The 112751-nt window shown below is 56.9% G+C and carries 108 protein-coding genes, 1 tRNA gene, 2 pseudogenes and 1 riboswitch (1 of these 112 running past the window's edge); of the genes and pseudogenes, 41 read left to right on the top strand and 70 right to left on the bottom strand.

Features of this window, described 5'->3' with window-relative positions; all coding sequences use genetic code 11:
* From Q0721_RS04200 to Q0721_RS04190, 3 genes are all read right to left on the bottom strand, one after another.
* On the bottom strand, positions 1-627 hold the 5' portion of the coding sequence (locus Q0721_RS04200; RefSeq protein ID WP_299025781.1) for a hypothetical protein. The gene continues 144 nt to the left of window position 1, outside the view; the window shows 627 of its 771 coding nt (coding positions 1-627); the start codon lies at positions 625-627; its stop codon lies beyond the left edge, outside the window.
* A gap of 79 nt (positions 628-706) precedes the next feature.
* The gene (locus Q0721_RS04195; RefSeq protein WP_299025778.1) at positions 707-1879 is read right to left on the bottom strand and encodes an NBR1-Ig-like domain-containing protein; all 1173 of its coding nucleotides are present in this window, start codon (positions 1877-1879) and stop codon (positions 707-709) included.
* 380 nt (positions 1880-2259) lie between these two features.
* A tRNA-Pro gene (locus Q0721_RS04190) sits at positions 2260-2334 on the bottom strand.
* A 92-nt stretch (positions 2335-2426) separates the two neighbouring features.
* Positions 2427-2570: riboswitch (cobalamin riboswitch) on the top strand.
* A 238-nt stretch (positions 2571-2808) separates the two neighbouring features.
* Here Q0721_RS04190 and Q0721_RS04185 point away from each other — a divergent pair.
* The 7 genes from Q0721_RS04185 to Q0721_RS04155 all read left to right on the top strand — a co-directional run bounded on the left by Q0721_RS04185 (position 2809) and on the right by Q0721_RS04155 (position 9260).
* The gene (locus tag Q0721_RS04185) at positions 2809-3810 is read left to right on the top strand and encodes a cobalamin-binding protein (protein WP_299025773.1); all 1002 of its coding nucleotides are present in this window, start codon (positions 2809-2811) and stop codon (positions 3808-3810) included.
* 54 nt (positions 3811-3864) lie between these two features.
* The gene (locus Q0721_RS04180) at positions 3865-4866 is read left to right on the top strand and encodes an iron ABC transporter permease (protein WP_299025770.1); all 1002 of its coding nucleotides are present in this window, start codon (positions 3865-3867) and stop codon (positions 4864-4866) included.
* 1 nt (position 4867) lies between these two features.
* Entirely contained in the window at positions 4868-5701 is an 834-nt protein-coding gene (locus Q0721_RS04175; protein ID WP_299025767.1) for a helical backbone metal receptor, read from the top strand.
* On the top strand, positions 5698-6624 hold the full coding sequence (locus Q0721_RS04170) for an ABC transporter ATP-binding protein (protein ID WP_299025764.1): 927 nt from the start codon (positions 5698-5700) through the stop codon (positions 6622-6624). Before Q0721_RS04175 ends, Q0721_RS04170 begins: the two co-directional genes overlap by 4 nt.
* Positions 6625-6746: 122 nt before the next feature.
* Complete coding sequence (locus Q0721_RS04165; RefSeq protein ID WP_299025760.1) at positions 6747-7862, top strand: response regulator; 1116 nt, start codon at positions 6747-6749, stop codon at positions 7860-7862.
* Positions 7855-8613, top strand: coding sequence for a thioredoxin domain-containing protein (locus tag Q0721_RS04160; RefSeq protein ID WP_299025757.1), 759 nt, complete (start codon positions 7855-7857; stop codon positions 8611-8613). Before Q0721_RS04165 ends, Q0721_RS04160 begins: the two co-directional genes overlap by 8 nt.
* The gene (locus tag Q0721_RS04155) at positions 8610-9260 is read left to right on the top strand and encodes a deoxynucleoside kinase (protein ID WP_299025754.1); all 651 of its coding nucleotides are present in this window, start codon (positions 8610-8612) and stop codon (positions 9258-9260) included. Before Q0721_RS04160 ends, Q0721_RS04155 begins: the two co-directional genes overlap by 4 nt.
* A 38-nt stretch (positions 9261-9298) precedes the next feature.
* On the opposite strand, the gene Q0721_RS04150 is transcribed toward Q0721_RS04155, so the two are convergent.
* The 8 genes from Q0721_RS04150 to Q0721_RS04115 form a co-directional block, all read right to left on the bottom strand.
* Complete coding sequence (locus Q0721_RS04150; protein WP_054520204.1) at positions 9299-9559, bottom strand: stage V sporulation protein S; 261 nt, start codon at positions 9557-9559, stop codon at positions 9299-9301.
* A gap of 166 nt (positions 9560-9725) precedes the next feature.
* The gene (gene icd, locus Q0721_RS04145; protein WP_299025740.1) at positions 9726-11135 is read right to left on the bottom strand and encodes an NADP-dependent isocitrate dehydrogenase; all 1410 of its coding nucleotides are present in this window, start codon (positions 11133-11135) and stop codon (positions 9726-9728) included.
* An 85-nt stretch (positions 11136-11220) separates the two neighbouring features.
* The gene (locus Q0721_RS04140; protein WP_299025737.1) at positions 11221-12420 is read right to left on the bottom strand and encodes an aminotransferase class I/II-fold pyridoxal phosphate-dependent enzyme; all 1200 of its coding nucleotides are present in this window, start codon (positions 12418-12420) and stop codon (positions 11221-11223) included.
* A 30-nt stretch (positions 12421-12450) separates the two neighbouring features.
* Positions 12451-12675: a hypothetical protein gene (locus Q0721_RS04135; protein ID WP_299025735.1), complete on the bottom strand. Its 225-nt coding sequence runs from the start codon at positions 12673-12675 to the stop codon at positions 12451-12453.
* The gene (locus Q0721_RS04130; protein WP_299025733.1) at positions 12663-13673 is read right to left on the bottom strand and encodes a sugar phosphate nucleotidyltransferase; all 1011 of its coding nucleotides are present in this window, start codon (positions 13671-13673) and stop codon (positions 12663-12665) included. Before Q0721_RS04130 ends, Q0721_RS04135 begins: the two co-directional genes overlap by 13 nt.
* A gap of 59 nt (positions 13674-13732) precedes the next feature.
* Entirely contained in the window at positions 13733-16573 is a 2841-nt protein-coding gene (locus Q0721_RS04125) for a cation-translocating P-type ATPase (protein ID WP_299025731.1), read from the bottom strand.
* 174 nt (positions 16574-16747) lie between these two features.
* Complete coding sequence (locus Q0721_RS04120) at positions 16748-18070, bottom strand: glucose-1-phosphate adenylyltransferase (RefSeq protein WP_299025728.1); 1323 nt, start codon at positions 18068-18070, stop codon at positions 16748-16750.
* Between the two features lie 125 nt (positions 18071-18195).
* Positions 18196-18651, bottom strand: coding sequence for an RpiB/LacA/LacB family sugar-phosphate isomerase (locus Q0721_RS04115; RefSeq protein WP_299025725.1), 456 nt, complete (start codon positions 18649-18651; stop codon positions 18196-18198).
* Positions 18652-18687: 36 nt separating this feature from the next.
* Here Q0721_RS04115 and Q0721_RS04110 point away from each other — a divergent pair, with 36 nt between their 5' ends.
* Positions 18688-19266 carry a hypothetical protein gene (locus Q0721_RS04110; protein WP_299025722.1) on the top strand — a complete coding sequence of 193 codons (579 nt, stop codon included), beginning with the start codon at positions 18688-18690 and terminating at the stop codon, positions 19264-19266.
* A 15-nt stretch (positions 19267-19281) separates the two neighbouring features.
* Here Q0721_RS04110 and Q0721_RS04105 read toward each other — a convergent pair whose 3' ends face one another.
* The 6 genes from Q0721_RS04105 to holB all read right to left on the bottom strand — a co-directional run bounded on the left by Q0721_RS04105 (position 19282) and on the right by holB (position 23500).
* Positions 19282-20016, bottom strand: a complete 735-nt coding sequence (locus Q0721_RS04105) for a sulfite exporter TauE/SafE family protein (protein WP_299025719.1) — start codon at positions 20014-20016, stop codon at positions 19282-19284.
* A 27-nt stretch (positions 20017-20043) separates the two neighbouring features.
* Positions 20044-21360, bottom strand: a complete 1317-nt coding sequence (locus tag Q0721_RS04100) for a permease (RefSeq protein ID WP_299025717.1) — start codon at positions 21358-21360, stop codon at positions 20044-20046.
* A 78-nt stretch (positions 21361-21438) separates the two neighbouring features.
* A complete protein-coding gene (locus tag Q0721_RS04095; RefSeq protein ID WP_299025714.1) occupies positions 21439-21687 on the bottom strand; it encodes a thioredoxin family protein in 249 nt (82 codons plus the stop codon).
* A 38-nt stretch (positions 21688-21725) separates the two neighbouring features.
* Positions 21726-22115 (bottom strand): metalloregulator ArsR/SmtB family transcription factor, encoded by a 390-nt coding sequence (locus Q0721_RS04090; RefSeq protein ID WP_299025711.1) that lies wholly within the window; start codon positions 22113-22115, stop codon positions 21726-21728.
* Between the two features lie 105 nt (positions 22116-22220).
* The gene (locus Q0721_RS04085) at positions 22221-22409 is read right to left on the bottom strand and encodes a hypothetical protein (RefSeq protein ID WP_299025708.1); all 189 of its coding nucleotides are present in this window, start codon (positions 22407-22409) and stop codon (positions 22221-22223) included.
* Positions 22410-22492: 83 nt separating this feature from the next.
* Entirely contained in the window at positions 22493-23500 is a 1008-nt protein-coding gene (gene holB, locus Q0721_RS04080) for a DNA polymerase III subunit delta' (RefSeq protein WP_299025705.1), read from the bottom strand.
* Positions 23501-23925: 425 nt separating this feature from the next.
* Between holB and pheS the strand changes: the two genes are divergently transcribed.
* Genes pheS through Q0721_RS04060 form a run of 4 tightly spaced genes read left to right on the top strand, consistent with a single transcriptional unit; the run spans position 23926 to position 29579 of the window.
* The gene (gene pheS, locus Q0721_RS04075; protein WP_299025702.1) at positions 23926-24966 is read left to right on the top strand and encodes a phenylalanine--tRNA ligase subunit alpha; all 1041 of its coding nucleotides are present in this window, start codon (positions 23926-23928) and stop codon (positions 24964-24966) included.
* Positions 24967-24998: 32 nt separating this feature from the next.
* Positions 24999-27530: a phenylalanine--tRNA ligase subunit beta gene (gene pheT / locus Q0721_RS04070; protein WP_299025700.1), complete on the top strand. Its 2532-nt coding sequence runs from the start codon at positions 24999-25001 to the stop codon at positions 27528-27530.
* Positions 27531-27539: 9 nt separating this feature from the next.
* Entirely contained in the window at positions 27540-28163 is a 624-nt protein-coding gene (locus Q0721_RS04065) for an NUDIX hydrolase (protein WP_299025698.1), read from the top strand.
* Positions 28164-28196: 33 nt separating this feature from the next.
* Positions 28197-29579: an extracellular solute-binding protein gene (locus tag Q0721_RS04060; protein WP_299025696.1), complete on the top strand. Its 1383-nt coding sequence runs from the start codon at positions 28197-28199 to the stop codon at positions 29577-29579.
* On the opposite strand, the gene Q0721_RS04055 is transcribed toward Q0721_RS04060, so the two are convergent.
* Genes Q0721_RS04055 through guaB form a run of 4 tightly spaced genes read right to left on the bottom strand, consistent with a single transcriptional unit; the run spans position 29580 to position 34224 of the window.
* The gene (locus Q0721_RS04055) at positions 29580-30575 is read right to left on the bottom strand and encodes an NAD-dependent epimerase/dehydratase family protein (RefSeq protein WP_299025694.1); all 996 of its coding nucleotides are present in this window, start codon (positions 30573-30575) and stop codon (positions 29580-29582) included. It lies immediately after the preceding gene.
* 5 nt (positions 30576-30580) lie between these two features.
* Positions 30581-31798 (bottom strand): acetyl-CoA C-acyltransferase, encoded by a 1218-nt coding sequence (locus tag Q0721_RS04050; protein ID WP_299025691.1) that lies wholly within the window; start codon positions 31796-31798, stop codon positions 30581-30583.
* A 36-nt stretch (positions 31799-31834) separates the two neighbouring features.
* Positions 31835-32758: a Gmad2 immunoglobulin-like domain-containing protein gene (locus Q0721_RS04045; RefSeq protein WP_299025687.1), complete on the bottom strand. Its 924-nt coding sequence runs from the start codon at positions 32756-32758 to the stop codon at positions 31835-31837.
* A 17-nt stretch (positions 32759-32775) separates the two neighbouring features.
* Positions 32776-34224: an IMP dehydrogenase gene (gene guaB / locus Q0721_RS04040; RefSeq protein WP_299025684.1), complete on the bottom strand. Its 1449-nt coding sequence runs from the start codon at positions 34222-34224 to the stop codon at positions 32776-32778.
* Between the two features lie 74 nt (positions 34225-34298).
* Here guaB and Q0721_RS04035 point away from each other — a divergent pair, with 74 nt between their 5' ends.
* Positions 34299-34979 carry a DNA-3-methyladenine glycosylase gene (locus Q0721_RS04035; protein ID WP_299025681.1) on the top strand — a complete coding sequence of 227 codons (681 nt, stop codon included), beginning with the start codon at positions 34299-34301 and terminating at the stop codon, positions 34977-34979.
* A 14-nt stretch (positions 34980-34993) separates the two neighbouring features.
* Here the strand turns inward: Q0721_RS04035 and Q0721_RS04030 are convergent, their stop codons facing one another.
* Genes Q0721_RS04030 through Q0721_RS04005 form a run of 6 tightly spaced genes read right to left on the bottom strand, consistent with a single transcriptional unit; the run spans position 34994 to position 40663 of the window.
* On the bottom strand, positions 34994-36220 hold the full coding sequence (locus Q0721_RS04030) for an ABC transporter permease (protein ID WP_299025678.1): 1227 nt from the start codon (positions 36218-36220) through the stop codon (positions 34994-34996).
* A complete protein-coding gene (locus tag Q0721_RS04025; protein ID WP_299025675.1) occupies positions 36217-36909 on the bottom strand; it encodes an ABC transporter ATP-binding protein in 693 nt (230 codons plus the stop codon). The genes Q0721_RS04030 and Q0721_RS04025 overlap by 4 nt, the downstream gene beginning before the upstream one ends.
* 2 nt (positions 36910-36911) lie before the next feature.
* On the bottom strand, positions 36912-38318 hold the full coding sequence (locus Q0721_RS04020) for an efflux RND transporter periplasmic adaptor subunit (RefSeq protein WP_299025673.1): 1407 nt from the start codon (positions 38316-38318) through the stop codon (positions 36912-36914).
* A 43-nt stretch (positions 38319-38361) separates the two neighbouring features.
* Positions 38362-39444 (bottom strand): hypothetical protein, encoded by a 1083-nt coding sequence (locus Q0721_RS04015; protein ID WP_299025670.1) that lies wholly within the window; start codon positions 39442-39444, stop codon positions 38362-38364.
* Between the two features lie 27 nt (positions 39445-39471).
* Positions 39472-40107, bottom strand: a complete 636-nt coding sequence (locus tag Q0721_RS04010; protein ID WP_299025668.1) for a zf-HC2 domain-containing protein — start codon at positions 40105-40107, stop codon at positions 39472-39474.
* The gene (locus Q0721_RS04005; protein WP_299025665.1) at positions 40100-40663 is read right to left on the bottom strand and encodes an RNA polymerase sigma factor; all 564 of its coding nucleotides are present in this window, start codon (positions 40661-40663) and stop codon (positions 40100-40102) included. Before Q0721_RS04005 ends, Q0721_RS04010 begins: the two co-directional genes overlap by 8 nt.
* A gap of 215 nt (positions 40664-40878) precedes the next feature.
* Between Q0721_RS04005 and Q0721_RS04000 the strand changes: the two genes are divergently transcribed.
* The gene (locus Q0721_RS04000; RefSeq protein WP_299025662.1) at positions 40879-42360 is read left to right on the top strand and encodes a potassium/proton antiporter; all 1482 of its coding nucleotides are present in this window, start codon (positions 40879-40881) and stop codon (positions 42358-42360) included.
* A 13-nt stretch (positions 42361-42373) separates the two neighbouring features.
* Here the strand turns inward: Q0721_RS04000 and Q0721_RS03995 are convergent, their stop codons facing one another.
* From Q0721_RS03995 to dnaA, 5 genes and pseudogenes are all read right to left on the bottom strand, one after another.
* Complete coding sequence (locus tag Q0721_RS03995) at positions 42374-43336, bottom strand: DMT family transporter (protein WP_299025659.1); 963 nt, start codon at positions 43334-43336, stop codon at positions 42374-42376.
* Between the two features lie 43 nt (positions 43337-43379).
* Complete coding sequence (locus Q0721_RS03990) at positions 43380-45602, bottom strand: cache domain-containing protein (protein ID WP_299025656.1); 2223 nt, start codon at positions 45600-45602, stop codon at positions 43380-43382.
* Between the two features lie 24 nt (positions 45603-45626).
* A pseudogene (locus Q0721_RS12335) lies at positions 45627-46607 on the bottom strand (sigma-70 family RNA polymerase sigma factor); the annotation flags it as partial.
* Between the two features lie 297 nt (positions 46608-46904).
* A pseudogene (locus Q0721_RS12330) lies at positions 46905-47264 on the bottom strand (sigma-70 factor domain-containing protein); the annotation flags it as partial.
* Positions 47265-47357: 93 nt separating this feature from the next.
* The gene (gene dnaA / locus Q0721_RS03980) at positions 47358-48701 is read right to left on the bottom strand and encodes a chromosomal replication initiator protein DnaA (protein ID WP_299025652.1); all 1344 of its coding nucleotides are present in this window, start codon (positions 48699-48701) and stop codon (positions 47358-47360) included.
* A 550-nt stretch (positions 48702-49251) separates the two neighbouring features.
* On the opposite strand from dnaA, the gene Q0721_RS03975 reads away from it, so the two are divergent.
* Genes Q0721_RS03975 through Q0721_RS03965 form a run of 3 tightly spaced genes read left to right on the top strand, consistent with a single transcriptional unit; the run spans position 49252 to position 51339 of the window.
* Positions 49252-49725 (top strand): MarR family transcriptional regulator, encoded by a 474-nt coding sequence (locus Q0721_RS03975; RefSeq protein WP_299025649.1) that lies wholly within the window; start codon positions 49252-49254, stop codon positions 49723-49725.
* Positions 49722-50519, top strand: a complete 798-nt coding sequence (locus Q0721_RS03970) for an ATP-binding cassette domain-containing protein (protein ID WP_299025646.1) — start codon at positions 49722-49724, stop codon at positions 50517-50519. The genes Q0721_RS03975 and Q0721_RS03970 overlap by 4 nt, the downstream gene beginning before the upstream one ends.
* A gap of 25 nt (positions 50520-50544) precedes the next feature.
* Positions 50545-51339 carry an ABC transporter permease gene (locus tag Q0721_RS03965; RefSeq protein WP_366519170.1) on the top strand — a complete coding sequence of 265 codons (795 nt, stop codon included), beginning with the start codon at positions 50545-50547 and terminating at the stop codon, positions 51337-51339.
* Here the strand turns inward: Q0721_RS03965 and Q0721_RS03960 are convergent.
* The 5 genes from Q0721_RS03960 to Q0721_RS03940 all read right to left on the bottom strand — a co-directional run bounded on the left by Q0721_RS03960 (position 51336) and on the right by Q0721_RS03940 (position 55768).
* Positions 51336-51668, bottom strand: coding sequence for a FeoA family protein (locus Q0721_RS03960; protein WP_299025640.1), 333 nt, complete (start codon positions 51666-51668; stop codon positions 51336-51338). The two genes, Q0721_RS03965 and Q0721_RS03960, sit on opposite strands and share 4 nt — an antisense overlap.
* Positions 51669-51685: 17 nt before the next feature.
* Positions 51686-51931: a hypothetical protein gene (locus Q0721_RS03955; RefSeq protein ID WP_299025638.1), complete on the bottom strand. Its 246-nt coding sequence runs from the start codon at positions 51929-51931 to the stop codon at positions 51686-51688.
* A complete protein-coding gene (gene feoB, locus Q0721_RS03950; protein ID WP_299025637.1) occupies positions 51924-53906 on the bottom strand; it encodes a ferrous iron transport protein B in 1983 nt (660 codons plus the stop codon). The genes Q0721_RS03955 and feoB overlap by 8 nt, the downstream gene beginning before the upstream one ends.
* Positions 53857-54351 (bottom strand): Fur family transcriptional regulator, encoded by a 495-nt coding sequence (locus Q0721_RS03945; protein WP_299025635.1) that lies wholly within the window; start codon positions 54349-54351, stop codon positions 53857-53859. The genes feoB and Q0721_RS03945 overlap by 50 nt, the downstream gene beginning before the upstream one ends.
* A 157-nt stretch (positions 54352-54508) precedes the next feature.
* Positions 54509-55768 (bottom strand): MFS transporter, encoded by a 1260-nt coding sequence (locus tag Q0721_RS03940; protein WP_299025633.1) that lies wholly within the window; start codon positions 55766-55768, stop codon positions 54509-54511.
* A gap of 135 nt (positions 55769-55903) precedes the next feature.
* Here Q0721_RS03940 and Q0721_RS03935 point away from each other — a divergent pair, with 135 nt between their 5' ends.
* Genes Q0721_RS03935 through Q0721_RS03910 form a run of 6 tightly spaced genes read left to right on the top strand, consistent with a single transcriptional unit; the run spans position 55904 to position 60431 of the window.
* The gene (locus Q0721_RS03935; RefSeq protein WP_299025631.1) at positions 55904-56317 is read left to right on the top strand and encodes a PPC domain-containing DNA-binding protein; all 414 of its coding nucleotides are present in this window, start codon (positions 55904-55906) and stop codon (positions 56315-56317) included.
* A gap of 2 nt (positions 56318-56319) precedes the next feature.
* A complete protein-coding gene (locus Q0721_RS03930; protein ID WP_299025628.1) occupies positions 56320-57276 on the top strand; it encodes a nucleoside hydrolase in 957 nt (318 codons plus the stop codon).
* 30 nt (positions 57277-57306) lie between these two features.
* Positions 57307-57912 carry a hypothetical protein gene (locus tag Q0721_RS03925; RefSeq protein WP_299025625.1) on the top strand — a complete coding sequence of 202 codons (606 nt, stop codon included), beginning with the start codon at positions 57307-57309 and terminating at the stop codon, positions 57910-57912.
* Positions 57913-57965: 53 nt separating this feature from the next.
* A complete protein-coding gene (locus Q0721_RS03920) occupies positions 57966-58742 on the top strand; it encodes an energy-coupling factor transporter transmembrane component T (RefSeq protein ID WP_299025622.1) in 777 nt (258 codons plus the stop codon).
* Positions 58733-59605 (top strand): ABC transporter ATP-binding protein, encoded by an 873-nt coding sequence (locus tag Q0721_RS03915; RefSeq protein ID WP_299025619.1) that lies wholly within the window; start codon positions 58733-58735, stop codon positions 59603-59605. Before Q0721_RS03920 ends, Q0721_RS03915 begins: the two co-directional genes overlap by 10 nt.
* Entirely contained in the window at positions 59589-60431 is an 843-nt protein-coding gene (locus Q0721_RS03910) for an ABC transporter ATP-binding protein (RefSeq protein WP_299025616.1), read from the top strand. Before Q0721_RS03915 ends, Q0721_RS03910 begins: the two co-directional genes overlap by 17 nt.
* Here the strand turns inward: Q0721_RS03910 and Q0721_RS03905 are convergent.
* On the bottom strand, positions 60428-61243 hold the full coding sequence (locus Q0721_RS03905) for an HAD family hydrolase (RefSeq protein ID WP_299025611.1): 816 nt from the start codon (positions 61241-61243) through the stop codon (positions 60428-60430). The two genes, Q0721_RS03910 and Q0721_RS03905, sit on opposite strands and share 4 nt — an antisense overlap.
* Positions 61244-61258: 15 nt before the next feature.
* On the bottom strand, positions 61259-62050 hold the full coding sequence (locus tag Q0721_RS03900) for a DUF364 domain-containing protein (protein ID WP_299025608.1): 792 nt from the start codon (positions 62048-62050) through the stop codon (positions 61259-61261).
* Positions 62051-62188: 138 nt separating this feature from the next.
* On the opposite strand from Q0721_RS03900, the gene Q0721_RS03895 reads away from it, so the two are divergent.
* Together Q0721_RS03895 and Q0721_RS03890 are read left to right on the top strand one after the other, a co-directional pair.
* The gene (locus tag Q0721_RS03895; protein ID WP_299025603.1) at positions 62189-63367 is read left to right on the top strand and encodes a hypothetical protein; all 1179 of its coding nucleotides are present in this window, start codon (positions 62189-62191) and stop codon (positions 63365-63367) included.
* The gene (locus Q0721_RS03890) at positions 63349-64332 is read left to right on the top strand and encodes an LCP family protein (RefSeq protein ID WP_299025600.1); all 984 of its coding nucleotides are present in this window, start codon (positions 63349-63351) and stop codon (positions 64330-64332) included. The genes Q0721_RS03895 and Q0721_RS03890 overlap by 19 nt, the downstream gene beginning before the upstream one ends.
* 5 nt (positions 64333-64337) lie before the next feature.
* Here the strand turns inward: Q0721_RS03890 and Q0721_RS03885 are convergent, their stop codons facing one another.
* From Q0721_RS03885 to Q0721_RS03865, 5 genes are all read right to left on the bottom strand, one after another.
* The gene (locus Q0721_RS03885) at positions 64338-66008 is read right to left on the bottom strand and encodes an AarF/ABC1/UbiB kinase family protein (RefSeq protein WP_299025599.1); all 1671 of its coding nucleotides are present in this window, start codon (positions 66006-66008) and stop codon (positions 64338-64340) included.
* 91 nt (positions 66009-66099) lie between these two features.
* Complete coding sequence (locus tag Q0721_RS03880) at positions 66100-67032, bottom strand: DUF5667 domain-containing protein (RefSeq protein ID WP_299025596.1); 933 nt, start codon at positions 67030-67032, stop codon at positions 66100-66102.
* A complete protein-coding gene (locus tag Q0721_RS03875) occupies positions 67013-67576 on the bottom strand; it encodes a sigma-70 family RNA polymerase sigma factor (protein ID WP_299025593.1) in 564 nt (187 codons plus the stop codon). The genes Q0721_RS03880 and Q0721_RS03875 overlap by 20 nt, the downstream gene beginning before the upstream one ends.
* Positions 67577-67650: 74 nt before the next feature.
* The gene (locus Q0721_RS03870) at positions 67651-69108 is read right to left on the bottom strand and encodes an ATP-binding protein (RefSeq protein WP_299025590.1); all 1458 of its coding nucleotides are present in this window, start codon (positions 69106-69108) and stop codon (positions 67651-67653) included.
* A complete protein-coding gene (locus Q0721_RS03865) occupies positions 69101-69796 on the bottom strand; it encodes a response regulator transcription factor (protein ID WP_366519169.1) in 696 nt (231 codons plus the stop codon). Before Q0721_RS03865 ends, Q0721_RS03870 begins: the two co-directional genes overlap by 8 nt.
* Positions 69797-69942: 146 nt before the next feature.
* On the opposite strand from Q0721_RS03865, the gene Q0721_RS03860 reads away from it, so the two are divergent.
* From Q0721_RS03860 to Q0721_RS03850, 3 genes are read left to right on the top strand one after another with little or no spacing between them, the layout of a single operon-like run.
* Positions 69943-71994 (top strand): glycoside hydrolase family 2 TIM barrel-domain containing protein, encoded by a 2052-nt coding sequence (locus Q0721_RS03860; RefSeq protein WP_299025584.1) that lies wholly within the window; start codon positions 69943-69945, stop codon positions 71992-71994.
* Positions 71991-72812 carry a ChbG/HpnK family deacetylase gene (locus Q0721_RS03855; protein WP_299025581.1) on the top strand — a complete coding sequence of 274 codons (822 nt, stop codon included), beginning with the start codon at positions 71991-71993 and terminating at the stop codon, positions 72810-72812. Before Q0721_RS03860 ends, Q0721_RS03855 begins: the two co-directional genes overlap by 4 nt.
* Positions 72812-74143: an MFS transporter gene (locus Q0721_RS03850; protein WP_299025577.1), complete on the top strand. Its 1332-nt coding sequence runs from the start codon at positions 72812-72814 to the stop codon at positions 74141-74143. The genes Q0721_RS03855 and Q0721_RS03850 overlap by 1 nt, the downstream gene beginning before the upstream one ends.
* On the opposite strand, the gene rsmG is transcribed toward Q0721_RS03850, so the two are convergent.
* Positions 74133-74849 carry a 16S rRNA (guanine(527)-N(7))-methyltransferase RsmG gene (gene rsmG, locus Q0721_RS03845; protein ID WP_299025575.1) on the bottom strand — a complete coding sequence of 239 codons (717 nt, stop codon included), beginning with the start codon at positions 74847-74849 and terminating at the stop codon, positions 74133-74135. The two genes, Q0721_RS03850 and rsmG, sit on opposite strands and share 11 nt — an antisense overlap.
* A 304-nt stretch (positions 74850-75153) precedes the next feature.
* Here rsmG and Q0721_RS03840 point away from each other — a divergent pair, with 304 nt between their 5' ends.
* On the top strand, positions 75154-75498 hold the full coding sequence (locus tag Q0721_RS03840) for a DsrE family protein (protein WP_299025572.1): 345 nt from the start codon (positions 75154-75156) through the stop codon (positions 75496-75498).
* 33 nt (positions 75499-75531) lie between these two features.
* Here the strand turns inward: Q0721_RS03840 and gatB are convergent, their stop codons facing one another.
* The 4 genes from gatB to Q0721_RS03820 form a co-directional block, all read right to left on the bottom strand.
* On the bottom strand, positions 75532-77004 hold the full coding sequence (gene gatB, locus Q0721_RS03835; RefSeq protein ID WP_299025569.1) for an Asp-tRNA(Asn)/Glu-tRNA(Gln) amidotransferase subunit GatB: 1473 nt from the start codon (positions 77002-77004) through the stop codon (positions 75532-75534).
* An 83-nt stretch (positions 77005-77087) separates the two neighbouring features.
* Complete coding sequence (locus Q0721_RS03830) at positions 77088-78563, bottom strand: hypothetical protein (RefSeq protein WP_299025566.1); 1476 nt, start codon at positions 78561-78563, stop codon at positions 77088-77090.
* Between the two features lie 56 nt (positions 78564-78619).
* Positions 78620-79585: an NAD-dependent epimerase/dehydratase family protein gene (locus Q0721_RS03825; RefSeq protein WP_299025562.1), complete on the bottom strand. Its 966-nt coding sequence runs from the start codon at positions 79583-79585 to the stop codon at positions 78620-78622.
* A 46-nt stretch (positions 79586-79631) separates the two neighbouring features.
* Positions 79632-80978, bottom strand: coding sequence for an FAD-dependent oxidoreductase (locus tag Q0721_RS03820; RefSeq protein WP_299025559.1), 1347 nt, complete (start codon positions 80976-80978; stop codon positions 79632-79634).
* 115 nt (positions 80979-81093) lie between these two features.
* Here Q0721_RS03820 and Q0721_RS03815 point away from each other — a divergent pair, with 115 nt between their 5' ends.
* Genes Q0721_RS03815 through Q0721_RS03795 form a run of 5 tightly spaced genes read left to right on the top strand, consistent with a single transcriptional unit; the run spans position 81094 to position 85793 of the window.
* The gene (locus tag Q0721_RS03815; protein WP_299025556.1) at positions 81094-82392 is read left to right on the top strand and encodes a pitrilysin family protein; all 1299 of its coding nucleotides are present in this window, start codon (positions 81094-81096) and stop codon (positions 82390-82392) included.
* Complete coding sequence (locus Q0721_RS03810; RefSeq protein WP_299025554.1) at positions 82389-83687, top strand: pitrilysin family protein; 1299 nt, start codon at positions 82389-82391, stop codon at positions 83685-83687. The genes Q0721_RS03815 and Q0721_RS03810 overlap by 4 nt, the downstream gene beginning before the upstream one ends.
* A 4-nt stretch (positions 83688-83691) precedes the next feature.
* Complete coding sequence (gene acpS / locus Q0721_RS03805; RefSeq protein ID WP_299025552.1) at positions 83692-84090, top strand: holo-ACP synthase; 399 nt, start codon at positions 83692-83694, stop codon at positions 84088-84090.
* A 43-nt stretch (positions 84091-84133) separates the two neighbouring features.
* Complete coding sequence (locus Q0721_RS03800) at positions 84134-84838, top strand: metallophosphoesterase (protein WP_299025549.1); 705 nt, start codon at positions 84134-84136, stop codon at positions 84836-84838.
* On the top strand, positions 84813-85793 hold the full coding sequence (locus tag Q0721_RS03795) for a DUF4032 domain-containing protein (RefSeq protein WP_299025546.1): 981 nt from the start codon (positions 84813-84815) through the stop codon (positions 85791-85793). The genes Q0721_RS03800 and Q0721_RS03795 overlap by 26 nt, the downstream gene beginning before the upstream one ends.
* Before the next feature lie 2 nt (positions 85794-85795).
* Here the strand turns inward: Q0721_RS03795 and Q0721_RS03790 are convergent, their stop codons facing one another.
* Positions 85796-86044, bottom strand: a complete 249-nt coding sequence (locus Q0721_RS03790; RefSeq protein ID WP_299025543.1) for a hypothetical protein — start codon at positions 86042-86044, stop codon at positions 85796-85798.
* A 12-nt stretch (positions 86045-86056) separates the two neighbouring features.
* Positions 86057-86845: a hypothetical protein gene (locus tag Q0721_RS03785; protein ID WP_299025540.1), complete on the bottom strand. Its 789-nt coding sequence runs from the start codon at positions 86843-86845 to the stop codon at positions 86057-86059.
* Positions 86846-87022: 177 nt separating this feature from the next.
* Here Q0721_RS03785 and Q0721_RS03780 point away from each other — a divergent pair, with 177 nt between their 5' ends.
* Together Q0721_RS03780 and Q0721_RS03775 are read left to right on the top strand one after the other, a co-directional pair.
* Positions 87023-87931, top strand: a complete 909-nt coding sequence (locus tag Q0721_RS03780) for a hypothetical protein (protein WP_299025537.1) — start codon at positions 87023-87025, stop codon at positions 87929-87931.
* A gap of 152 nt (positions 87932-88083) precedes the next feature.
* Entirely contained in the window at positions 88084-88875 is a 792-nt protein-coding gene (locus tag Q0721_RS03775) for a CDP-alcohol phosphatidyltransferase family protein (protein ID WP_299025534.1), read from the top strand.
* Here the strand turns inward: Q0721_RS03775 and Q0721_RS03770 are convergent.
* Entirely contained in the window at positions 88872-90071 is a 1200-nt protein-coding gene (locus Q0721_RS03770; RefSeq protein WP_299025531.1) for an alpha/beta hydrolase, read from the bottom strand. The genes Q0721_RS03775 and Q0721_RS03770 overlap by 4 nt on opposite strands.
* Before the next feature lie 183 nt (positions 90072-90254).
* Here Q0721_RS03770 and rplS point away from each other — a divergent pair, with 183 nt between their 5' ends.
* Both rplS and Q0721_RS03760 read left to right on the top strand, forming a co-directional pair.
* Positions 90255-90602: a 50S ribosomal protein L19 gene (gene rplS, locus Q0721_RS03765; protein WP_299025528.1), complete on the top strand. Its 348-nt coding sequence runs from the start codon at positions 90255-90257 to the stop codon at positions 90600-90602.
* Positions 90603-90743: 141 nt separating this feature from the next.
* A complete protein-coding gene (locus tag Q0721_RS03760; RefSeq protein ID WP_299025525.1) occupies positions 90744-91736 on the top strand; it encodes a prenyltransferase in 993 nt (330 codons plus the stop codon).
* Between the two features lie 52 nt (positions 91737-91788).
* Here Q0721_RS03760 and Q0721_RS03755 read toward each other — a convergent pair whose 3' ends face one another.
* Together Q0721_RS03755 and Q0721_RS03750 are read right to left on the bottom strand one after the other, a co-directional pair.
* Positions 91789-92580, bottom strand: coding sequence for a hypothetical protein (locus Q0721_RS03755; protein WP_299025522.1), 792 nt, complete (start codon positions 92578-92580; stop codon positions 91789-91791).
* Between the two features lie 16 nt (positions 92581-92596).
* Entirely contained in the window at positions 92597-94843 is a 2247-nt protein-coding gene (locus tag Q0721_RS03750) for an HD domain-containing phosphohydrolase (protein ID WP_299025520.1), read from the bottom strand.
* 223 nt (positions 94844-95066) lie between these two features.
* Between Q0721_RS03750 and Q0721_RS03745 the strand changes: the two genes are divergently transcribed.
* On the top strand, positions 95067-95993 hold the full coding sequence (locus Q0721_RS03745; RefSeq protein ID WP_299025517.1) for a YitT family protein: 927 nt from the start codon (positions 95067-95069) through the stop codon (positions 95991-95993).
* A gap of 7 nt (positions 95994-96000) precedes the next feature.
* Here Q0721_RS03745 and Q0721_RS03740 read toward each other — a convergent pair whose 3' ends face one another.
* From Q0721_RS03740 to Q0721_RS03710, 7 genes are read right to left on the bottom strand one after another with little or no spacing between them, the layout of a single operon-like run.
* A complete protein-coding gene (locus tag Q0721_RS03740) occupies positions 96001-96669 on the bottom strand; it encodes a lysoplasmalogenase (RefSeq protein WP_299025514.1) in 669 nt (222 codons plus the stop codon).
* A 19-nt stretch (positions 96670-96688) separates the two neighbouring features.
* Positions 96689-97609: a GTPase Era gene (gene era, locus Q0721_RS03735; RefSeq protein WP_299025511.1), complete on the bottom strand. Its 921-nt coding sequence runs from the start codon at positions 97607-97609 to the stop codon at positions 96689-96691.
* A 3-nt stretch (positions 97610-97612) separates the two neighbouring features.
* Positions 97613-98518, bottom strand: a complete 906-nt coding sequence (locus tag Q0721_RS03730) for a DMT family transporter (RefSeq protein ID WP_299025508.1) — start codon at positions 98516-98518, stop codon at positions 97613-97615.
* Entirely contained in the window at positions 98496-99050 is a 555-nt protein-coding gene (locus Q0721_RS03725) for a methylated-DNA--[protein]-cysteine S-methyltransferase (RefSeq protein ID WP_299025505.1), read from the bottom strand. Before Q0721_RS03725 ends, Q0721_RS03730 begins: the two co-directional genes overlap by 23 nt.
* A 22-nt stretch (positions 99051-99072) precedes the next feature.
* The gene (locus tag Q0721_RS03720; protein ID WP_299025502.1) at positions 99073-99927 is read right to left on the bottom strand and encodes an ABC transporter permease; all 855 of its coding nucleotides are present in this window, start codon (positions 99925-99927) and stop codon (positions 99073-99075) included.
* Positions 99928-99957: 30 nt separating this feature from the next.
* On the bottom strand, positions 99958-100809 hold the full coding sequence (locus Q0721_RS03715) for an ABC transporter permease (RefSeq protein WP_299025499.1): 852 nt from the start codon (positions 100807-100809) through the stop codon (positions 99958-99960).
* Positions 100769-101827, bottom strand: coding sequence for an ABC transporter ATP-binding protein (locus tag Q0721_RS03710; RefSeq protein ID WP_299025496.1), 1059 nt, complete (start codon positions 101825-101827; stop codon positions 100769-100771). Before Q0721_RS03710 ends, Q0721_RS03715 begins: the two co-directional genes overlap by 41 nt.
* 391 nt (positions 101828-102218) lie before the next feature.
* Here Q0721_RS03710 and Q0721_RS03705 point away from each other — a divergent pair, with 391 nt between their 5' ends.
* Positions 102219-104210 carry a hypothetical protein gene (locus Q0721_RS03705; RefSeq protein WP_299025494.1) on the top strand — a complete coding sequence of 664 codons (1992 nt, stop codon included), beginning with the start codon at positions 102219-102221 and terminating at the stop codon, positions 104208-104210.
* 20 nt (positions 104211-104230) lie between these two features.
* On the opposite strand, the gene recR is transcribed toward Q0721_RS03705, so the two are convergent.
* From recR to Q0721_RS03680, 5 genes are read right to left on the bottom strand one after another with little or no spacing between them, the layout of a single operon-like run.
* Positions 104231-104839, bottom strand: a complete 609-nt coding sequence (gene recR / locus Q0721_RS03700) for a recombination mediator RecR (protein ID WP_299025491.1) — start codon at positions 104837-104839, stop codon at positions 104231-104233.
* Between the two features lie 26 nt (positions 104840-104865).
* The gene (locus tag Q0721_RS03695; protein WP_299025488.1) at positions 104866-105216 is read right to left on the bottom strand and encodes a YbaB/EbfC family nucleoid-associated protein; all 351 of its coding nucleotides are present in this window, start codon (positions 105214-105216) and stop codon (positions 104866-104868) included.
* A gap of 7 nt (positions 105217-105223) precedes the next feature.
* A complete protein-coding gene (gene dnaX, locus Q0721_RS03690) occupies positions 105224-106942 on the bottom strand; it encodes a DNA polymerase III subunit gamma/tau (RefSeq protein ID WP_299025485.1) in 1719 nt (572 codons plus the stop codon).
* On the bottom strand, positions 106920-107375 hold the full coding sequence (locus Q0721_RS03685; RefSeq protein WP_299025482.1) for a DUF1992 domain-containing protein: 456 nt from the start codon (positions 107373-107375) through the stop codon (positions 106920-106922). Before Q0721_RS03685 ends, dnaX begins: the two co-directional genes overlap by 23 nt.
* A gap of 12 nt (positions 107376-107387) precedes the next feature.
* On the bottom strand, positions 107388-107915 hold the full coding sequence (locus Q0721_RS03680) for a lamin tail domain-containing protein (RefSeq protein WP_299025477.1): 528 nt from the start codon (positions 107913-107915) through the stop codon (positions 107388-107390).
* 58 nt (positions 107916-107973) lie between these two features.
* Here Q0721_RS03680 and Q0721_RS03675 point away from each other — a divergent pair, with 58 nt between their 5' ends.
* Positions 107974-108480: an NYN domain-containing protein gene (locus tag Q0721_RS03675; protein ID WP_299025474.1), complete on the top strand. Its 507-nt coding sequence runs from the start codon at positions 107974-107976 to the stop codon at positions 108478-108480.
* 107 nt (positions 108481-108587) lie between these two features.
* On the opposite strand, the gene Q0721_RS03670 is transcribed toward Q0721_RS03675, so the two are convergent.
* The 4 genes from Q0721_RS03670 to Q0721_RS03655 all read right to left on the bottom strand — a co-directional run.
* Positions 108588-109307 (bottom strand): hypothetical protein, encoded by a 720-nt coding sequence (locus Q0721_RS03670; RefSeq protein WP_299025471.1) that lies wholly within the window; start codon positions 109305-109307, stop codon positions 108588-108590.
* A gap of 21 nt (positions 109308-109328) precedes the next feature.
* Positions 109329-110558, bottom strand: coding sequence for an ABC transporter permease (locus tag Q0721_RS03665; RefSeq protein ID WP_299025468.1), 1230 nt, complete (start codon positions 110556-110558; stop codon positions 109329-109331).
* Positions 110548-111327 carry an ABC transporter ATP-binding protein gene (locus Q0721_RS03660; protein WP_299025466.1) on the bottom strand — a complete coding sequence of 260 codons (780 nt, stop codon included), beginning with the start codon at positions 111325-111327 and terminating at the stop codon, positions 110548-110550. Before Q0721_RS03660 ends, Q0721_RS03665 begins: the two co-directional genes overlap by 11 nt.
* The coding region (locus tag Q0721_RS03655) for an efflux RND transporter periplasmic adaptor subunit (protein WP_299025464.1) at positions 111327-112751 on the bottom strand (1425 nt) is incomplete at its 5' end. The genes Q0721_RS03660 and Q0721_RS03655, both read right to left, overlap by 1 nt.

The following is a 112751-nucleotide window of genomic DNA, read 5'->3' as shown; positions in this document are numbered from 1 at the left end:
GGTGCCGATCACAATGCCGCCGATGCCCTGGGTGCCATATTTGCCCATGCGCACAGTGAAGGTTTGATTGGCGGGGAAGTTGTGGGTGCGGATCGTGACCTTATCGTCCCGCACAACGCTCAAAATAGTAAACGTAGGGATTCCGCTATAACCGCTGCTAGTGGGTTTGGGTGTAGACGTGGGCCCAGGGGTAGCGGTTGGTCTGGGGGTCACGGTGGTAGCGACGCCCAGGTTATAGAACCAGTTATACGCATAGTAACCCCCGGGTTTACTATCCATGCGGATGGAGATCTGGCGCAGTCCCTTAAGCGCAGCGGGGATGTTGAAGGTCAGGGTTTGGGTACCCCCGCTTCCCGAGGCAAACTGGCCGATCTCGATGCCGCCAATGGCACGGGTGCCAATTTTGCCCATGCGCACGGTAAAGGTCTGATTAGGGGGCAGATTGTGAATCTTGATGGTTACGGATTCATCCGGCTTGACCGAGATGATATCGAAGGTCGGGTAGCCAGTGTAGGCCTGCACCGACCAGGTAGGCTGGGTCAGGGGGAGCACCAGGGCAAAGATAAGCCCCCAACCAAGCCAAAGGCGCCGGTTAAGGCGCAAACAGGAGAAAGAAACGCATTTCATGGGTTTGCTCCTGGGCACTCCGGCCCGATGTAAACATCCCAGCCCGCTGCCACAGCGCAGCGGGCTGGGTGAAAAGAGGCTAGCGTACCACGCGTGGCGCTAACCAGAAAGCCAAGTCATCTTGGGAGTTGCCATTGTTGAGCACCTTGAGGATGAACTGCACTGACTTACCATCTAGGCTGCTCAAGTCCACATCCAGGCTTTCCCATTTCCCATCGTAGGTCTGTGTCCACGAGCCCAGGTTCTGTTCGGAGCCACCATCGGCGATGTAGTTCAGTTGGAACATCACGTTACAATTGGAGGCGCCATCCAGACAGCCAATGATGGCTTTGAAGCGATCCCCTTTGGCCACTTTGAAAACGGGGAATTTGCCACTAATGAATCCGCCATCTCCAGCGGAAGGCACGGTGATGAGGGCTGGTTCATCTTCCTGGCGGCCGCCCTCAAGTTTAGGAGCATTGTTGATGGTGATGGAGCCGTTGGTGGTGTCAATACCGCTGGAAGGGCAGGTGAGCACGCCGGCGGAAGTACGCCATTCGGCTGTACAGTAGTTTGCTGCCAGGTCGAAGGCGACCTGCGAGGGTTCTAATACTTTGATCTTCACCCAGAAGGGCTGACTGGCATCACGGCCCAAGCCGAAGACGACCCCATCTGCGCTGCGGAGTTTCCAGTTGCCAGTATAATCACCAGGTTTTGTCGGGGCCTTGAGATTGACGGAGATATCAACGGTCTCACCCGGGCGCACGGTGGTGCCCAATTTCTGTGAGGCTGGGCCGTCCATGGCATTGCCGCTGGCGAAAACGAGGGCATAATCTGCCGTCCAGGTGCAGGAGCCAATGTTCTGAAGGCGCCAGGTCTTGGTGAAGGCTTCTCCTGGGCGGAACCGGGTGCCGTCGGGAACAGTGATGTCCTTGACAAATTTAGCCCAATTGCAGGGGAGGGGGGTAGCTGTGGGCGTAGGTTGCACCAGGGTGGGCTGGGCCGTGGGCACAGCCGTTGGGGGCACAGGCGTTGCAGTGGCTTCCTGCGGGCCGGGGGTGGCGGTTGGGAAGGGACTGGGAATGGCCGGGGTCACCGTTAATTGGGCGATCAGGGTTTGCAGCGCCATCTCGGTCAGGCGAGCTTCAACAGTTTGCGCAGCGTAGGTTGCCGCTTGGTTGGTGCTAGGACGCGGCCCCAGCGGGAAACACCCGCCAACCAATATGACCAGGATCAGGATGCTCAGAGTGAGCCAGGGAAATCTCTTCTTCATACGCTTCTCCTCCTTATCTTCCAACTATGGGCTTCTTTTTGAGTATTAACGCAGGACCTTCGTCTAATAAGACGTTAAGATCCCACCAGTAGTTCCATCCAGGATTTCGGGGTTTGGGGTGCGATTCTAGAAAACAGAGAAGATGTGAGCGACGTTGTCCCCGCTAACAAGATTATAGCAAAGCAAACGGCGGAAGGGCGAGCAGAAATAGCCCCGGGGTGGAAGAAAGGGAATTAGGAAGAGAAGAATAGAACGACGAGTCATCAAGAAAGCACCGACGATTTTGAAAAGCAGGAGGTCTGAGGTAGACATGGCTCGCGTCCATTGGCCTACCTCAGACCTCTTTGTCCCATTGTTGTGGCTATGTAAGTTGCCCTAGGTCGGGGCGCTGGGATTTGAACCCAGGACCTCTTGCACCCCATGCAAGCGCGCTAGCCGGGCTGCGCCACGCCCCGTGGCGGCTTTTATTATAGTCGCGAAGCCCGGATTTGGCAATCCTTTTCTTGACAATACCTCTCGCTACGCTTACAATCATGCCAGTTTGACAACCTCATAACACCTGCCGGGTGCCTGTCTCCCCGGATGGAGCGGCTTAAAGGCGAAACCGGTGCAAGTCCGGTGCTGTCCCGCAACTGTGAGGAGGGTCAAGGCCCTCTAAGCCAGGTCGCCCGCCCGGTAGGGGTTCACCAGCCTCTCGCGGAAAGGAGGTGGGAACCGATGCTCTGGCAGCCTTGGTTTCTCACCTCCCTGTCACCACGACAGGGAGGTACTATTTTGAATGCCGGAGCCACGGCCAGGATCATGCACACGCCTATGTAATTCCCCACCCGGCCAGGTGGGCCCACCAGCCGGGAGTGTACGCCTCACGTGTGGGCTCATCCTTCAAACTGACACGATTGCCTTAGTAAACGTAAACGGAGAAGTGAACCATGAAACGACTATCTCATGCTCTGATTTTCATGTTATTACTTGGGTTGATCCTTGGCGCGTGTGTTCCGGCGACGCCTGTGGCAACCTCACCGAGCCCGGTGGTTACTGAGACGGCGGCTTTTCTGCCAACAGCGAGCCTGGCACCAACCGCTACGCCAGTAGCGCAGATTGAAGCCACTGATGGGCTGGGGCGAAAAGTAACGTTGAAAGCGCCGGCCCAACGTATTATCTCTTTAGCACCCTCTAATACCGAGATTCTGTTTGCGTTGGGGGCAGGCAAACAGGTGATTGCCCGCGATTCGTTTTCGGATTACCCTCCTGAGGCGGCCTCGGTCACCGATATTGGCTCCACCTGGGAGACGCTCAACCTAGAGCAGTTGGTTGCCCTGCAACCCGATCTGGTGCTGGCGGCGGGAATTCAGTCCCCGGAACAGGTGAAGGCTATGGAAAACGCTGGATTGGTGGTTTTCTGGGTGCCCAATCCGGTCACGCTGGAGGACCTGTATGCCAATCTAGAGGTGGTGGGACGATTGATCGGACATGAGCCGGAAGCCGCGGCGCTGATCGAGAGCCTCAAAGCGCGGGTGGCGGCGGTGGATAAGAAAATTGCAATGGTGAGCCAGAAACCCAGTGTTTTCTATGAGCTAGATGCCTCCCAAGATCCGGCCAAACCTTGGACGGCAGGGCCTGGTTCATTCCATGATGCCTTGATCGCTCGTGCCGGTGGGGTCAATATTGCCGCCGTGCTCGACAGTCCCTGGGCACAGATGAGCCTGGAGCAAATTGTGGCGGCTGATCCTGAGATCATCCTCCTTGGCGATGCCAAATGGGGCACCACCCCGGAGAGTGTTGCCCAACGTCCTGGGTGGAGTAACTTGCGCGCAGTGAAAAACGAGCGGGTGATCCCATTTGATGATGACCTTATCAGCCGTCCGGGCCCGCGTTTGGTAGATGCCTTGGAAAACCTGGCCAAAATTTTCCACCCCGAATTGTTTAAGTAATACGTTAGCCCCCATCCTGACCCCGCGGTTTGGGATGGGGGCATCTGAATAGCGATGAAAAAGACGTTTTCCTGGTCTGTTCTTCTCCTTGGGTTGGGACTAGCGCTTGGGCTTAGTATCGCGCTGGGCTCGGTGAGCATTCCTCTGTCGGAAATCTGGCGTGCGCTTGTTGGACAGGCCTCTCACGCCGCCCATCATACCATCTTGTGGGAGATCCGTTTGCCCCGTACGTTACTGATTGCGCTCACCGGTGCAGCCCTGGGTGGGAGTGGGGCGGCTTATCAAGGGCTTTTTCGTAATCCATTGGCCGATCCTTACTTGATCGGGGTGGCCTCGGGGGCCGGGTTAGGTGCGGTAGTGGCAATGAGTCTGCGCTGGCCGTACTCATTTTGGGGACTGATGGCTGTGCCTGCTATGGCCTTTGTGGCGGCCATGTTGACTGTGCTGGTGGTAATGGCGCTGGCGCGCAGTGGGCGGGCTCTACCCACGGCAAATTTGATCCTGGCAGGTGTAGCCGTTTCCTCTTTTGCGTCGGCGTTAACCTCCTTTTTGATGCTGCGTTCAACCGGTGAGTTGCGGCGGGCCTTAGCCTGGCTGCTGGGGGGAGCCGCCCTGGGGGGGTGGCCGGCGGTGGGGGTCATGCTGCCCTATCTGATTCTAGGATTAGGTGGGCTGATCATCAGCGGGCATGCACTCAACGTGCTCCAGTTTGGCGATGAGCAGGCTCAACAGTTAGGGCTGAATGTGTCTCGGGTGCGTACCTGGATCCTCCTGGCTGCGGCGCTCAGCACGGCGGCGGCGGTCTCGTTTGCGGGCATCATTGGCTTTCTCGGCCTGATTGTGCCGCATGTGGTGCGCCTGATTTTCACATCAGATTATCGCTACCTGATCCCTTTGAGCATTCTAGGTGGATCAACGGCCCTACTGCTGGCGGATGTGCTGGCACGGGTGCTTTTGGCACCGCAGGAATTGCCGGTGGGGATCATTACAGCACTGGCAGGTGCGCCGTTCTTTCTCTGGCTTTTGCGCCGTAGTAAAGTACAGGGGGTGGAGTAAAATGACTGCGACGTTGCGCCTATTTTGTGACCCGCTGGGTCAAAAGGTGGAACTGGCCTATCCACCGCAACGGATTGTAAGTCTGGTATCTGGCTTGACCGAAACCCTCTTCGCGCTGGGATGTGGAGAGCGCGTAGTGGGGGTTTCGACGTATTGCCGGCGTTATGTTTCCGACCTTCAAGCCGAGGTAGTAGGTGACTATCTAAGGGTGGATCTGGAACGCTTGCAGGAGGTACGTCCGGACCTCATTTTGCTCACCACTGGCGTGCAGCGACAACTGGCGCAGCGTTTATTGCGCCAAGGGTGGCCTGTGTTTGTACTACCGCTGCCTAACAGCGTGTATGGGATATGGGAGAACATTGTGATGTTGGGTGGATTGGTTGGGGCAGTACAACCCGCTCGTGATCTGGTGGCACGTTGGCAGGCTTGTTTCGCCGATCTGGCGGCGCGAGCATTCCAACCGCGTCCGCGAGTCTATGCTGAACTCTGGTTCGGTCCTCACCCACGCACGCCGGGCGCGCTGACTTTCATCCACGATTTGATTGAAGTAGCAGGAGGTCAAAACCTTTTTGGCGCCCGGCCGGCCGGCTACCTCTCTCTAGATTTGGCGGCTGTCGTGCAGCAAAAGCCGCAGGTGTGGCTGCTTTTCTCGGAACCAGAATATCCGATAGACCCGGCAGTGCTTCTCCGGGCACGTGGATGGGATGTTCTCTTGCCGGACATGCGGATTGTGATCTCAACGGTGCAACGAGGAGAGAATTTGATCCATGATGGCCCCTCAATGATGGAGACGGCCGTCTGGTTGCAGGCTCGTTTGGCGGAGGTTGTAGCATGAACACCCGATTAGACTTAAAGGGTTCCATAGTCGAGGCAAGTCGGCTATACCTGGAGCGGGTGACGGTCGTCTTGCAGGGGCAACGTATTCTGGAAAATGTTTCGCTAAGCCTTGAGCGCGGGCAAGTGGTGGCTCTGATTGGCCCCAACGGCGCGGGCAAGTCTACTTTAATCCGCGCTATCAGCGGCGTGATCACCCCCCAGGCAGGGAGCATCCAAGTGGGCGATTTGGATCTGGTTCGCGCGTCTCCCTGGCAACGCGCTCGGTATCTGGCGGTGGTTCCTCAGATTCATCAGTTACCGCCCGCTTTTACCGTCTGGCAGACAGTCCTTCTAGGGCGGACGCCTTATCTGAATCTCCTCGGGCAGGTTTCCCCGCGTGATGAGGCTGTGGCCCGCCAAGCGTTGGAGCAGGTAGAGGCCCTGCCTTTGGCCGAGCGTGGCTTGGCTGAACTCTCCGGCGGGGAGTTGCAGCGGGTTTTGCTGGCGCGTGCACTGGCCCAACAGACGCCCTTCTTGCTCCTGGATGAGCCGACTACGCATCTGGATTGGCAGTATCAAGTTGCCTTGCTGACCCACCTGCGCCGTTTGGCAGATAACGGTACGACCGCGGATCTTCCTCGCCGAGGGGTGCTGATGGTGCTGCATGACCTGAATCTCGCCGTTCGTTATGCCGACCAGGTAGCACTATTGGTGGGAGGACGCCTGTGGGCTTGGGGTACGACCCGTGAGGTGCTCCAGCCGGATTTGCTAAGCCGTGCCTTTGGGTTGACAATTTCGATGACCGAGGCTTCCCCCGATGGTTACCCGTTATTTGTACCCCTCACCCAGACGCGGGCTCGCATGAGCCTGCCCGCCAAGCCAGTGGCGGATGGAGTTCCGACCTTGGCTGAGTTGCCCCACCTGCATAGGAAGGCGTTCTGATGAGAACCCTCCCAGGCTTAAGAGTTGTAGGCCAACAGCCGCCAACCTTCCCCCTGATTAGCAATCGGCGGCGGCAAAATCCTGTATAATAGGCTCAACTCAACCTTGCCAGGGGAGAGCCTATGGCTGTGCGCCGGGTATTGATAGTTGAAGATACGCTGGAACTGGGGCGCATGTTGCGGAGCGCCCTGCTGACCCTCGACCCTGCTCTGGATATCCAAGTGGTGCCCTCAGCCGAAGAGGCGCTGCTGGAGGTCTCGCGCCAGCAAGCCGATTTGTTGATCGCTGATATCCGCTTGCCGGGTATGTCGGGGTTGGATCTGGTGAATAAGTTGCACCAGCGGTTTCCTCACACCCCCTGCATTCTGATCACAGCGCTGACGGAGGAGGGGCTAGCCCAGCGCGCCCAGGAAGTGGGCGCGGTGCGCTTCTTGCGCAAGCCGCTGAGCATGAGCACATTTCTAGATGCAGTGGCTGAGGTGCTGGGAATGCCTTCTTCTGCCCCGCCTCCTGCCGGGATTGGGGCAGAGGAGGAAGTAGCGGGACCTCGCCTCTCCATGCGATTAGGGCGCTTGCGCCAGACCTTGAACGCGCGGGCGGTGTATTTGCTGGATGATCGGGGCCATATTGTGGCTCAGGCGGGAGATTGGTTGCCATCTTACTTTGAAAGTGAATGGATTCCGCCGTTGATGGCAGTCCTTAGTGCTGGCATTAAAGTCGCGCGCCTCCTCCGCCCCGGCCCGCCCCAGGGGGTGATGGCCTTCAAAGGAGCTGAAGTAGACCTGACTTTTGCGCCTGTGGGTGTCTTTGGCCTGGTGTTGGTGACCCCAGCGGTTGAGAGCGCGGTACGCCTTCCGCTGGCTTTTGAGGCGGTGTTCCAGGCCGCACAGGAGGTGGCGCAGATTCTGGATGAGATGGGGGTGCCCTATCTCACGGTGACTACCGCGCCCCCACCCCCGGAGCCACCTCTGACGTTGCCCCCCGGCGTAGAAACCGAGGTCATTCCACAAGAGGTTCTACCTATTGAAGCGCCCGAACTCGAGCCCCTGATGGAAAGTTTGCAACAACCCCCTCTGCCGAGCGATCCGCAGGCAATTGATGCTTTTTGGGAGGCCGCTGTGGAGGGGGAAGCAGTGCCCCCGCTCACGTCAGAAGCCCTGACCTACGAGCAGGCACGTCGCTTGGGCCTGGCTCCTGAGGGTGAATCTGAAACTGAGGAGAATGACTCTCATGCGTGAATCCCCGCCTATTCCTGCCTCTCCCGACTTATCTCGTCCCCCTGCGCCTACGATACGACGCAGACCTGCTTGGCATTGGGGGATGGTGGGGTTTGGCCTAGCTGCCTTCTTGTTAGGTGTAGCAGCAGGTTATGGAATCTGGGGGCGCGAGGTTGCCAACCTAAGGGCTCAACTGTCTGCTCAACAAGCCGAGGCGGATGTCCCACGCCAGGTAACCCGTTATGATGTGCCGGTGGACGATGACCCAGCATTGGGTCCAGCCAACGCACCTATCACGATCATTGAATTTAGCGATTTCCAATGCCCCTACTGTCAGCGCTGGCATGTTCAGGTTTGGCCGAAGATCCAGGCTGCATATGGGGATAAAGTGCGTCTGGTGTATCGCGACTTCCCGCTATATAGCATTCACCCGGAAGCCGCACCGGCGGCTGAAGCGGCTAACTGTGCCAACGAACAGGGCAAATTTTGGGAATTTCACGATCTGCTTTTCAGGGGCGGACTTTCATTGGGACGGGAGGCCTACTTGGCCTATGCCGAGCGCCTGGGCTTGAAGATGGACCAATTCACCACCTGCCTGGATGAACGGCGTTACCAGGCTGAGGTGGAGGGCGATTACGCATACGCGGTTGATCTGGGCATCAATTCCACCCCCACCTTCTTTATCAACGGGATTGCCCTGCTGGGTGCACAGCCGTTTGAGGTTTTCCAGCGAGTGATTGAACTGGAATTGGCGGGGAAACTCAGCCAATGAAAAAGTACATTATCGTGGCAGGTAATATTGGCGTGGGGAAATCCACCTTGGTACGCTTGCTGTGCGAGCGCATGGCATGGCAACCCTATTACGAGCCGGAGGTGGAAAACCCTTACCTCAGCGATTTCTACCGCAATATGCAGGCGTGGGCGTTTCATTCTCAAGTGTTTTTCCTAGCCCACCGCCTGCGTATTCACCTCCAAATTCAACGCAGCCCTTTTTCAGCGGTACAAGATCGCAGCCTGTATGAGGACGCTGAGATATTTGCCCGTGGGCTCTTCTTGCAAGGAGCGCTGAGCGAGCGCGACTACGCCACTTACCAAGCCCTCTATCAGGCGGCGTGCGATTGCCTGACCCCACCCGACCTGATGATCTATCTGCGTGCTTCCACTGCGACCTTGCAACAGCGCATTGCTCAGCGCCGTCGTCCCTATGAACGGGAAATCCCGCTGGATTACTTAGAGCGGCTCAATGATCTCTATGAGGCGTGGGTGGCAGGTTTTACCCTTTGTCCGGTCCTCACAGTGCCTGCTGATGACCTGGACTATGTTGCGCGCCCCCGCCATTTTGAACTGGTGCTACAGAAGGTTCAGGAAAAACTAACCGGTAAAGAAGAAGTGCGCTTTGATCCGGCGGAAGTTACCTGAACCTCGCCTTTATCCTACGCGCTCAGGTGGGACGGGGTTCAGCGGGGTTCGACAATTAATTTGATCGCGGTGCGGATTTTGCCTTCGATGTCCACATCCACAAACTCGGGGATGCACACGATGGAGATTCCATCCTCCATCAGATACCCCCTGGCCAGCACCAATGCTTTGATGGCCTGGTTGACGGCACCGGCGCCGATGGCCTGCACCTCGGCACGTTTGTGCTCGCGGACTACGCCGGCGATGGCTCCTGCTACGGCTGCGGTGCGGGAATTTGCCTTGACTTTGATGACGTCCATTGCGTGCTCCTTTTCTTCGGTGTTTAGCCCACGTGCAACATGCTCTTGGCATGCAAATTTAATGTGTATTTCATTGTAGCGAAAATAAATTGTGCATTCAAGTCAAAATGCACAGGAATTTTCGTGGGCCGCTTCTTATTGCGCCAGTCAGGGGGATGTCTTTGCCTTAGTCGGCCATGTGGCGGATGATGGCATCACCAAATTCGGAGCAACGCACTTCCGTGGCATCGGGCATCAGACGAGCGAAATCGTAGGTCACCGTGCGCGCTGAGATAGCTCCCTCTACCCCCTTAATAATGAGATCCGCGGCCTCATGCCAGCCCAGGTAGCGCAACATCATCTCGCCCGAAAGAATGACCGAACCCGGGTTGACCTTGTCTAGGTCCGCATATTTGGGGGCTGTGCCGTGGGTAGCCTCAAAGATAGCATGACCGCTCTCAAAATTAATATTTGCGCCGGGGGCAATACCAATGCCGCCGACTTGGGCAGCCAGGGCATCCGAGAGGTAATCCCCATTCAGGTTAGGGGTTGCCAACACGTCAAAGTCACGCGGGCGGGTCAACACATGTTGGAAGGTCACATCGGCAATGGTATCCTTGATCAGGAGAAGGCGCTTCCATTTGCCGTCCCCGTGGGTGGGCCAGAGGGTGGTTAGTGTGTTCTCGACCTCTGCGTGTACCGCTGCTTGCTGCTCGGGAGGCAACATATCGTAGCCCGGTTCAATTAGGCGGGCGTTTTCCTCAATACTCAGGTTGGGGTTCTGCTCGCGGTTGGAAAGAATCCAGGCTTCGCGTTCAGTGACAATTTGGTGGCGAAACTCTCGCTTGGCCAAGGCATAGCCCCAGTCACGAAAAGCACCTTCGGTAAACTTCATGATATTGCCCTTATGCACCAGGGTCACGCTACGACGGTGGTTTTCCAATGCCCAACGGATGGCAGCGCGCACCAGGCGCTCGGTGCCTTGAACCGAGATGGGTTTAAGGCTAAAGCCGGCCGTTTCTGGGAAGCGCAGCTTGGCAAACTGATCTGGGAAGTGTTCTCGCAAGAGGGCCTTGAAACGCTCAGCCTCAGCAGTGCCGTGCTGAAATTCGATCCCGGTGTAGATATCTTCGGTGTTTTCGCGGAAAATGACCATATCCACCAGTTCGGGCTGGCGCACTGGCGAGGGAACGCCTTTGAAGTAGCGCACCGGACGGAGACAGACGTAAAGATCCAGAGCTTTGCGTAACGCCACGTTGAGAGAACGAATGCCGCCCCCGATGGGTGTGGTAAGTGGGCCCTTGATCCCTACCCTGAATTCTTCAAAAGCCCGCAGGGTCTCATCGGGTAGCCAAGTGTTGAATTGGCGGAAGGACTTCTCGCCCGCATAGACTTCCATCCAGTAAATCTTGCGGCGGCCCCCATAGGCACGGGCGACTGCAGCGTCGAAGACCCGCACGGCGGCACGCCAAATATCTCGTCCGGTGCCATCTCCCTCAACATACGGGATAATCGGGTTATCGGGCACTTGTAGCCGCCCCTCGGCAAGGTGAATGGCTTCTCCGCCTTGGGGAATTTGAATCAGTTGGTAAGTCATGAGGTCTCCTCCACGGCCGTGATTATCGGCGGATTATATCATGCCTGTTGGGGGTCAGATTAGGGGCATTGGCTGCAGGCCGGGTTTACAATCGCCTCAAGAAGCGCTCAATACGGCGCAGAGCTTCCTCAATCTTTTCGTAGGCGGTAGCATACGAGCAACGCACAAAGCCCTCGCCACCGGCTCCAAACGCCGAGCCGGGCACTACAGCTACATGCTCTTCTTGAAGCAGACGCTGGGCAAAGGTCTCGTCATCCAGGCCGGTGACACTCACTTTGGGGAAGGCATAGAAGGCTCCCTTGGGTTCAAATGTAGGCAATCCCATGCGATTTAGCTCCCTAACGATTAGGCGCCGACGGCGGTCATATTCTTCGACCATCATCTGAACGGCTTCATCGCGGTCATATAGCGCAGTGAGGGCGGCGATCTGGGACATGGTGGGGGCGGACATCACAGTGTACTGGTGCACACGGAGCAAGCCTTGCATCAGGTGTTGGGGGCCGCAGGCATAGCCAATGCGCCAACCGGTCATTGCGTAATCTTTTGAGAACCCGCCCAGGAGCAGAGAACGTCCTTTCATCCTTGGCAAGGAGGGGAAACAGACATGCTGATGTCCTGCATATACCAGACGGTCATAGATCTCATCCGAAATAACAATTAAGTCATATTTCTCGGCCAAGCGGGCAATCTCCAGCAAGCGTTCACGGGTGGCCACGGCCCCAGTGGGATTATTGGGAAAGCCAATTAGGATGGCTTTCGTGCGCGGGGTAATAGCGGCCTCAATGGCCTGGGGGTTCACATCAAAGTTGTCTTCCATATGGCAGGGAATTTCAATGGGCACGCCCCCTGCTAGATGCACCTGAGCCTGGTAGGAGACAAAGCAGGGTGTGGGAATAATGACCTCGTCGCCGGGATCCAGCAGCGCAGTGGCGGCTAAGTAAAGGGCCTCGGATCCACCCACGGTAATAATGATTTCGGTTTGAGGGTCGTAACTCACGCCATACAGCCGTTCTAGGTGGGCGGCTAGAGCCTGGCGTAATTCCAAGATACCCGCGTTGGAGGTGTAATGAGTCTGACCATTGCGTAAGGCTTGAACGCCTGCCTCAATCACTGCGGGGGGTGTATCAAAGTCGGGTTCACCGATGCCCAGAGAGATAACATCCTTCATGGTGGCGGCGATGTCAAAGAAACGTCGAATGCCGGAGGGCTTCAGGCTGGCTACACGTTGTGAGAGGTAGGTGGTACGGGTAGAGGCGGTGGAGAGGGTGGAAGAGGTGGAAGACATAGGGCTCTAGCTCCTTCTTACAATAAGATCTTATAACAGATTAACCCGCCATTCATCATAAAGTTCGCCGTAAAACAACTCAAAACGCCGTCCATCGCGAACCCGCACACGAAAACACTTTCCACCGGGGATGCGCCAGTGCTCTTCAATGGCCTCAATTTCTAGGCGTTCTCCCTCCCAATGAATAGCGAGCGGGCGTTCGGCGTATTCATAGCCGGAGTGGCATTCCACCGGGTCGGGGTTCATGTGATCCATGCATCATCTCCTAGATTCGCGCGCTGGGCCGATCCCTCAATGCGCGTGCGCCGTCCTAATAAGGAGGCCTTTAGCACGGCTTCGCGCACTTGGGCTTCCTGGTCCAGGATGCTGTCGCTGATCACACATGCTTCCAAGACACAGCCGCGTCCTACCGAGACATAAGGCCCAATAACCACATTGTATAAGTGGGCTTCGGGATGAACAAAAACCGGAGGAATCACGACCACGCCAGAGCGTTGTGCGGCCGCGGTGCTGTTATCGTGCCCATGCTCAAGTAAGTAGCGATTAGTTTCCAGCAGGGCATCCGGAATTCCGGCATCCAGCCAGACTTCCACGGTTTGGGTGCGGAAACGCGCACCACGCTCCAGCAAGATATTAATGGCCTCTGCCAGGAAGTACTCGCCGCGTAGCGCCAACCCACGCCGCATTTGCTCTTGGATGGCCTCAACCAGGGCCTCGCCGCTGCGGAAATAGTAGAAACCCACCACTACTAGATTATTAGATAAGTCTTGCGGCTTTTCAATCAGGCGAGTCACCCAGCCTTCGGCGTTGACCTCAGCGACCCCAAAACGGCGCGGATCCGGCACGGGCTTAACCCAGGCAATCCCGTCTAAATCGGTTTGGGAGAGGAAGGATAGGTCTGTTTCGATCAGGGTATCGGAAAAGGCCATGAGCACCGGGCCACGCAGGTAGTCCCGCGCCAGGTAGAGGGCATCGGACTGCCCGCGCATGACTTCCTGCACCACGTAGTGCACTTTCAGGTTGGGGTGGTGCTGGTGCATATGGGCTTCAATGGCGGTTTGTTGTCCCGGTCCGACGATGAAAACGTAATTTACATCAAAAGAGGTGGGGATACTCTTAAACTGGGCCAAGACGTAATCTAAAACCGTTTTTCCTGCCAAGGGGAGCAGGGGTTTAGGTTTGCTCCAGGTGTGGGGGCGCATGCGCGTTCCCCAGCCGGCCATAGGGATCGCAATGGTGAGCGTTTGGGTCAAGCCTGCCTCCAAGGGTGGAAATGGGGTGGGTCATGCATAAATAATTGTATCATTGCCGGTCAATGCCGTGCCTTACGCATGCCTAACACCACTTTTGTGATCTCTGCCACGATAGCGGGCAGGAAAATCAGCGGTAAGATGATTTTCCAATGCTCCCAGGTGAGGGGAACGGTAGCGAAGATGGGGTTGAAGAAAGGCACATACACCACCATCAACAACAGGGCTAACGAACTCAACACCGCCAGGTTCATCCAGCGGTTGCTGAAGAGCCCAATTTTGAGCAAGGGGTAGCGTTCGGAGCGAGCGGTGTAGGCGCGTAGTAATTCCGAACTAGAGAGGGTAACAAACGCTAGTGTTCCTGCGAGGGTCGCATTCTGACGCAGGCCTAGGCTAAAAGCAAGCAAGGTGGCAGTCGTAATGGCAATCGTCTGCACGGCTACGCCGATTTGCATGAAACGGTTGATGATGGGTTCCCTCGGAGGGCGGGGTGGCTGATCCATGATGTCGGGATCGCCTTTCTCAGTGCCCAATGCCAACGCTGGCGCCCCGTCGGTGATCAGGTTAAGCCAGAGCAATTGAATGGGCAAAAGCGGGGAAAGCACCCGTCCGGCTGCGGGAAAGAGCCAGCGCCCAAAAGCCGTAGGAAGGAAGATGATAAAAATTTCGGCGAGGTTGCACGAGATAAGATAATAAACAAACTTGCGAATGTTGCTATAAATGATGCGTCCCTGCTCCACGGCCGCGACAATACTGGCATAATTATCATCCATCAGCACCATGTCGGCCGTCTCTTTCGTCACATCCGTGCCCGTGATGCCCATGGCAATGCCGATATCGGCGCGTTTGATCGCGGGGGCGTCGTTGACCCCATCGCCGGTCATTGCCACGATTTCATTATTGGCCTTGAGGGCCTCCACGATACGCAACTTATGCTGGGGTGAGACGCGCGCGAAGACGTCTGTGCGCTGTACTTCGCGTTGCAGGGTAGCATCGTCCATGGCATCCAGCTGAGCACCGGTCAGCACTTGATGGTGCGGGCGTAACAAACCAATGGCTTCGGCAATGGCGCGGGCAGTGTTGGGATAGTCCCCCGTGATCATGAGGGTCCGGATACCCGCCCGAGTGGCTTTTTGCAAGGCTGGGATCACCTCGGGGCGCGGCGGGTCAATCATTCCGATCAGACCCACAAAGACTAGATCCTGCTCGAGTGCCTCCGGCTCGGCATGATCGGGCAGACTGGGAACCACCCGATAAGCCACGCCCAAGACTCGTAAGGCCTCGCGGGTCATTGCGTCATTGGCTTGCAAGATGCGCTGACGACTTGCCTCATCCAGCGGCTGGGGGCGGTCGTAGCGATCTTGATAGTAGCGGCACAGGCGCAGGACCTCGTCGGGGGCTCCTTTGACAGTGACCACATGCAAATCGGGTGAGACCTCTGTACTAAAAGGCGAGGCATCTTCAGGACGGGGGGCTTGTATGGCGTGGACGGTCACCATGCGTTTACGCACTGAATCGAAAGGAATCTCGTCCTCCCGCGGATAGGCCATTTGCAACTGCTCCGGCAAAGCACCGGCTTTAGCCGCTGCCACCAGCAGAGCCCCTTCAGTGGGATCACCCACCACACGGTAGGCATTTTCGCCGTTGTGGGTATTGACCTCAAGCACCGCATCGTTGTTGAGCGCGCCAATCCACAGCGCGGTGAGCACGGCGGGGTAGTGGCTGAAGTCAAGAGGTTGTCCGTTGATTTTGAATTCTCCTTCGGGCACATACCCCCGTCCGCTGACCTCGATGAAGGTTCCATCCACCCAAAGGCGGGTAACGGTCATGGCGTTTTGCGTGAGCGTACCGGTTTTATCGGAACAGATGACCGTGGCCGAGCCTAGTGTCTCTACTGAGGAGAGGCGGCGGATCAGTGCATGACGCCGGATCATTTCCCGCATACCCAGGGCTAGGCTGATCGTCACAATAGCCGGCAGGCCCTCCGGCACGGCGGCAATGGCCAGGCTGACCGACACCATGAACATCTCTAGAATATTGCCTCCCTGCAGGATGCCGGTGAGAAAAACCAATCCACAAATGATTAGGGCAGCAATGCCCAGGGTGCGGCCCAATTGATCAAGTTTGCGCTGCAGAGGCGTTTCTTCCTCTTCCATGCTCTGAAGCAGGGTCGCAATCATGCCCAATTGGGTGCGCATGCCGGTGTTAACTACGACTCCACGCCCGCGTCCATAAACCACCAGCGTGCCCATGAAAGCGGTGTTCTTGCGGTCGCCAAGGGGGGCGTTCTCCTGGAGTAGGCTGGTTGCGTCCTTCTCCACTGCAATGGACTCGCCTGTTAGGGCGGCCTCTTCAATGCGCAGGTTAACGGCTTCCAGCAGGCGCAGATCGGCCGGGACGTAGTTGCCGGCTTCTAGGAAGACGATATCGCCGGGTACCAGATCACGCGCGGGGATGGTCTGGCGTCGCCCATCCCGTAGCACTTGGGCTTCTGGTGCGGCCAGTTGGCGCAAAGCGGCCAGGGCTTGCTCGGCGCGGCTCTCTTGGATCACGCCAAGCACAGCGTTGAGGATCACAATGGCGATAATGGCGGCTGAATCCACCAGCGGCTCACGTTGCGAAATGCTGATGATACCCGAGATCACCGCTGCTACGATGAGCAGGATGACCACGAAACTCTTTAGTTGGCCAATGACCATTTGCAAGAAGGTGCGGCGTTTGGCTTCAATAAGCTGATTGGGACCAAACTGTGCCAAACGGCGCGTTGCCTCTTCGGTGGTGAGCCCGCTTGCTAAGGGGGTGCGTAAGCGCCGAACCGTCTCATGCGCGTTGAGGGCATGCCAAGCAATATCTAGGTCTGTAAGTGGCGAAGATGGAGGAGGGGTTGGTAAGGCAACTGTCATAGATAGTCTCCGTTAGAACCGCCCATACCTAAGGCGTAGATGGATGTACTCCGGGGCGAAGCCGGGGTGCACCAACGGTTAATTCTACCCTCATCTGCCAGGAATGAATATCCCTCCTCCTGCCTGCACCAGTTGGGGCTTCTGCAAACAAGCGTCTTCGGCTGTTTGCAACGCTCAGACCTTCTCTTCTGCCATTTGCCCTTTGGGCTCTGAAGGTTTTAGCTCTGGGCCGATGTAAGTGCCGGGCTTGATGATCCCGTCCTTGGGGATCACCACAATGCCATCCCGTACCACCCAACCATCACCATCCAGGTCAGTACCGCGGGGGAAGGGGCGGATGATGACACCGCGACCGATGCGGGCGTTTTTGTCAATAATAGCGCCTGAGATCTCGCATCCCGGCCCGATTCCGATGGGTACGGTGCCCAGCATCGTCTCATCGTAATCCTCACAGCCCACTTTCTCGTAATAATCGGCACCCATCAATACCGTGTTCTCGATGCGCGCCCCATTGCGGATGCGACTGCGCAGGCCAATCACCGAACGGCGAATCTCAGCGTTGCGAATGCAGCACCCTTCGGCCAGGAGCACGTTTTCGAGCACGCTGCGCTCAATGGTAGAGCCAGGGAGGAAGCGGGGGTGGGAGTAAATAGGAAACTCGGGGTCAAAGAAGTTGAAGGGCGGGTTGGGGTCAGTCAGGGCAAGGTTGGTCTCGTAAAACGAGCGGATCGTTCCAATATCTTCCCAATAGCCGTCGAAGTCGAAGGAGTAAACATGGTGGTAATGAATGGCATACGGGATGACCTCCCCGCCGAAATCATCGAATTCGGGGTGTTCCTCCAGAAGTTTTACCAGCACTTCAGTGTTGAACAGGTAAATGCCCATTGAGCCAATATAGGGGCGCTCAGGATCGTCGCGGCTCACCATCTCGGCCAGCAGGTCGGGGGCTTTGGGCTTTTCGGCAAAACGGACAATGCGCCCAGTAAGATCTCGTTTGAGGATGCCAAAACGGGGAGCTTCAGAGGTGGGCACGGGTTTGACGGCTACGGTGATTTCAGCCCCGCTTTCTAAGTGTTGGCGGAACATCGGCGCATAGTTCATGCGGTAAAGATGATCGCCCGCTAGGATGAGCACATAGCGGGCCCGGGTGGCGCGAATCTCGAAAAGTTGTTTGCGCACTGCATCCGCTGTACCCTGATACCAGTCACTGCTGGAAAGAGTCTGCTCAGCCGCCCAAATCTGCACCCAGCCGCGATGGAAATTATCGAATTGATAGGTGTTGGTGATATGACGATGCAAGGAGACCGAGTTGTACTGGGTGAGCACGGCGATGCGGAAAATTCCGGAGTTAATGCAGTTGCTGATGGGGATATCAATCAGGCGGTATTTACCGGCGATAGGCACGGCCGGTTTGGAGCGCAGCAGGGTGAGCGGGAAAAGACGGGTTCCCCGACCACCTCCCAGAATCACAGCTAAAACCTCATCTAGCGTAGGCATAAGGCCTCCTTTTGCGCTTCTCTTTTACATATTTTACAGACTTTTATTCCCTCGGCGCAACCGAATGTGAAGATGATTTTGATTTATTGGACTGGATGGCTTATGGTCGGAGGCGAAGCCAGGCTCTAGCGCGTTTCCAGTTCAGCAACCTGTGCCAAGCAGGCGTCATCGGTGGGGTTAGGCTGGTAACGTGTCTGAAACCAGGCGGCAAGGATCTCTTTAGCCACCGGCCAGGATGTGAGGCGCAACGAAAGACAGAGCACGTTGGCGTTATTCCACAGACGGGCACCGCGGGCAGTTTCGGCATCCACACACAGGGCCGCACGGATGCCACGGACTTTGTTGGCAGCGATGCTAACCCCAGTGCCGGTCCAGCAGAACAGGATACCTTCGTCAGCTTCGCCCCTAACCACAGCCTCGGCCACACGGCGCGCCACGCTTGGCCAGTAGGTATCGGGGGTGGTGTAACTTTCGCCCGGAGGTGGGCCATAATAGGTGAACTGATGCCCTTCGGCTTCCAAATACTTAAGCACTTCCTCAACAACGTATGTGCGTTCATCCGCACCGACAGCCAGTTTCATTTTTCACCTCCTGCTCAACTCATAGAATACGATAAAATGGGGGGCGTGATTAAGCAGATCAATCCACGTCTTTTGGCCCGTGAGCCGTTGCAGCGCTGTGGGTGGCCGCAATGTGGGGCAGCGTGTTGTGCGTATGGGGTGTGGCTAGATGAGGAAGAATGGCGTGATTTGCTGGCTCATGCCTCCTTAATCATACCTCATTTGCCACTTGACAGGCGCGATCCCGCGCGCTGGGTGGATGGGCGCTGCGAAGAGGATCCTTTTGTCCCCAGTGGGCGCGTGGTACATACTCGGGTCTGTCCAGATCCCAAGCACTATGCCGGAAGTGCGTGTGTTTTTCTGCGCCCAGATTATAAGTGCGCCTTGCAAGTGGCGGGAGAGGTGGCTGGATACCATCCCTGGCGCTTCAAGCCGTTTTACTGCATCCTGCATCCGCTTGACCTGGATGAGCAAGGACGCATTACCCTCGACGAGGCGGTGGCCTTGGCCGAAGAGCCGGCGAGTTGCTTGCGCTGGGGTGAAAAGGCGCAACTCCTCTTGGATCTCTTTGCCGAGGAGTTGCGCTTTTTGCTCGGGGATGCGACTTATCGTGCCTTGCGTAGTCAGGTGGACTAAATGATGTGGCCGGATTTATCCCAGCAGGGTGTAGACCTTATAAAGGGTGACTAAAACGATCATCACGGCAAAGATCTGGCGCAGACGATGACTGGGAACATACAGGCTGGTGATCCGAGCGCCGAGAAACGAGCCTAAAGCACCGACGATCAGAAGCGGGATGGCTAGTTCGAGCGACCATTGGGCGCTCGATAGACGTGGGACAAGCGCCGAGAACGAAGGCGGGACCACTGCAATGGAGTTAACAGCGGCGGCGCGTTTGCTGTCTAATCCCACCAGAATCAGGGTGGGCATGAGGAGAAACCCCGGGCCCACTCCTAGCAACCCACTAAGGATCGAGATGGGGACGGCAAGGATGTAGGCCAAGGTCATGTTGGGGGTGGCGCGGTTACTCTGTATGGGCCGGAACAACCGATAGGCAAGGAAAGAAACCGCTCCGACGTAAATGGCCCAGAGGTAGAATTGGGGAACAAAGTGGGCGAGATAACTCCCAATCGGTGCCGAAACTGTGGTGATCAGACTCAAGGTCAGTGCTGTAGGCCAGTCAATGAGTTTGCTGCGCGCGAAACCTGCGGCAGAAAAAGAGGCTGTTGCCCCGTTGAGCAACAAACTCAGAGGTTGAATTTGATTGACTAAGTCGTTGAAGAACAGCCCTAAGAAGGGGATGGCCGCAAAAGCCACACCCAACCCCAGCATTCCTGAGATGAAAGAAAGCAATAGCATACCGAGAACAATGACGAGATTGTTCATGATTCACCCTCCAGTGATGTTTGTGTTTTAGCGCGCCAGAAAGGCGCCAAAAAGATAACCCGCCAAAGTGCTCAGAAGGGCGACCAGACTAACATAAACGCTGGTTTTCTTGCGCCCCATGATGCCGTTGAGCACGAGAATGGATTGGAGCGAAAGTTCAGGGTCAGCTAGCAGGTAAGCCAATAGCGGCCCACGCGCCATGCCTAGATCAAGGAACATGCGCGCTACGGGCACTTCGACCAAGGTAGGGAAGTACATGAAAACGCCGAAGAGCACGCCGGCCAGATTGGCCCACAGGGTATTTTGACCCGCCACGGCGCGCACCCAGGCTTCCGGGATCAGGCCTTTAGCCACGCCCGCCAAAAATACCCCCACAATTAGGAGAGGAAAGATTTGTTTCACGAACTTCCAGGTTTCGGCGATCCAGTTGCTTAGGTCGTCTTGATCGAAGGCGCGCGCCGCCACCCAGGCCGTGGTAGCCAAGAGGATAAGAATAGCAAAGAATCGTCCGGTCAAACCTATAACAAGGCTTCCGCTTTGGGTGATCGGTGCGGCCAGCAAAATTGTTAGGGCAATGACCACAAGGGTGGCCATGGTCCAACCGGAGAAACCCTCATAGATGTTTTCAAACCCCTTCCAAGCCAGGAAGGCGATCACAATCAAAAGACCAATCAATGTGGCCCCTTGCACACTCAGGTTGACACTTTCAAGTGCGGCGAGAATCGCCGGGGGCAAATTCCAGGGCAAGTGAAGGGTGAGATAAGTTTGAGTTAACGCCGGAATTTGGAGCGTTCCGGCGATCAGGATGGCAACGAGCAAGCCAAACACAGCCCAAATTGCGGGTCGTACCGTTGCCCCAGCCGCGAAAAGATTGGCCTCAGCTTTGCTTTGGGTTTCTTCCTTGCGGAAGATCCAGCCCATAAGCAGACCGATGGCGATGCCAAAGAAAATGGACAGGATTAGGCGGGCAAGGGCGATATCAAAGCCGATGGCAGCCCCGGTATAGGTGAGGGCAAGGATATTGATGGCCGGGCCAACGAAGAGGAAGGTCACCGCTGGTCCCAGCCCAGCACCGCGCTTCCAAATGCCGGCGAAGAGGGGGAGAATGGTGCATGAGCATACAGCCAGGATGAAGCCCCCAAAGGCAGCAGCAGGGTAACTCACCCATTTGGAAGCGCGTGGGCCCAGGAAACGGGTAATCGCTTCCTTAGGGATCATCGCGCTCATATAGCCGGCGATGATGAATGCCGGTAAGAGGCATAAAAGTACGTGGGCAGCAAGATAGTCTAATAGGCTGGTCCAGCCTGACCAGAGGAGTGATTGTAGCGTTGTTATCCAGTTCATCAGCACCACCTTATTCGTAAAAAAGAATATAACGTTAGTAAAAAGTGACGGGCAGACTAGCCCGTCCATGCGTTAGGCTTACACCTTCTCAGGAACGTTCAACCATTGGGCGATTTCTGCGCGTGAGGGGATGCGCCCCGCGCATACGACACGCTCATTAATGACTAGGGCGGGCGTGGCTAAAATGGGATAGGCCAGGATGGCATCTAGGTCTTCCACTTTTTCAATCCGCGCTTCGAGGCCAAGTTCGGTAATTACCTTGCGCGTGAGGGCTTCCAGCCGTTGACAGGCGGCACAGCCGGGTCCTAAGACTTTGATGGTAAGCATTGATATCCTCCATGGTTTGAGATGAGCGTAGACCCGAACTAGGCGGGTCGAGAGGTGACACGACAGCGGGGACAGGTGCAGTTGACCGCTTCAGGGATCAGCGAAAGTTGCTGGGGGGTAGGGAGTAGCTCTTTTACCCGGTCTATCACCTCGAAAATGCGGGGGTCGTTAACCCGGTAGTACACATTCCAGCCCTGACGTCGTGCGCTGACCAAGCCGCTTTGACGCAAAAACATCAATTGCTGCGAGATGTAAGCCTGCCGCAAGCCGAGCACGGCCTGAAGGTGGCACACGCAGGCTTCGTCGTCCCGCAGCAATTCTAATAGCGCCAAGCGCACCGGGTGGGCCAGAGCACGGAAAAAATCCGCCGCCGAGTCGAATTGGTCGGTAAATGTTGTTCCTTTGTCTGTATTGTCTATATTCAACATAACGAATGCTATTTTAAGCCCAAACAGCCTCCTGTCAAGGCTGTTTGTCACCCGATTGGGGTGATTTCTAACCCCCTATTCTCGGTTAGCAAGTGGGCGGTTACGTTAGGCAATCTGACGCAGTTCGGTCAGTTCCCGTTCCACGGCTTCAATCTCAGCACGTAGTTCGCGCAAGTAGGCTTCCAGGCGTTGAATGTACTCCTCACGGGTGAGGGCAATCATCGCTCCATGTTCACCACTGCAACCACACTGACCACCACAACCACAGGCATCGAACTCAGCTTCTGGGTACATGAGCGGACTCCTTTAATGACCAGGATAATACGACTGTGTTTGTCGTAATTATATCATATCCCACTGACCCTGCCAGGATGATATTATGCCCGGATTTCGTCTTCAACCGCGGTGAGGTAGGGCCAGCCGAGAAGTAGAAATTCTCCCAACAAACGCGCGTTGAGATTAGCGTCCAGATGGGTAATTCCTTGTTCCAGCATGGCCAAACATCGTGCGGCTTGCCCCTCCTCCAACTGGCGTGCTAATGTGCGGATAGGGGTCTCGAAGGCCAAGTTGGTCAGGGGCACTGGAGCGTTGGTGGTACACAGCCAGAGATCCCGCCAGAGAGTAACCCAGGCTTGTAAGGCAGCGCGCATTTTTTCCCGATCTCGGCTTAGACTTTCGACATATTGAAAACGTTCCACCCGTTTTTGACCCAACAAGTAAAGCCCGTCCTGAATCCAACGCTGATGCTCTTGATAGTATTCTGGCTCGTTGTGAAAGCGGAGTGCCAGCCCGGGACGCCCCCCTGAGAGATGAGCCAGTTCGCGGGCTTGTTCATAGGGCAGACCCTGGTGATCACGAAGCAGGGTTTCAAGTTCGGTAATTGGCAGTGGGCGCAGGCGTAGGACTTCACAGCGCGAGACGAGGGTGGGTAATAGTGCTTCGGGGGCCTCAGCTGTGAGCAAGAGAACTGCATGTGCCGGCGGCTCTTCCAGAGTTTTCAGCAGGGCATTTTGCGCACTGGGGGTAGCGCGTTCCAGGTTGAGGAGTAGAGCGACACGATAGGGGCTCTCATAGGGGGCCAATTGCAGGTCGTGCTGCAAAGCGCGCACCTGTTCAACTTTTATGCTACCGCTTTCTGCCTGGACGGGAAACAAATCTGGGTGAGCCATCTGGGCAATTTGGCGACAGGTACGGCAGGTGCCGCAGGATTGCCCGGCTCCGGGAGGAGTTGGACAATTGAGCGCCTGAGCAAAGCGCAGAGCCAAGGTGCGCCGGCCCACCCCCGCTGGCCCGCAAAAAAGATAGGCATGGCGCAGGCGTTGCTGGCGTAGATGCCCCTGGAGTAGATCAACGGCCCAAGTGTGGCCCCAAATCTCCCAACTCATAGCGTTACGATTCTAGCCCAAGGGGTGGGTTCTGGCAACGTGTTTCCCTTGACAACCCCTGGCTTTTGCCGATAATAAAGCCAGATTTTCTGACACCCTTAAAAGTGAATGGCGCTGACGGAGGAAAGTAAGTCGGCAGAACGCGCCAGAGAGGCTGGGGCATAGGCTGCGACCCCAGCTCGCCGGAAACCGACCGAAGTTCCCTCCCGAGCCGCTCGGGTGAAACCTGCCACGTGCTAGCGTTACCATGCGCAGGTAAGTAGTCTGAGCCGTCTGGCCCCCGTTAGCGGGCACGCCAATCGTCACCCGTTGGGTGGCCGTTGGGTGAGTGGGCTGTGTGACCACACAGCCAATCAGGGTGGTACCGCGGGCACACAACCCCGTCCCTGGCTGGGACGGGATTTTTATTTTGTGGAGGTTGCACGATGGACGATGTTCTCGAGATTAATGAATTGGATGCTTTACAGGCACGCGCCTTGCAGGAACTGGAGGCGGTTAATGACGAAGCGGCTTTACAAGCCTGGCGCGTGGCGCATCTGGGGCGCAATGCACCTCTGATGCAAATTTTTTCGCGCCTGGGGCAATTGCCCAAAGAAGTGCGCCCCCAGGTTGGGCAGCGCGCCAACCAAGTTAAGCAAGCGCTGGAGGCAGCGTTGGAGGAGCGGGCTGCCGCCCTGCGCGCCGCTGCCCTGCGCCGTGCGTTGGAGAGCGAGCGCCTGGACGTAACCTTGCCTGGGCGGCGCCCAGAACTGGGAAGGCTACATCCCACCACCCGTACCCTGCGCCGCATTGTGCATATCTTTGCCGAGATGGGTTTCCAGGTCTACCGCAGTCGCGAGGTTGAGAGCGATGCGTATAACTTCGAATTGCTGAACATGCCAGCCCATCATCCGGCGCGCGACTTGTGGGATACCTTTTACACCACCACTTCCGGCGTGCTGCTACGCACCCATACGTCACCGGGGCAGATTCACGTGATGCGCGAGCGCGCACCGCAGCCCATTCGGGTGATCTTGCCAGGGATGTGCTACCGCTATGAGCAAATTAGCGCCCGCTCCGAGATCCAATTCAACCAGGTGGAAGTGCTGGCGGTTGGGCGGAACATCACCTTCAGTGATTTGAAGGGGACGCTAAATACCTTTGCCCGCCGTCTCTTCGGCGAACAGGCCCGCACCCGCCTGCGCCCGTCCTACTTTCCTTTCACAGAGCCCAGCGCTGAGATGGATGTAGAGTGTTTTGTGTGCGGTGGTAAAGGGTGCACCGTGTGCAAGGGTTCTGGCTGGTTGGAAATCTTGGGTTGTGGGATGGTACACCCCACGGTGCTTCAAAACGGGGGGTATGATCCGGAGGAATTCGGCGGCTTTGCCGCCGGCATGGGTGTAGAGCGCATCACCATGCTGCTCCATCGCATTGAAGATATCCGCTACTTCTGGGCGAATGACGTTCGTTTCCTGAGTCAATTCTAGCTAGTAAGATCTATTGGACGCATGGAGGTGAGATGAAAGTACCGCTCTCATGGTTGAAGGAATTTGTGGAGATTGACCTTTCTCTGCCGGAACTGGCCTATCGCCTAACTATGGCCGGGCTGGAGGTGGAAGAAATTCGTCTGGTGGGATTACCCATGCCCGCCGAGGCGCACGAATTCAAAATCGAGGGTCTCTCCTGGGATCCCGATAAGATTGTGGTTGCGCAGATTGAAGAGGTGATGCCTCATCCGAATGCGGATCGGCTGGTGCTATGTCGTCTCTATGATGGGCGTGAGACGCTCACTGTGCTCACCGGTGCGCCTAATTTGTTCCCTTATAAAGGGCAGGGTCCGCTTCCCAAGCCCCTTAAGGTGGCTTATGCCCGCGAGGGGGCGCGCCTGTACGATGGGCATCAGCCAGGGTTTGTTCTAACCACGCTCAAGCGCACCAAGATCCGTGGCGTTGAATCGTTCTCGATGGTGTGCTCGGAAAAAGAATTGGGTATCTCTGAAGAGCATGAAGGGATCATCATTTTGGATGACGACGCTCCAGTAGGAATGCCGCTGGTGGATTATATGGGTGATGCGGTGCTGGAGATCGCTATCCTGCCCAATATGATTCGTGCAGCCAGCATCCTGGGCGTGGCGCGCGAATTGGCAGCTTTGACGGGCAAACCTCTGCGTCAGCCTCCTTTGCCGCCCTTTGAACGTGGCGCTTCCATTGAGGGCCGAGCGGCGATCCAGATTACCGACCCAGATCTCAACCCGCGGTTTGTGTTGGGCCTGATCGAGGGGGTGACGCCGCGCCCTAGTCCCTACTGGGTGCAACGACGTTTGCGCCTGGCAGGTATGCGTCCCATCAACAGCGTGGTAGACGCGACCAACTACGTCATGCTGATGTTGGGTGAACCCTTGCACGCTTTTGATTACGATGTGCTTCTAACGCGCGCCGGAGGCAAGCCCCCCACGATCATCACCCGGCCGGCTCGGGAGGGCGAACGCCTCACCACGCTGGATGGTGTGGAGCGCACGCTAGAGCCTTACATGATCCTGGTCACCGATACGGCTGGCCCCCTTTCGCTGGCGGGGATTATGGGCGGCCTGGAGAGCGAGGTGACCGAAGCCACACGTAATGTATTGCTGGAGGGAGCGACCTGGAATCCAATCAACGTCCGGCGGGCGGCTTCAGCGTTGCGCTTGAGTTCTGAGGCAGCCTACCGCTTTGCGCGCGGCGTGCACCCTGCACTGGCCCCAGAGGCGGTGCGTGTGTGTTTGGCTTATATGGCGGCCTGGAGCGGTGGCCGAGTGGCTGAAGGGTTGGTGGACGCCTACCCGAAGCCCCCCGTGGATCCGGAGGTTCACTTGAGCGAGGCTGAAGTGCGGCGCTGGCTAGGTGTTTCGCTTCGGGGAGAGGAAGTGGCGGACCTGTTACGGCGTCTGGAATTCGCTTGCCAGGTTCAGGGTGAAACGGTGATTGCACGTGTCCCTCCACATCGTTTGGACATCGGTGAGGGGGTCATTGGTAAGGCGGACTTGATCGAGGAGATTGCGCGCCTTTACGGTTACGACCGCTTGCCGGAGACCCTACCTGCCGATCCCCTACCCCAGCAGCGCAACCAGCCCCTGCTACAGGCTGAAGAAGCCCTGCGGGATGTGTTGGTAGGGCTGGGGTTGCAGGAGGTGGTTACCTACCGCCTGACCTCGCCGGAGCGTGAGGCGCGCTGGCTGGCACCTGCCGAGGGAGATTACACGCCGCCGGATTATGTACGTCTGGCTAACCCCATTGCACCTGAACGGAGTGTCATGCGCCGCAGTCTACTGGCAGCGGTGCTAGAAGTAGCCGAGCGCAACGCCCGCTTGAGCGAGCGGTTGGCGTTCTTTGAGATCGGGCCGGTATTCCTGCCGTTGCCGGGGCAGGATCTGCCCGAAGAACCCTTGCGCTTGGCCTTGGTGCTGAGCGGGGTACGCCACCTGCCGGCTTGGGATCGTGCAGAGCCCCCCTTGGCTGATTTCTTCGATCTCAAGGGTATTTTAGAGGAGATGGCGGAGGCCTTGCATGTGCCCCATTGGCGCATTGAGCCCGCTTCGTATCCCAGCCTCCACCCCGGCAAGAGTGCCGTGCTTTACAGTGGTGAGCGTGAGTTGGGTTACCTGGGTGAGGTACATCCACTGGTCAAGGCGCGCTATGATTTTGGCCCGGCGCCGGTGCTGGTGGCTGAACTGGATGCCACAGCTTTACTTTCCCTGGTCCCAGAGCGATTTGAAGTTCAGGGGGTGCCGGTTTACCCGCCGGTGATTGAAGATATTGCGGTGGTGGTGGACGAGAGCGTGCCGGCAGCCCAGGTTGAGTCAATCATCCGTCAGGCGGGGGGTAAGATGCTAACGCGTGTGCACCTGTTCGATGTCTTCCGCGGAGAGCAAATTGGGGCTGGGAAGAAGAGTCTGGCGTATAATTTGACCTATCAGGCGCCGGACCATACCCTCACCGATGCCGAAGCCGCGCAGATTCGCCAGAAAATCATCCGTCGCCTGGAGCAAACTCTGGGAGCGCGTTTGCGCAGTTAATGGAGGTTTATGGCACAACCCCGATGGCTGGATTGGGCACAGCGTATCCAAGCGCTGGCTCAATCCGGCCTAGCCTATACCCCGAATCCCTATGATGCCGAGCGCTATCGTGCGCTACAGAAGATAGCGGCTGAAATCATCGCTGCCCATAGCGATGTAGGCACCGATGTGGTTGCAGACGTGCTAATGCGTGAGGCGGGCTATGCCACGCCCAAAGTGGATATCCGCGGGGTGGTTTTTGATGATCAAGGGCGGCTGCTGATGGTCAAGGAGCGCGCGGACGGGGCGTGGACACTTCCTGGTGGGTGGGTGGACGTAGGCGAGTCTCCCAGCCGCGCCGTGGAGCGTGAAGTATGGGAGGAATCGGGTTATCGCGTGCGCGCGGTCAAATTATTGGCCCTCTATGACCGCAATTACCACGGTCACCCGCCTTACCTCTTTCACCTCTACAAAATCTTCATGCGCTGTGAGTTACTGGGAGGTGAACCCCAAACTAGCCTGGAGACGGATGGGGTGGGCTTTTTTGCCGCAGAGACCATCCCGCCGCTCTCGCTGGCACGCACCACCCCGGATGAGATTCAGCGTATGTTTGAGCATTACCAACATCCTGAGTGGCCGGCCGATTTTGATTGAGCCATGCCCCCATTTGACCTTCTGAGACGAGGGATGCTTGTGGGGTTGGTCTGGTTGCTGGTGGCTTGTCAGGTTAGACCACAGCCCGAAACATCTCCTACCTTAACTCCACATTCCGGGCCAACGCCGCGCTCAACCCAGGCGCTAATGGCTGCAACTGAGACCCCGGCCTTGCCCGCCGTGGCTTTGCAGGGGGTAAGAGTTAACTTCTGGCATCCCTGGGTAGGAGCATTAGAGATCGCCCTGAGTGATTTGGCCCTGCGGTTCAATCACGAGAATCCGTGGGGGATTGAGGTTAAGGTGGACTCGGCGGGGAGCAGCATGGTATTGGCTGATTGGGTGGAGAGCGGGCATCCGGAAGGTGAAATCGCGCATGGAGTGGTGGCACCTCCAGCCACCCTGCTGACATGGTACGTACGGGATAAGCGCATGCGTCCGCTCAACGATTGGCTCAACGATGGTGAATGGGGGTTGAGCGAGGCGCGCCGCGCAGAGATTCCGCTCGTCTTTTGGCAGAGCGATCAAGTGGATGGCTGGCAGATTGGCCTGCCTGCTCAGCGCAGTGCGACAGTGCTGTTCTATAACCTGACTTGGGCGGCGGAATTGGGGTTCCACGCTCCACCCCAGACCCCAGAGGAATGGCGCGATCAGGCGTGTGCTGCGGCGGCTGCCAATCGTCGTGATGCTGACCGCACCAACGATGGCACGGGGGGGTGGCTGGTCAACACCGACCCCCTCACCGCGCTGGCTTGGCTACGGGCGTTCGGCTTGCGCAATGAATTTGACGCCACCAATAGAGCGTGGCGCTTCAATCAGCCGGAAGCTCTGGAAGCCTGGGGTTTTTTGCGCGATTTGATCGAGGATGGGTGTGCCTGGGTGGGGCGTGATCCTTCCCCTTACGCTTATTTTGCCCAACGGCGGGCGCTTTTCTACAGCGGGGACGTGTTGGATTTGCCCTCCCAACAGCAGGCAATGGCGCGCCGAGACAGCGCAGATGTGTGGACGGTGCGTCCCTACCCGGGACGGGATAAACCCCTGGTGATTGTCAGCGGGCTCTCGTACGGTGTCCTGCGTAGCACCCCAGCCCAAGAACTGGCTACCTGGTTGTTCATCCGTTGGCTGGACGAGCCGGAGCAACACGCCACGCTGGTGCGGGCCGGTGGGGGCTACCCAATGGGGCCATCAGCGGTAGCCTGGCTGGAGGACTATCGCGCGGAGAATCCCCAGTGGGGAGGGACTCTGGCGTTGATTCCAATTGCACAGATCCCACCCAACACCCCCGCCTGGCGGCAGGCGCAATGGGTGGTGCAGGATGCTTTCGCTCAAGTGCTTCAAGGCACGACCCCGCGCGGCGCCTTGCCGGATGTGCTGGCCGAACTAGATGCTACTTTGGCAGAAGTGGCGCAGGGATTCTGATTATATTTCCCCCTGAAGCCATGCCCAAGTGTCACGGATTGCCGCTTCTACGGTATGCTGTGGCGTGTAGCCGAGTTCAGTTTGGGCTTTGGCATGGCTGTAGTAGAAATAATATCCGGCCAGTGCCAACGTGCGTGCTTCGATGGGCAGGTTCACATAGGCTTCTAGCATGCTCAATGGGAGGCTGAGGGCGCGGATTAGCCTGGCCGGCCATTCCAGGGTTGGCATCGGCACGCCACAAACTGCGGCAATGGCAGTGACCAGAGCACGCAGGGTCAGGTTCTCGCCTCCAAGCAGATAACGTTCTCCGCGTCGTCCGCGCTCCAATGCCAGTAGGTGGCCTTGAATCACGTCTGCAACGTGAACGGCATTCAGCCCGCCGGAGGTAAGAAAGGGTAGCCGTCGCCGTGCCACCTGAACGACGATGGAGCGGGTGCGACGGTAGTGATCCCCCGGACCAAGCACCAGGGTAGGATTGACAACAACCGCGTCCAGACCTAACGCCACCGCGCGCTGCACTTCCATCTCGGCCAGGTATTTGGCATAGGCATAGGGCCAGCGCTCAGGGGGGTAATTCCAGGTATGGGTTTCGTCTATCAGGTACAGGTGGGGATCCTCGTTTGCCTGTAGCGGACCGATGGGAATTCCCAGCGCCACAGCGGAACTGGTGTGCACCACGCGTTGCACCCCAGCGCGCAGAGCTGCCATGAGGAGGGTGCGGGTACCCTCTACGGTCACGGCGTAATGTTGCGCTGGGTTAGCGCGATCGCCCAGCAGGGCTGCAGTATGAAAGACCACTTCCACACCTTCTAGCGCCGCCTCCACACTCTCGGGCCGGGTCAGATCGCCTAGGGCATGTTCCACCGGCAGATCCATCAGCAAGCGCAATGAACTGGTGGGGCGATGGAAGGCGCGCACGGCGTGACCACGCGCGATTAATTCGCGGCACAGGTGACCACCGATGAATCCGCTGGCGCCGGTTACCAGGACACGCATAACCCTTAATCCACCCACTCCACTAGGGTGGCTTCGCCCTGCCCCACACCTACGCAGAGGGTAGCCAGGCCGTAGAAGGGGCGCGGCATCTCGGGGGCGCGGCGGCGCATTTCGTGAACCAGGGTGGTCAAAATGCGCGCACCAGAACAACCCAACGGATGACCCAACGCAACAGCACCTCCGTTGACATTGACTATTTCTTCATTTAAGCCCAGTTCACGGATGACGGCCAGTGTCTGGACGGCAAACGCCTCGTTGATCTCGACCAGGCCAATTTGATCCAAGTGCAAGCCGGCGCGGGCGAGGACCTTGCGTGTGGCCGGCACCGGTCCCAAACCCATCAAGCGCGGCACAACCCCGGCAGCAGCGCTGGCAAGAATACGCACCAGCGGGCGCAACCCCAGAGTGCGGGCGCGCTCTTCACCCATGATCAGCAGGGCTGCTGCTCCGTCGTTCATCCCCGAAGCATTACCCGCTGTCACCGTCCCACCGGGGCGGAAGGCCGGTTTGAGGCGCGCCAGAGCTTCCAGTGAGGTGTCGCGGCGGGGGCGCTCATCGGTGGTTGCCAACACGGGCTCACCTTTAGGTTGGGGGATGGGTACCGGCACAATTTCTTCGGCAAAGCGCCCCGAGTCAATCGCTGCAATGGCGCGCTGATGGCTGCGCAGGGCAAACCGATCCTGCTCTTCGCGGGTGATGCCAGTCATCTCGGCAATATTTTCCGCAGTTTCGCCCATTGATTCGATGCCGTACATTTCAATCATCCGCGGATGAGGATAACGCCACCCCAGCGCGGTATCCCAGGCGGTCAGGTTGCCATAAGGAAAAGGTTTTTCGGCCTTGGGGATGGAGTAAGGAGCACGAGACATGCTTTCAACTCCCCCCGCAATAAACACCTCGCCCTCACCCACGCGAATGGCGCGCGCGGCCATGTTAACGGCGGTCAGACCAGAGGCGCATAAGCGGTTGAAGGTCACCCCGGCCACTTCTACCGGCAGGCCAGCCAGCAACGCCGCCATGCGGGCGACATTGCGGTTATCTTCCCCGGCCTGGTTAGCACAGCCAAGATAGACCTCCTCAATTAGGGCGGGGTCAAGCCGATTGCGTTCCACGAGGGTGCGGATGACGAGCGCGGCCAGATCGTCTGGGCGCACAGTGGCCAGAATGCCCCCCAGATTGCCAATGGGGGTACGAATAGCATCGACAATGACAGGGGTTGGCATAGCGGATCCTCCGGGAGAGAAAGAAGATGGAGCGAATCAGGGTATGTTAAGGCGTGCCGTTGCCAGCGCCAAGATGCGTCCATCCGCCGCGCTCAGGTCAGCGATTTCAAGCACGTACACATCAGCGGGCAAGTTGCCAATTGGGATCATCTCGTCAAAGGTTCCCGGTGCACCGAGGTCAGGGGCATTTACCCTCAGCGGGCCTACCAACCAGGTGCTACCTTGCATAGTGCTGAGGCGATAGCGCAGGGTGTTCTCAAAAGGGGCGATAGTCACCCGACCGCGCACGCGCAGGGTTTCCCCGCTGATTACCGCATTGTCAGTGGGTTCGTCCAGGTCAATACGGCGCTCCTGGCCGTTAGGCGTCTGCGAGGTGGCGCGAATGAGCATTAAGTTATTTCCCACCAAGCGCAAGGTGTACGTCATTGGCAGAGTTGGGCAGCAACCGGGATCATCCGGGCCGTGAATCGTGGCGGCCAGGTGGATAAGCCCCTCGCGAATGTCCAGCGAGTCAAGGATGGGGCGATCATCAATGAAATAAGAGGCGACATGATGGGATAGGCCATTTTGGTTGATAAGGGCGACCAAAAACACAAAGACCCCGGTTCCCCCATAGTTCTCGGCAATGGCAGCGACGGCATCTCCCAGCCCATCGCCGTTAAGGTCGCCGAAGGCCATAATTTCACTCAGTCGCACTGTCCAAAAATCGGGTCCAGCCGGGTCATTCCCCATTTGGTAGGTTCCGTCGCTCAGGCGGATAATTCGTGGGTTGCCGCCGGGATCCAACAAGGTGTACTCGGCATTGAGCAGGTCTAACGCGGTAAGCGGCGCAAAGGCAGGGGTGGCGGTAGAAGTAGGGGTGGGAGGAGGCGGTGTGGGAGAAGGGGTCATAAGGGCTGGTTGGCAAGCCACCAGGGGTAGCCAAAGAACGAGCCAAACCACCAAAGAGCGCAAGTGCATCTTTATCTCCTAAATGATTATATCAGTTCCACATCGTGGGCGCCGGATTCGACTTTGCCGGCCGGCGTAATGCGAATAAACTCGGCTTTTTCCCATAACTCGGGCAAATTACGGGCGCCCACATAACTCATCCCAGAACGCAACCCGCCAACGATCTGATGGAGAATATCTTTGACCTTGCCTCGGTAAGGCACCAGCGCCTCTACGCCCTCGGGGACTACCTCGCTCCACTCTTCTTCCTCCACGTCCTCCTGATTGCGTTCGAGCCGACGGCGCTCGACATTGGCGGTTAAGGAGGCCATGCCGCGCACGACTTTGTAGCGACGCCCTTGGCGAACGACCTCGGGTCCGGGGCTCTCTTCAGTGCCGGCCAGCATGTTGCCCAGCATCACGGCACTAGCACCGGCAGCAAGGGCTTTGGTAACATCACCCGAGGTGCGCATCCCGCCATCGGCAATGATGGGCACGTTTAAGCGGTGTCCTTCGGTAGCACATTCGGCAATGGCGGTGAGTTGAGGCACGCCGCATCCGGTCACAATGCGGGTTGTGCAGATCGAGCCGGCCCCCACCCCTACCTTTACCGCGTCTGCACCCGCCTTAACCAAATCGCGCACGCCTTCAGCAGTAGCCACATTCCCGGCGACGAGTGGCACGCTAGGAAATTTCTGCTTTAGCGTTCGCACCATGCGTAGGGCGTGCTCAGAGTGCCCATGGGCAATATCCAGTACCAGTAGGTCAGCACCGGCTTCTATACAGGCCTGGGCGCGTTCGACCTCTTCCGGCTTCACCCCCACGGCTACCCCCACGCGTAAGCGCCCCAGGCTGTCTTTAGTGGCGTAGGGATGTTCCTGGATTTTGACAATATCTTGGACGGTAATCAAGCCAGCCAGGCGATCCTCAGCATCAACTAGCGGGAGTTTCTCGATGCGATGGGTATAAAGTTTGTGGCGTGCGGCTTCCAGGGTCTCGTTTTCGCGGGCCACGATCAGACGCTCACGGGGGGTCATGACCGTGGTGACCGAAGCGCTGGCATCAGGCGCCAGAAGTACATCCCGTGTGGTCACCAAGCCTAGCAGGTGGCGATCTTCATCTACAACCACCAGCCCACCAATGCCCTCTTCGGCCATTAGGCGGCGCGCTTCGGCCACGCTGGCATTCGGGAGAACGGTCAGGGGCGTCAGTACCACCATGCTCTCAGCACGCTTAACCTTGCGCACCATTTCAACCATGCGCTCGATGCTCATGAAGCGGTGCAGCACGCCCAGTCCACCCTGCTGCGCCATAGCGATGGCCATGCTGGCTTCGGTCACGGTATCCATGTTGGCCGAAAGGATGGGGATGTGCAGGCAAATACCCGCTGTCAACCAGGTGCTGGTATCCACGTCTTTACGACTGCGAATAGCGGAGTACTTAGGCACCAACAAGACATCATCGAACGTTAACCCGGGGTCAGGTCGCAGATTCATAGAATCCTCACAAGCAATTTGGGCTGTTTTCATTATAATACGTTCATCTATATAACCCTGAAGACGCCTAAGAAATGCGACCTTTACCGCCTAAATTCTATTTGGAGGACGTTACTCGTGTGGCTAGGGCCCTGTTGGGTCAGCGCTTGGTGCGTCGTTTGGAGAACGGGGGTCGTCTGGCTGGTTATATCGTCGAAACAGAGGCTTATGATGGCGAAGAAGATAAGGCCTGTCACGCCAGCCACGGGCGCACGCCCCGTAATGCTGTTATGTTTGGGCCGCCAGGACGGGCTTATGTATACTTTACCTATGGCATGCATTGGTGCTTGAACGCTGTGGTGGGCCCGGAAGGTCAGCCGGCGGCAGTGTTGATCCGCGCCATTGTACCTTGCGAGGGGGTGGAGCAGATAGCCCGTAATCGCGCCGGACGACCGCCAGAGGTGTGGACCAATGGACCAGCCAAGGTTTGTCAGGCGTTGCAGATTGACGGGCGACTTAATGGCTGTGATCTAACCATGCCGGGCAGTCCGTTAAGCATTGAGCCCGGGTTTGTCGTTCCGGAAGCATGGGTACAGGTGGGCCCGCGAGTGGGCATTGCTTATGCTCCTGAACCCTGGCGTTCCATGCCTTGGCGGTTTATCGTTCACTTGCCGGATGAGGCTTACACAGCTTGGGGTATTCCCCCACTTGTCTGGCCCGGCAAAAGGAGCCCATCCCCCCGGCAGCGCGAGGCACGTCGGGGGGCAGAGGGTTAGGATTAATAAATTGTTTACTCGTAACGCAGCGCCTCTACCGGCTCGAGATTGGCAGCGCGATTGGCGGGATAAAGTCCGAAGAACAAACCCACGGCGGTGGAGAACATGGTTGCCAACAGGATGGCATCAACGCCCACTTGGGGATTGAGTGGGGTATTGCTGGCGGCGGCAATCTGCCCCACCACAAAGGCGATCAGCCAGCCAAAGGCAATCCCAATGAGCCCGCCGAAGAGGCTGAGCAACGAGGATTCGGTAAGAAATTGGATTAGAATGTCGCGCTTACGCGCTCCAACGGCTTTACGCAGGCCAATTTCACGGGTGCGTTCGGTCACCGAAACCAGCATGATGTTCATGATCCCGATGCCTCCCACTAGCAGGGAGATGGCTGCGATGCCTCCTAGGAAGATCGTTAGTACGCCAGTGATCGTCTGGGCGGTGCTGACAAAGTCTTGTTGGGAGAAAATGGTGAAATCATCTACGCCTAGTTCGGTGCGGTGGCGAGTGCGAAGCACCTGCGCAATCTCCTCGATGGCTTGAGGGACAAGTTCCGGACTGCTAACCTGGGCGTAGATGAGGTCTACACGGTTGCGATCGCGTCGCAGGATGCGTGTCTGGGCCGTGGTCAAGGGAATGAGGACGATATCATCCTGACTGCCAAAACTACTACCGCCTTTTGGCGCAGTAACGCCGATAATACGGAAGGGTTGCCCCTCGATGCGAATCACCTCACCAATCAATCCTTCACGATGACCGAAGAGCCGATCCGCTACCTCTGGGCCGATTACAGCAACCGAGGCCTGCCCCAAGATGTGTTCCTCGCTGATAAATTCCCCTTCCAGAAGGGTGTAATTGCGCACGGCCGCATAGTTCGAGGTCACGCCATAAATTTGCACGCTGGTACGCTCGCTCCCAAAGGTTACTTCGCGCGTGCCGCTCAAAACCGGCGCCACAGCAGTGACCGAAGGTACCTGGAACGGATCCGCCAGCGCCTGAGCATCTGCCAAGGTGAGGGGCTGAGGATTGCGTACGCGTTCGTTGAAATTACCCGGGAAGATGAAGAGCAGATTGCTCCCCAAGCCGCTGATGGAGCCAGTGATGACGTTCTGGGCGCCAGTGCCCACTGCCAGCATGGCGATTACGGCCGCTACGCCGATCACGATGCCCAGGATCGTCAGCCCAGAGCGCAGTTTATTGGCACTCAGGCTTTCCAAGGCTTCCAGAATTGCCTGTCCCAGGTTCATAGACCATCCTCCACCACTAACCCGTCCTGAATGCGAATGATGCGCTGTGTTTGTTGAGCCACGGTAGGATCGTGAGTGACAATAATCACAGTGGTGCCGAGATCGCGGTTCAGGCGCAGGATTAGTTCCAGAATCTCCTTGCCCGATTTGGAGTCCAGGTTGCCCGTGGGCTCGTCGGCCAGGATAATGGCCGGATCGTTAACTAGAGCGCGGGCAATGGCCACCCGCTGTTGCTGACCACCGGAGAGTTCGGTTGGGCGGTGATGTAAACGGTCGCCTAGCCCCACTGCTTCCAGGGCCTGGCGGGCGCGCTCGCGGCGGTTGCCGTTGTAGCCCGCATAGCGCAAGGGCAGTTCCACGTTGGCCAGGGCAGTTGCCCGTGGCAACAGGTTGAAGTTCTGAAATACGAAACCCACTTTGCGGTTGCGGATGCGCGCCAGGTCGTCATCTTTGAGGCGTGAGACATCCTCGCCATCTAGGATATAGGTGCCGCTGGTGGGTTTATCTAGGCAGCCTAGAATGTTCATCAGCGTGGACTTTCCCGAGCCCGAGGGGCCCATGATGGCGACCACTTCGCCGCGACGGATACGCACATCCACGCCGCGCAGGGCGTGTACCTCGACCTGCCCCATCTTATAGACTTTGGTCAGACCGTAGGCCTCAATGACCCAGTCCTGTGCTTCCGTCATGGCTATTGCCCTCGAGTGAAGGGGGGTTGGCCGCCAAAAGTTGTTGTCGTTGGCGGGTTCAGGATGACCAAGTCGCCCTCGCGCAGGTTTCCTTCTAGCACTTGGCTGTAGGTCTCGGAAGTGGCGCCCAGGCGAATGGTGACGGCTTCAGGTAGGCCGTTGCGCAGGACATAGACTACCCGCTGTCCCTCGCGCAGACGCACGGCCCGATTGGGCACCAATAAGACATTCTCCAGTTCCTGAACCAGGATGGTCACAGCAGCGGTCATCCCTGGCTTGACCTGTTCATCGGGGTTGTTCAGTTCGAGGGTGACATTGAAGTTGACGACCCCGCCGACCGGGTTACCCACACGCCCCACCTCGACTACTTTGGCGGAATACTCTTTGCCGGGGATGGCATCGAAGGTGAGCCGAGCAGGTTGGTTGATCTGGATGCGGTTGATGTCTACTTCGGGCACTTGTACATCCACCAGCAGGCGGCTGAGGTCATCCATGCGAAAAGAGATGGTGCCTGGTGCTACTTGATCCCCGACCTTGGAGCGCACCTCGGTTACCGTGCCGTTGAAGGGGGCTTCCAGGCGCGCCAGTTTGAGGGTGGCCTCAAGGGCAGCGATGCGGGCTTGGGCGGCCTGAATATCTAGTGGGTCAGGCCCGTTCTTGAGGCGTTCCCACTCGCGCTGGGCATCCTTGAGTTTGGCTTCTGCCAGCGCAACATTTGCATCGGCCTCGGCCACCTCCAAATCATTGGGTTTGCCCAGCAGGTAATTCAGATTGGCCAGGGCACGATCGCGGGCGCGTTGGGCGTTGGCCAGGTTGGAAAGCGCCAGCGCCCGGCGTGGATCATCTTCGGGCAGGTTAGCCACGCCCTCGTAAATCTCTTTTTGTCGTTCGTACTCGTTCTGTGCCAGAATGTAATTGGCCCGTGCTTCGTCAATCGTAGCCTGGCTGGCGCGGGCGTAATCTTTGCTCTGGCGGCGCTTCTGCGCATCTTCCAGGTTCTTTTGGGCCTGTACCAAGGTTAATTGGGCTTGTGCGCGGGCTAGGTCAGAATTGAGCAGTTGCTCCAGGTTGCGCCTGGCGGTAACCAGGTCCGCCTCGGCCAGGATGATGTTCTGTGCCAGCGAGGATTTTTCCAGTTCGGCCAGCACTTGCCCAGCCGTGACGGTATCACCCACGGCCACGGTGATTTTGCCGATCTGGCCGCTGGTTTGCCAGGCCAGTAATGCGCTTTGGTTAGCCCGCACGGTACCGGTGGCGCCAACTGAGGCGGTTAAGTTACCGCGCTGGATGGGTTCGGTTTGAAAAGTCGTGTTGAGAGCCGCGCGGGCGTTTTGCCAGGCGCGGAAACCCAAGAACCCTGCGACAACAACGCCGGCAATGACCAGGTAGAGAATCCACTTCCGTTTCATCGAGATGCTCCCTTGATTAAGTTCCTCTCTATTATTACCACAATTAACCGACTTGGGCTGAAGTATTTACAGAGTTAGCGCTTTCAAGCGCCATTATTTCACGGTAAGTTAATGTCCACAGGCTGGAGAGAAAGACTTGTTCCCAAGCCCCCAAAAGCATCAAGGGCGAGAAGACGATCAGGAAGAATAGCGGCAAGACCAGGATCAGGGCGGTCAGCACGGCCAGGGGTTGGGCCAGGAAGAGCGAAGCCAGGCCGTAAATTAATAAACCAGGTAGCCCGGCCGCGACCAAAGCCGGGAAGGCGAGGAGGAGGTAGAGGGGAATGAGCAGGACGAAGAGGATCAGGGTGGCGATGCCCCAGCCAATCCCCAGCCCCAGCATGACCAACCACATCAAGCCGACGTTTTTCCATTGATGACGCAGTAAACCCACGGTATGGCGCAAGGCGTCAATGACGCCCATATCCTGTAACACGCAGGCGCGGCGAGCGATCTCACCTAGGACACCGATCACTACCCCTAGGATGATGAGCACCAGTATCCAGAGTAGTAGTAATCCAATGCCGATGATCACAGCGGGTACAGTGATTGCCGGCGTCTGCGCCGAAGCACCGGCGATCAGTAAGCCAATGATGGGGAGGATCAAGAGTACCAGGACAAAGATGGGCAGGCCAAGCAAAAGGTCAATCAGAAAGACTTGCCAGGCCTTACGCGACCATCCCAACCGCCAACCCTGACGGAACGATACTTGGCTCCCCTGCACTTCGTAATCCTCCACCAGGCGGATGAGGGCGACCTGGCTCACGTAACGCGCGACAGCCAACGCAATCCCCACCACGCCAAAGATGCAGATCAGGGTGATCACCAAGGCGATCAGCGTGGGTAGCAATTGACTTTCTGGCATCTGCGCCAGGGGGCGGAAGAACTCCTCTAACCAGCGTTCAAATGTACCGCTTGGAGGCCCACCATTCCCTCCTGTACGATAGGAGAAGAGGTTGTCAAGATTTCCGCCTGCGCCGCCCCCGCCGGAGGCCGTCAGGGCCAGGATCAGGCCAAAGAGCCAGAGCGTGCGGTAATTCCAGAGGATGTGCCAGGAACGCTTAAGGATTTTGATTGGGTCAATCATGGTTATAGTCTCCTTGGGTGGATTATCTTACGCTGACTTTATGGCTTCCGTTTTGTCCGGGTGCCGTGGGTGGATTCGATACTGGTGCCATCCCCACAGCAGCAACCAGACCCAATAGAGCAACGTAACTTGGGCCTGCCAGGTCAGTAACCCCAACCACTCGCCAAACCAGCGGTCGGTCTGTTGTAGCCATTGTGTTGCTGTTTGCAAGACCGGTGAAGGGGAGACACCTCCCAGCACCGTGAGTAAGGCCACCCATAGGCTCTGGGTTGTACCGACGAAGGGGTTGGGCAGCCCCTCTGCGAGCAGACCGCTTTGAACGCCGAAGCGTAACCACGCGATCAGCCCCCATAGGGCTTGTAGCATAGAGCAGATAAGCAGCAACCCTAGAGGCAGACCCCAGAGCAGGGCGGCGGGAGTTTGGGGCGCGGCGGTATGGCGAGGCGGGAGGCGGAGCATGACTTGGGCGGTGAAGCGCTCTGTGGGGGTAAAGGGCAGGTCCTTAGGGAGACCGCGAATCCAGTCGCTCAGGACCTGGCGGGCGGCAAGTTCCTCCCGGCAGGTCGAGCACTCGGTTAGGTGGGCTTCCACCCGCCGTTGTTCAGCGGGGCGCAGTTCTCCGTCCTGATAGGCATCTAGCCAAGCAGTCACATGCTCATTCATAAGGTACCTCCTGAGGGGCCAACCAGGGCGCCAGGTGTTCCCGCAGGCGCTGGCGAGCAGTACTGAGACGTGACATCACCGTGCCGAGGGGAATATCCAGTGCCTCAGCGATCTCGCGGTAAGAAAGTCCGCCGTATTCGCGTAGCACCAGCACAGCGCGGGTCGTTGGTGGCAAGGCCAGGATAGCCTGGCGCACCAGGTGCTCGCGCTCTTTCTGTTCCAGAAGTGCCTGTGGGTCAGGTTGTCTGTCGCGTGCCTCTGGCACCTGGTTGATTGCTAACGTATGGCGCTCGCGGCGCAATGTGTCCAAAGCAACATTGACAGCAATACGGTAGAGCCAATTGCGCCAGGGCATAAGGGGACGGTAGGAGTTAAGGTTCAGCCAGGCACGCACAAAAGCCTCTTGTGCCGCATCTTCGGCCAAATGGGGGTCACCACACAGGCGGTAAACCACACCGATCACGTGGGCGTGATGACGGCGTACCAGTTCGGCAAAAGCACTGCGGTCGCCGTGTTGGGCGCGGTGCACCAATTCGTCCTCGGATGTGGTAAACAAAGCGCTCTCCACGCCTCGCCCTTTCGACTTGTGGGGTTTGTCCACATTATTAACGAATGTTACCCCGATTTTATTCGCACAGGTTGCTTTTTCCTTTTTGTGTCACCTATAATTGGCATAAGTAACCCGGCTTAAGCATGTTTATGAAAGATAATCCAAGGTGGCGTTGCGGCAAAGGCATTGATTCTAGAAGCCCCTGAGCGCATGGATAAGGCATGAATGAATGGATCATCATTGGGGTAGCCCTACTGTTGCTCATCAGCGTTTTGGCGAGCAAGATTTCAGATCGTTTTGGTGTGCCTGCCCTGTTGTTGTTCTTGGTTCTGGGGATGTTGGCTGGTTCAGATGGGCTGGGCGGGATCTATTTCGATGATCCAGCCTTAGCCCAGGCCATCGGGGTGGTAGCATTGGTGTTGATCCTCTTTTCGGGGGGATTGGATACCGAATGGTCTCAAGTGCGTTCTGTTATGAAAGAGGGGTTGCTTCTCGCTACGCTTGGGGTATTCCTAACCGCGGTGGTTTTGGGATTATGTGCGGCCCCACTTCTTGGGTTTACTTGGTTAGAAGGTCTGTTGTTGGGGGCTATTGTGTCTTCTACCGATGCAGCCGCTGTCTTTAGTGTTTTGCGGTCACGAGGGGTGAGTTTGAAGGGAAAGTTAAAGCCTTTGCTCGAACTTGAATCGGGCAGCAATGATCCTATGGCGATTTTTCTGACCTTGGGATTAATTCAGTGGCTAACCCGGCCTGAGTTTTCCCCGAGCGGCCTGCTCGTGCTTTTCGTGCAACAGATGGGAATTGGGGCGGTACTGGGCTATGGCATGGGCAAAATCATGGTCTTTCTGATCAACCGCATTCGATTGGGCTATGAGGGGCTGTACCCGGTTCTGACCCTAGCCTTGGTTTTTCTCACTTTTGGGCTGGCTGCGGTGCTGGGTGGGAGCGGTTTTCTGGCTGTTTACCTTGCAGGCATCGTTTTAGCCCAACAGGACTTTATCCACAAGCGCAGTTTGATGCGTTTTCATGATGGATTGGCTTGGTTGATGCAGATCACTATGTTCCTTACGCTGGGACTGTTGGTTTTCCCTTCGCGTTTGGTGCCTATTGCCAAGATTGGAATGATGATTGCCTTAATCCTGATGTTTTTGGCTCGCCCGCTGGGGGTATTTATCAGCCTGTTACCCAGTCGGTTGGGTTGGCGTGAGAAGGTATTTATCTCCTGGGTAGGGCTACGCGGTGCAGTGCCAATCATCCTGGCCACGTTTCCGCTTTTGGCACGGGTATCTCACGCTGATTTGATTTTCAACATTATCTTCTTCGTAGTCCTGACCTCTGTTCTGTTGCAGGGCACTTCGATCCCAATAGTAGCACGCTGGTTGAACCTGGATATGCCGGCTCACTTTCGACGTACCTATCCGATTGAGTTCACTCCCGTGAGCGGCATTGAGGGGGAACTAAAAGAGTTGATCTTGCCTGCAGATTCTCCGGCAGTGGGGAAGGCCATTGTTGACCTTGGCTTGCCAGCAGAATTCTTGATCGTCTTGATTGCGCGGGGCAAGGAATTTATTATTCCCAGTGGAGGGACGGTATTGCAAGGAAGGGATACCCTGTTGGTGCTGACGGACAAGCCTTCGCTCGATCAGGCCTGTGCCCGTTTGGGGCTCAAAGGGGAGGCACGACCAAAGACAGATTCTCAATGATAACTTTACTCTTCTAAATCTCAGGTTGAAGTTCCTGGGCTGTTGTTTTGCCTTTGGCTTGCGGTGTGCTTAGGTTAACCAGATAAATTCCGCCCAATACCACGACCCCGCCCACAACTTGGGTCAGATTGAGTGGCTCGCCGGCCAACGGGATGGCCATTAGCGCAGTCAAGACAGGTTGAGCCACCATCGTGGGTGCCACGACCGCTGCAGGTAGATGGCCGAGAGCATAAGCTACCGAAAAGTAACCGATAACCTGTGAGATCAGGCCGGCGCCCAGGAAAGCCAGGTAGGTGCTAGGCGCAAAGCCGCTCAGGGGTTGAGCGCTGGCCAGATTGATCCCGAGTAACACCAGCGAAGCCGTAGCCGTTACCAGGAAGATATAAACCAGGGCTGGGAAACGCTCGCGACCGCGCTGGGTGGTCAGAAAGTAAGCCGCGTAAAAGAGGCTAGAGCCCAGCGCCAAGAAGTTTCCGCGGTTGAGTTGTGGGCGGTAAATGAAGTCGCTTCCCAACACTAGGGTGGCTCCGCTAAGGGTCAGGGCCAGCCCCAACCAGAAGCGTTCACGCAGGCGTTCACGCCAAATCAGGGCAGCGAAGAGACCTACCCATAATGGCGCTAAGTTGTTCATCAGGGTGGCGGTGGCAATGCGTGTTTCATGAAGCGCGATACTCCAAGTTGCATGATCCAAGGCGGTGAAGCAACCGCCCAGGATGGGCAGGAAGAGCCAGCGCCGGGTGGCACCCAGCCCGTGGGCTTGGGCTCGGCGGAAGAAGAAGGGCAGAAAGACTACCGAGGCAACGACCATGCGGTAGAAAGCAGTCACTGGCCCCGGGGCGTCATTGGCCCAGCGGACGAAAAGGGAGGAGAGGCTGAGGGCCAGAATACCGCTCAGCAGTGCCAGATAAGGCAGCCAAGGGCGATGGGAGGATATTTGAGTTGTCTCATCAGCCTGTTGCGCCGAGGCCATGGGCATGATTATACGCGTGGTAAGGTGGTTTTACTAGAGGGGATGTGAGTTACAGTGTCAGTGCAGGAACCTCTGCGGCGGAAGGTCGGGGCAGCAAGCGGTAGACTTCCAAAGGCTCTTGCTTACCAGGCACCCGTTGCAGGCCTAGGGGCTGCAGGTTAAAGACCTGAGCGTGTTCGCCCAGGGCGGTATAGGTGGTATGGCTGATTAGCGCTCCACTGCCCTGGATGAGAGAGCGGGTCAGGGCCTCGATGCGCTGGGTGGTGTTTACCGTGTCGCCAATAATGGTGTAGTGCAGGCGATCCCGGGCTCCCAGACCGCCGGCGATCACCATTCCGGTATTAATTCCAATTCCAGTAATCAGGGGTGGATCACCCCGTTCAGTGCGCTCCCGGTTAAGGGCTTCTAGGGCTTCCAGCATTCGCACCGCAGCGCGACAGGCAGCCAACGCACTCTTCTTGGGGCTGAGAATGCGCGGCAGAATGCCAAAAAACGCCAGCAATGCATCCCCATCGAATTTATTGACCACACCTCCCTCTGCAACGATGATCGGCACCAAGCGGTCAAAGTATTCGTTTAACCAAGCCAACACGCGCGCCGGTTCTACCTGCTCGGAGAGGGTAGTAAACCCGCGAATGTCAGTCATCAAAACTGTGGCGATGGCTTCCTGACCTTCCAGGCGCAAGTTGCCCGAGGCAAAGGTCTGACGCAGCTGTTCGCGCACCTCCGGCGAGACGGTGCGCCCCAGTAGGTCGCGGTAGATCGAGCCTTCTTGTAAACCGGCAATCATGGCGTTGAAGGCATGTCCCAGTACGGTCAGTTCATCGTTGCCGGGCAGGTTGACCTTGATCTCTAGATTCCCCTGGGCTACTTGGGCGGAAGCCTGTACTAGCTGGGCCAGTGGGCGGGTGATGCGGTTGGCCAGGTAAACGCCAATCAGGACAACTAGCAAGATGGCCGCCACAACCAGGCTGAACACCTGCAAACGAGTGGCCTGGCTGGTGCGCAGGACAAAAGTTTGCGGCAGGGCAATTCCAAGGATGCCCAGATCCTCGCCGCCACGGGCTTCCCATGGGCGGAGGAGTTCTCCGTAAGTGAGACTGCCCAGCGTTAGGGTGCGGCTCAGGCTCTGTTGATCCTGGTAACCAAGCACCTGGGCTACCTGATCCGTAGGAAGCAGAAGCGATGGGGTTGCATTATACAGCGTGGTACTCAGGGGTTGCCCGTTGAAATCGTAGAACGTTGCTTCACCGAACAAGTCTTCGCGCATCTCGCGGGCCAGGCTGGCGATGGACTTACCCACCACAACCACTCCTACCCGTTGATTCTCAGTATTGAAGACCGGTCCACTGACAAAAAAATAATGTCCCCAAGGGGTGAGCAGACGACCAGCGAATTTATCTCCCTGGGTATCCACTACCCCCGCTAAGACTTTCTGAACAAAATCGGCCGACTGAAAAGCGGGATCTTCGCGCACGGCTTGATAGACGCCCGGCGGACTTTCTGCGGAGCGGTACAGGACCAAGGTGGCAAGCCCTTGGGGGTTAATCAGGGCCACGATTTCTTCGTTGCTGTTTATGGCCAGGGGTAGCACGCGCAGGCGTAGAGTTTCGGCATCGTTGACTTCTAATGCGGTGGCTACCCCCTCCGTATTGGCTACCAGGCGCAGGGTTGCAAGGAGCCGGTCTTCCTCGTTGGCCAGCCAGTTCTGAGCCTGTTGGGCGGTGCCGAGCAACTGATTCAGAAAGCGTTCCTGGACTGATTCAAAGACCACGCGAGTAACGACATAAGCCGCTGCTAGGGTAAAGAAAACCCCCAGGATGAGATAGGGGAAGATGATTTTGAGACGAACCGGAATGCGTACCCTGGCCTGGCCTTGCGTCTGGGGGAGGCGTGCCGAAGGCTGAGTAGCCGCACCGACCCCTTCGGCGCGGCGCAGTGCTGCCTCAATCCAGCGCGGTGTGAAGGGTTGGCGCAGGAAGTTGTTTACCCCGTAGGCCCGTGCCTGCATCTCACGTTGCAGGTCAGGGTGACGGCTGGTGAGGATAAGGCGCACTTGAGGGTGTTCCTGACGCAAAAAGCGCAGTAATTCCAGCCAGACTTCGCCTGGATAGTGAAGATCTAAAAACACTAGATCCGGGTTAAGAGCGGCACACTGAGTGCGAATATCGTTTGGCTGGGTGCTGAGCTCTACCTGATGACCGCGGTTGCGTAAATAACGCACCAGCCCCTCACAAGCGCGGAGATCGTTTTGTACCAGCAGGATACGCACGCCGTTCTCCGGTGGAAGGCGGGATCAGGTCAGGTATTCGCGCAGGTGGCGGCTACGAGTGGGGTGGCGCAACTTACGCAGAGCCTTGGCTTCAATTTGGCGGATGCGCTCACGGGTCACGTTGAAGTAGCGGCTCACTTCCTCGAGCGTGTGGTCTTTGCCGTCAATCAACCCGAAGCGCAATTCCAGCACCTGACGCTCGCGTTCGGTGAGCGCCCCCAGTGCATTTTGCACCTGTTGGCGTAGCATCTCGCGCGCGGCGGCATCCATGGGTTCCAGGGCTTCTTCGTCCTCAATGAAATCGCCCAGTTGACTGCTTTCTTCATCTCCGACGGGGCGCTCCAGTGAGACGGGTTCTTCGGCAGATTGGAGGATGCGCTGGACTTTGGTGGTTGCGGCTTCCCACCGTCGCTGGAGTTCAGGATCGAGGGGTTGATTGCGTGAGCGTGCCAGAAGGATGGCCTGCACATCCTCTTCGCTGAGTAGCCCCGATTCCAAAGCCAGTTCCTCGTAAGTGGGTTCACGCCCCAGTTGTTGAATCAGCGAGCGCTGAACACGGAGCAGGCGGGTGATGGCCTCAAAGAGGTGCACCGGGATGCGGATGGTGCGTGCCTGCTCAGCGATGTAGCGGCTGATGGATTGGCGGATCCACCAAGTGGCGTAAGTGCTGAACTTGTACCCGCGAGTGGGATCAAATTTAGCCACGGCGCGCAGTAGCCCTAGGTTGCCTTCTTGGATCAAATCGAGGAATGAAACCCCTCGTCCCAGGTAGCGCTTGGCAATGCTGACAACCAGGCGCAGGTTGGCACGGATCAGCACGTTGTTAGCTTCTTCAGCGTTCTGATGGATCTCCTCGCGTTGTGCGCGCAGGGCTTCCTCATCGTTCAAATAGGAGATGAAAAAGGCCAGATCGGGCAGTTCTTTCTCGCTCTCCATGTGCTGGGTCAGGGCATCAGCCGCTTCTCCAGGCAGGAGGTAGAGATCCAGGAAGAAATTGAAGACATTGCGTACCAACCCATCCCAGAATGTGTCGCGTCCCCAGGGGCCGCTATCCATATAGGAGCGCACGTAGGAGGGGGATTTGCTCTGCCAGGTCTGGCGCAGCAGGCGTGCCTCGGCCAGCATCAATTGCGGGTCGGGGGGAAGGGTGTTCTCCAAGCGGGCAGCATCTTGCTTGACGCGTTCCCAGGAAGTGAGCAAATCCTCGCAAACGGCCAGGAAGAGGGCTTTGTAGCGCCCGTTTCCGCTACCGCGTGCATCAATGTGCTTCTGCAGAGCATCTAGGCGCCGATCGGCCTCAATGCAGGTGGCCAGGCGGAACTCGCTGTCGGCATCCAACAAGCCAATTTGGCCAATTTCGCGCAGATAGAGCCGTACCGGGTCTTCCGAAAGTTCGGCGGCCAGTGCTGGATCCTCTAGAATTTCCAGCGGGTCTTCCAGGGCCAGATCTGCCCAATCCTCGCTGGAAGGGGCTGCAATGGGTTCTTCTAGTTCGGTAACCAGCTCCTCATCTTCAGCCTCGCCTAAGGCCTCAGGTAATTCAGTTTCGTCAAAGTGGGGCGTCGGGCGAGGACTGGTTGCGCTACCTTGGGCCTTGGGTTTGTCTTTCCCTCTGGAGGTTTGAGGGCGTACTTCAGGAGAGATCTTTTTTGCCCGTGGCATGGTTAAAATCATACCATGAGGCCAGAATTTGGGCAAAAGAAAATCCACTCCAATTTTCCAGAGCGAGTTGGGCGTTTGATTTTGCCCAAATCCTTAGCCGGCCACGCTGCGCCCGTAAAGGGTCTCGCGTACCTGGGAGATCCGGCGTCGCAGGTAATCGTCACGCTCGATCATATCGGCAACTTTTTCGCAGGCGTAGAGCACCGTGGTGTGATCTCGCCCGCCCAGCACCTCGCCAATCTGAGGGAAGGAAACATTGGCTTCTTCGCGCAGCAAGTACATGGCCACCTGCCGCGGTAGGGCAACTTCGCGAGAGCGCTCGCGGCTGAGCAGACGCTCCCGTGAGATCCCAAACACTTGTGCAACGGCGTTAACGACTTGCCCAGGATCGATCTGGCTGCGTTGGGGGATGAGGTCGGCCAGGGCAATTTCTACCAACGCCGGGCTTAGCGGGTGGCCGCTCAGATCCGCGTAGGCTAGTACGCGCGTCAGTGCTCCTTCTAGTTCACGGATATTGGATTGAATCTGGCGCGCAATGGTGTACAGGATTTCCACCGGCACCTCCCGCCCGGCGCGCTCGGCTTTGGAACGCAGGATGGCGACCCGTGTTTCCAGATCGGGCGGTTGAATATCCACGATCAGCCCCCACTCAAAGCGTGAACGCAGACGTTCTTCCAAAGTCATCATGGCTTTCGGGGGGCGATCTGAGGAGATGACCAATTGCTTTTCCTGGCCGTAGAGGGTGTTGAAGGTGTGGAAGAACTCCTCCTGGGTAGATTCTTTGTTGGCAATAAATTGAATATCGTCGATCAGCAAAACATCAATGTTGCGGTAGCGTTCCCGAAAGGCGGTTGTGGTGTGTGTGCGGATAGCATTGATCAAGTCGTTGGTGAAATCCTCAGCCGATACATAAAGGACATGCAACCCGCGCTCGAGCGCGGTATTGCCAATTGCATGAAGCAAGTGGGTTTTACCCAGCCCCACCCCACCGTAGATGAAGAGGGGATTGTAAGCGCGTGCAGGATTTTCGGCTACGGCTAGGGAAGCCGCATGGGCCAGGCGGTTGCTGGCCCCTACGACAAAGTTCTCAAAACGATAGCGAGAAATGACGGTGCGAGGCTGAGGAGGATCATTGTGCCCGTTGGAGGGCGCCAATGCCAGATCGTCGGGGGAGGTCTTAAGCGGCGCTTCTTTGTGCCAGACGATAAATTCCACCCGTTGAGGTGTTTCCATTAACCCACTGAGCAAGCGGGTGACGGTGCTGGTCAAACGGTTTTCCAGCCAATCTCGTGCGTAGGCATTGCGAACGCCAATGATGAAGCAATTGTCTTTCCACTCTACCAGTTCGGCGTTCCTCACCCAAGTGTCGAAAGCGGCTTTGGACATATCCATTTGCAGTTGACCCAAAACGACTTGCCAGGCTTGTTCGGCTTCCATGTGGCTTCTCCTCCGCTCAGCATTGAATTTGTGCATTCAGCACGGCGCAATAGCCAACAATGCCCCCTGCGCCTTTGCAGAGGGTTTCCCCAAAGCAGTTCTCGTTTGGGCGTTTACTGGGAAAGGGGGACAGGTGTCCGCCCTGAATGATCGGTGCGTGAATTATTCTAGCAAATCTCACCCCGACTCACAAGTCGGGAAACCTACGCTGACCTAAAAAATTGGGGATCTTTAAAGTGGAGTCACCTTAAGGAGCGCCAGGCAAAACGTTCTTGATAAGGAGATTAACTCGCACATTTGTTCTTGCCACGCTTTCCTGGTGCCCCATCGTATGCCCCCATATGTGGGGGGTAATGACCTGACTTATCGGTTTATCCACCAAATTCAAAAGATTCTTAGATTCTTTGTCTGGGGGTTGTGGAGATTCAAACACTTATGGAGCGAATCTGGTCGCCACAGCCTTTTTTAAGGCTATAGGTGAAGCGGGGCTCTTGACGGTTGCCGTTTTCAAGATTATAGTTTGAACATCTAATTATTAGGAATTCAAACTATGACTAGCGATCTTGAGCAATGTGTACAGGAAGTTTTGGAAGTGGTGATGGGAGTTAGCCGGGTTATTCGCAGCCAGATGCGCCGTCACCGTGATCCGCGCATGAGCGTGCCGCAGTTTCGGGCGTTGATCTTCATCCGTCGGCAGATGGCCTCGATTTCCGATTTGGCAGAGCACCTGGGACTGACCCGCCCGACCACCACCGCGTTGGTAGATAAACTTGTCCGCATGGGCTGGGTAGAGCGGGTCGGTGATGCGCATGATCGTCGCCGTGTGCGTTTGCGCCTGACCCAGGCGGGAGAGGCCATCCTGGTGGCTGCCCAGGCGCAAACCCAGGCCTATTTTCTCGGCTTGCTGACCACTTTATCCCCGGCCGAACGGGAGTGTGTGGTTCAGGCCATGCAGATTCTGCGCCGACATGTGCTCGCCGAAGCATCTGAGACTCCGCTGCCCAGTGAAAGAGGCCAACCATGATCTTACAGACCCAAAATCTCACGCGGCGCTATGGAAATCTGGTGGCTGTGGATCACCTCAACCTCAACTTGCACGAAGGGGAGGTGTTTGGGTTGTTAGGGCCCAATGGTGCAGGTAAGAGTACGTCCCTGAAGATGCTCACGACTCTGCTCCCGCCGAGTGAGGGGAGTGCCGTGGTCGCCGGTTTTGACATTCGGCATCAAGCGGCGCAGGTGCGCCGGGTCATCGGTTATGTGCCTCAATTGATCTCCGCCGATGGCGCGTTGAGCGGCTATGAAAACCTGCTGATTGCAGCCAAACTCTACAATATTCCCCGCGCAGAGCGCGAGCGGCGTATTACCGAGGCGCTGGAATTTATGGGTTTGCACGAGGTGGCTCATCGCTTGGTGCGGGAATACTCTGGGGGAATGATCCGCCGCCTGGAGATTGCCCAAGCCATTCTCCATCGCCCGCGGGTGCTCTTTCTTGACGAACCCACGGTGGGCTTGGATCCGGTGGCGCGGCATCTCGTATGGGATTATATTCGCCAAATCCGCCAGAATCTGGGTACCACCATCCTATTGACCACCCATCTGATGGATGAGGCAGATCTGTTATGTGATCGGGTTGGTATTATGCACCTGGGACGGCTGGTAGCGTGCGATACTCCTCAGGCTCTAAAGGTTACTATTGGCAAGCCCGACGCTACGTTGGATGAGGTTTTCATCCACTTTACTGGAAACCAACTTCAAAACGCCACTGGAGGTTACCGTGAAACTGTCCGAACGCGACGGGTTGCCCGTCGTCTGGGGTGAAACTGCCTCCCCATCACCGGTTGCGCTGACCTTACGCCCCTGGGCAGCCCTTTGGGAGTTTCTGTACAAGACCTGGGTCATTGCCGAATTGGAGGCGCGCAAGTTACGCCATGATCCCACTGAACTTTTCACCCGAGCGGTACAACCAGCGCTGTGGCTGCTGATTTTTGGGCAGGTGTTTGCCCGTGTACGGGCCATCCCTACGGGGGATCTTTCCTATCTAGATTTCATGGCGCCGGGTATTCTGGCGCAGAGTGTTCTGTTTATTGCCATTTTCTACGGCATTTCAGTCATTTGGGAGCGTGATTTAGGTGTTCTGCACAAGATCATGGCCAGCCCGGCTCCACGAGCGGCGTTGGTGAGCGGTAAAGCCCTTTCAGCGGGTATTCGCGGCTTGACCCAAGCAATCATCATTTACGCCCTGGCAGCGTTGCTCGGGGTGGATTTAAACTGGCAGCCCCAGGCTTTGCTAGGGGTTACGGTGGCAGTGATCCTGGGCGCAGCCAATTTCTCGCTCTTCTCGCTCATTATTGCCTGTTTGGTTAAGACCCGCGAGCGTTTCATGGGCATCGGGCAGGTGCTGACCATGCCGCTCTTCTTTGCCAGTAATGCCATTTACCCCATTGCGATTATGCCGGCCTGGTTGCAGGTGGTGGCGCGGGTCAATCCGCTGACTTACATTGTGGATGCGCTGCGGGCGCTGATGCTTTCTGGCGGTGCGCCGGCCTTTTCCTTAGGGGTGGATTTCGCCGTCATGAGCGTGACCACGCTGGTTCTGGTCATCATTGCGGCGCGCCTCTATCCCCGCGTCATCGTCTAGCTGGAGGGTGTCTGGGTTTCGTTCAATGGCCCCCCTTTCCCGCTATTGGGTTTAACCAGGATACAGCGGGCAATCTGCGGTTCAAAAGCCAACTCGGTATGCTCAACTTGAATGATGGTCACCGGGCGTTGGGCCAGCACACGCACAGTGCGTCCAGGCATTACGCCATACGCCTGTAAATAGTGCTGGTAATCCAAGGGGAGCGCTTCAAAGCCAAGGATGGTTACTTCTTGGCCAGGCGCAACATGGCAAAGGGTAGGTCGAGTAAAGGGCTTTCCCGGGCTGTGACGGTAGCGGGCACGGTGGAAGCGGAGGTGCGGGATAAGCATGGTGCGTAATCTCCTTTTCACGGGGTTGTATCCTTGGGGGGAGTCGGCGAACGCTTAAGCAGGCGCTCGGCCCAGCGCGCCCAGCGGGAGGCCTGGGGGTTAATCACGCTGGTGCCGCAATTTGGGCAACATGCCATCTGACACCCGGCGTGGAGAGGGCACTGTGCACAGGCAGGGTGTTTTCCAGCCTGGAAGCGTGTGCCGCAAACCGGGCAGGTGAGCCAGGTTTCCTCGGTCAGGGGTAGGGTAGGCGATCTAGCCATGCCAACCTACTAGAGTGAGCAGGCGGTATAATACGCCGCCCACGAATAACGCAAAGGGGAAAATGAAAGCCAGCATGCCCAGCGCGGTCTTAAGTCCGCGCTCCTTAATCATCATGAACACACTGGCAATACAGGGCACGAAGAGGGTAATGGTTACCATGGCAACCACTACCTGAACAGAGGAAAGTAAGCCGCGGGACTCCATGACGAAGAGGTTTGTGGCGGCAAAATCACGGCGCAGGAACCCCACCAGGAAGGCAGCGGCTGCTTCAGGTGGGAGACCCAACCAGTGAGTGACCACCGGTTCGGCAAGGCGGATGATCGTGGGCAAAAGATGGAACCAATCTAGCATGAAGAGTAGGAAAGTGCCTAGCAAGAATAAGGGCACGGCTTCTTTGATGTACCATTCCAGGCGCGCCAGGGTTTTGATCAGTACATTCGAGAGCACCGGCCAGCGCAGGGGTGGAAGTTCTACAATTAGAGGGGCGCGTTCGCCGGGTAAAACCCGCGCGGCCAGCCAGCCCACAATGAGCAAGACCACCACCACGACGCCGGCCCAGATCAGGGTGGCGCCGAATGAAATGCCTGCCAACATCCCCATCACAACCCCCAATTGGGCTGAACAGGGGATGGCCAAGGCGAGCAGGAAGGTCACCAAGATGCGCTCACGGGGGCGGCTAAGGATACGTGTGGTTATCGTTGCCATAGTGACGCAACCCAGCCCAAGCACCATGGGGAGCACTGCCTGACCGTTTAGGCCGATGCGGCTAAAGAACTGGTTGGTCAATACCGCAAGACGCGGCAGATACCCTGAATCCTCGAGAATACCAAAGGCAATAAAGAAGGTAACCACAATCGGTAAAAGCAGGGCCAAAGCGTATGTCGCACCCATGGTCCATAAGCCGTAATCACCGACAAGCATTTGTTGGACAAACGGCCAAGGAATCCAACGTTCCAGGTGGCTCGCTACCCAGGGGTTGATGATTTGGCCAAAGAGGGTTCCTTCGAGGAATCCCACCAAAGTGCCGGCCCCAAAAACGCCCACGAACCAGTAAAGTCCATAGAGTACCAGCGCCAGGATAGGAATGCCCCATAAGGGATGGGTGGCTAAGTGTCCCAGGCGCACATTAAGCGGTTCGCGTTGGTGTTGTTCTTGGCGCCAGACCTGGTTAAACCACCCCCGGATGACGTTTTCGCGCGCGCGTTGGAGCACGCTGGCTACGGGCTCTGCGAGGCGAGCTTGGAGGTCCTGGCGGATGTATTCCAGGCGTTGGAAGGTATCGGGATCCAAATGAGAACGTAACCAGGTGGCAACGCTGGCTTCCCCACTCAGGAAGAGCAAGGCCAAGCCCCGAGCGGAGATAGTAGCCGGAGGGAGAAGGGGTAGAATGGCTTGCACGCCTTCTTCAATCTCTGGGGGATAGGTAGGGTGAAAGAGGGCCGGTTGAACCCGTTCCAGGGCGTGGAGCAATTCATCCACCCCCTGATCGCGCGTGGCTATCGTGGTAACTACCGGGATACCCAGGGTGCGGCGGAGCGGCTCCAGGTTTAGCTCAACCCCGATGGCCTGGGCTTCATCCAGCATATTGAGCACCAGCACCAGGGGTAACCCGAGTTCGGCTAGTTGTAAGGTTAGGTGTAGAGTGCGCTGCAGGTTTTTTGCATCTCCTACCTGGATAACGGCTCCGACATGGTCATCGAGTAGAGCACGCACGGTTACTTCTTCGTCTTCGCTGCGGGCCGGGAAGGTAACGATTCCTGGTGTATCTATCACTAACCAATGCGGACGATGGCGCAGACTGCCCTGAGCAACCTCTACAGTGGTGCCAGGGTAATTGGAGACAGTCACATATTGCCCGGTTAGCCGATGAAAAAGCACCGATTTTCCAACATTGGGGTTGCCAACCAGTAAAATGCGCGGGGGGTCAGCGTGGGTGGTTGAGGATGGCATCGGGGTTGAATGACAATGGGCCATAGGCTTCTACCTTTTGTAAGCAGGATTGACACAACCCATAAAAGGTTAACGACGCGCTTTCAATGGTGCCACCGTACTGAGCAATGAAATCGCGTTTGAGCAAATCCAAAAGTGGCGCCGGGAATTCGATGATGGCGTTGCACAGGCGACAGCGAAAATGATGATGATCGGGGTTGGCCGAGATGGCCGGATCAAAGCGGTCTTGTGGACGCTCGCCTTCAAAACGCTGCGAACCCACCACGCCCAGTTCCTCCAGCCAGCGCAGGGTGCGGTACACCGTCGAGAGATTAAGGTCTGGGGCCCGTTGGCGGGCACGCTGGTATATCTCTTCAGCGGTGGGATGATCGGTGCATTGGGCGAGGGTTTCCAGAATCAGGCGCCGTTGGGCGGTCATCCGCCCCCCGGTCGCGCGTAGACGTTCAGTTACTTGCGTTACCCAATCCATTATCTCGTCCTTAATGCAAATCATTTGCAATAAAGCCATCCTTATTTTAGGTGTCCCCCCGCTCAGGGTGTAGTGTGTTTTATCCCCTTGTGGGGTGCAAAATGTCATGCCCCGCCCGGGGTTAGAAAGAAAGTTCTCGTTGATCGTCTTTAGCCGCTTAGGCGTGTTCTTTGAGTAAGGCGGCGGCGCGGCTCTGTTCTTGCTGGATGTACTGTGGGCGTACGGTGATCCAGATAATCGGCAGGGTAATCACTAACATAACCGCATTGATGAGAAACGGCCAATAGGGACTCCAGTTTTCCCACATCAAGCCGCCCAGGTAAGGCGCGGGAAGGGAGAAAAGTCCTAACGTGGTTGAAAGTAGCCCAAACGCCAGTCCGCGCAGGTGACGCGGAGCAACCTTGGAAATCAAAGCATTGAAGGCGGGGGCATATAGGGCTTGTCCCAGGCCGAACATGCCCCATACCAAGGCCTGGAGGGGGAAGGCCGGCCCACCCAAGAAGAGCACCGTCGCTACCGCGAAGATGCCCAGCCCGCCCACCAAGCCCCAGCGCTCACCGTAACGGTCAGAAATCCAACCCCCGGCGGTATTAAATACTGCCGCGGCGATGCCCATGATAGTGTAGAGCGATCCGACGCGGGTGGTGGTGTAGCCATAAAGGTCTTTAAGGTAGATGGGGTAAAACTGGTCGCTCAGGCGAAAACTGAAATCCTGCAGGCCATCAAACACCAGGATCCAAGTCATCAGCGTGCCGGCAGTGGCCAGGCTGATCATCTGCACCAGGTTGGCTTTAAGTTGACCAAAGTTGAGACGACCAGACGCTTCTTGGGCGGCGGCACGGGCGCGGCGACTCATGCTCATACGGATAATGGTGGCTACTACGTAGAACCCTGCGGCTACCAGCAGCATGCCCCGGAAGCCTAACCGATCTGCCAAAAAGCCACCCAGGAATGGCCCCAAAATGTTAACAATCCCGAAGACGCTATCGAACAGCCCATAGACTTTGCCGCGATTGTTTTCGCTGGTGTGCTCGGCGATGAAGGCGCGGAAAGTGGGAGAAATCAGCGCGCCGGAGATGGCGGCGGCAATGATGGCTACTAGTGCCCACTCCCATGAAGGCACAAAGGGTAGCCAAAGTGAACCAATCAAGCCGATGAGGCTGCCAATGGCAATCGTGCGCAAATAACCTAACGAGTCGGAAATCCAACCGCCGAAGACTTGCAGAAGCAGCGGGGCAAACATGCCAATGGTGAAGAAAAGCCCCACCTGCTCTACGCTGGCGCCCAGGTTGCGCAGGTAGAGTGAGAGCATGGGCGATTCCATACGTGAAGCAATGTTGGCCAGAATCATAGCGAACATGAAGAGCGCCAAGGTTGGGGAAAGGGTGCGCAAAACAGAGCGATTCAATAGTTTCATGAATGTCCTCGGCGGGAATTTCCGTTGGGTGGAATAAGATTATAGCAGCGCGGGTGCCGCTGGTATAATTATAACCACGATGATATAAGAGGTTTTCTCCTGCGTTACCCTCCAGATGGATTAGATAGGTTCAACATGAATACAACGCCTCTTCAAGTGGTCGCCTTAAGGTTGCGTCCGGGCCAAGATCTTAAGCAAGCCTTAGATACCTGGGCACAGGAAAACGCTATCCAGGCTGCAGTGGTGCTGACCTGTGTGGGCAGTTTACAGCGGGCGGTGCTTCGTTTGGCCGATCAACCCGGCCCTACCCTTTATACAGGTAAGTTTGAGATCGTTTCCCTGACCGGTACGTTGTCTGTCCACGGGTCGCATTATCACATCGCCATTTCAGATTCAACCGGCTATACCTTGGGGGGACACCTTATGGAAGGCAGTCTGGTGTATACGACGGCAGAAATTGCCCTAGGTATTTTGCCTTCGGTGCGCTTCGAACGCCGTTTTGACCCTGAAAGCGGCTATGATGAACTCTTTGTTGCTAAGGGAGAATAGGGATGTCCTCACCAACACGGCTTCTGATTGACACTGATCCGGGGATTGATGATGCCCTAGCGATCTTGCTGGCCTTGGCTTCACCCGAAGTTCAAATTGAGGGGATTAGTGTGGTGTTCGGCAACTGTGCTGTGGATCAGGGGGTGCGCAACGCCCTGGCGCTACTTGATTTAGCCCATGCGCCGGATATCCCGGTGGCACGAGGCATGGAGCGCCCGCTGGTGCAACCGCTGCTTCTAGCCCCCGAAACCCATGGCGATACGGGCCTGGGCTATGCTCGTCTGCCCGAGCCCCAGCGTCAACCGGATCCACGGCATGGGATGGACCTGATCATAGAAACTGCCCGCGTTACACCGGGAGAGATCACGTTGGTAGCTTTAGGTCCGTTGACCAACCTGGCGATGGCACTGCGGCGCGAACCGCGCTTGGTGAATTGGCTGCGCCGTGTCATTATCATGGGGGGGGCAATCCGCCACCAGGGAAACACGACTCCTTTGGCCGAGTTTAATGTATATTGTGATCCACACGCCGCCCACATTGTGTATCACTCCGGGCTACCGATCACCCTGGTGCCGCTGGATGTGACCTACCAGGTGGTGTTTAAGCCAGAGCATGTGAATTATTTGCTGTCATTCAATTCCCCGGTAGCGCATTTCATCGCTGAGGCTACGCGATTTTACATGGAATTTCATGACGCGTATCAGCAGATTGAAGGCTGTGTCATTAACGACCCACTTGCTCTGGCGTTGGCTTTCGCTCCAGACCTGGTAGGCACAGAGTCCCATTTTGTAGATGTGGACATTAGCGGTGGGGTTAGCATGGGGAAGACCTTTGCTGACTTTTACCGCATGATCGCCAAACCGGCGAATATGGAGGTGGCTCTCACCGTAGATAGCGAACGTTTCCTGAATCTTTTTGTAGCGCGGATGGCGCAACTCTGCCGTACCCTTACGGCGTAAAGGTCATCTTTTTCAACTAAGGAGGGCACGATGAAACTGGTGGATTCGATCAAGAAGGATTTCAACACAATGACTCTGGTCCTTATCCCGGTTGCAATTGCCATCAACGTGGTCATCGGACAGATCGTAGTTTTGCTACGCCTGCCGGTTTACTTGGATTCTATCGGTACGGTGTTGGTAGGAGCCATTTGTGGGCCGTGGGCCGGTGCGCTGACGGGGACGCTTTCCAACATTATTTGGGGGTTGCTGATCGACCCGAATGCGTTTCCCTGGTTTCCAGTGGCGCTGTTCATCGGGTTTGTGTCGGGGTGGTGCGCCCATTTCGGTTTGTTCCGCACCTGGTGGGGGGTGGTGATCACTGGGTTCTTGGTGGCGATCACAGCAGCGCTGGTCTCGACCCCGATCGCAGTTTACCTCTATGGCGGGATCACGGCCAGCGGTTCTTCGTTCATCACGGCGTTTTTGCTCCAAACCGGACGCGATCTGGTCAGTGCGGTGTTGAGCACTAACTTCCTGGTGGAGCCAGTGGATAAGATCGCCACGGCGCTACTGGCCTACGCGATCATTCGCGGCCTTTCCCGGCGTTACCTGATGCGCTTCCCGCGGGCTGAAAACGTCACCCCCAAGAAGGCCTAGCCAGATCAGTTTTTGGGGTCTCCCTTCTTGTTATCTCGGTGCATGGCTGAAGCATGGTTGAACGCCTTTCATTTTACCTGGAACGGAACAGCCCGCTCCACCGCCTAAACCCGACCACTAAACTGGTGGTGGCGTTTACCCTGATTCTGGTGGCATTTTTGGGGCGCGGCCTGTTCCTACCTAGTCTGATCTTTCTGCTGATTCTGGCACCGTTGAGTTTTTTGGGGCAAGTGGGGCGGGAGTTTCTGCGCACCACACTGAACTTGCTCCTGCCCCTATTTGCCTTTCTCTTCGTGATGCAAAGTCTGTTCTACCCCGGGGGTAAAACGGTGCTCTTTGGGTTCTGGATTTTTGCGGTTAAGTTGGAAGGAGTGCGCTTTGCTTTCCTCACCGCAACGCGGGTGTTGGTTATGGTGTCGTCGTTCCTGCTCTTGTTGCTCACCACGCATCCCGGGGTGCTGTTACTTGATTTGACCCAACGGGGGCTACCGGCCTCAGTGGCTTACATTCTGGCGTCTACCCTCCAAATTATCCCCCAAATGCAGGCAAAGGCTGCTACCATCCTCGATGCCCAACGTTCGCGCGGGCTGGATACCAGCGGCAGTTTGGGGCGGCGCATTCGGGCGCTGTTGCCCTTGGTAGGGCCATTGGTATTCGGTTCGTTGGTGGACGTGGAAGAGCGTGCCATTGCCATTGAAGCGCGAGGGTTCCGCTCGTCGCGTCCGAAGACCAGCCTGGTCGAAATTGAAGACCGCCCACTAGAACGAGCGCTGCGTTGGTTGTGCCTGCTGGCATTTATCCTGGCGCTGGGGAGTCACCTATGGCCGTGATCGTGATCAAAAACTTGACCTACACCTACCCGACCATGGATCATCCCGCTCTGCGTGAGGTGAGCCTTGAGGTTGAAGCCGGCGAGTTTGTGGCCATTATTGGGCCGAATGGTGCAGGAAAATCCACGCTCTGTTACACCTTGGCAGGTTTCGTCCCGCATTTCTTTAAGGGGGAATTGCAGGGAGACGTGTACGTCGCTGGCCAGGATATTCGTCATGTGCGGCTGGAAGACTGGGTGCTCAAAGTCGGTCTGGTCTTTCAAAACCCCTTCAACCAGATTTCGGGGGCAAAATTCACGGTATACGAGGAAATTGCGTTTGGTCTGGAAAATATTGGCGTCCCACGCGAGGAGATGAAGCGTCGGGTCGAAGAGGTGATGGCGCTCACCGGCATTGCGGATCTGGCCGATCGTTCGCCTTATGCCCTTTCAGGGGGGCAACAGCAACGGGTGGCGCTGGCTTCGATCCTGGTGATGCAACCGGAGGTGCTGGTGCTAGATGAACCTACCTCACAACTGGATCCGATTGGCAGCCGGGAGGTCTTTCAGGTCATCCGACAACTGGCGCACCAGGGGGTGACGATTGTCATGGCTGAGCACAAAGTGGAATGGATCGCCCAATACGCTGACCGGGTGATTGCGCTGGCCGAGGGCGAGATCATTGCCAGTGGTCAACCGGCAGAGGTACTCACCGACCCACGTTTGCCGGAGTACGGCATTGGGATCTCACGCTATACGGCGGTTGCCCGCCAGGCGGCGGAGGAAGGTCTGTGGCCGCCACACCAGCGTTTACCCGTCACTCTGGAAGAGGCTGCAGCGGGGTTTCGTGCCATTGAGGAGACCGACTATGCGCGTTTGCGTTGAGAATGTGCATTTCGAATATCCCGGCGGGGTTAAAGCCTTGCGTGGGGTTTCCCTGATCATTGAACCCGGCGAACGAGTGGCGATCGTGGGGCAAAACGGCGCCGGCAAGACCACGCTGGTCAAGCACCTCAACGGCTTGCTGCGTCCTACGCAAGGGCAGGTGATAATTGGCGATTGGGACACTTCTCAGGTGGAGGTGCATCGTCTGGCCCAGCGAGTAGGGTATGTCTTTCAAAATCCAGATGATCAACTGTTCTGCCGCACCGTTGCCGAGGAGGTCGCGTTTGGCCCACGCAACTTAGGCTACGCGCCGGAACGGGTCCACCAACTGGTGGAAGAGGCGTTATACCTGGCCGAACTAACGGATAAGGCTGAGATTAACCCCTATGATCTTTCGCCTTCATGGCGCAAGATGGTGGCGCTGGCTTCGGTGATCGCCATGGATACGCCGATTGTGATTTTTGACGAACCGACCACCGGGCAAGATGCGCGCACCATTCGACGCATTGAGCACATGATTGAGGCGCTGCGTCAACGGGGTAAAACCATCCTTACCATTACCCACGATATTGACTTTTGCGCGGAGAACTTTGAGCGCGTGGTAGTAATGGGGCAGGGGCAGGTGCTGGCAGACGGTCCGAAGGAGAGGATCTTGGGCATGGTGGAGGTCTTAGCGCAAACCTACGTTGAGCCACCGCAGTTAACTCGCCTGGGAATGCAACTGGGGTTTGAGACAACCGTATGCACCCCAGCGCAGTTCCTGGAGACTCTGCGCCGCCGTCTAGGTCATTATCGGGCGAATGGGCTCGGCAGGAGTGAGAACTAGGTATCTAACCACCGTTTGGCGTCGAGCAGTTCAAAGATAGGTGTCAAGATACCATGGGGTTGGCGATCAATGATGTGATGGGCGTGTGCCCGTGCCCGGGGTGAGGCGTTTGACGGTGCAATGGCGAGGTCGGCACAGGCAAACATAGGCACGTCATTGTCACCATCGCCAACAGCCACGATCCTGGCGTGTGGCAAACCCAGGCGTTGTAAGAGGGCGCGCAGCCCGAAGCCCTTGTTAACTCCTTGGCGGGTGACTTCATAGATCACATCCAAACTGAAACTCCCCTCCACCGGTAAGTTCTGGGTAGCCTGAGCGAAGGCCTGTAAAACCTCGGGGTGGTCGGAGAGGCACATTAGTTTGCCAAACCCCTGCCCAGAGGGAGCCTCACTCAATGGACGGGGGAGGAAGCCAAAACGCTCGGCGGCCTGCAAGCCGAATGGCGTGATCTCTTCTAGGTACGCCCCATCTAATCCCTGCCACAGGAAAGCCGCATCCGGAAATTGTGGCACTAACGCGTGCAGGCGGGCCTCGGCTTCCAGGGGGATAGGGAAATACGCTTCCAAGATTTCGCCAGCGCGATAGATGGCAGCGCCGTTTTGCAATACCAAGGGAAAGGGCAAAGGCTCATCCCGGTAGAGCCCGGCACGTTCCAGCACCCGCCGGGCGCTTTCCAGCGAACGCCCGGTGGCAAACACCAGGGTGACAGGCAAAGGCCGGCGCAAGGCCAGGGCATCTTCGGGGTGGATCTCGCGTTCTTCAATTAGGAGCGTACCGTCTAGGTCAATGCTCAGCACAATGGGGGTTGACATGGGGACGGTCCTTGGCTAGGGTGTTCCGGTCCTCGATTCTACCCCAGAACCGTATAGGTCCGGATTCACATTTTCGCGAGCGAGGGTGAGCAAACGCACCCCTTGCACCTGGGGGAAGACTGCCCCCTGCTGAATGGTGAGTAGGGCGGCGTTTTCATCCTCAACGCAGGCGCCAGAGAGCATAGCAAAACCGAATTCAAACAGGCGCGGGGTTAAAGGAGTGCTTGGACCAAGTAGCATCCGCCAGGCCTGGGGAGTGCACAGTGCCAGCAGGTCATCCACTGTGTGGTTAATGAGCGTGGTGGCAGTAATGGCAACCACGTCTGCCTGGGGCAAGATCTCTGAGGCAGCCGTGGCGGGTAGGTCACCAGGGGCGGGGTGAAGTTCGAGCACCCATAGGTTGCGTGCCAAGGGGCGCAAATCGTTGATAAAGGGGAAATGACCAACGATGACCACATTCCGCCCGGCACCGTGGTGTTTAAGTACCTCCGCGGCATTGATCTCTTGAAACGGCAGCCCTTCCAGCGGCAGGAGAGAATTGTAAGCGGCCAGACCGATACTGGCTTCCAGTGGATTCTCAGAGAGTAACCAGGTGGCTAGTTCTTGAGCGTCCTTGGTATGGAGTTGCCCCACGTCACGCACCCGATGATATCCGTGGGGGGCATGTGCGTCTGTCAGTGTGGCGGCCAGCCCGCAGCGGCGGGAGCATACCAGCGTCCAATGCACACCTACGTAAACCCCGCGCACTGGCACGGGGCTCGACGGAAGGTCGGCAAGCAGGGTTTCGAGCAAATGGGATTTGATCATTGGGCTCTTTGTTAGCCTACCTCCTTTCAGGCCAATTATAGTCCAGGCTGGTAATGGAGTGAGTGAAGAGGATTAAAATTAGGGACGCAGACCAGGATGTGGAGACTTAGGGCGTTGAGCGAGGAGAGGAGGTTGATCGTGGATCGGTGGCGGCTAATCTTGGCCTTGGGGCTGTTGGTTGTGGGATGTGCTCCGATGCCTTCACCCACGCCAACACCTTCCGCCTTGCTAACGTCTGGTGCCTTGGCAACAGTGCCTTCACCCTTGCCAACACCGACCTGGATTGCGTCCCCGGTGCCACTTATGCCAGCGTCCTCGGCGGAGATTCACCGCTGGCCCGCTCCGAATGGACAGTGGGTGGCCGTGGTGGATCGGGCAGCAGGTAGCCTGGTGCTGGAAAGTGTGCTGGGGCACCGCAAGGAGGTGTTTGGACCGGGCTCTGGGGTGTTAGAGGTGCGCTGGTCAGGGGATTCAAGCCATCTAGCCGTAGCACGACGCGATGCCGCGGCGCCTCCAACGGCGGCAGCGGCAGATATCTGGCTAGTCATATTGGATGCAGAAGGGCCTCGCGCTCCGATGCTGTTGCTAAAGCCAGAGGCGGGGTTGCCATATGCGGCTGCACAATTCTTTCTCGGGCAGTGGTCACCGGATAATGGGCATTTGCTCTTCTGGTCTGGCCCGTTAAGTGCCTCGATTGCGGCGGATGGTCTTCCCTTATGGTGCTTGGATGTTCAAAGTGGCAAGGTGATGGCACTTAGCGATGTTGCGTTGGTTAACCTAACGTATCAATCCTGGGCGCCGCAGGGGCAGGCGGTGGTCTTTACCAATGGGGGGTACCGTTCGGCGTTGGTGGGCAAGTGGCTCGCCCGATATGATGTCCAGAATGGTAACGTTTCGATCTTGGTGCCGCCTGAGGAGATTGTTCCCGGACAAGTGGCTTGGTCACCAACTGGAGAGTGGATTGCCTTTGCTGGCGTGCCTGTTGATCAAACCGGGGAAATATACGCGGATTACATGGGATGGGATAATCCAGCCATTCAGGCGCGGCGGCTATACCTGTTGGACGTGGCAAGCGGTGAATACCGTCGCCTGAACGGTGATGAAGTGTTTCAAGATGCACCACGTTGGTCGCCCGATAGTCGCTCCCTTTACTATATCCAGATAGAAGGCGAGCAAGCGCAGGTCATGCAGGCGGCAATTCCCGGTGGAGAAGCCCAGTCTGTGGCAGGTTGCCAAGCGCCGCGCCCGCCAAGCGCCGGATATTACGGCCAGGTAGAGTGGGACGCGGTGTTTGAGGCGTGCTCTGTTTTGAAGTAAAATTGCACCTTGCTATGGACGAGCATTGGCAAGATCCTGGTCTGACTCAACGAGTGCCCGGGCGGGGACTAGAAGCGGAAAAGACCCGCCCGCGCTTAACAGAACCGATGGCACGTTTTCAACCGGTGCCAATTAAGCATCGCCGCCGCCAACCTCGGCTGGGGTGTCTCGGTCTTCTCCTAATTCCCCTGGTCGCGCTGTTTGCGGCCTATTTCCTGACCCCGTTCCAAACGCGCATTTTGCTGATGGGGGTGGATCGTGCACCTGAGGGCAGTATGGTTGCCCGCACGGATACAATCATCTTGGTGGGGATTGAGCCGCTCCAACCCCGTGTGCGGATGCTTTCCATCCCCCGCGACCTGTGGGTGACCATTCCTGGCGAGGGCGAGAATCGCATTAATACCGCTCATTTTTTTGCGGAAGCCAAAGTGCCCGGCACAGGCCCGCGTGCCTTGCAGGAGACATTGCGCTATAACTTCGGTCTGAACGTGCCTTTTTACGCTCGGGTGCGCTTTGAGGGGTTTGTGGCTCTCATTGACGCGATGGGCGGAATCACGCTGGACTTGCCCGAGCCCATGGCCGGCTATGACGCCGGACAGCATCATCTTGATGGCACTCAAGCGTTGGCTTTTGTGCGCAACCGCACCGGTAGTGATGATTTCTTCCGCATGGCCCATGGGCAACTCTTGCTCAAAGCCGCTTTCCGCCAGATGCTCAAGCCGGCTTCTTGGCCACGCATCCCGGCCGTTCTGCTGGCAGCGACCCAGGTGGTGGATACCAACGTTCCCACTTGGTTGTGGCCACGGCTCGCGCTGGCGCTGCTGCGTGCTGGCCCAGATGGGATTGAAACGCATGTGCTGGGACGGGAAATGGTAACCCCCTTCACCACCAGCGGGGGAGCCAATGTACTTCTGCCTAATTGGGATCTGATCCGCCCAATGGTGCAAGAGATGTTCGGCTCCTAATCGGCCTAGCGCGGGAGCAATGTCAGTAGCAAGGCGAGCAGGGCACCCAAACCGGCCACCGCTGCCGCAAAGTAATGTTCGTTCAGTGCCAATTGGGTAGCACTGAGGAGCAAGGCGGTGAAGACCACTGCCGTACTGATCTGCCGTGCTGAACGCTCTAGACGCGCGAAGCGGGCGTGCAGGATGGGATCGCTGACTTCCAGTTGCCCTTGGGCCAGGCGGGTTAACACGGCATCAGCGCGTTGCGGCAGAGCGATCAACGTGCGCAACATCTGCACTGAGGTCTTGAGCAAGGGACGGAGCAGGCTCTCTTGTTCGGCGCGCATCATCCGTTCGGCATAGGGCACGACGCTCTCCCACACATTGAACTGGGGGTCGAGCCCTAGGCAGATCCCGTTGAGAATGGAAAGGCAACGTCCAAGAAGTAACAGGTTTTGGGGTAACTGGAAAGGCATTTGGTAGAGTAATTGGCGGAATTCTACCAGCAGGCTCAGCACCTCTTCCTGGCTCATACTGATTTCTGCCAAAGTCTTGCCCCAGAAGCGGTCAAAGACCTCCTGAGTGGCTTTTTCAATCAACCGCAGATCGGCATTTGGGAGCAGGATGCCCATCTGCTGGTAGGCTTGCACCAGGCGTGTTGCGTCCCGGCTGGCTATTCCAACCAGCACCTCGCGCAGGGCTTCCATCAGGTCCGGCGGGACAGTGCCGGTCATGCCGAAATCCACAAACACCAGTTGCCAGGAACGAGAAGGCGGTTGATCGGTCTCGGAGGTAGACGGCAGAGGGTGGACGAAGAGGTTGCCAGGATGGGGGTCAGCGTGGAAGAAACCATCTTCAAAGATTTGCTTGAGGTAGGTGGTAATCAGGCGTTTAGCGACCTCGGCACGCTCAATTCCTGCTGCCTCAATGGCTGGGTAGTCAGTGATTTTGATGTCTCCCACATCCTCAAGGGTGAGCACACGTCGGGTAGTGTACTCCCAATACACCTTGGGGATGCGCACTTCGGTGTGCCCGGCGAAGTTAGCCGCAAAGATTTCGGCGTGGCGGGCTTCGCTGAGGTAATCAATTTCCTCGCGCAGGATGCGGCTGAACTCATCCACCAGTGCAGGCACATCCGCACGGCGGCGAACTGGGGGGAAAAGGTTGACCCAGCGCGCCACAACGCGCAGGGCCTGTAAATCGGTCTCTACGATGGCGGGGATGTTAGGGCGTTGTACCTTGACCACCACGGCAAGCGGCGTAGGGTCAGAAGTGGTATGGGGTGGATTGAGCCAAGCACGGTGTACTTGTCCAATCGAGGCGGCGGCGAGGGGACTTTCCTCAAAGACGAGGAAACGGGTTGCGAGCGGGGCGCCAAACTCGGTTTCCACAACGGCGCGAATGGCATCGAAGGGCTCGGGGGCCACTTCGTCTTGTAAACCGCTCAGTTCTTCGGTGATCTCTGGGGGAAGGATGTCAATGCGCGTGGAAAGGAACTGCCCGACTTTGATCATCACCCCCCCGAGTTGGATCGCCAGTTGGCGAAAGGCGGCGGCCAGGCGACGCAAGCGTTGCGGGCGAGTCGTGCGTACCAATTTTCCCAGCCCGAAACGAGGGAGGAGGATATCCCAGGTCAGGACGTGCAAAATGACCCCAGCAAAGAAGCGCAAAATGCGACGATAGCGCGCGCGTAACATCCCGTAAGGATTATAGCATTCAACGCCAACGCTGCCCCAGCATGTAGAAAGTGCGGGGGCAGCGCTGATCATTAGGGAGACTTAGCGGCTATTAGGGACGCATGGGGCCATTTCCCTGGCGTGGCGGCTGGGCAGTGGGCATCATCGGCCCACTGCCGGGGGTGCAGGTGGCTTCGGGGCCGGGACCAGGTCCGTAGCCGCTACCGGGGGTAGGGGTGTCTTGCGCCCAGGGGTTACCGCCCGGCCGTTGATTCCGAGGTGGCATGGGTACGCTCTCGGGCATGCCCTGGCGGAGGCGTTGGCGTAGCGTTTGTGGGTCCTGGAGGCCTTCTTGAACGGCCTGCAGGTGGGTTTGGATCATGGCACGGGTGCGCTGGAGCACGGCCTGTGCCACCGGGTTAGTGATATTGGCTTGTTGCTGCAAGCGTTGATATTGAACTTCCAAGCGTTGGCGAATACGCTCGAGGGCTTGGATCGCCTGCGTATCATTCTGGGCCACGGCTAGTTGCAAAGCCGTTTGCAGATGGGTCTGCAAACGCTGGAGGACAGGTTCAGGGGGTACTTCCTCGCGCGCCAACATTTGGGAGATCTCAGCCGTGCGCCGTTCAGCGAGTTCCAGATTAAGGTTGAGACGGGTCTGTGGATCGCGCGTGATTTCACTGCGCAAATCCTCACTCCAGGTCTTGACTGGGTAGAGCCAGTCATCGGGCATACTAGCCTGGGCTGCAGCTACGGTAACACCACCGCCGCCCAGCAACAGAGAAACTACTAGCAGAATTGTCGTTAAGGCGCTGAACATGGGTGAAACCTCCTTTTGGGGATGTGTCAAGCCTATCCATAAGGCTTTCCACCAATTCAGACGCCGTTCGGGGCGTGCAGATACGGCCAGTTGATGGGCTTGTTCCAGAAAAGCCCTCCGGCCTTGCGCCGCGGCCGCAGGATCACGGGGGGGGACGGCGCGTAATGCCTCTAGATGGGCGCGTACTTTGGGGTCAGGTTGGGGCTCAAGATGGGTTGGGGACATTTTCTACCTCTCGCTCCAGAATTCGTCGTAGAGCGGCCAGGGCACGGTGTTGCAAGGCTTTGACGGCGCCAACGGGTTTTTGCAAAGTGGCGGCCACTATCTCATTATCCAGATCTTCGACGAAGCGTAGCAGGATGACCTGGCGCTGTTCAGGGGTCAATTGCCACAGGGCGCGGCGCAGGCGCTGGCGCATCCAGGTAGCTTCCAGGTCGGCCTCGGGGTTGGGCGCGTCGGCACTCAGGTGGATACTATCGGCGTTGAGGGTCGGGGGTGGTTGGCGGCGATAGCGATCGGTGATCCAGTTGTGTGCAGTGCGGTAAAGATAGGCCTGAAGGTGCTGCTGAGGCCCGTGCCCGGCGTGAAGGGCATGCAGAAAGCGCGAGAAGGTTTCAGCAACGCATTCCTCGGCGACATCGCGGTCACCCAGTAAACGCATGGCATAGGCATACAGGCGAGGGCTGTAATAATCGTAGATCGCCGCCAATGCCTCAGGGTCAAAGCGTTGTGCCGCCTGCAACCATTCCCGTTCGTTCGGCGAGTTCATTTTCCGTAATATTTAGACGCCGATGATGTGCTCGAGATACGCCCAATCCCGATGAGCAAACCCAGATTTTCGCTTTATGTCCGGGGTAGTATGGGAAGTGTGAATTCCAGGCGCGTGCCGTACCCCTTTCCCGAAGGATCGGTGTAGATGGGGCTGGTGGCGCGGACCTCACCCCCATGCAGGTGAACTAATTGTTTGACAATGGCCAAACCCAGGCCTGAACCACCCCTACTGCGGGCGCGGGATTTATCTGCGCGGTAGAAGCGCTCAAATACGTGGGGTAAATCTTCACGCGGGATGCCCGGCCCGGTATCGTTGACTGCAACTGTTACCTTGTGCGCATGCGGATCTGGGGTGATCTCAATCCGGATGTTTCCACCTTCAGGGGTGTAGCGCAGGGCATTGTCGAGCAGGTTGGCGAACACCTGTTGGATGCGTTGCGCGTCCAAGGGTAATGCAGGGAGGTTATCCGGTGCGATTATTTCAAGATGAATGGCCTTTTGTGCTGCAGCGGCTTCGAACTGCCCGGTTACTTTCTGGACCAAGGGAAGGAGTTCGGTGGGTTGTTTCTCCAGAGTGAGGTGCCCGGACTCGGCCAGCGAAAGCAGGCGCAGGTCTGCTACCAAGCGATTGAGCAACTGGACTTGATCATTGAGGACTCGGATTTGTTCTGAGTCCATTGGGAGGACGCCATCTTGCATGGCTTCAAGGTTGGCTTGCAAGACCGCCAGGGGGGTGCGCAATTCGTGGGCAACGTCGGCCACCATCTGGCGGCGAGCTTTTTCGGCCCGTTCCAGGCTGGTGGCCATTTCGTTGAAAGCGAGTGAAACAGCGCCGATTTCATCCTGCGTGGCGACCGGGACGCGCTGAGAAAGATCACCTTTGGCAATGGCCTGAGCCGCACGCTGGAGGCGGCGCAGGGGAGCAATGATGCGATAGACGATGAGGGCCACGATGATCAAAGCGGCTACGCTGGCAATGATGACGGCACCGAGCACGGCCCGGTTAACCGCCCTCAAGAATTCGCTTTCAAGGGTTGCTGCTCCGGTTACACCGGCCGGTAAGACCAATAATGTGCCGACTTGGGAGTTTCCAACACGAATGGGTGCGCCAAGCGCCAGTGCTTCCGCTGGGGCGGATTGGCCTTCCCACAGCCCCTGAGTATCGAGAACAACGCGCCCGCTGGCGTCCACCAGCACCAGCCGTTGGGCCAAAACGCGCCCTAACAGGGTGGGCTGTAGAGGCATCATATGCCCACTTTCACTACCCATCATACCCTGGCCCATACGTCCCCGTGGCCACATCTCGGCCATGTGAAGGAACATATCAATCCCTTCCCAGGAACCGGTGCGCTGGTAATAATCGGCTAGCACGGGTGCTAACCGTTGTGCCCAGGCTTGTGCGCTGCGTTCGGTGTAGGTGCCAAAGGCCAGGCGGGTAGCACGGCGGGTTAGTACGACAGTGAGCACGGCACCTAGGAGTAGCACCCCTAAGAAGGCTGCCACTAATTTTAGGTACAAACGGCTAGGCATCCTCGGTGATCTCCAATTTGTAACCCACACCGAAGACAGTCTGGATATAGGTGGGGCGGCGTGGGTTGGGTTCGATCTTGGCACGCAGGTTTTTGATGTGGGCGTCTATGGTGCGCTCATAACCCGGGTAATCGGTGCCTAAAGCGTGTTCCAGCAATTGCAGGCGGGTGAAAACGCGCCGCGGGTGGCGGGCCAGGGTTACCAGCAGCGCAAACTCGGTAGGGGTCAGATTAACCGGTTTGCCGTCCACGGTAACGAGGCGTTGGGCCAGATCAATCTCAAGTTTTCCAATCCGTAGCTGCTCGGTCTCGGTCAGGGTTTCAGTAGCGCGGCGGAAAATGGCCCGCACGCGGGCCACAATTTCCCGTGGGCTGAAGGGTTTGGTTACGTAATCATCCGCCCCTAGTTCTAACCCGGTAATGCGATCCACTTCTTCCACCCGTGCGGTGAGCATCAGGATGGGCACGTTCGATTCACGGCGGATGACACGAGCTACGTCCAGCCCGTCCATGCCTGGCAAGTTGAGGTCCAGAATGACGAAATCAGGGCGTTCGCGGCGGAAGAGATTTAGGGCTTCTTCACCATCTCCGGCCCGAATGACCTGAAACCCGGCTCGTTCCAAATAGCCCTGGATCACCCGGACAATCTGAGGTTCATCATCAACCACCAAAATCTTCTTCACTTCCATGCTCCAATGATTTTAAGGCCAAGATGTGAAGAAAGTGTGAAATCCTTCTCGCCTGGCGGGTTGCAAGCCAAATTCGGATTGGCTATACTCAAATTATCTCATAACCCTGTCCTTTTTCTGAAGGGCAACTCCCAGGAGAGAAGTTTATGGAACGTGCTCATTTTATCCCTCATCCTGCGCTGCAACCGCACGAACTCCCTCGCACAGGCTGGCGTGAAGTTGGGCTTCCCCATCAGTGGACATTAGAGGGGCTAGAAGCTGAGGTGGGGTGGTATCGGTTGACGCTACCTCAAGCCGAGGCCCAACAGCGGCGCTGGGTGCGTGTGTGGGCAGATTATTATGCCGAAGCGTGGTTAGATGAGACGTATCTAGGCCGCCATGAGGGCTATTTTGAGCCCTGGACCATTTCCTTGCCCGTTACAGGGGATATCTTATGGTTGCGGGTGGCGGCGCCCAAAGAGCCTTATGACGAAGTGTGGCCACGCTTTAAGCGTCAGATCAAGGGTGTTTTTGGGCAGCACGATTGCCGACCCGGCAGCATTGGCCCGCGGGGTCAGGAGCGTGGCACAGGCGGGCTATGGGGTGGAGTAGCCGTTTGGACGAGCAGTGCTGTGGCGTTATTGGGAGTACGTGCCTTCCCGCTGCAGATTGCGGGTGGATGGCGTTTGCAGATTGAAGTAGAGTGTGATAGTGTCCAGACACATCAAGCCGCCGTTTCCTTGACCCTCCGGCCTGAGAATTTTGAGGCTGATGGGTTTAGCAGTGAGCGCCAAGTAGATCTTATTCCAGGCCGACAACGTTTGCGCTTTTACTGGCTGTTACCAGAAATGGCACGCTGGGAGGTGTGGGAACGCGGCTTTCCTCACCTCTATCGGTTGAGCGTGCGATTAGGGGAAGAAGAAGTCTCGACCCATGTTGGTTTTCGTACGGTAACGCGTGAGGGGGATTGGGTATGCTTAAACGGACGCCGGTTATTCCTGCGTGGCACGAATATTATTCCTACCCAGTGGTTGGCAGGCTATTCTCTCGCCCAAGCGGAGGCAGATGTGCGTCTGCTCAAAGAGGCGCATCTCAATGCGGTACGGGTGCACGCGCATGTAACCCATCCGGCGTTTTATGAGGTCTGTGATCGTGAGGGCCTTCTGGTTTGGCAGGATATGCCGTTGCAATGGGGATATGCTCTGGATGACGCCTTTGCCCACGAAGTGGTGCGTCAGGCTGAGGCTTTAACCTGGGTATTGGGCAACCACCCTAGCATTTTCCTGTGGTGTGCCAGCAATGAACCCACCCATAATCGTTACACCACGGTGCCATTGGTGGCAACTGCGTTGCGTGGTAGCGATCCAACCCGCCTGGTCAAAGAGGCTTCGGATTTCCGTGAGCATACCTATCCAGGGTGGTATTGGGGGCATTGGCGCGATTTTCTAGCGTTGCCTGCAGCGCCGCTTCCTTCGGAATTTGGGGCACAAGCCCTGCCGCGTGCTGAGACATTACGGCGGGTGCTGGGTGAGGCCGCCTGGCCACCCCGCTGGGAAGTGTGGGCGTACCACAATTTCCAAGCCGAACAAACCTTTCGTGTGGCCGGGGTCGAGATGGGCGACAGCCTGGAGACGTTTGTGACAAATTCGCAGGCCTATCAGGCACAGTTGTTGCGTTTTGCTATTGAGGCTTACCGCCGCGCCAAAGGAAAGATCACCGGGTATTTCCAGTTTATGTTTGTGGAACCCTGGGACGGGATAACGTGGGCGGTGGTTGAAGCGGATCGCACTCCCAAAGCGGGTTACTATGCCCTCAAAGAAGCTTCCAGCCCAGTGTTGCTCTCTTTGGTGCCCTATCGCGAAGTGACCGAAATCGGACAGCCACCAATTAATGAGGTCTGGCTGATCAATGATCTAGAACGTCCTTTGGAGGTGTGGGTAAGGTTGCGGCTGGAAGGGCCGGTCAGTGGAATGTTGGGCGAACTACAGGCAAAACTGGCGGCGCAAGAAGCGCGTTGCTTGTTCAATCTAGCGGAGGGCTATGAAGCTCCACCAGGGGAGGGCGAATGGTTGGCGCGGGCAGCGCAGTTTTTACGCACCTTGATTCCCGGCGATTATCATCTGGTTGGCGAGGTGTGGGAAGGTGAGACGCTACTTACCACCAGTACGTTGGTGATTCGCTATCTTTCACCTATTGTGCCCTTAGGAGGTGCGTGGTGAGCGAGACAGTTTGGGAGTTTCTGGGTTTAAGTGGAAAAAAGGCGCTGATTTTGCATCACGACGATTTAGGGCTATTGCAGGCTCAAAATGCAGCCTATGAGGCGCTAGGGTTCCCGACCGGATCGGTCATGGTACCAGCTAGTTGGGCGTCACAGTTGGCCCAGCATGCTTGGGCAGATTTAGGCGTTCATCTGACCCTAACCAGTGAATGGCGTGCACCACGTCTGCGTCCGCTTACGTCGGGCTCCAGCCTGCGTGATTCGAGCGGTCACTTCTGGCCGAGCGTTGAAGAGGCCTGGCTACACATTCGGACTGAGGAGGCTGAGGCTGAACTACGGGCCCAAATTCACGCGGCATTGGCCATGGGCATTGACGTGACCCATGTGGATACCCACATGGGCGCGGTATTGCGTCCTGATATAGCAGAGATCTACCTGAAACTGGCGCTTGAATTCCGTCTACCTGCTTTCATCCCCGAGTCTTTGGAGGCGGTCCATCTACCGGCGCCGCTGCGCCGGCCGATTGAAAACTTGCTCGATCGTGCGCCTTTGCCCAAAGTGCGCTGGTTGGATAGTTATCCTGTTCCGCCAGCCCAAAAGCGGGAATGGTTTATTGAAACCCTGTGCCAGGCCGGTCCAGGGGTTTATCATTTGATCCATCATGCGGCCATCCCCACTCCTGAGGCCCAAACCCTGCCGGATTGGGAGAAGCGCAAATCTGATTATGAGGCCCTGCAGGACCCGGAAGTGCGTCGGGTGATCGGGGAATTTGTGTTGCTCACCTATCGTCAGGTGCGGGAAGCGTTGCGGAGGATTTGATGAACCGCGATCCATTATCTCCAGCGCCTCGAGCCAACCCCTGGCGTTATGCCCTAGGGGAATTCGGGCTCAGCCTGCCCGGCTTCGCCATTGGTACCTATTTGGTTTTCTTTTATTCGGATGTGCTGGCGTTGCCGGTTACCCTGGTGGCGATAGCCCGAGCCATTAATTCGGTATGGGATGGATTCAATGATCCGATTTTTGCCCATCTTTCGGATCGTACCCGCACTCGCTGGGGACGGCGCCGCCCCTGGCTGTGGCTGGTGTTACCGCTGAATCTGATTGCCTGGCTGGCACTGTGGGCACCCCCCCGCCAAGCAGATGTCCAGACTCTTTTTATCTGGTTCCTGGTCTTTTTGCTATTCTCGGAGACGGTGGCAACCATTAGTTGGGTTAATTACAATGCCCTTTTCCCCCGTCTCTTCACCACCGAGGCGCAACGGGTGCGGGCCAATGCGATTCGTAAGGCGTTGGGACAGGTAGCGCTGATCGGCGGAATTGCGCTCAGCCCATTGCTGTACAGCCGGTGGGGCTTTGCCGGTATGGGCGCGGTGTGGGCGGTAATCGGTAGCCTGGCCTTCTTGTTGTTCTTGCTGGATTTTCGTGAGGATGGAGAAACTTCATCTGCCGAACCCATGCCCAATTTCTTGCACAATGTTTGGGGGTTACTCAAGAATTTCTCCTATCGTCTGTATTTGGGCATTTACATGCTTTCGACCCTAACCAATGGCCTACTAATGGCCGGAATGCCGTTCTACGCTAAATATTCCTTGGGTTTGGCGGAAGGGCAGACCTCGCTCTTGTTTGGCGCCGTTTTCGTGACCGCTATACCCGGCGTGGCGCTCTGGATTTATATCACCCGCCGTTTACGTGCGGCACGTGCCTGGCAACTCGCCTTGGCTTGGCTGATGTTGGCGCTGTTACCCTTGATTGCCGTTCGCTCGCTATGGGGTAGCCTCCTTACAGCAGCAGTAATTGGGCTGGGATTAAGTGGGGGTATGGTGTTGGGCGATGTGGTCCTCGGACAAATCATTGATGAGGACGCGCATCGCCACGGGCGGCCACGCGAAGCCATGTTCTACGGTCTGGCTTCGGTGCTGGCCCGCCTTTCGGGCTTGCTCAATGCCCAGAGTTTTGTCTTGTTGACTTGGCTCTTCGGTTATGTGAGTGGTGAGCAACCTGGTCCTGACCCTGATGCGGCGTTTCGCTTTTTTATGGTGGTGATCCCGGGAATTGCGTTGCTACTTGCGGTAGGTATGGCCGGATGGCTGCGTCGATCCTTGGGCGAGACTCAACCGGAAGTCATGACTCCCACAGGGCCTACTGAATAGGCTTCTTTGCCGGTAGACCGACACGGCGCGGATAACTAGGTGGGGTGGCGCTTTGCTTGCGAATAACGATTAGGTAGCGTTCCTCGGCCACACCTGGTAAATAGACTGGCAAGATCTGTTGTAGTTGCCCACCCAGGATGCGGATTGCACGCTCGGCGCCTTGCGTTTCAGCCGGGCCGCTAGCGCCTTTTTGGGCCAGCATCGCCCCACCGACTCGCACCAGCGGTAAGAGATATTCTACCAATACCGGCATGTTGGCCACCGCACGAGCCACAGCCCAATCGTAACGCTCGCGGTGGGCGGGATCTTGCCCTAATTCCTCGGCGCGCCCCTGGATCAGGGTGACTTTCTCAAGTTTTAGCACTTCCACGATGTGACGGCAGAAGGCCAGTTTTTTGCCCACCGAATCCACCAGGGTAACCTCGAGATGAGGCAGAAGGATCTTAAGGGGAAGGCCGGGAAACCCGGCACCGGTACCGATATCAATCAGGGATTGGGGAGGCGTGCTGTTGCGCCACGCAAGGATACAGGTGAGAGAATCCAGGAAGTGTTTGGTGCGGATGCCCTCAGGATCACGAATGGCCGTGAGGTTGAAACGGGTATTCCAGGCCAGCAATTCCTGTTCATAAGTAGCAAACGCTGCGCGCTGACGCGGCGTCAGTTTGATCCCCAAAAGATTTTGCACATCCTGGGCGAACTTCTCCATGCGCCGCCATTATACCGAAACTTAGGCGCTTTGTGGCCTTGAGGCATGCGTTTTTTCGCAGGCGTGGTTATAATCAAAGTACATCCCCTTGCCGGAGGCCGGCCACAGTGAACGCGCCTAAGTACTGATTTTTATGTCGGGTACGGGAGCGTACCCCTAAGGCGGACGTGCCTGTGGCGACCAGAGCGGCCCGGTGGGGGCAAGGAGTGTGAAAACCTTCTGTCAGGTCATGGGCCAGGAGGGAGCCAGAGGCGGTCTGCTCACTCTGTTGATCTATTTTGGCTTACTTGTCAGGAGGTCATGTATGTCCGCGTCTGATACTGTATGGCTTTTTACCCGCTACGGGCTGGGTGAGGGCCCGGCAGAACTGCAGCAGCAACTGGTAGTCAAGTATCTTACCCTGGCTCTGGAAAGCGGAAAACTACCGGCCAAGGTGCTTTTCTACACCGAGGGGGTGCGGTTGGCTTGTAGCGGTTCACCCGTTTTGAGTCAGTTGCGTGAATTAGAAAAGCGTGGGGTTGAACTGGTGCTCTGCCACACTTGCCTCAGTTACTTCGGTTTGCTGGATCAGGTGCAAGTGGGTGTGGTAGGGGGCATGGGAGATATTTTAGAAGCCCTCAACCAAGCTGCCAAAGTGGTGGCGTTATAAGGGGCGAGGATTTTCGTGGCCGGCCTTTCCCCTTCAATTGGCATGATGGGATTTCAATTCGCTTAGTTGGCGCTCCAATTCTGCCCGTAGCACTTGGGGGTTGGCTTTTCCCCCCACGGCACGCATGACCTGGCCGAAAAACCAGTTGGCCAGGGTTTCTTTGCCCCGCAGGTAGGACTGGACTTCATTAGGGTTTTCTGCCAGTACCCGGGCTACTAAGGCGCGCAGGGCATCAGCATCTGAAACTTGACGTAGGCCTCGTGAGGTAATGATCGCTGCGGCCCGTTCCCCGCTTTGGAGCATTTCTTGTAACACGGCCTTGGCAGTGGTTTGATTGATTTCGCCGGCCTGGAGATGAGCGAGCAGTTCAGCCAATGCGTCTGGGCTAACTTTAAGTTGCTCAATGCTCTCGCCGCTTTCGTTCATCCAGGCAAACACCTCGCCGAGGATCCAGTTGGCAATCATTCGTGGGGGCAAATCAGAGGCAGCCCTGACCGCCGCTTCGTAATACTCGGCGACGGCACGCTCATTGACCAGAAGCGCTGCATCAATGGGGGACAATCCATAATTTTCGATAAAGCGTCGCCGCCGGGCATGAGGTAATTCAGGCAGGGCCGCGCGCACAGCAGCGATCCAAGCCTTTTCAATGACGAGGGGGGGCAAATCTGGCTCTGGGAAGTAGCGATAATCGTGGGCTTCCTCTTTGCTACGCTGTGAATACGTGCGCTCTTCTGTCTCGTTCCAACCGAGGGTCTCTTGCTCCACGTGTTGACCCTGGCTGAGCAAGCGACTCTGACGCTCAATTTCATAAGCAACGGCCCGTTCGAGGGCGCGGAAACTGTTTAGGTTTTTGATCTCGACGCGTGTACCCAGCTGCGTGCTCCCTTTGGGACGTACCGAGACATTGGCTTCAAAGCGAATGACGCCCTTTTCCATATCACCAGAATTGACCCCTAGATACCGCAAGAGGGTGCGCAACGCCATGGCGTAAGCCCGCACTTCCTCTACACTGAAAAGATCGGGCTCAGAGACAATTTCTAGGAGAGGCACGCCAGCGCGATTGAGATCCACCAGGGAAAAGCTTTCACCACCCGGTGGGGTGATATGCGTGAGTTTGCCGGTGTCCTCTTCGAGGTGCACCCGCCGAATACTCACGGCGCGCTCGCCTGCGCTGGTGAAAATAGGCAAGCGACCGTGTTGGGCGAGCGGATACTCGTATTGCGAAATCTGGTAACCCTTAGGTAAGTCGGGATAGAAATAATTTTTACGCGCAAAGAGGCTATGGGTAGCAATCTCGCAATCCAGGGCCAGTGCGACCCGCAGGGCATACTCCACAGCACGCTGGTTGATCACCGGTAAAACTCCCGGCATGCCGGCACAGACCGGGCAGACGGCTGTATTGGGTTCGGCCTGAGTCGCATCCACGACCGGGCAGGCACAAAACATCTTAGAGCGGGTTTGAAGTTCTGCGTGGACTTCTAAACCAATGACGGGCTCAAATTCCATGATTCCCTCACCGTGCATAACCTCTACCCAACCTTCGGAAGGCCTGCGGGTGATTTTACCACTAAACCCGCCCCTGCTAGGGTTTATCGATAATTCCAGATCAGATAACTATCGCTCGTGCAGATGGGCTGGTCAGAGGGTACCGTGAGGCAAACCTGATAGGCGATGACGCTACCATTGGGCTGTTCAGGGGTTAGAGGGGCGATGCTCAGGTGGGCTCGTCCCTGGGCATCGGTAGGAGGCAGGCGGTATTCCAGGCGTGTGCCATCGGCCAAGGTGAGCCATAGGCGCGATTCGATCCCTGCCAGTGGGCGCTGATCCCGTGCATCCAGGACGATAATCTCGAATGATTGGGGCTGATCAGCAGGTAAACGGCTGGAGGTGGCCGTAGCAAAGAGGCGGATGGTCTGAGGAGAATAGAGCAGGGGCAGTTCGCCGCTTTCGTTCTGAATGCGGCGCAGATACTCCAGCCCTAAGGGGAGCAGGCGCACGCGCAAACTGGGGGCGGCGGTGTGATCGTAAAGCAAGCAGTAGTTCTCAAAACATTGCCGGTAACGTTTCTCGCCTACCGCGGCGATTTCTTCCAAGGGGTTGCCTGCGATCTCGCGCCCGCCGTGCTGGGCGATAAATTCATCGAACACCCGTGGAACGTGGAACCCGAGGTTCTCGTGAACGGGGTAGAAGACCATCCCGTCAGCCTCGCCGTAGATTTGAGGGCCAGGCGGGTAATTCGGAAAACCCAGCATGCGACTAAGCGGGCGCAGGCGCATGGCGTTGGGGTTCTCGGTGGGTGCGTAGAGCACAACGGTTTCGTAGATTTGCTCAATAGCGCCGTCAGGAGCGGTGTAGGGCTCGCTTAGTGGGCGCCCAAAAGCCGCTAAGCCTCCCAGGCGTGCTAGGCGCGAGAGGAACGGCTGTGCTACTTGATTGGAAAGAGGGCTCACGATCCCATTCAAAGGCGCCTGGTAGCGGCAATACGCATCGCAGGCATATACACCGTAAGCGAGCAAGTGCACACTTCCTGGGGGTTCATCCAGGCTTCGATAAAAGCCCACATTTTCAAAGTATTGTTCAATGCGGTTGTGGGTGGCATTGTAGCGGGGTTGGGTTAGGGGATGCCCGGCATACAGCGAGCCCCCAAGACGATCGTAAAGCGGGACAAATTCTTCATAGATCAGATAACCGTTGACCATAGGGCCCTCACCTGAGACGAGCCCGGGGTCTTCCCGCAGGTTGAGCACTTGGCCTAGAGGAAAGAGGTAAAAGCGCCGGCGTTCTTCGGCATAAGGGTTGAAGCACATCAGCGCGTTCTGAGTATATTGGCACAGATTGGTCTCAAAGCGAAATGCGCGGGTGATGGCGGGGCCCAGGATCGTCTCGCCTCCCAACATACGGTAAAACTCCCGGAATACCGGATCGACCTCGAAGATGCTGGGCTGAGCAGCGATCTGCGGCTCGTAGGACGTGCACCCAACCAAAATGAGGAGGATGACCAGCAAAAACCATTGGTAGCATGGATGCTTAAGACTGGGTGTGGGTTTGCTTTCCCCGCTTATCATTCCCACCCTCCCTCAGGTCGACAACAGAACGGGATGGTACCTTGCTGAGGAACGCTTCATTTCGCCTCCTGTTCCCCATGCTTGGGGGTGCCATTGCGCCGCCTCAGGCGCGGATCGCGTTCCAGGGTTAGCCGTAGCCCATCTTCCAGACTGATGCGGGGTTGGTAGCCAAGTTTTTCGGCGGCTAAACGGATGTCGGCGCACATACGCGGGGGGCCACCATCCGCGCGTGGATTATAGACTACCTCTGGCTGGGTGCCGGTAACCTCAAGCACCAAGCGCACCAGTTCACGCACACTGGTCTCGCGACCACTTCCCACGTTGATGATGGCCTGATCCACATCGCTAGCAGTTGCCGCCGCGACCATGGCCTCGACCACATCGTCCACATAAACGTAATCACGGGTCTGGGTGCCGTCACCGTGGACGATCAGCGTACCCTCTTGAGCCGCCTGACGCAGAAAGTTAGGGACGACCGGAGCATGGACGGGGGGCAGATGCTGCCCCGGGCCATAAGCGTTGAAAACGCGCAGACACACCGTTTCAATCCCCCACAGGCTGCCAATGGTGCGTACATAGTACTCAGCTGCCAGTTTGGAGACGGCGTAAGGCGAGCGTGGATTGGGAATAGCGTCCTCGCGTACCGGTTGGTGCTCTTGGAAGCCATATATGGCTCCTGAAGAGATGAACACCACCCGCCGTACTCCCACATCGCGCATGGCTTCCATCAAAGTGACGGTTCCGCCCACATTGACGTGGTTGTATTCGCGCGGGTACAGGATGGACTCCGGGACCAGCACGCGTGCAGCCAGGTGATAGACGCAATCCACTTCCTGAAGGAGCGTCCAAAGCTTGGGACGGTCGTTGATGTCCCCGCGGGTAAAGTGAACCTCGGGGGAGAGGCTCGCTGGATCCCCGGTGGAGCAATCGTCCAGGCCGACAACGGTGTGCCCCTCTGCAACCAGACGATTAGAAAGCGCCGAACCTAGGAAACCCGCGGCTCCAGTCACCAGAAAGCGCATTGAACCTCGCTGTGTATGGGCTAGGAGTATTATAGCACCGGCTCAGTTAGCTTACCACGCCCAGAAGCCCCATGGCCTCAAGCATTTCCTCGTTGGTGGCAAAGCGATATTCCTCCAGCCCCAGAGCATGGGCGCGCTCAGCTTCTGCCTGATAAAGGCGCTCCAAGTGTTCTTTGGTTACTACTGGGTGGGGCAAATCCCGAATGGCCTGTTCAATAGCGGGCAGCAGGGAGGTGGGTACAGGGGGGAGGGTAGCAAGGTACTGCAAAATAGCCCGTGCAGCATTGACCCCATCCCTGCGGGCTACTCCCACTAGCCCACTGCTGGCTTTGCGCGACCAACCGGCTACAAAGACCCCTTCAATCGGTGTATCGCGTTCACTGTCATAGGCCTCATAGGATTCGCCTTCAACCGGGAAGCGCGGGTGGGGATTTTTGTCAAATTCATAGCGGTGGACGGGTAGGCCGATGCTTTCATCCACTCGGTCACCGATGGCAAAGATCACCGTATCCACGGGCATAACCCAAGTGTTGCCTAAACCCTTGGCAACTACCTCACCGTTTTGGAGTACCAGGGTATTGTCCTCTAATTCAATACCACCAACTGCACCTTGTCCGTTATCTAGAATGCGACGCGGAGAAGCCAGAAAACGGATCCACAACCGGGTCGAGGAGTGCTTAGGGCCGGCTTTCGTCATAGCGGTTCGCACCAGTTCGCGCGAGGTTTCGGGGTCCTGTCCGAGCGCGCGCATAACCGGTGCCACCCGTTCAAGTTCGGCCTCAAAGGCCTGCCAGTCCAGGTTGGCTGCCACGGTTTCCAGTTCGCGGCGGTCAAATTTGACCTCTTTGGGGCCACGGCGCACAATGGCCACAACTTCCTCCACCTGCCGGACCTCGATCAGGTAGCGTGCTACATCCACCATTACATTTCCCCCGCCGACGATGGCCACCTTATTCCCGATCCGATACGTGCGCTGGCTATATGGGGGAAGTTTGTTATAATGGTACACAATGTCCTTGGCGTGATAGACCCCCTCCAGAGACTCGCCGGGGAGTCCTAACCATTTGGTGCCCTGAGCGCCTACGGCTACCAGGATGGCCTGAAAACCCAAACGACGCAGATCATCCAGCGAGAAATCACCATCACGCCCAATGCGGACATGACCATAATAATGCACTTCAGGCAGAGAGAGGATTTGCTGGAATTGAGCGCGCAGGCCATTCTTGAGGCGCAGTTTATCCGGATAGATGCCATATTCGGCCAACCCCCCTGGCCGAATGTCGCGGTTGAACAAAACGACCTGGACCCCGTTTTCGGCGAGGTGCTGGGCGGCGTAGAGACCGGCTGGTCCAGCACCGGCAATAGCAACCCAGTAGCGATTCTCGAGGCTCATCGCATGCTCCTGAGTGATAATTTTGGCATTCCCTCTTTATTATAAATGGTGTTTGAATTGGAGATCGTGGGTAACTTGGGCAAGATTCAGGAAAAATGAGGAGGCACTGATTTTTATGACCAACGAGGCATCGGTCACCCGCGCGCGGCTATCTAATGGGCTGATGGTACTGCTAAAGGAGGTCCATACTGCCCCGCTGATTAGCTTTTGGGTCTGGTATCGGGTGGGTTCACGGGATGAATCACCAGGCAAAACCGGCGTCTCACACTGGGTGGAACACATGCAGTTCAAGGGCACGCCGCGTTTCCCCTCTGGACTGCTGGATCGTTGGATCTCACGCGAGGGGGGCATGTGGAATGCCTTTACGTACCTTGATTGGACAACCTACTTTGAAACTTTGCCGGCCGATAAGATTGACCTGGCGCTGGATCTAGAGGCGGATCGTATGATCAACAGCCGCTTCGATCCTGAGGAGGTGGAGGCGGAGCGCACGGTGATCCTCTCGGAGCGCGAGGGTAGTGAGAACGAGCCCCTTTTTCTACTGGGGGAAGCCGTGCAAATGGCCGCATTCGACCAGCATCCTTATCGGTATGAAGTGATCGGTCTAAAGGAAGACTTACGTCGGATAACCCGGGACGACCTTTATCAGCACTATCGGCGCTATTACACACCGGCAAATGCCCTCATTGCCGTGGCGGGCGATTTTGAAACCGCCCTCATGCTCGAAAAAATCGAGAAGGCCTTTGGGAATCTCCCGCCGGGTGAGACCGTTGCGCGGGCAATTCCGCCCGAACCACCGCTTGCGCAGGAACGCCGGGTAACAGTGAAGGGCCCGGGCTCGACGGTGTTTATGCATCTGGCTTATCGTGCGCCTGCTGCCAGCGATCCGGATTTCTTTGCGTTTACGGTGCTGGATAGCCTGCTCTCTGGGCCGAGCAGTTTGAATATGTTTGGCGGGGGTGGCATTTCGAACAAGACCTCACGCCTTTATCAAGCACTGGTCGAGCGCGAACTGGCCGTCAGTGTGGGGGGTGGATTGCACGCGACCATTGATCCCTATCTCTATGATCTTGTGATTACCGTGCATCCTGAGAGTTCGCCTGAGGCCGTGTTGAAAGCCATTGATACTGAGATTCAGCGCTTACAAGCAGAGCGTGTGCGTGACGAAGAGATCCAGCGCGCCCTCAAGCAGGCGCGTGCGCTCTTTGCTTATGGTAGTGAAAACATCACGAATCAGGGATTCTGGCTGGGATTTGCGGAGATGTTTGCCACCTACGATTGGTTTGCTGACTATGTAGAGAAACTCTCGGCGGTGCGGGCCGAAGACGTACAACGCATTGCCCAAACCTACCTTCAGCCGCAACGGCGTGTTGTTGGTATTTATCAGCCCACCGGAGAGGAGCCCCTGGCATGATAGCAACCCTTTCACCCGCAACTTGGCGTTCCCTTCCCGGGCCAGAGGATATTACCCGGGTAGAACTTCCTAATGGTATTGTAGTATTAACGCGCAGTAACTTTAACAGTGCTTCGATTGTTATCAACGGGTATCTCCCCTGCGGTAGCCTGTATGATCCACTGGATAAATTGGGACTGGCAGGCTTTACAGCCCGGGCATTGATGCGGGGAACAGCTCGCTATGATTTTCAAACGCTTCATGAGGTTTTGGAATCTGCTGGGGCCAGCCTGGGTTTCAGTGCCAATGTGCATACCATTACTTTCGGTGGGCGTGCCCTAGCGGAGGACTTACCACTTCTGTTGAGCCTGCTCTCCTCGTGTGTCCGGGAGCCAACCTTCCCCCCCGAGCAAGTAGAACGGTTGCGTGCGCAACTGCTGACCAGTCTGGCGATTCGGGCACAAGACCCGGCTGAAATGGCTGAACTTACCTTTGACGCGCTACTCTTCCCCGATCATCCTTACGGGCGTTCAGAGGATGGTTACTCTGAAACGGTCAAGACGATTCGGCGTGAGGATTTGGAGGCGTTTCATTGGGCCCATTTTCGACCCCAAGGGATGGTGCTGGTTGTGGTGGGGGCAGTGGCGGCCGAGGAGGTCATTACCCAGGTGAACGCTGCATTGGGGGATTGGCCAGCCATGCCGGCTGCAGAAAACCGCACCGTCTCCCCGGTTGCACCCCCAAGCCAGACCGTGCGCAAGCACGTTCCTTTACCTGATAAAGTACAAACAGAACTGGTGCTTGGTACCTTAGGGCCTAAGCGCAACCACCCCGATTACTTGCCGGCTTCGTTGGGCAATAACATTTTGGGGCAATTCGGGATGATGGGACGCATTGGAGAGGTGGTGCGTGAAAAGGCAGGATTGGCATATTATGCTATGAGCAGCCTGAATGCCTGGATGGTCGCCGGTTCCTGGGAGGTCAATGCTGGGGTGAATCCGGCTAACCTGGAACGGGCCATTGAATTGATCCGGGAGGAGATCCGGCGCTTTGTCAGTGAGCCGGTCACCGAAGAGGAACTCAGCGATAGTCAGGCGCATTTCATCGGGCGTCTCCCGCTTTCGCTGGAGTCTAATGCAGGGGTGGCGAGTGCCTTGTTGAACATGGAGCGCTTCCAACTGGGTTTGGATTATCTGCAGCGCTACCCCCAGCAGGTTCTGGCGATTACGCGGGACCAAATCCTAGAGGTGGCGCGGCGCTACCTTGATCCAGAGCGGCTGATTATTGTGAGTGCGGGACCGCCTGCTGAGGGGTAATCAGATGGCCTTGCGGTGTGGGATTGATCTGGTTGAGATTGAGCGTTTGGAACGCCTTGATCCTCAGATCCGTCAGCGTTTCTTGCGCCGTGTTTTCACTATGCAGGAGTTGGATGATGCCCAGGATGACCTGACGGTGCTGGCCGGGCGCTTTGCGGCCAAAGAGGCTGTGGCGAAGGCGCTCGGGTGTGGCATTGGCCCGATCTCCTGGCAGGACATTGAAGTACAGCGTGGGCCAGAAGGGCAGCCCCTGCTTCACTTGCGAGGTCGGGCGGCGGAACGGGCGGCGGCGCTTAACTTGCGTGAATGGTCTATCAGCATCACGCATACCCGAAACTTGGCAATGGCCATGGTGGTTGCCCAGGGACCTTTAGACGCCTCTCCAAGCCAAGCGGGGGCTTGAGCCTCGTTGGATGCTATGTTATGATGAAGATACGAACGGACTTATGAACATTTTGGCGGTCAGCGATGTGGAACTGGGGTTTATCTACGACGCTAACATTGTGAACCGTTTTCGCCACATTGATCTGGTAATCAGTTGTGGCGATTTGCCCCATTACTACCTGGAATTTATCATCAGCATGCTGGACCGCCCGTTGTACTATGTATTAGGCAATCACGTCAGCAAGATTGAAGTGGGGGTAGGCGGGGAGCGCCGGGCTCCCTGGGGGGCCATCAACCTGCATCGGCGTGTGATGCGCACGCCGGGGGGCTTGCTGTTGGCCGGCATTGAGGGATGCCTGCAGTATAATTACGGGCCGCATCAATACTCTCAGGCCGAGATGTGGGCGCTGGTGCTTGGGTTGGTGCCAGGATTGCTTATCAATCGCTTGATTTACGGGCGTTATTTGGATGTCTTTGTCACCCATGCACCTCCTTGGAAAATCCATGATCTGGAAGATCGCCCTCATCGTGGTATTAAGGCCTTTCGCTGGCTGATTGAAACCTTTCAGCCGGCCTATCATCTTCATGGCCATGTGCATGTTTATCGCAATGACATCCCCACGGTTACCCGCGTGGGTAGAACGGTGGTGATCAATGTGTACGGGTATCGCGAAATAACCTACCAAGTGCCTGCTCCGCGGTTATGGTTCTGGCAGCGGCATGCGGCACAGGAGGTTCTGCATGAGCGAAAAACGCCTTCGGGATGAATTGCTGATCGAGCGCGTTGCCAAAGCCGATTTTGAGGCGGCTCTGCGTAAGGGCTTTTGGCGCTCGGTCTTTGCGTGGTTTTCTCAATCCAGCAATCGCCTCTTGCCTTTTGATGAGGTGCGGGCGCGCCTTCCGATGCGTGGTCAGCATTACATTGGGTTGCAAGAAGTGCCGATTGATAAGATCATCGGTAGTGTGGGGCGCTACCAGGACTTTGACCGTGCCTTTCTGCCGCGTCACTCACGCACGGCCTCACGCTGGATCAGCATTGACACGGCGCATCTCCAAGATATTGACCTCCCACCAGTGGAACTTTATAAAATCGGCGAGGCTTATTTTGTCAAAGATGGCAATCATCGGGTCTCTGTAGCGCGGGAGCGGGGCCAGAAGTTCATTGATGCATACGTCATCGAGATTGACACTCCGGTCCCCATTGACGAACATACCGACGTTGATGAATTGATCGCCCTTCACGAAAAAGGGGAGTTTTATGCCAAAACTCAACTGGACCGACTCCGTCCCGGCGTTGTGATTGACCTGACCCTACCCGGCCAATACGCCAAACTGCTGGAGCACATAGACGTGCATCGCTACTTCATGGGCTTGGAACGCGGGCAGGAGGTACCATATGAAGAGGCGGTTACCTCCTGGTATGATGAGGTCTATTTGCCGTTGGCGCGGGTGATTGAAGAAACTAACCTGCTTAGGGAATTCCCCGGCCGCACCGTGGGTGATCTGTATTTGTGGATCATTGAGCACCTGTGGTACTTGCGCGAGCAGTACCGGCGCGAAGTGACACTCGAAGAAGCGGCAAATCATTTTCGTGAGCAATTTACCGGGGTGAAAACCCCATTGCTCGGGGTACTACGCCGCCTCTTCCAAGGGTTGATGGCACATTCTGAGGATCAGGCCAGTTCGAAAGAGGAGCATTCCAGGCAAGATGATCAACCATGACTCTAAAATGTGGGAGCCGGATCACCCAGTTCAAGCAGGCCTAGCCAGAGGTGGTTGCGGAGTACACGCCGATTGGTGCGTATCTCGATCTCGTTGAATTGCATCCGTTCCTGGGCGAGCATACTGGGATGTACGTAACACAGGTTGGGACGGACGCCGTATTTCTTCTGATAGTATTCAGCGGCGCGGTGGACCTTGGTGCGCAAATCGGCCTTAGGATCGTCATCGTACCAAAGCATGCCCATTTTCATAATTCACCTCGCTTATGCAACTTCTGGTAACCAGAGATGGAGCCATTGACCCTGGCTACGCAGGCTGAAACAACGCGAATGAGGGAGATGCTGACTAAGGGGATTCTCTGGAACGCCAAATTGCTCTTTGAGAGAGGCGCTCAAATCGGCGCCCCAGATGAGGGTTCCAAAGCGGCGCAGCCACCGCGTCAAGGTGGTTTCCGAGTTGGGGTGGGTGGCCACCAAAGGCCATATTTTTAGAGCCGGCCCGTAATGAAGCAGGTGTTCAAATGCCCAAATGGCTTCTTGGTCTGCCTGGAGAATCCATTCCAGTCGCTCAACCACCAGCAATATTGAAGGGCCGCGCAAACGTCCATGCTGGCGCGAATCAGCCAAGTCGGCGAGGCTTAACAGGGCTTGCTCGAGTTCGCGTTCGAAGGGATTAACCAGGCGTTCGAGGGGATGGGCAGTAACCGCCAGAGCGTCGGTCACCCGGATCATTTGCAAAGAAAAGGGCGCATTGGCCCCTTGTAAGGATTCGCGGATGACGTTCAGCATCATGATTGAAGTGGCAGGCTGAGCAGAGATGACCAACAATGCGCCTGGCGATGGATTGCGCAGGTCCAGCAAGAGAGGCACACCGTCCTCACACACCCCCAACAGAGCAACCTCATGACTCAAAAAAGGTAAACCGGCCAACACATCAGGCAAGGTAGGCAAGTGCACCGACGTCCGAGCAGGGTTTGAAGGTGAGGCAACCGCATCCGTGCGGGGAGCAACGGGGGCGGAGTCTAATCGGTATTTCTGGGTCAGAACCGCCATGATTGATCTCCTTATTTCGTTTGGATCAGCACATATGTCACAAGGCCTTTTTAGTATAACAGAACATATGTTCTATTTCAAGAGGATTTCGGGGATTTTCTGGTGCAAATTTTCAAGACCCGGCGCGTCCCGAATAAAGAAGAGTTCCGGTAAAATCGTTACGGGAGGCATCGCGGCATGAATCTATTACAGTCCTTACTGTATAGCCGTTTGGCTGTGGCTTTGGGGCTGGGGATCAGCCAGGCTCTACCCCCCTCGCTGGGGTACCGAATCGCCGATTTGGGGGCTGCGCTGGTGGCCTCGCGCTCGCGTTCTGCTATCGTACGGGCGATTTGTGTAAATCAGTGGGTTGTGCGCGGAGAGAACCTGACACCTCAGGAACTGCGCAGGATTGTGCGGAAGGTTCTACGCTACCATGCTCGGAATCTGTATATCTACTTTCACACGATCAACCGACCCCAGGAGGTCTTAGAGCGAGTTTCTTTTGCGCCCGAATTCCAGGCCCTTTTTGATCGCTTGTTACAAGAGGGGGGGCCGGCTCTCTTTGTCACCCCCCATCTAAGTAATTTTGACCTGGCAGGACGGGCGCTGGCATTACGAGGGCTGCGCTTTCAGGTGCTTTCTTATCCCCAGCCCCCTGGCGCTTACCGCTGGCAGAATCGTTTACGCCGTGAAAGCGGCATAGATGTCACTCCCATCTCAATGAGCGCTTTGCAGCAGGCCCGCGTACGATTACAGCATGGAGGGGTGGTGCTGACGGGCCTTGACCGTCCGGTAAGCGAGACACGTTATTTACCGCGCTTTTTCGGACGCCCTGCCCCCCTACCGGTTTTTCACGTGCGTCTGGCTTTACAACTTAACCTGCCCATCATTGTGGTGGCGTGCATCGGTACCGGTGAGGGGCGTTATTTGGTTGTCTCGCGTCCCCCAGTGCCCATGCAGCCTGCGGATACCCTGGAAGGCGCACTCATCCAGAATGCGGAGGCGGTCCTGCGTGAGGTAGAAATCTTGATCCGGCAGGTGCCTGATCAATGGGCTATGTTTTACCCGGTCTGGCCTGAAGTGGCGTCTGTGTTACCTTTTTGAAAGAATGGGGTTATATTGTTTTGCACCTGCCTCCTCCGCCCAGAGCGGTGGAGAGAAGGGATAATTTTCATCAAATCTTCAAAAATAGGGACTGGTTTTTGTCTCGTATTCGTTCTATAATGAGCTTAGAACACCTCTCGGGGAGTATGCTTATGGACCAACCCAATTTGAAAGGCCATCAACGTATTAATGATATCCTGCTGGGCCCTCTGGAGCGTCCGGCTTTAGCCTGGTTAGCGCGGGTCATGCCGGGCTGGGTCACTCCAGATTTGTTGACGGCAATTGGGTTTCTTTCCAGCGTGTTAATTGCGGTGAGTTATGGTTTGACTTCGGTGCACCCGGCGTTTCTCTGGTTGGCCTCGCTAGGATTCGTTTTGAACTGGTTTGGCGATAGCCTGGATGGAACGCTGGCACGTTATCGCAAGATCGAACGCCCGCATTACGGATTCTTTATAGATCATCTGGTGGATACGGCTAGCGTTGTTCTGATTTTTATTGGGCTGGGGTTATCGCCCTACGTAAATCTTACGATTGCCCTGCTGGGAGCCATCAGTTATCTACAAACTTCCATTGTGGTCTACTTGCTGATGATCACCAAAGGGGTCTTCCGCATTTCATTCGCCAAAATTGGTCCCACAGAAGTCCGCGCCATGGCCATCCTTGCCAATGCTGTCATCTTCTTTATCGGCAATCCGACTTTCACTACGTCCCTGGGGGTAGTGGCGCTTTATGATGTTATTGTTGTCTTTGTCGCCACCCTGTTGCTGGTGTTCTCGATCATCGTCGCTGTGCAAACCGGGGCTGAACTGGCACGCCAGGACGATCTGGCGCGTGAGAAGAAAGCGGCTGCGGCTACGCGTAAAGAACGTCGCCGCGCCAAGGTCAAGGCCGTGCGGCGCGCCAGCACGGCGCGAGGCACGGTTCACGGCATGCCATCTGCCTAACTGGTTTCGGATACGTTTGAGGCGGTTTTAGAGGGACGCCCACGCTTGCGATGCGCAACAGCGGGCGTCTCTTCTTTTTCTTTTGCCCCCGAAGGCGAGGTTGCCAATGAGGTGACGTCATCTGGCATGGGGTGTTCTTCCTCTCGCTTGGCGGGTGGTGGGTGGGGGGATTCGAATGCTGAGGGTGTAGTAGCTCCAGTAGTCGTTGCTCGAGACGCACGCCGGCGCCGGCGGGAGGAGGTGGATGTTACCGCAGGTGGAGCGGTTTCTACCTCAGGCTCGATGAGGTTAAACATGCGCAAAAAGGCCGCAATTTGGTCGAAATAGGCAACTGGGTTGAGGGCATGGGCTGCCACGTGTTCAGCGCCCTCGGCAAGGTAAAGCACACATTTCCCTTGTGGTGCGGCACGATGGAGCTCCAGAGCGGCCTCTACCGGGATCAGAGCATCTGCGCTCCCATGGATTAAGAGCACTGGAGCCTGAATTAGGGGCATGACCTCGATGGGAGCAATCTGTTGGGGCGAAAACCCCGCCATCAGACGGCAGAGCCAAGTCGTTGTGTAATAGAAGGGGATTTCGGGCAGCCGATAATCCTCACGCAGGCGCTGCTTAAAGACGTCTTCCAAGCGTGCGTAGGGGCTATCAGCGATGACAAAGGCAACCCGTGAGTCTATGGCTGCATGAAGCAGGCAGGTGGCCGCGCCCAGAGATTCGCCCATCGTCCCCACCTGGCCTGTGGGGCCTAGGCGCTCCAGGGCCCATGTGGCTAGAGCCTTTAGATCGTGGCGTTCGTAATACCCGTAGGTGCAGGTCTTGCCACCGCTGAGCCCGTGCCCCCTTTGATCGAACAGAAGCACATTGAAGCCAAGGCGGTGAAAGAAAGGCACGACCTTCACCCCACCAAACCGGCTGTAGCCATGACCATGCGCGAAGATCAGAGTGCGTTTGGCGTCGGGAAGGGGAAAATAGGTAGCGGCCAGGTAATAGCCCAGTGGTGAGCGAATCTTCACCTCTTCCTTAGGCCAGGCCCGGTACGCCCTTTCATCGAGCCGACCGTGCTCAACCTCAATCTGGTAAGTCTTTAAGAGAGGAATGGCACGGGGGCGCAATGCACGCCAGCACAGATAAGCACTGAAAAGTCCTAGCGCGAGGAGAAAGATGACAACAATAAACACAATAACGAGACTAACACCCACCCCAACCTCCACCAGGTTCGTTTGAGAGAAGCCATATCTCAATTATTTCTATTGTACACGACTTGCCGCTGTAACGTGACAAAGTGGCACCTTCCCGCATGCGGAGGATATGGTATAATTTGCTTTCGCCTTGACCAGGGGCAACCGGGCACCTGGCAGAGCCTGTGAACTGAGGGTATTGCGATGAACGATTTGATCAAAGCCATTGAACCCGCGCCTAACCCCAACATTCCACCTTTGCGGCCGGGCGATCAAGTTTCGGTGCACGTAAAGATTGTGGAAGGCGGACGTGAACGTATCCAGGAATTTAAGGGTACGGTGTTGGCGATCCACAATAACGGGGCCGGTTCGACCTTTACGGTGCGCCGCATTGCCAGCAATGGGATTGGGGTCGAGCGCACTTTTCTCTTCACCTCTCCCCGGATTGAAAAGGTGGTGGTGGAACGCCACAGCAAAGTGCGACGGGCGCGCCTGTATTACCTGCGTTCCCGCACGGGCAAGAGCGCGCGGCTCAAACAGAAATTTGACTAGTTGACATGTTAGTGGGTCTCCTTCTCTCGGAAAAGGCGCAGAGGCTGGGCTGGCTGCGCCTCTTTTTTGTTGAGGCGGTCTGATGACGTATAATACGCCTTGCTTGCCCCAAACACTCTAAGTTTGTGGAGGTGCTGCTCAATGAATGTGCGTATGTGGATACAGGCTTTGCGGGTCATCCCCCGCATTGACCGTGAAGAATGGCAACGGTTGGATGTCATTTCGCGCTGGTTGATTTCGACTCGGGCGGCGGTATTGGTCATGACCTTCACCTCGGCTGGAATTGCTGGTCTGTTGGCTGCTCATGCTGGAAAGTTCGATCTCCTACGCTGGATTTTGTTGGCGTTGGGCCTAGTGCTTGCCCATGCCACCAATAATCTTCTCAACGATTACACCGATTATACTCGTGGCGTGGATACCAATAATTACTTCCGCACCCAGTACGGCCCGCAGCCCCTAGAGCAAGGGCTGATGACCAAACGGGAGCACTTGACCTATGCCGCGGTAACCGGGTTGATAGCTCTAGCCGCCGGGGCCTATCTGGTGGTTGTTAATGGCTGGCTGGCGTTGGGATTGTTGCTGATCGGGGCCTTTTTTGTGTTGTTCTACACCTATCCCCTCAAGTACATTGGTCTTGGCGAACTGGCCGTACTGCTGGTGTGGGGACCGCTGATGATCGGTGGGGGGTACTATGTCATTACCGGTCAGTGGGACTGGAACGTGGCTCTGGCGGGTCTGGTGTATGCCCTGGGGCCGACCACGGTAATTTTCGGCAAACACATTGACAAGCGCGCCGAGGATGCCGCCAAAGGCATTCGTACCCTGCCGGTTATTCTGGGTGAGACAGCCTCGCGTTATATTGTCTTGACGATGATGGCGTTGCAATATCTAGGGGTCATCGCGCTGGTGCTGACGGGATATTTTTCACCAGGGATGCTGGTGGTGCTGGGGGCCCTGTATTGGTTGCGTCCGGCGCTGACGGTGTATCGCCATCCGCGTCCGAGTGAACCTCCCAAGGAAGAGCCGGCGCGCAGCGCCTGGCCGCTGTATTTTGTGGCGGCTTCATTCTACCAAAGCCGAGCCTATGGGTTGTTCTTCATGGTGGGGTTGATTCTGCAATTGATGGTGCGATAGACAACGTCGGTTTACCGATTGCGAGACCCTGCCATGCGCTGGCGGGGTCTTTTTATGCGTGGGCAATGCACAGGTGACGAATCTCCAGCCAAGCGGGGGGCATGGCTTCCAACCCAAAGCGCACGCGCCCTTGCGGGGTATAGGCAGCATACTGGTTGTCTATCCATATCACCAACCCTAGGCGCCCGTGGGGAGTCACGGGGGTCTCAAAGACCGTTGTTCCGTCAATACTGAACCGACTTGCTCGGGCTTGCCAGTGCAGGGTGTAGCGATGCCAGCCAGTGACATCGACCTCCAAGTGCGCCGCATCCTGGTGGATAAAAAGCCGTAACAAACGGCGCAGGAGACGCGCGGCGGGCGGCCAGAGTAGCCCTAAGAGCAGGGGCAGGGCAGGTAGCAAAACCAGGCTTGGCCAAGGCGGCGCGGAGAAGGTGGCGGCAAGGAACCCGTGGGGCGGTAGATCATCGCGCAGGGTTAGCGCATTTTGAGGCGAAGCGTGAAAAAACCAGATTGCATTAGGTAAAGCCGGCCAGCGTCGGGCCGTCCCGCGCACTCCTAGTGGCATGGCGAAGGGATCGTTCCACAGGCCGAAGCCCCAAGTGCCCGGCAGGTTCGGCGCTGAGACGCGGGCTTCCAGGTCCAATCGTAGCGGAGCTTGCCAATGAAAGCGGGAGCGCGGAAGATCAAGGTAATCGTCCAATTGTGCCAGGGCATAAGTACCGCCCGGTGTGTCACCCAGGCTCAGCCGCCAGGCATCCGGCCCGGGGATAACCTGACCGCCGCCATGTTGACGAGCCGCCAGACCTGACCCCACGCCGCCATTGAAAGGATAAACAGGGTTCATCTTCTTAATAAATATTCTAGGCTGAGGTGGCTACGGTGGGTTGTTCCACAGGGGTTGATTCTTCGTCTAACAGGGTAAGGAAGGTAGTTACCACTTGGGGATCAAAGAGGATGCCTGCTTGTTCTTGCAGGTAGGCCCGCGCCTGTTCAGGCGACCAGGCCGGGCGGTAGGGGCGTTCATTGGTCAGAGCATCCCATACATCCACCACAGCAAAGATGCGCGCTCCTAAGGGGATCTCTTCTCCCCTTAGCCCACGCGGATACCCGCTCCCATCCCAGCGCTCGTGGTGTGCGTAGAGAATTTCCACCGCCCGCTTCAGGAAGGGGATGTCCTTAAGCAAGTCATAGGCCACCTGAGGGTGCTGGCGCATGACCGCCCACTCCTCGGGGGTAAGCGGGCCGGGCTTAAGTAGGATACTATCGGGGATGCCGATCTTGCCGATATCGTGGAGCAGGGCGCCATAGCGTAGATCGTCGAGGTCTTGCCCTTGAAGGCCTAGGCGTTGTCCGAGGGCGAGGGTGAGGCGCACCACCCGATCGGAATGTCCCTGGGTTTCGCGGTCACGCAGTTCCAACGCCCGTGACCACCCCAATAAGGTGGCCTCAATGGCGGCTTTGAGTTCGGTATTGAGGTTCTCGGCGGTGAGCAGCAATTGGGCGTTATCCAGTGCGATGGCCGTTTGCAACGCCAGCGTGTCTAGGAAGGCGCGCCATTCGTCATCCGGCTGGGGATGTCCATCCCGGTGCAAGATTAGGACAAGCACGGCACCATAGTGGCGGTCGCGCGCTTGCAGGGGCGCCAGGGCCAGCAGGTAGAGGTTTGAGTCGGCCAGACCGGGAAGAGCGAGCAGATCTTCCCCTTGAATCACCTGAGTGCGTCCATGGGTTTTTAGCGCTTCGATCCACGCAGGAGGTAAGTGATTCAGCCAGGATAGGTGAGGCACAGGAAAACCTTCGGAAAGTACCGGTGCGGGTAAAGCCAGCGAACTGTGAGCCTCTGGCAGCAAGGCAACCCCATCTACCTGAAGGGCCTGGCGTATTAAAGTCAGGATAGTAGTTAATTTATCTTTCAAACGGATGTCGCTGGCGATGGCCTGATCAATCTGACGCAGTACACTGAGTCGCTCCAGGCTGGCCTGGGTGATCGCCAAGCTACGTTGTAGGCTGTGATTACTCTCTTGGAGGGAGAAATGGGCAACGGACAGGTCTTTGGTCAAATTATTGATGGTGTTGGCCAAGAGAGCCAATTCATCGTTGCCGTGAATCTCCAGGCGGCGGGTGAGATCGCCCTCGCGGCGTATGGCTTCCACGTCGTTCATCAAACGGTGGAGGTGGCGACCGTAACGGGTTTGAAGGTAGACAAGGATAATCCCGCCGAGCAGAATTTCAAAGATGACCAATAGAAACCCCAAGCTGCGCAGACTGGCGACCCCCTTTAAGTACACCTCGCGGGGATGAGTGATCTTGAGCACCAGCGCGGGCTCGTTCCATATGTCATTTAAGGTCAGATAGCCCCATAATTCGGGAGACGGGAGCCAAGGGGCGGGTCTGGGCGCAAGATGAATATGCGATTGTGAAGTGGTGTGCAGGTTGGCAAGCGCCTGGTTGACGTCCTCGGGCAGGGGATCGCGTAACGACCACACCTTGAAATCCTGTCCGCTCCAGGTGGCGATCCGTTGCCATTCAAGGGCGTCTAACCAACGCCCGGCGATGTAGACGCCACCGATGGGGCCGCTAAGGTCACTACGCAAGACGTAGCGTGCCGAGACCAAGACCGCCCCTGCTTCGGTGAGTATGATCCCTTTTGCGGTGGAGAGCGGATCGTCAGGCGAAAGGTGGTAGCGCACGCTGCCGATTTGAGCAATCGTCTCAGGGCTTAACAGGACCTCCGCGCCGCTTTCCTGGTTGACAGCGCGAGCCAGTACCAAGCGATCCTGAGCATCATAAAAAAGCATCAGGTCAAGTTGCAAGCCTTGGAAGGTTTCGGGCGCCAGATTTTCATCAATGTATCCGGGATAAACCCCCTGAACAAAATTGTAAGTATCACTCCAGTAAGCCCAATCGGCGGTAGAGGCGTTGATGCGATTTTGCTCGGTAGCCAATGCCGCCAGCACACGCTCGATGCGATGGTGCAGATACTCGTGATCCAAGCGATCAAATTGGGGTAAGAAGACTGTGCGGGAGAGGGTAAACGCCAGTCCGCTGGTGAGGAATAGAATAATGGCCAGGATCAAGAAGACGCGCTGGCTGAGACTCAAGCTCAAAGCTTGCCTCTGTGAGGATAGGGAAATTTAGACGCAATACCAGTCTACTTGTAGAGTCGCATTTAGAGCCTTAGAGTTACTTAACAAATTTGTAAGAAGTTTGTTAGATCGGCTTAATAAAGCCGGGGCGTTGTCGTTGGGGTAAAACGGGGAGCGCCTACCCAATCCTGGCTGAGTTCCGTATAATTGGCTGGCATTCTTTGGCATAGTGGGAGGTTGTGAGATGAACGGGTCTGCAAAGCCCTGGCTGCCTTTGCCCTCTAACTGGTCGTTGCGCACCTGGGCTAAGACACTGGATTTTTCATGGAAGACGGTGCAAGAACATGTGTTTGTGATTGTGGGCGGGTTGGTGCAGGCGCTGGCGATGCGCCTCTTCCTGGTGCCAGCACAACTGGTTAGTGGTGGGGTGAGTGGCGCTGCCCAGATCATTAACCACTTCACCCAGTGGCCGATTGGATTGATGATTTTCATCGGCAATGTACCCCTTTTTATCTTGGGGTGGCGCTACCTGGGTGGGATGCGTTTTGCCTGGCGTACGGCGCTGGCAATCGTCAGTTTCTCCTTTTTCACCGATTTTCTGGTGCTTTTTATTCCCCCGCAAGGGGTGACCCAGGACTTGGTACTGGATTGTCTTTACGGAGGCATTCTGTTGGGAATTGGCCTGGGCATGGTCTATCGGGGGCAGGGCACCAGCGGGGGAAGTGACATTCTGGGGCGCATCCTCAACCATCGGCTGGGGATTTCGATTTCGCAGGCTTATCTGATTACCGATACCCTGGTGGTGCTGGGGGGTGGCTTCGCCTTTGATTGGGAACGGGCGTTGTACGGCCTGCTGGTCATTTATGTGAGCGGTCTGGCCGCCGAGGCGGTTTCGGAAGGTTCGGGGGTTTTCCGCATGGCGCTCATTGTCACCAACCACCCCGAGGCAATTACCCAACGCATCATGACGGTGCTGGAACGGGGCGTGACAATCCTCCCGGGCACCGGCGGTTACACCGGCGCCCCCCGCCCGGTGCTCTACTGCGTGATCACCCGTTCTGAAGTCAACCAATTGAAAGAACTGGTGCGCGAAGTCGATCCGCGCGCCTTTATGGTCATTGGGCAGGCCCACGATGCCCTAGGCGAAGGATTTCGCCCGTTAGTGCAATAAGGGAAGCTTAGAGCAAGCCGCCCTGGTGAAGAACCCCCGCGATAAGCAGGGCTTGGCCCAGGTGGTAAGTGACGATGACAATGATCCCCCCATGCCTGACTGGGGCGATCAAGCGGTGGTTGGCGAGGGTGAAATCGGAGATAAAGAAAAGTGTAGCGCCAATACCGACCATAAGCGCTGCTGCAAGCGGCCAGTGGGGCCGCCAGAGCGTCAGCCAGGCTGAGAGGGTCATGATCCCAATGGCTAAGGCGTATACCAGGACGGCTGGCAGCAGTAAGGTTGTTTCGGGGCGTTGACTTAGCCCGCGTGAGAGTTGGCGGAAGCCTAGCGCAGTGACGGCGGCCAAGACAGCGGTGGTGATCAATGTCCCGGGCTGCACCGGGGGTGGGGTAGGATTGAGACCGATGATATAGGCGATGTGGGTCAATAAGAAGGCCAGTAGGCCAAACAGGAAGTAACGGCGTGGTAAAAGGAGCACCACATCGCCGATCAGCGCAAAGAGCAGGCCGATCCCAAACCAACGGGTGGATGCCTGCCAGCCCCCCAAGGTGCTAAATGCCAGGATCAGCGCCAGCAGGGCGCCAGGCTTAGCAAAATAGCGCACCTTTAGGCGCTCACGGCTAACCGCCCACCAGTCAACGATGGCCAATACGGCCATTACTGCGAACCAGATCATCGACGCTTCTCCTTTCGATCTAACGTCGGCCTAATGAGTAGCCTAGCCAGCGCAGCGCTTCGGGTTGGTTGCGCCAGTTTTTATTGACTTTGACGTGCAGATCCAGAAAGACCTTACGCCCGCTCATGGCCTCGATCTCCATGCGTGCGGTGGTGCCGATTTTCTTGAGCATCTCACCTCCTTTGCCAATGACGATGGGCTTCTGGCTTTCCTTTTCCACGAATAGGGTGGCGTGAATGTAGGCGGTGTTCTCGTCGCGCTCTTCGTACTCGTCAATGCGCACTGCCACAGCATGGGGGACTTCGTCGCGCAAGTGCAGCAGAGCGGCCTCGCGGATCAGTTCGGCAGCGATATCGCGCTCGTAGTAATCAGTGATCTGATCGGGGTCGTAATAGGGCGGGTGTGGGGGCAAAAAGTCGAGAATGGCCTGGAGCAGGTCCTCACGCCCTTGGCCGGTGGTAGCCGAGAGCAGAATCATGCGGGCTGCTTGGGGGGCCAGTTGGGCGTAGGCGGCTTGTTGGCCCGGTAGGGCCTCGGTGCTGACCAGATCAACTTTGTTGAGCGCCAGAATCAGAGGAGGGGCATTGCGTAGTTGCTGTAGGCGCTGGGCGATGAGCCGGTCCTCCTCGCCGGGCGGGCGGTGGGCCTCCACCAGCCAGACCAGAACATCGGCGTCCTCCAGAGTTTCTTCGGCGACGCGATTCATGTACTCACCCAGTTTATGGACTGGGATATGCAGGCCGGGCGTATCCATGAAGATGATCTGAGCGTTTTCCAAGGTGAGGATACCCAGTTGTCGGCGGCGGGTAGTTTGCGGTTTGGGTGAGACGGCGGCAATCTTCTGCCCCAAGTAAGCGTTCATCAACGTGGATTTGCCGACATTGGGCCGTCCAATTAAAGCGACAAAACCGGCTTTATAGAAGGAAGGGTCTTGGCTCATTTTTCAGGTCTTTTCTCCAATCTTTGAAAGGGTATGAACGGCGGGGCGCCACAGGTTAACTACGGCTACGCCGCTAATAATCAAGGCTCCTCCAACCAGGAGGTGCCAATCGGGACGTTCGTGCAAAAAGAGGGCTCCCAGGATGACCCCGACCAGTGGGAAGATATAGGTGACCAGTGTGGTGCGGGTGGGACCAATGGATTGTAATAGAGAATAATAGAGCAGGGTCGCCACACATGAGCCCATCAACCCCAGCCAGAGGACGGCTATCCAAGTGAGAGGTTGTTGAGGCAGGGTGAAAGGAGCTTCCAGGCTAAACGCCAGAGGGAACATGACCAGGATTGCCATTAGAGATTGTCCCAATGATTGAACATCGGGGGGTAGGCCGCGCACCTTGCGGCGAGCATAGACGGCTGCCGCGGCGTACGAGATGGCCGCTAGCAGCATGGTTAATTGCCCAATTTTAGGGCGGGTCAAATCCCCTTGCACCTGGTTCGACATCAGCACCACCACCCCCAGAAAACCCACCACCAGCCCCAACCCCTTGGGGAGGGTCCAGGGATCATCGGGGAGGAAGAGCGGGGCGATTAGGAGGGTGAAGAGCGGCACGGTGCTGTTGAGGATGGCAGCCATTCCAGAAGAAATGTACTGCTCGCTCCAGGAGATGAGGACAAAGGGCAGGGCCATGTTGAGCACCCCTAAGACAAAGAAGGCGGGGAGGACCTGTCGCCAGGGTGGGGTGGCCCGGTGCACGCGTGCAACAACCCATAAGCCCAGGGTGGCGAAGAAGACGCGCAAAGTCACCAGGGTGAAGGGGCCCAGTTCCTGCACGCCAATCTTAATCCACAAGAAAGATGAGCCCCAGATCAGCCCTAGCAGAATGAACTTAGACCACTCTCTGATTGACAATGTGATGTCCCTCCAGTTGTAAGAGCCAGGCTTTAGTGGGAAGTCCCTCACCCGCGCCGTAACCATGTAACCTGTGATCATGACTAACCACGCGATGGCAAGGAATTATCAGGGGAATGGGGTTGTACGCCATGGCGCTGCCCACCGCTCGCGCAGCATTGGGCCGACCCAGGTGCTGTGCGATCTCCCCATAGGTGCGCACCTCCCCATAAGGGATGGTGAAGGTGTATTCCAGGATGGCGCGGGACCTGGGCGAGATAACCTGCCAATTGATTGGTACCGTAAATTGGCGTAGTTGACCAACTAGATAGGCCGCCACCTCTTGCAGCGCTTGGTTGAGAATTAACTGAGCCGTTTGGTCAGTTTTCTGATCGGTGGTCGTAAAAGTAGTCCCAATGGTCAGGCGGATAACGCCTTGGGGGGTCGCCCATATGCCGATAGGGCCGATGGGGGAGGTTGTCAGGTAGCCAATCGCCACTGCTAACTTGGCTTTTTGGGATTCCTGGGGGGTGGATAGATGGGATTTGGACATTAATAAACCTCCCTTTCTGGGTCTAGTAGTTCGATGTGTAATCAATCAGCCCACGCTCACGGGCCAGCCGCTCACACCAGCGGAAGACAACCAAGCTGATGATCCCTAGCGCCAAGGTCATCACGGCCAGTAGTGCTAGTAGTTGTCCATCACTCAATGTGCTGAAAGTGGGGAAGGCTTGGGCCACACGTCCTACCAGGGCACGCCGCATCAGTTCCAGCCAGTAAGTGATGGGCAGCGCATAGCCTACCGGGCGCAGGTAGGACGGTAAGACGTCCAACGGGAAAATGGCCCCGGTAAAGAGGAACAACGCACCGGCCACGGCATCACCAATGTAATAGGAGTGGCGTGCCGTGAGCAAGGTAATCCCGGCCAGGATCAGCCCTACCAATCCAAGCATGAGCGTTCCTAGGACAAGGCTGACAATGAGCAGAGGCCATTGGATGGTGTTCAGCGCAAGAGGCATCTTTAAGTACCCGACCCCGAAGAGGATGATAATCAACACGGCAAAGGTGGTGGTAAGGAAGCGTGCCACCCCTCGCCCAAAGAGATAGAGGGGGATGTTTAGTGGTGCAACGTAGATGTACTTCAAGGTGCGGTAGTGTTCGCGATCATCTATCACTGCCCAGGAAACTCCCGTGGTTACGGCGCTAACGTATTGATAAAATGCATTGCCCAAGTATAGATAGGCGAACACGGGCGTATCAAAGGCTTGCTGGGTCACCACGCGGTACATTATCACCAGGATGCCCGCTGCAGCTAGAGGTTTGATGATGGAGTAGATGGCAAACAGGAAGGGATCTGTCCAGTTGGATTCGATTTGCCAGCCCAGCCAGGCGGCCATACGGAATGAGCGAATTGCAGGAGATCGAAGCATGCAAGGCTTTCCTTTGGTTTTGTGGGGATCTTAGCGTCGGTTTTCGGTCAAGCGGGCTTCTTCACGTGCTAGACGTTCCAGTGTCTTCAGTAGCCAGCGAGCTGCCACCAGAAAAACCACCGAGAGAACGGCCAGGACGCCGATTTCGAGTGGAACGCTTAAGAAGCCCAGGCTGGGGCCGCTGCGAAAGGCCAGTTGGCGCATGGCATCCAGCCCCAGAGAGAGGGGGATGATCGAGGCCCCTAGGGCGATCCAGAAGCCCAGATTTTTGAGCGGAAAGTAGAATCCTGAGAGTAGGTAAACTGGCTCCATGGCTAGGTTGACATAGTGCCATGCTTCGCGGCTAAAAAGCAGAAAGACCGAGGCAGTCATCATTCCCAGACCGTAGAGGGCAACCATAGTCAACACAAACACAGCCAGCAATTGCCAGGGATTCATGACCACATACCGGACGTTGAAAAGCCATGTGCCCAAGGCGATGATGGCGCTGGCACGCAACAAGGTGGCGATCATGCCACCCACTGCCATCCCTAGTAAAATTGCCATGAGGGGGGCTGGCGAGATGATGTACAGGGCTAGATTGCCCTGTTCCTTCTCCCAATACAGCTGACTGGACATGCTCCACAGGACGTTCATCCAAAAGGCAATCATGGCCCCGCCGATGACCACAAACCCCACGTAGTCTTCCGGTGCGCCAATCGCCCGATACACGTAAACGTAGGCGGCGACGTTAATTAGAGGCAGCAACACCTCAAAAATCATCCAGGATTTCTCCCGCTGTTGCCCGATCACGCGTGGGTAAGCGCGACCGATGACGGTTTGCAGGAAAAGGCGCCAGCCGCTATTCTTGTGGATCGGGGTGGTAGCCATTACTGTGCTCACGTTCAACTTCCTCCATGCGCAAGCCCACCAATTGGACAAAAACATCCTCTAGCGAGGGTTGCCGTTTCTGTAGGCTGCGCAAGTGTGCCCGCTGCCGTTCCAACTCCCCGATGACCAGAGGTAAGACCCCCTCTTCGGCTAGGGAGATCTCGATTTGCAACCCGCCGTTCATCCATTGGTGGTGTAAACGCAATACCCCTGGCAGATTTTCAAGCGCAAGTGGGTTGAGAGCTTGCTCAGGGTCAACCCAGAGTTGGAAAATGGCCTCGTGCTGGGTCGCCTGCTTCAAGTGCGTTGGGGTGTCGCAGGCTAGGATGCGCCCCTCGTGGATGATGGCAACGCGGTCGCATAATTCTTCCGCTTCTTGCATGTAGTGGGTGGTAAGCAGAATAGTGCGGTTGGGATTCTCGTCCATCCAGCGGCGAATGAATGCGCGCACTTCGCGGGCCGCCTGTACGTCGAGTCCAAGGGTGGGCTCATCTAGGAAGAGCACCTCCGGATCGGTCATAAACCCTCGGACGATGTTCATCTTCTGGCGCAGTCCGGTGGAAAGATCGGAGGACTTGGTGTTGGCGCGATCGGCCAGGCCAATCATTTCTAGCAACGTTTGAATGCGCTGATGAGCCTGGCGGCTAGGGATGCCATAAAATTGAGCGAACATCCAGAGATTTTCACGAACGGTCAGCAGCCCGTAGCCGGACGTTTCGCCGCCCGAGACCATGTTGATCCGCGGACGCACCTTCTCACTCTCGCGTACCACGTCAAAACCGGCTACCCAGGCGCGGCCACGGGTGGGAGAGAGCAGGGTGGTCAAGATCTTAATTAGGGTGGTTTTGCCGGCGCCATTGGGGCCTAGCAGGCCAAATAACTCACCGCGTGGCACACTGAGGTTTACCTCTTCCAGGGCCACGCGCTCGCGCAATTCCCCCTTCTTAGCGCCGCGAATCTTGTAAATGCGGCTCAGGGCTTCGGTTTGGATAGCCAAATGGTTGAGATTGGGTTCGGTGTTCACGGCCATTGACGCCTCCGCGGTTGATTGTAGAAGGAAGGGTCAATATCGTCAATGCCCAATTAGTGTAGACAACGAGATTCGTTTAGATAAAGGACCTGGCAGGCTACTCCCTTTGTGTGGAGACGCGTGGGTTGTCAGGTGATTGTAAGGTGAGCGTAGGGTAAGCGTAGGTTTAGCGTCAAGAAAGGCGATCTAAATTGTGCTAATATACAGGCAAGGGCGACTTCTCTTCTTCTCCTCCTTAAATAGCGAGCCGGGGTCGGCGTCTCCGGCTCGCTACGATTTAACGGCCTTATAATTCCCTTGAGATAAATATCCTCAGTTGTAAGATTGCAACCAAAGAATTTTTGATCTTCTATAATTGAGATATTCGTATATTTGCAGGTCGGTAACAAGTATGCCGGCGCGCCGACAAAGTATTGCCTTAACGCTGCTCCTGATGTGGTTGCTCCTTGGATTAGGGTTGTATTATGCTGCACACAAGCCCTTTGCCCCGCCGGAGGTAATGCGGTTATTGCAAGCCTTATGGCAACTAGGATGCGCAGTAGCGTTAGTGGCGCTTATGGGCGGTCTGGGGCGACATTTCTTCCCCCTGAACACGGTTTCTCCTTTGGAACGACTGGCCTTACAAACTGCCATGGGGGGCGGCTTCATGGCGCTGGTCACTATGGGGGTGGGAACGACATTGGGACTGAACCGCTGGCTACTGAGACTAAGTGGGCTCGTGCTTTTCATCGTGCTGTGGCGGGACATCTGGGCCTGGCTAGGGGAATGGTGTGCTTTAAAGCCCCTATGGGCGACGGCTACTCGAGTTGGGCGGTTTCTAGCGATAGGGAGTGGGCTTTTACTGCTGATTGCCATGTTGTTTGCCCTGGCCCCACCCTTGAAATGGGATGCCCTAGTTTATCATCTGTTGCTCCCCCGGGTGTACCTGGCAGAAGGGCGCATTGGCGATATAACCTGGTTAGTGCGTAGCGGTCTCCCGCAAAACGGTGAGATGCTTTACACCTGGGCGATGGCCTGGGGAGGCACGGAAGCGGCACCAACCCTGGGCTGGGCCTTGAGCCTTGTGGCCGTGGTGGGGCTCCTGGGATGGCTGAGCCGCGTTCTGGATGCCCGGGCGGCCTGGGTTGGAATTAGTGCTTTGCTGGTGGGGCAAAGTGTGTGGCAAGCCACCGCCTGGGGGTATGTAGATTGGCTGACGCTTTTCTATGGGGTAGCTTTTTTGATCGCCCTTTATGCCTGGCAGACGGAACACGATCCAAAATGGCTGGGAATAGCCGGACTTACGGTAGGGCTGGGTTTCGGGGTCAAGTACACGGCGGGTCTCCTCGGGATAAGTGGTGGGGTGGTCATTCTGGTTTATGCGTATCGCCAAGGCAATTCCCCTTGGTCAGCGCTGGGGCGCTTTTGGGGAGCGTCTCTTCTGGCAGGCATACCCTGGCTGCTTAAGAATTATTTTCTCGTAGGCAACCCCGTTTATCCGTTACTTTTTCCCTCTGGGGTCATGACGCCCTTTCGCCTGCGCCTGTTTCAATATGGCCCGTCCTTTGGCCATTCGGTACTGGATACCTTGTTTCTGCCGTTGCGGGCAACGTATCTGGGGCTGGAAGGAGCCGAGGGCTATGGCGCCGATATTGGCCCATTGTTGCTGGTGTTGAGCGGGCTGGCCGCTCTGGCCTGGCCTCTGGGCTCTCCAGCAATCTGGAGGGTGTTGGCTATCCTTGGGCTCACATTGGTAAGTGGTTGGCTGGTTTGGGCGGTTGGTGGGCGTCTTTCGAGCCTGTTGCTGCAAACACGGTTTTATTTCTGTCTCTTGCCGGCTTGGGCCGGGCTAGCGGCGTTAGGTGAATGGAGTAGCCGGCCTCTCATCTGGACAGGGGTACGCGTGCGGCGTCTGGTCATGACGGTGGTGAGTGTGGTCATGGCGTTGGGGCTCTTTCAGGCGCTGACCATGGCTCTGGAAAGTCGGACGTTTGAAGTTGTCTCAGGTCGGATTTCAGAGACAACCTACCTTACCCATCATTTAGGCGGTTTTGGTGAGGCAATGGCAGCGATTCGTTCGTTGCCGGCAGGGAGTCGGGTATTAATGATTTACGAACCGCGCGGCCTCTACTGCTGGCCACGTTGCCTGCCCGACGAGATCATTGACCGCTGGCCGGTGGATTGGCAAACTTATGGTAACCCAGAAGCGGTGTTGACCGCCTGGCGTGCCGCTGGGTTCACCCATGTACTTGTCAACCAGGCCGGAGTCACCTTCCTGCACCAGGAAGGCACACGCCCTTATCCGTTGGCAGTTTTAGAGGGGCTAGAGCGAACGCTGGCAGATCTGGCTTTGGTGCGGGATTTCGGCACCCACGTCCTTTACCGTTTGCCCGACCAGCCGTAGGAGCCTGTTTAGAGCCGCAGTCAATCCATTTCCTGGCGGCCTGCCAGGGCGCGTAGCAACGTGTTCTGGTCTGCGTATTCCAAATCTCCCCCCACGGGCAAACCACGCGCCAGCCGTGTCACCCGCACTCCCAGGGGCAGGAGTTGCTGGCGTAGGTAAAGCGCGGTGGCATCTCCCTCCAGACTGGGGTTGGTGGCCAGGATGATCTCGCGTACCCCACCCCGTTGCACTCGCTCCAAGAGGGGCCGGATCTTCAAGTCCTCGGGGCCAATACCTTCGATGGGTGAAAGCACGCCGTGCAAAACATGGTAACGCCCTTTGAACGCCGCCGTTCGTTCAATGGCCAGCGCATCCAGCGGTTCTTCTACCACACAGATCAGACTCTCATCACGCTCGGGATCTGAGCAAATCTCGCAGAGGGACTGCCCAGCACGGGTGATGTTAAAGCAATTCTCACACAAGGCAGTTTGGCTTTTGAGGGCCAGTAGCGCCTCCGCCAATTGGCGGGAAACCTCTTCGGGAGCGCGCAGCAGGTAGAAGGTAAGGCGCGCCGCCGTTTTGGGGCCGATGCCAGGCAGACGCTCAAACGCTACGGCCAGGTTTTGTACCGGTTCGGGCAGAACCGCCATAGGGAATTCCTCCGTCTGCAGGACTGCTAAAGCCCCAGGTTGCCCAGAGCGGCGCTCAACGGCCCGAGGCGTTCTTCAGCCAGTTTGCGTGATTGTTCCAACGCCAGGTTGACCCCGCTGACCAGCAGGTCCTGTAGCATCTCCACGTCTGCTTCCTTGATTAGGTCTGGGTCAATTTCAATTTCCCGGCACACTTGGTTGCCCGTCATGGTGACCTTGACTGCCCCACCGCCCACCGAGGCCGTTACCGTCTCCTCGGCCAGTTGGGCTTGTAGGGCTTCCATTTGCTCCTGTAATCGCTTGATCTGATTCATCATGCCGCCTCCCTGGGAAGGAAGGCCGCCGAAACCGCGCGGGATGCCTTTGCCTTTTGCCATGCTTCATTTACTCCTGATCGTGGGTGGGATTGGTTTCCTTCTTGACAATTTTTGCGCCCAGGCTGAGGGCGGTACTGACCATACCGTCGGGTTCAATTCCGAAGTCCTCGGGTAAAGAGGTGGCTTTGGTGCCCACAACGGTACAGACAATGGGCAAATCCACCCCCAGCACCTGTCGAACAGCTGCACGGGTCAGGGCAATATTTTCATCGGTCTCCATTTTGGATTTGAGCAATTCCGTTGCAAATCCTAGTACCAGTGCCCCATGATGTACTTGTACCACTTTGCAGGAATTTAAGAGCGCCTCAGTCTGAGTGCGACGACTCTTAACTATGGCCCGGATGCGTGCCCAGTTTTGCAGCACCTTACGGGTATCCGGTAGGTTCTCCGCTGAGGCAGCCGGCAAGGACGAGTTTTCCGGAGTGGCTTTGGAGGAGGCGTCGGTGAAAGGCGGTGCAGAGGCTGCAGGCGTGGAAACCGGCCGGGGGGTGGTCGCATCGGAGCCGGTGGGGGGCGTAGAGGCTGCAGGCGCCTGCTCCGCTGTTCTCTTGGGCGTAGGAGCGGAGGCGGGGAAGGGTGGAGGCGCAACTGGTTCAAGGGGGGTGGGGCCAGCCGAGGCTGGGAGTGGGGTAGCAGGCTGAGCCTGGGGTATAAACGCCAGGGTTTGAGCCAGAGCCAATTCTAAAAGCAAAGTTGGGTGCCAGGTCGAGCGGGTCTCGGTGGCTGCCTGGTTGAACTGCTGGATGGCGTGCATTAGGTAGGGGAGTGTGAACCGGCGTGCGTGATTGGTCATCTGGCTGCGTTGTTCAGGGGTAGCTTCAATCTGGTCAGTGCTGTCCATGACTATCAGCATCAGGTTGCGCAAATAATCTACCACTTGCCGGGCGAACTGGCGCGCATCTACACCGTTTTCCATGGCCTGGTGAATACACTGGAGCCCACGAGTAGCTTCATGCTGCAGGAGGGCCTCGATCAAATCCATGACGCGCTGATCGGTAGCGGTGCCCAGCAGGGCTTGGGCTGCGGTCAAGGTGAGGGCCTGACCGCTGGCTGCCAGTTGATCGAAAAGCGAAATGGCATCACGCAAACTGCCTGTTGCCTGGCGGGCGATCAGGGTCAGGGCTTCTTCCTCGGCCTCAATGCCCTCTTGCTGCGCCAGGGCTTTGAGTTGGCCCACAATTTTAGGCAAGGGAATGCGCCGGAATTCAAAACGCTGGCAGCGTGAGAGCACAGTGGGTGGAATTTTGTGAATCTCAGTGGTCGCCAGGATGAAGATGGCGTGCGGCGGGGGTTCTTCCAGCGTTTTGAGCAGGGCGTTGAAGGCGGCAGTTGAAAGCATGTGCACTTCGTCAATAATGTAGACCTTATAGCGCCCCTCCCCCGGCGCCAGGTTGATCTTGTCCCGCAGGTCGCGCACGTCATCCACACTGGTGTTAGAGGCCGCATCTATTTCGATCAGATCCAGAAAGCGCCCTTCATTGACAGCCTGACAGGTGCCGCACTGGTCGCAGGGACGTTGAGCAGGATCGGGGTGCAGGCAGTTCAGGGCTTTGGCTAACAAGCGCGCTGTGGTGGTCTTGCCGGTGCCGCGCGGGCCGGCAAAAAGGTAGGCATGGGCAATGCGTCCGCTGCGCACGGCATTGCGCAACGTTTGCACTACGTGTTCTTGCCCAATCACCTGTTCCCACAGGCGCGGTCGCCATTTACGGTAAAGCGCTTGGGGCATGTTCGTCCTCATCCAGGCGGGTAGAGCGGCGTGCCCGCTGATATATTCGTTCGATTTCTGCGCCAATATTCAGTAAGGGGCGCTGAAAACGTTCTACCGGGACTTGTAAATTGTAATTGAAAATGCGCTTGTTCAGGGCAGTTAAGCGCATGACGAATTTTTGTTGCGCCATCTCCCAGCAAGGTTGACCGACGGCCTGTGCCAATTCTGCCCGTGCCGTATTAAGTTCAGTTTCGATCTCGCGGCGGGTTTCAAGCCAAGGCAGGGTTAACCCGTTGGCGCGCAAGAGATGGAAGGCCAGGCGCCATTCATCCGGTTCGTAGGGATTCTCAGGCAGGCGGAGGGGCTGACCGCGTCCAGGCAAGTTATCGAAGGCGCCCGCCTCCATGGCGGCACGTATCTTCTCTTCTGCCAAGCGCTCCAGAATATCCATAGGGGACGTCTCTCAAGGAATGATGTATTCAGCCCGCAAATTGCCCTCAGGGTCTAGCAAGCGCACCTTATCGCCGCGGCGCCAGGCTGCCGTTTCGAGACCCCAGTAAAGTTCGATCACCGTGTTATTGCCGCGCCGGGTGTAGATGCGAATCGAGCCATTTTTGCTCAGGGTTAGATTGGGGAACTCAAAGCTCTGTCCGCGCGGAGTGAGCAAGCGCCAGCCCATTAGCCACAGGTCGCCGTCTCCCAAGCGTTTAAGTAAAACAGCCTCATGCTGCAAATCGCCAGGGGCCAACACTTCGGCGATGGTGATCCAGGCCTGATCCAGGGTTGGAAGTGTCGGCGTGGGGGAAACGAGAAGTGCCGAGGGGGACTGGATCTCGAGTGTTGCCTCTGGGGGTGCCGGTGCCCATGTGGGTAGATTCTGGCCGAGTGGGGCCGGGCGTTGGGCGCGATCCCACAAGGTGAGCACAACCAGGGTGGTCAGTGCGGAGACCAAAACGTTCAGGAGGATGTAGGGCAACAAACGCTTGAGCATAAGGCCTTCTATGCTGAATAATAGCATAAATTGGGCTAAAATGAGGGGTGAGAGTGCCATGGCTTACCTGATTGATGGACACAATCTGATCCCTAAAGTTTCCGGGTTGAGTTTGGCGGATCCGGATGATGAGACGCGACTCATTGAGATGGTGCAGCGCTTGTGCCAGCGCCAGCGCAAGCGGGCGGAGGTGTTTTTTGATCAGGCACCGCCGGGCTTAGCGGGGTCACGCCGTTTGGGATGGGTGCTGGTGCACTTTGTGCGTCAGGGCTTGACGGCAGATGAAGCCATCGCCCGTCGCCTCAAGACCCTAGGGGGTGAAGCGCGGAATTGGACGGTCGTTTCCTCGGATCATCGGGTCCAGGCCGAAGCGCGGGCGCGGGGTGCGCGTGTGGTTTCTGCGGAGGATTTCGCACGATGGTTGTTGGCAGATAAGTTGTCGGCACCGACAAAGCCGGCACCCGAGGAGGCTCCGCTTTCCCCGGAAGAGGTGGATTACTGGCTGCGCTTGTTCGGGGAGGGAAAACAAAATCGGGGTTCGTCCTCGTCCAGGCAGAAAAAATAAGGAATCCTTACCCCATAGACAGGGGGGCAAGGGCCAGGAATAGGTTGCCACCCCGGGAGGCAATCATGATTGCCTCCCGGTAGGATTTTATTGAGAGCAGAGGGGGTTTATTGGGCTGCTTTCTTTTCTAACATCTGGATCAGAGGATCGAGAAAAAGACGGCTTATGCCCAACGAGCGGCGTATCGCGGCCTGGGTGGGGTTGGGGGTGCGCTGAGCGGTGGTGTTGTTGGTCAGAGGTGCGAAACCCAACTCACCCCCTGGTGCTCCATCAGGTAAGGCGCCCGGGACTCCGACCGGTGCTCCTTCGGCGGGGCGTTGTGCCTGGAACTGGGCAATGCGGGTGGCACGCTCCGACTCGCTGAGATTGGCGAAGTTGCCATTCCTACCATCAAAGGTGCTCTGGATACCTAAGGACTCCATCAGAGCCCGGAGATCTTCTTGAGTCATCTGCAAATCCTGAATGTATCTAAGTTGCTCGGTGGTCAGGGCTTCCTCGATCTGGCGATAAACGGCATTCAGTTCCTCTGGCGACGTGGTGGCGCTGGTGCTAAGGGTCTTAACAGCTTTCCACAAGGGTAACAGGATTTGGGCTTGGTCGGGGGTGAGGGCCAGATCGGTTTCGTCCATTTTCAAGATCCCGATAGCCAGTTTGCTCTCCAAGGGTTGCTTGGCAAAGTCAAATGGTCGGGGCGTGCCTTGTTGGACTGCGTCCATTGGGGCGGCGCCTTGGGTGTTTGCGTTGGCCTGATTGCTGGCACAGGCGCTTAGTCCAAATGCTATCACCAAGGTTAAGTTAAGGGTGAACCACAGAATTGGTTTCTTCATAAGGATGCTCCTTCTGCGAGATTACTCATATCGTAGGGCCACGATAGGGTCTAGACCGGCGGCTCGGCGGGCCGGCAAATAACCGAATAGAACACCCACTAGAGCGGCGGAGGTGAAAGAAATACCAATGGCATAGGGAACAATGACGGTGCGCATGCCACTGACCATGCCAAAGAGATAAGAGCCAGCGATGCCTACACCAATGCCAATGAGACCCCCAAGGAGGCTGAGCACGAGCGCCTCGGTGAGAAACTGAATCTGAATGTCCTCAGGGGTGGCACCAACGGCCTGACGCAGACCAATCTCACGGGTGCGTTCCGTCACGCTGACCAGCATGATGTTCATGATCCCGATGCCGCCGACCAGCAGGGACACACTGGCCACCCAGATGAGAAGGTTGCGGAAGGTGGCCGTGGTGGATTCGCGGGCCTTGATGATGTCGGCTTGGGTGCGGATGTTGAAATCTGGACTGTCAAGGCTGACGTTATGGCGATTGACCAGCAGAAGGGTGATTTGTTCTACCACCTGGTCAATGTTGGCATGAGGTTCCACGGCGACGGTGATCTGACGTACCCGATTCCCCATAAACCGGGCAAACTGTGAAGGAGTGAATTTCTGGAATACTACTTTGATCGGAGTGTAAACGATCTGGTCAAAGTCGGTACCGGCCACCAATCCCTTTTCAGCCAGGATGCCGATGACCGTTAGTTGCGTTTTGTTAACCGTTATGGTCTGGCCGATGGGATCTTCATCGCCAAACAGTTTCTCGGCAATGGTCTTTCCCAGGACAGCAACTTTTTGCACTCGCTCTACCTCGGTGTTCGTAAAGTAGCGTCCGCTGGCCACACTTAACCCGCGTACGACGGGGTAATCCGCTGTCGTTCCCAGCAATGTTACACCTTCCAAGGTGATGTCACCCCGGCGTATGGTAACGCTGGCTTGTTGATCTACGGTCACCCCTGCCACCCCTTTGATCTTCTCGCGGATGGCGGCCACATCATCGTAGACCAATCCGCCCACGCTTTGGGGACGCTCGCCGGGTCCCACCCGGCTGAAGGTGGACGAGATGAAAATCAGGTTAGACCCCAGGCTGTAGATGGATTCGGAGATAGCGGCCTCGGTGCCGGCGCTGATCGCCATCATAACAATAACGGCAGCGACGCCAATGATCACCCCTAAAGTAGTGAGTAAAGAGCGTAGTTTGTTGGCGCGTAGGCTGCGCCAGGCTTCCCTTAAGATCTCAGCGATCATGATGTGCCTCCACAGTGGGTTCAGTGCGTTGAGCCGAAGCGAGCGGGGTGACTAGCGGCTGCCTGCGGTCATTGGATTGATCGGAAATCAAATGACCATCCCGGATCAGGAGGATACGTTCGGTGCGTGCTGCTACCTCAGGGTCGTGGGTGACAAGAACAATGGTGCGTCCTTGCGCATGGAGATTTTGGAGAAGTTCCAGAATTTCCTGCGACGCATGGGAATCTAAGTTTCCGGTGGGTTCATCGGCCAAGATGAGCGCCGGGTCATTCACCAGAGCGCGGGCGATGGCAACGCGCTGTTGCTGCCCACCAGAGAGTTGATTGGGATAGTGATGGGCGCGATCACCCAGTCCCACGCTTTCCAACATAGCCAAGGCGCGTTGACGGGCTTCCTCCGCAGAAAGGCGTTGCTCGCGGCGATAAAAAATAGGTAAAAGGACGTTTTCCAAAGCCGTCAGGCGAGGTAGCAGGTTGTAGGATTGAAAGACCATGCCGATTTTGCGCCCACGGATTAAGGCTAAGTCACGACGGCTGTATTGACTTACCTCGATGCCGTCTAGAAAGTAGCGGCCTTCACTGGGGCGATCGAGGCAGGCTAGGATATTGAGCAGGGTGCTTTTCCCTGAACCACTTGGTCCCATAATGGCTACAAATTCACCCTGTTGAATGGTGAGTGTGATTCCATCCAGAGCGTTTACCTGAGCCTCACCAGAGCCGTAAATCTTTTTCAGGTTCTCGGTACGGATGATGGGGTGATCCTGGTTCATTATTGCGTCTCCACATTCCCGGTTGTTACGATATCGCCCAAATTAAGGCCGGATTTGATCTCCACGTAGGTACTATCCTTTAGGCCCACTTCTACAATGGTCAGGCGGGGTTGACCATCGGCGCCAACGACAAAAACGGCATACTGTCCGTCCCCAAGGTCTCGAAGTGCCTCGAGGGGGACGATTAAGACGTTCTCGGCGCGGGCGGCGATGATGGTTACGGTTGCGTTCAGCCCCTCAAGAAGGGTTTCCTGACTACCGGCTTCCATCTCCAACCTGATTGCGCCCTTCAGCACCTGATAGCCATTGACGGTTTCGAGAGTTGGGTTGAGCCGGATGACTGTGCCTTTGAAAACCCGATCGGGAAGGGCATCAAAGATAATCTCGGCCTCGGCGCCGATCACAGCCTTATCCATATCGGTCTCATCAATAGCAAACTCCACAATGGGGTGGAAGAGATCGGATAGCGTGATAAACGTGGCGCCTGCGCCCACAGAGATGCCAACCTGTCCGTTGATTGCCGTGACAACCCCCGCAAAGGGGGCTTTCATCACTGCGCCTTCGAGGTTCTGACGCGCCTTCTCGAGGGCCAGCCTGGCGTTGTCTAGTTTGCTTTGGGCCTGGGCCAATTCCACCGGATCAATGCCGTTGTTTTTCTCTAGCGTATCTACCTTGGTCTGAGCCCGCTTAAGGTTGACCTCGGCTACGGCCAGGTTGGCTTGCGAGGTCTCGATCTCATAGTCGGTGTATCCCAGGCAGTAGGCATAATTGGCGTAGGCTGTTGCCACTTGATTTTTCAGCGGCAGAATGCGGGTGAGGTAGAAATCGGAATCGTACCGGCCGCTAAAGGTATCCAGTTTTTCTTTCAGACGCATGTATTGATCATAATAGGCTTGGATGGTGTCTCTGTCGCAACGGATCCAGCCTTTTTGCTTAACTTTTGATTTGGCGTCGTCATACGCTTTCTGGGCTTCGGCGAGGGCTAGTTTAGCGTTGGCCAGGTTGGCAGCAGCATTATCATAGAGAGCCTGTAATTCATTTTCGGCTAAGGTCACTTGTAACTCGGCATCTTTCACCGCGACTTGAAGTGAACCCAAGTCGGCTAATTCGGCCAGTACTTGTCCCTCAGTCACTTTATCGCCCACCTGAACATTTAGTTTTGCCACTTTGCCTGAGACTGGAAACGAAAGTTGGGCTTCGTGAGCGGCCACCAATGTGCCGCTACCAGTGGTGGAGAGAACGATGTTGCCACGGCGAACCACGGTCGTCTTAAACCCGGCGGTAGGGGTAGCCGTGGTGAGAGCGGCCTTACTCTGGATCACAAAGCCAAGGCTGATGATGAGAAGGAGAGCTAAGGCCAGTAAGGGAAGGTAAACCCTCTTGGGTACTTTGAACAAAAATTTTTCACGGGTTTCCATGCGACA

Source organism: uncultured Thermanaerothrix sp., assembly GCF_938028735.1.
Taxonomy (GTDB): Bacteria; Chloroflexota; Anaerolineae; order Anaerolineales; family Anaerolineaceae; genus Thermanaerothrix.
The sequence above is the reverse complement of the archived record's forward strand: the minus strand, read 5'-3'. Positions and strand labels throughout refer to the sequence as shown.

Excerpts from the sequence above, each read along its gene's own strand:
- Q0721_RS04195 (WP_299025778.1), bottom strand. The coding sequence starts at position 1,879 with ATGAAGAAGAGATTTCCCTGGCTCACTCTGAGCATCCTGATCCTGGTC.
- Q0721_RS04185 (WP_299025773.1), top strand. The coding sequence starts at position 2,809 with ATGAAACGACTATCTCATGCTCTGATTTTCATGTTATTACTTGGGTTG.
- Q0721_RS04180 (WP_299025770.1), top strand. The coding sequence starts at position 3,865 with ATGAAAAAGACGTTTTCCTGGTCTGTTCTTCTCCTTGGGTTGGGACTA.
- Q0721_RS04175 (WP_299025767.1), top strand. The coding sequence starts at position 4,868 with ATGACTGCGACGTTGCGCCTATTTTGTGACCCGCTGGGTCAAAAGGTG.
- Q0721_RS04170 (WP_299025764.1), top strand. The coding sequence starts at position 5,698 with ATGAACACCCGATTAGACTTAAAGGGTTCCATAGTCGAGGCAAGTCGG.
- Q0721_RS04165 (WP_299025760.1), top strand. The coding sequence starts at position 6,747 with ATGGCTGTGCGCCGGGTATTGATAGTTGAAGATACGCTGGAACTGGGG.
- Q0721_RS04160 (WP_299025757.1), top strand. The coding sequence starts at position 7,855 with ATGCGTGAATCCCCGCCTATTCCTGCCTCTCCCGACTTATCTCGTCCC.
- Q0721_RS04155 (WP_299025754.1), top strand. The coding sequence starts at position 8,610 with ATGAAAAAGTACATTATCGTGGCAGGTAATATTGGCGTGGGGAAATCC.
- Q0721_RS04150 (WP_054520204.1), bottom strand. The coding sequence starts at position 9,559 with ATGGACGTCATCAAAGTCAAGGCAAATTCCCGCACCGCAGCCGTAGCA.
- icd (WP_299025740.1), bottom strand. The coding sequence starts at position 11,135 with ATGACTTACCAACTGATTCAAATTCCCCAAGGCGGAGAAGCCATTCAC.
- Q0721_RS04140 (WP_299025737.1), bottom strand. The coding sequence starts at position 12,420 with ATGTCTTCCACCTCTTCCACCCTCTCCACCGCCTCTACCCGTACCACC.
- Q0721_RS04135 (WP_299025735.1), bottom strand. The coding sequence starts at position 12,675 with ATGGATCACATGAACCCCGACCCGGTGGAATGCCACTCCGGCTATGAA.
- Q0721_RS04125 (WP_299025731.1), bottom strand. The coding sequence starts at position 16,573 with ATGACAGTTGCCTTACCAACCCCTCCTCCATCTTCGCCACTTACAGAC.
- Q0721_RS04120 (WP_299025728.1), bottom strand. The coding sequence starts at position 18,070 with ATGCCTACGCTAGATGAGGTTTTAGCTGTGATTCTGGGAGGTGGTCGG.
- Q0721_RS04115 (WP_299025725.1), bottom strand. The coding sequence starts at position 18,651 with ATGAAACTGGCTGTCGGTGCGGATGAACGCACATACGTTGTTGAGGAA.
- Q0721_RS04110 (WP_299025722.1), top strand. The coding sequence starts at position 18,688 with ATGGGGGGCGTGATTAAGCAGATCAATCCACGTCTTTTGGCCCGTGAG.
- Q0721_RS04105 (WP_299025719.1), bottom strand. The coding sequence starts at position 20,016 with ATGAACAATCTCGTCATTGTTCTCGGTATGCTATTGCTTTCTTTCATC.
- Q0721_RS04100 (WP_299025717.1), bottom strand. The coding sequence starts at position 21,360 with ATGAACTGGATAACAACGCTACAATCACTCCTCTGGTCAGGCTGGACC.
- Q0721_RS04095 (WP_299025714.1), bottom strand. The coding sequence starts at position 21,687 with ATGCTTACCATCAAAGTCTTAGGACCCGGCTGTGCCGCCTGTCAACGG.
- Q0721_RS04090 (WP_299025711.1), bottom strand. The coding sequence starts at position 22,115 with ATGTTGAATATAGACAATACAGACAAAGGAACAACATTTACCGACCAA.
- Q0721_RS04085 (WP_299025708.1), bottom strand. The coding sequence starts at position 22,409 with ATGTACCCAGAAGCTGAGTTCGATGCCTGTGGTTGTGGTGGTCAGTGT.
- holB (WP_299025705.1), bottom strand. The coding sequence starts at position 23,500 with ATGAGTTGGGAGATTTGGGGCCACACTTGGGCCGTTGATCTACTCCAG.
- pheS (WP_299025702.1), top strand. The coding sequence starts at position 23,926 with ATGGACGATGTTCTCGAGATTAATGAATTGGATGCTTTACAGGCACGC.
- pheT (WP_299025700.1), top strand. The coding sequence starts at position 24,999 with ATGAAAGTACCGCTCTCATGGTTGAAGGAATTTGTGGAGATTGACCTT.
- Q0721_RS04065 (WP_299025698.1), top strand. The coding sequence starts at position 27,540 with ATGGCACAACCCCGATGGCTGGATTGGGCACAGCGTATCCAAGCGCTG.
- Q0721_RS04060 (WP_299025696.1), top strand. The coding sequence starts at position 28,197 with ATGCTTGTGGGGTTGGTCTGGTTGCTGGTGGCTTGTCAGGTTAGACCA.
- Q0721_RS04055 (WP_299025694.1), bottom strand. The coding sequence starts at position 30,575 with ATGCGTGTCCTGGTAACCGGCGCCAGCGGATTCATCGGTGGTCACCTG.
- Q0721_RS04050 (WP_299025691.1), bottom strand. The coding sequence starts at position 31,798 with ATGCCAACCCCTGTCATTGTCGATGCTATTCGTACCCCCATTGGCAAT.
- Q0721_RS04045 (WP_299025687.1), bottom strand. The coding sequence starts at position 32,758 with ATGCACTTGCGCTCTTTGGTGGTTTGGCTCGTTCTTTGGCTACCCCTG.
- guaB (WP_299025684.1), bottom strand. The coding sequence starts at position 34,224 with ATGAATCTGCGACCTGACCCCGGGTTAACGTTCGATGATGTCTTGTTG.
- Q0721_RS04035 (WP_299025681.1), top strand. The coding sequence starts at position 34,299 with ATGCGACCTTTACCGCCTAAATTCTATTTGGAGGACGTTACTCGTGTG.
- Q0721_RS04030 (WP_299025678.1), bottom strand. The coding sequence starts at position 36,220 with ATGAACCTGGGACAGGCAATTCTGGAAGCCTTGGAAAGCCTGAGTGCC.
- Q0721_RS04025 (WP_299025675.1), bottom strand. The coding sequence starts at position 36,909 with ATGACGGAAGCACAGGACTGGGTCATTGAGGCCTACGGTCTGACCAAA.
- Q0721_RS04020 (WP_299025673.1), bottom strand. The coding sequence starts at position 38,318 with ATGAAACGGAAGTGGATTCTCTACCTGGTCATTGCCGGCGTTGTTGTC.
- Q0721_RS04015 (WP_299025670.1), bottom strand. The coding sequence starts at position 39,444 with ATGATTGACCCAATCAAAATCCTTAAGCGTTCCTGGCACATCCTCTGG.
- Q0721_RS04010 (WP_299025668.1), bottom strand. The coding sequence starts at position 40,107 with ATGAATGAGCATGTGACTGCTTGGCTAGATGCCTATCAGGACGGAGAA.
- Q0721_RS04000 (WP_299025662.1), top strand. The coding sequence starts at position 40,879 with ATGAATGAATGGATCATCATTGGGGTAGCCCTACTGTTGCTCATCAGC.
- Q0721_RS03995 (WP_299025659.1), bottom strand. The coding sequence starts at position 43,336 with ATGCCCATGGCCTCGGCGCAACAGGCTGATGAGACAACTCAAATATCC.
- dnaA (WP_299025652.1), bottom strand. The coding sequence starts at position 48,701 with ATGGAAGCCGAACAAGCCTGGCAAGTCGTTTTGGGTCAACTGCAAATG.
- Q0721_RS03975 (WP_299025649.1), top strand. The coding sequence starts at position 49,252 with ATGACTAGCGATCTTGAGCAATGTGTACAGGAAGTTTTGGAAGTGGTG.
- Q0721_RS03970 (WP_299025646.1), top strand. The coding sequence starts at position 49,722 with ATGATCTTACAGACCCAAAATCTCACGCGGCGCTATGGAAATCTGGTG.
- Q0721_RS03960 (WP_299025640.1), bottom strand. The coding sequence starts at position 51,668 with ATGCTTATCCCGCACCTCCGCTTCCACCGTGCCCGCTACCGTCACAGC.
- Q0721_RS03955 (WP_299025638.1), bottom strand. The coding sequence starts at position 51,931 with ATGGCTAGATCGCCTACCCTACCCCTGACCGAGGAAACCTGGCTCACC.
- feoB (WP_299025637.1), bottom strand. The coding sequence starts at position 53,906 with ATGGCCCATTGTCATTCAACCCCGATGCCATCCTCAACCACCCACGCT.
- Q0721_RS03945 (WP_299025635.1), bottom strand. The coding sequence starts at position 54,351 with ATGGATTGGGTAACGCAAGTAACTGAACGTCTACGCGCGACCGGGGGG.
- Q0721_RS03940 (WP_299025633.1), bottom strand. The coding sequence starts at position 55,768 with ATGAAACTATTGAATCGCTCTGTTTTGCGCACCCTTTCCCCAACCTTG.
- Q0721_RS03935 (WP_299025631.1), top strand. The coding sequence starts at position 55,904 with ATGAATACAACGCCTCTTCAAGTGGTCGCCTTAAGGTTGCGTCCGGGC.
- Q0721_RS03930 (WP_299025628.1), top strand. The coding sequence starts at position 56,320 with ATGTCCTCACCAACACGGCTTCTGATTGACACTGATCCGGGGATTGAT.
- Q0721_RS03925 (WP_299025625.1), top strand. The coding sequence starts at position 57,307 with ATGAAACTGGTGGATTCGATCAAGAAGGATTTCAACACAATGACTCTG.
- Q0721_RS03920 (WP_299025622.1), top strand. The coding sequence starts at position 57,966 with ATGGTTGAACGCCTTTCATTTTACCTGGAACGGAACAGCCCGCTCCAC.
- Q0721_RS03915 (WP_299025619.1), top strand. The coding sequence starts at position 58,733 with ATGGCCGTGATCGTGATCAAAAACTTGACCTACACCTACCCGACCATG.
- Q0721_RS03910 (WP_299025616.1), top strand. The coding sequence starts at position 59,589 with ATGCGCGTTTGCGTTGAGAATGTGCATTTCGAATATCCCGGCGGGGTT.
- Q0721_RS03905 (WP_299025611.1), bottom strand. The coding sequence starts at position 61,243 with ATGTCAACCCCCATTGTGCTGAGCATTGACCTAGACGGTACGCTCCTA.
- Q0721_RS03900 (WP_299025608.1), bottom strand. The coding sequence starts at position 62,050 with ATGATCAAATCCCATTTGCTCGAAACCCTGCTTGCCGACCTTCCGTCG.
- Q0721_RS03885 (WP_299025599.1), bottom strand. The coding sequence starts at position 66,008 with ATGTTACGCGCGCGCTATCGTCGCATTTTGCGCTTCTTTGCTGGGGTC.
- Q0721_RS03880 (WP_299025596.1), bottom strand. The coding sequence starts at position 67,032 with ATGTCCCCAACCCATCTTGAGCCCCAACCTGACCCCAAAGTACGCGCC.
- Q0721_RS03875 (WP_299025593.1), bottom strand. The coding sequence starts at position 67,576 with ATGAACTCGCCGAACGAACGGGAATGGTTGCAGGCGGCACAACGCTTT.
- Q0721_RS03870 (WP_299025590.1), bottom strand. The coding sequence starts at position 69,108 with ATGCCTAGCCGTTTGTACCTAAAATTAGTGGCAGCCTTCTTAGGGGTG.
- Q0721_RS03865 (WP_366519169.1), bottom strand. The coding sequence starts at position 69,796 with ATGGAAGTGAAGAAGATTTTGGTGGTTGATGATGAACCTCAGATTGTC.
- Q0721_RS03860 (WP_299025584.1), top strand. The coding sequence starts at position 69,943 with ATGGAACGTGCTCATTTTATCCCTCATCCTGCGCTGCAACCGCACGAA.
- Q0721_RS03850 (WP_299025577.1), top strand. The coding sequence starts at position 72,812 with ATGAACCGCGATCCATTATCTCCAGCGCCTCGAGCCAACCCCTGGCGT.
- rsmG (WP_299025575.1), bottom strand. The coding sequence starts at position 74,849 with ATGGAGAAGTTCGCCCAGGATGTGCAAAATCTTTTGGGGATCAAACTG.
- Q0721_RS03840 (WP_299025572.1), top strand. The coding sequence starts at position 75,154 with ATGTCCGCGTCTGATACTGTATGGCTTTTTACCCGCTACGGGCTGGGT.
- gatB (WP_299025569.1), bottom strand. The coding sequence starts at position 77,004 with ATGGAATTTGAGCCCGTCATTGGTTTAGAAGTCCACGCAGAACTTCAA.
- Q0721_RS03830 (WP_299025566.1), bottom strand. The coding sequence starts at position 78,563 with ATGATAAGCGGGGAAAGCAAACCCACACCCAGTCTTAAGCATCCATGC.
- Q0721_RS03825 (WP_299025562.1), bottom strand. The coding sequence starts at position 79,585 with ATGCGCTTTCTGGTGACTGGAGCCGCGGGTTTCCTAGGTTCGGCGCTT.
- Q0721_RS03820 (WP_299025559.1), bottom strand. The coding sequence starts at position 80,978 with ATGAGCCTCGAGAATCGCTACTGGGTTGCTATTGCCGGTGCTGGACCA.
- Q0721_RS03815 (WP_299025556.1), top strand. The coding sequence starts at position 81,094 with ATGACCAACGAGGCATCGGTCACCCGCGCGCGGCTATCTAATGGGCTG.
- Q0721_RS03810 (WP_299025554.1), top strand. The coding sequence starts at position 82,389 with ATGATAGCAACCCTTTCACCCGCAACTTGGCGTTCCCTTCCCGGGCCA.
- acpS (WP_299025552.1), top strand. The coding sequence starts at position 83,692 with ATGGCCTTGCGGTGTGGGATTGATCTGGTTGAGATTGAGCGTTTGGAA.
- Q0721_RS03800 (WP_299025549.1), top strand. The coding sequence starts at position 84,134 with ATGAACATTTTGGCGGTCAGCGATGTGGAACTGGGGTTTATCTACGAC.
- Q0721_RS03795 (WP_299025546.1), top strand. The coding sequence starts at position 84,813 with ATGAGCGAAAAACGCCTTCGGGATGAATTGCTGATCGAGCGCGTTGCC.
- Q0721_RS03790 (WP_299025543.1), bottom strand. The coding sequence starts at position 86,044 with ATGAAAATGGGCATGCTTTGGTACGATGACGATCCTAAGGCCGATTTG.
- Q0721_RS03785 (WP_299025540.1), bottom strand. The coding sequence starts at position 86,845 with ATGGCGGTTCTGACCCAGAAATACCGATTAGACTCCGCCCCCGTTGCT.
- Q0721_RS03780 (WP_299025537.1), top strand. The coding sequence starts at position 87,023 with ATGAATCTATTACAGTCCTTACTGTATAGCCGTTTGGCTGTGGCTTTG.
- Q0721_RS03775 (WP_299025534.1), top strand. The coding sequence starts at position 88,084 with ATGGACCAACCCAATTTGAAAGGCCATCAACGTATTAATGATATCCTG.
- rplS (WP_299025528.1), top strand. The coding sequence starts at position 90,255 with ATGAACGATTTGATCAAAGCCATTGAACCCGCGCCTAACCCCAACATT.
- Q0721_RS03760 (WP_299025525.1), top strand. The coding sequence starts at position 90,744 with ATGAATGTGCGTATGTGGATACAGGCTTTGCGGGTCATCCCCCGCATT.
- Q0721_RS03755 (WP_299025522.1), bottom strand. The coding sequence starts at position 92,580 with ATGAACCCTGTTTATCCTTTCAATGGCGGCGTGGGGTCAGGTCTGGCG.
- Q0721_RS03745 (WP_299025517.1), top strand. The coding sequence starts at position 95,067 with ATGAACGGGTCTGCAAAGCCCTGGCTGCCTTTGCCCTCTAACTGGTCG.
- Q0721_RS03740 (WP_299025514.1), bottom strand. The coding sequence starts at position 96,669 with ATGATCTGGTTCGCAGTAATGGCCGTATTGGCCATCGTTGACTGGTGG.
- era (WP_299025511.1), bottom strand. The coding sequence starts at position 97,609 with ATGAGCCAAGACCCTTCCTTCTATAAAGCCGGTTTTGTCGCTTTAATT.
- Q0721_RS03725 (WP_299025505.1), bottom strand. The coding sequence starts at position 99,050 with ATGTCCAAATCCCATCTATCCACCCCCCAGGAATCCCAAAAAGCCAAG.
- Q0721_RS03720 (WP_299025502.1), bottom strand. The coding sequence starts at position 99,927 with ATGCTTCGATCTCCTGCAATTCGCTCATTCCGTATGGCCGCCTGGCTG.
- Q0721_RS03710 (WP_299025496.1), bottom strand. The coding sequence starts at position 101,827 with ATGGCCGTGAACACCGAACCCAATCTCAACCATTTGGCTATCCAAACC.
- Q0721_RS03705 (WP_299025494.1), top strand. The coding sequence starts at position 102,219 with ATGCCGGCGCGCCGACAAAGTATTGCCTTAACGCTGCTCCTGATGTGG.
- recR (WP_299025491.1), bottom strand. The coding sequence starts at position 104,839 with ATGGCGGTTCTGCCCGAACCGGTACAAAACCTGGCCGTAGCGTTTGAG.
- Q0721_RS03695 (WP_299025488.1), bottom strand. The coding sequence starts at position 105,216 with ATGGCAAAAGGCAAAGGCATCCCGCGCGGTTTCGGCGGCCTTCCTTCC.
- dnaX (WP_299025485.1), bottom strand. The coding sequence starts at position 106,942 with ATGCCCCAAGCGCTTTACCGTAAATGGCGACCGCGCCTGTGGGAACAG.
- Q0721_RS03685 (WP_299025482.1), bottom strand. The coding sequence starts at position 107,375 with ATGGATATTCTGGAGCGCTTGGCAGAAGAGAAGATACGTGCCGCCATG.
- Q0721_RS03680 (WP_299025477.1), bottom strand. The coding sequence starts at position 107,915 with ATGCTCAAGCGTTTGTTGCCCTACATCCTCCTGAACGTTTTGGTCTCC.
- Q0721_RS03675 (WP_299025474.1), top strand. The coding sequence starts at position 107,974 with ATGGCTTACCTGATTGATGGACACAATCTGATCCCTAAAGTTTCCGGG.
- Q0721_RS03670 (WP_299025471.1), bottom strand. The coding sequence starts at position 109,307 with ATGAAGAAACCAATTCTGTGGTTCACCCTTAACTTAACCTTGGTGATA.
- Q0721_RS03665 (WP_299025468.1), bottom strand. The coding sequence starts at position 110,558 with ATGATCGCTGAGATCTTAAGGGAAGCCTGGCGCAGCCTACGCGCCAAC.
- Q0721_RS03660 (WP_299025466.1), bottom strand. The coding sequence starts at position 111,327 with ATGAACCAGGATCACCCCATCATCCGTACCGAGAACCTGAAAAAGATT.